The organism is Marilutibacter chinensis (assembly GCF_021725675.1).
Classification (GTDB): Bacteria; Pseudomonadota; Gammaproteobacteria; order Xanthomonadales; family Xanthomonadaceae; genus Marilutibacter; species Marilutibacter chinensis.
In genome coordinates this window covers 1-96,203 of the sequence record NZ_JAKJPO010000019.1, presented here as the reverse complement: position 1 = coordinate 96,203, position 96,203 = coordinate 1, and the positions used below count along the sequence as shown (strand labels likewise).

At 68.5% G+C, this 96,203-nt stretch carries 82 protein-coding genes; 40 read left to right on the top strand and 42 right to left on the bottom strand.

Annotation, left to right across the window (positions count from 1 at the left end):
- Positions 1 to 12 precede the first annotated feature (12 nt).
- Together L3V18_RS18185 and L3V18_RS18180 are read right to left on the bottom strand one after the other, a co-directional pair.
- A complete protein-coding gene (locus L3V18_RS18185; RefSeq protein WP_237056862.1) occupies positions 13 to 372 on the bottom strand; it encodes a hypothetical protein in 360 nt (119 codons plus the stop codon).
- Complete coding sequence (locus L3V18_RS18180; RefSeq protein WP_237056860.1) at positions 369 to 1,049, bottom strand: response regulator; 681 nt, start codon at positions 1,047 to 1,049, stop codon at positions 369 to 371. Before L3V18_RS18180 ends, L3V18_RS18185 begins: the two co-directional genes overlap by 4 nt.
- Before the next feature lie 365 nt (positions 1,050 to 1,414).
- Here L3V18_RS18180 and L3V18_RS18175 point away from each other — a divergent pair, with 365 nt between their 5' ends.
- Positions 1,415 to 5,086: an indolepyruvate ferredoxin oxidoreductase family protein gene (locus L3V18_RS18175; protein WP_425493558.1), complete on the top strand. Its 3,672-nt coding sequence runs from the start codon at positions 1,415 to 1,417 to the stop codon at positions 5,084 to 5,086.
- Positions 5,087 to 5,377: 291 nt separating this feature from the next.
- Here L3V18_RS18175 and L3V18_RS18170 read toward each other — a convergent pair whose 3' ends face one another.
- Complete coding sequence (locus L3V18_RS18170) at positions 5,378 to 6,022, bottom strand: DUF938 domain-containing protein (RefSeq protein WP_237056857.1); 645 nt, start codon at positions 6,020 to 6,022, stop codon at positions 5,378 to 5,380.
- Between the two features lie 159 nt (positions 6,023 to 6,181).
- Positions 6,182 to 6,856 (bottom strand): hypothetical protein, encoded by a 675-nt coding sequence (locus L3V18_RS18165; RefSeq protein ID WP_237056855.1) that lies wholly within the window; start codon positions 6,854 to 6,856, stop codon positions 6,182 to 6,184.
- A gap of 161 nt (positions 6,857 to 7,017) precedes the next feature.
- On the opposite strand from L3V18_RS18165, the gene L3V18_RS18160 reads away from it, so the two are divergent.
- The 4 genes from L3V18_RS18160 (at position 7,018) to L3V18_RS18145 (ending at position 11,368) form a co-directional block, all read left to right on the top strand.
- On the top strand, positions 7,018 to 9,513 hold the full coding sequence (locus L3V18_RS18160) for a DEAD/DEAH box helicase (RefSeq protein WP_237056853.1): 2,496 nt from the start codon (positions 7,018 to 7,020) through the stop codon (positions 9,511 to 9,513).
- 234 nt (positions 9,514 to 9,747) lie between these two features.
- Entirely contained in the window at positions 9,748 to 10,644 is an 897-nt protein-coding gene (locus L3V18_RS18155) for a ribonuclease H-like domain-containing protein (protein ID WP_237056851.1), read from the top strand.
- A 32-nt stretch (positions 10,645 to 10,676) separates the two neighbouring features.
- On the top strand, positions 10,677 to 10,976 hold the full coding sequence (locus L3V18_RS18150) for an I78 family peptidase inhibitor (RefSeq protein ID WP_237056849.1): 300 nt from the start codon (positions 10,677 to 10,679) through the stop codon (positions 10,974 to 10,976).
- 26 nt (positions 10,977 to 11,002) lie between these two features.
- Positions 11,003 to 11,368, top strand: a complete 366-nt coding sequence (locus L3V18_RS18145) for an I78 family peptidase inhibitor (protein ID WP_237056847.1) — start codon at positions 11,003 to 11,005, stop codon at positions 11,366 to 11,368.
- Positions 11,369 to 11,416: 48 nt separating this feature from the next.
- On the opposite strand, the gene L3V18_RS18140 is transcribed toward L3V18_RS18145, so the two are convergent.
- Positions 11,417 to 11,656 (bottom strand): hypothetical protein, encoded by a 240-nt coding sequence (locus L3V18_RS18140; protein WP_237056845.1) that lies wholly within the window; start codon positions 11,654 to 11,656, stop codon positions 11,417 to 11,419.
- A gap of 519 nt (positions 11,657 to 12,175) precedes the next feature.
- Here L3V18_RS18140 and L3V18_RS18135 point away from each other — a divergent pair.
- A complete protein-coding gene (locus L3V18_RS18135; RefSeq protein ID WP_237056843.1) occupies positions 12,176 to 14,116 on the top strand; it encodes an N-acetylmuramoyl-L-alanine amidase in 1,941 nt (646 codons plus the stop codon).
- 51 nt (positions 14,117 to 14,167) lie between these two features.
- Here the strand turns inward: L3V18_RS18135 and L3V18_RS18130 are convergent, their stop codons facing one another.
- Positions 14,168 to 15,490, bottom strand: coding sequence for a TCR/Tet family MFS transporter (locus L3V18_RS18130; RefSeq protein WP_425493557.1), 1,323 nt, complete (start codon positions 15,488 to 15,490; stop codon positions 14,168 to 14,170).
- A gap of 445 nt (positions 15,491 to 15,935) precedes the next feature.
- Here L3V18_RS18130 and gltB point away from each other — a divergent pair, with 445 nt between their 5' ends.
- Both gltB and L3V18_RS18120 read left to right on the top strand, forming a co-directional pair.
- Entirely contained in the window at positions 15,936 to 20,489 is a 4,554-nt protein-coding gene (gene gltB, locus L3V18_RS18125) for a glutamate synthase large subunit (RefSeq protein ID WP_237056841.1), read from the top strand.
- Positions 20,489 to 21,997 carry an FAD-dependent oxidoreductase gene (locus tag L3V18_RS18120; RefSeq protein WP_237056839.1) on the top strand — a complete coding sequence of 503 codons (1,509 nt, stop codon included), beginning with the start codon at positions 20,489 to 20,491 and terminating at the stop codon, positions 21,995 to 21,997. The genes gltB and L3V18_RS18120 overlap by 1 nt, the downstream gene beginning before the upstream one ends.
- A gap of 348 nt (positions 21,998 to 22,345) precedes the next feature.
- Here L3V18_RS18120 and L3V18_RS18115 read toward each other — a convergent pair whose 3' ends face one another.
- The 3 genes from L3V18_RS18115 to egtB form a co-directional block, all read right to left on the bottom strand.
- Complete coding sequence (locus tag L3V18_RS18115) at positions 22,346 to 23,068, bottom strand: flavodoxin family protein (protein ID WP_237056837.1); 723 nt, start codon at positions 23,066 to 23,068, stop codon at positions 22,346 to 22,348.
- A 72-nt stretch (positions 23,069 to 23,140) separates the two neighbouring features.
- Positions 23,141 to 24,112 (bottom strand): L-histidine N(alpha)-methyltransferase, encoded by a 972-nt coding sequence (gene egtD, locus L3V18_RS18110; protein ID WP_237056835.1) that lies wholly within the window; start codon positions 24,110 to 24,112, stop codon positions 23,141 to 23,143.
- Positions 24,109 to 25,362, bottom strand: a complete 1,254-nt coding sequence (egtB, locus tag L3V18_RS18105; protein ID WP_237056833.1) for an ergothioneine biosynthesis protein EgtB — start codon at positions 25,360 to 25,362, stop codon at positions 24,109 to 24,111. The genes egtD and egtB overlap by 4 nt, the downstream gene beginning before the upstream one ends.
- Before the next feature lie 207 nt (positions 25,363 to 25,569).
- Between egtB and L3V18_RS18100 the strand changes: the two genes are divergently transcribed.
- On the top strand, positions 25,570 to 26,760 hold the full coding sequence (locus L3V18_RS18100; RefSeq protein WP_237056832.1) for an aminotransferase class V-fold PLP-dependent enzyme: 1,191 nt from the start codon (positions 25,570 to 25,572) through the stop codon (positions 26,758 to 26,760).
- 227 nt (positions 26,761 to 26,987) lie between these two features.
- Here L3V18_RS18100 and folE read toward each other — a convergent pair whose 3' ends face one another.
- From folE to L3V18_RS18065, 7 genes are all read right to left on the bottom strand, one after another.
- Entirely contained in the window at positions 26,988 to 27,578 is a 591-nt protein-coding gene (gene folE, locus L3V18_RS18095; RefSeq protein ID WP_237056831.1) for a GTP cyclohydrolase I FolE, read from the bottom strand.
- 316 nt (positions 27,579 to 27,894) lie between these two features.
- Positions 27,895 to 29,607 carry a sensor domain-containing diguanylate cyclase gene (locus L3V18_RS18090; protein WP_237056830.1) on the bottom strand — a complete coding sequence of 571 codons (1,713 nt, stop codon included), beginning with the start codon at positions 29,605 to 29,607 and terminating at the stop codon, positions 27,895 to 27,897.
- 287 nt (positions 29,608 to 29,894) lie between these two features.
- Positions 29,895 to 31,385, bottom strand: a complete 1,491-nt coding sequence (locus L3V18_RS18085) for an efflux transporter outer membrane subunit (RefSeq protein WP_237056829.1) — start codon at positions 31,383 to 31,385, stop codon at positions 29,895 to 29,897.
- Positions 31,378 to 34,560: an efflux RND transporter permease subunit gene (locus tag L3V18_RS18080; protein WP_237056828.1), complete on the bottom strand. Its 3,183-nt coding sequence runs from the start codon at positions 34,558 to 34,560 to the stop codon at positions 31,378 to 31,380. The genes L3V18_RS18085 and L3V18_RS18080 overlap by 8 nt, the downstream gene beginning before the upstream one ends.
- Before the next feature lie 227 nt (positions 34,561 to 34,787).
- Positions 34,788 to 35,951: an efflux RND transporter periplasmic adaptor subunit gene (locus L3V18_RS18075; RefSeq protein WP_237056867.1), complete on the bottom strand. Its 1,164-nt coding sequence runs from the start codon at positions 35,949 to 35,951 to the stop codon at positions 34,788 to 34,790.
- An 86-nt stretch (positions 35,952 to 36,037) separates the two neighbouring features.
- Positions 36,038 to 37,033 carry an SDR family NAD(P)-dependent oxidoreductase gene (locus L3V18_RS18070; protein WP_237056827.1) on the bottom strand — a complete coding sequence of 332 codons (996 nt, stop codon included), beginning with the start codon at positions 37,031 to 37,033 and terminating at the stop codon, positions 36,038 to 36,040.
- Positions 37,030 to 37,287: a hypothetical protein gene (locus tag L3V18_RS18065; RefSeq protein WP_237056825.1), complete on the bottom strand. Its 258-nt coding sequence runs from the start codon at positions 37,285 to 37,287 to the stop codon at positions 37,030 to 37,032. Before L3V18_RS18065 ends, L3V18_RS18070 begins: the two co-directional genes overlap by 4 nt.
- Positions 37,288 to 37,487: 200 nt before the next feature.
- Between L3V18_RS18065 and L3V18_RS18060 the strand changes: the two genes are divergently transcribed.
- Positions 37,488 to 38,558: a LysR family transcriptional regulator gene (locus tag L3V18_RS18060; RefSeq protein ID WP_237056824.1), complete on the top strand. Its 1,071-nt coding sequence runs from the start codon at positions 37,488 to 37,490 to the stop codon at positions 38,556 to 38,558.
- 97 nt (positions 38,559 to 38,655) lie between these two features.
- On the opposite strand, the gene yidC is transcribed toward L3V18_RS18060, so the two are convergent.
- The 3 genes from yidC to rpmH form a co-directional block, all read right to left on the bottom strand.
- A complete protein-coding gene (gene yidC / locus L3V18_RS18055) occupies positions 38,656 to 40,335 on the bottom strand; it encodes a membrane protein insertase YidC (RefSeq protein WP_237056822.1) in 1,680 nt (559 codons plus the stop codon).
- Between the two features lie 192 nt (positions 40,336 to 40,527).
- Entirely contained in the window at positions 40,528 to 41,007 is a 480-nt protein-coding gene (gene rnpA / locus L3V18_RS18050; RefSeq protein WP_237056821.1) for a ribonuclease P protein component, read from the bottom strand.
- 72 nt (positions 41,008 to 41,079) lie between these two features.
- Positions 41,080 to 41,220 (bottom strand): 50S ribosomal protein L34, encoded by a 141-nt coding sequence (gene rpmH / locus L3V18_RS18045; protein WP_031374044.1) that lies wholly within the window; start codon positions 41,218 to 41,220, stop codon positions 41,080 to 41,082.
- A 340-nt stretch (positions 41,221 to 41,560) separates the two neighbouring features.
- Between rpmH and dnaA the strand changes: the two genes are divergently transcribed.
- The 12 genes from dnaA (at position 41,561) to L3V18_RS17985 (ending at position 55,361) form a co-directional block, all read left to right on the top strand.
- Entirely contained in the window at positions 41,561 to 42,889 is a 1,329-nt protein-coding gene (gene dnaA / locus L3V18_RS18040; protein ID WP_237056820.1) for a chromosomal replication initiator protein DnaA, read from the top strand.
- Between the two features lie 341 nt (positions 42,890 to 43,230).
- The gene (gene dnaN / locus L3V18_RS18035) at positions 43,231 to 44,331 is read left to right on the top strand and encodes a DNA polymerase III subunit beta (protein WP_237056819.1); all 1,101 of its coding nucleotides are present in this window, start codon (positions 43,231 to 43,233) and stop codon (positions 44,329 to 44,331) included.
- 288 nt (positions 44,332 to 44,619) lie between these two features.
- Entirely contained in the window at positions 44,620 to 45,732 is a 1,113-nt protein-coding gene (recF, locus tag L3V18_RS18030) for a DNA replication/repair protein RecF (RefSeq protein ID WP_237056818.1), read from the top strand.
- Positions 45,733 to 45,954: 222 nt separating this feature from the next.
- Entirely contained in the window at positions 45,955 to 48,459 is a 2,505-nt protein-coding gene (gene gyrB / locus L3V18_RS18025; protein WP_237056817.1) for a DNA topoisomerase (ATP-hydrolyzing) subunit B, read from the top strand.
- A gap of 241 nt (positions 48,460 to 48,700) precedes the next feature.
- Complete coding sequence (locus tag L3V18_RS18020) at positions 48,701 to 49,528, top strand: CPBP family intramembrane glutamic endopeptidase (RefSeq protein WP_237056816.1); 828 nt, start codon at positions 48,701 to 48,703, stop codon at positions 49,526 to 49,528.
- Positions 49,529 to 49,612: 84 nt separating this feature from the next.
- Positions 49,613 to 50,473, top strand: a complete 861-nt coding sequence (locus tag L3V18_RS18015) for a M48 family metallopeptidase (protein WP_237056815.1) — start codon at positions 49,613 to 49,615, stop codon at positions 50,471 to 50,473.
- 206 nt (positions 50,474 to 50,679) lie between these two features.
- A complete protein-coding gene (locus L3V18_RS18010) occupies positions 50,680 to 51,900 on the top strand; it encodes a tetratricopeptide repeat protein (protein ID WP_237056814.1) in 1,221 nt (406 codons plus the stop codon).
- A gap of 163 nt (positions 51,901 to 52,063) precedes the next feature.
- Positions 52,064 to 52,738, top strand: a complete 675-nt coding sequence (locus L3V18_RS18005) for an energy transducer TonB (RefSeq protein WP_237056812.1) — start codon at positions 52,064 to 52,066, stop codon at positions 52,736 to 52,738.
- A 124-nt stretch (positions 52,739 to 52,862) separates the two neighbouring features.
- Positions 52,863 to 53,615 (top strand): MotA/TolQ/ExbB proton channel family protein, encoded by a 753-nt coding sequence (locus L3V18_RS18000; RefSeq protein ID WP_237056809.1) that lies wholly within the window; start codon positions 52,863 to 52,865, stop codon positions 53,613 to 53,615.
- Between the two features lie 39 nt (positions 53,616 to 53,654).
- Positions 53,655 to 54,074: an ExbD/TolR family protein gene (locus tag L3V18_RS17995; RefSeq protein ID WP_237056807.1), complete on the top strand. Its 420-nt coding sequence runs from the start codon at positions 53,655 to 53,657 to the stop codon at positions 54,072 to 54,074.
- A gap of 12 nt (positions 54,075 to 54,086) precedes the next feature.
- The gene (locus tag L3V18_RS17990; protein WP_237056805.1) at positions 54,087 to 54,497 is read left to right on the top strand and encodes an ExbD/TolR family protein; all 411 of its coding nucleotides are present in this window, start codon (positions 54,087 to 54,089) and stop codon (positions 54,495 to 54,497) included.
- A 441-nt stretch (positions 54,498 to 54,938) separates the two neighbouring features.
- Entirely contained in the window at positions 54,939 to 55,361 is a 423-nt protein-coding gene (locus tag L3V18_RS17985) for an ExbD/TolR family protein (RefSeq protein WP_237056803.1), read from the top strand.
- Between the two features lie 103 nt (positions 55,362 to 55,464).
- Here the strand turns inward: L3V18_RS17985 and L3V18_RS17980 are convergent, their stop codons facing one another.
- From L3V18_RS17980 to cls, 3 genes are all read right to left on the bottom strand, one after another.
- Positions 55,465 to 56,244 carry a pyridoxine 5'-phosphate synthase gene (locus tag L3V18_RS17980; protein ID WP_237056801.1) on the bottom strand — a complete coding sequence of 260 codons (780 nt, stop codon included), beginning with the start codon at positions 56,242 to 56,244 and terminating at the stop codon, positions 55,465 to 55,467.
- Positions 56,245 to 56,438: 194 nt separating this feature from the next.
- Entirely contained in the window at positions 56,439 to 56,732 is a 294-nt protein-coding gene (locus tag L3V18_RS17975) for a hypothetical protein (protein ID WP_237056800.1), read from the bottom strand.
- Positions 56,733 to 57,053: 321 nt separating this feature from the next.
- Entirely contained in the window at positions 57,054 to 58,481 is a 1,428-nt protein-coding gene (gene cls / locus L3V18_RS17970; protein ID WP_237056799.1) for a cardiolipin synthase, read from the bottom strand.
- 89 nt (positions 58,482 to 58,570) lie between these two features.
- Between cls and L3V18_RS17965 the strand changes: the two genes are divergently transcribed.
- The gene (locus L3V18_RS17965; RefSeq protein WP_237056798.1) at positions 58,571 to 59,683 is read left to right on the top strand and encodes a PA0069 family radical SAM protein; all 1,113 of its coding nucleotides are present in this window, start codon (positions 58,571 to 58,573) and stop codon (positions 59,681 to 59,683) included.
- 231 nt (positions 59,684 to 59,914) lie between these two features.
- Here the strand turns inward: L3V18_RS17965 and L3V18_RS17960 are convergent, their stop codons facing one another.
- Positions 59,915 to 60,667: an AAA family ATPase gene (locus tag L3V18_RS17960; protein WP_237056797.1), complete on the bottom strand. Its 753-nt coding sequence runs from the start codon at positions 60,665 to 60,667 to the stop codon at positions 59,915 to 59,917.
- A gap of 31 nt (positions 60,668 to 60,698) precedes the next feature.
- Positions 60,699 to 62,552, bottom strand: a complete 1,854-nt coding sequence (locus L3V18_RS17955; protein WP_237056796.1) for an SLC13 family permease — start codon at positions 62,550 to 62,552, stop codon at positions 60,699 to 60,701.
- Between the two features lie 147 nt (positions 62,553 to 62,699).
- Here L3V18_RS17955 and L3V18_RS17950 point away from each other — a divergent pair, with 147 nt between their 5' ends.
- Together L3V18_RS17950 and L3V18_RS17945 are read left to right on the top strand one after the other, a co-directional pair.
- Positions 62,700 to 63,890, top strand: coding sequence for a sensor histidine kinase (locus L3V18_RS17950; protein WP_237056795.1), 1,191 nt, complete (start codon positions 62,700 to 62,702; stop codon positions 63,888 to 63,890).
- A complete protein-coding gene (locus L3V18_RS17945) occupies positions 63,890 to 64,327 on the top strand; it encodes a response regulator (RefSeq protein WP_237056792.1) in 438 nt (145 codons plus the stop codon). The genes L3V18_RS17950 and L3V18_RS17945 overlap by 1 nt, the downstream gene beginning before the upstream one ends.
- Positions 64,328 to 64,348: 21 nt before the next feature.
- Here L3V18_RS17945 and L3V18_RS17940 read toward each other — a convergent pair whose 3' ends face one another.
- The 5 genes from L3V18_RS17940 to L3V18_RS17920 form a co-directional block, all read right to left on the bottom strand.
- Positions 64,349 to 65,080, bottom strand: a complete 732-nt coding sequence (locus L3V18_RS17940; RefSeq protein ID WP_237056790.1) for a 2OG-Fe(II) oxygenase — start codon at positions 65,078 to 65,080, stop codon at positions 64,349 to 64,351.
- 371 nt (positions 65,081 to 65,451) lie between these two features.
- Positions 65,452 to 66,534: a class 1 fructose-bisphosphatase gene (locus L3V18_RS17935; RefSeq protein ID WP_237056788.1), complete on the bottom strand. Its 1,083-nt coding sequence runs from the start codon at positions 66,532 to 66,534 to the stop codon at positions 65,452 to 65,454.
- Positions 66,535 to 66,878: 344 nt separating this feature from the next.
- Positions 66,879 to 67,973: an MBL fold metallo-hydrolase gene (locus L3V18_RS17930; protein WP_237056787.1), complete on the bottom strand. Its 1,095-nt coding sequence runs from the start codon at positions 67,971 to 67,973 to the stop codon at positions 66,879 to 66,881.
- Between the two features lie 86 nt (positions 67,974 to 68,059).
- A complete protein-coding gene (locus L3V18_RS17925; RefSeq protein ID WP_237056785.1) occupies positions 68,060 to 68,572 on the bottom strand; it encodes a hypothetical protein in 513 nt (170 codons plus the stop codon).
- A complete protein-coding gene (locus tag L3V18_RS17920; RefSeq protein ID WP_237056783.1) occupies positions 68,569 to 68,994 on the bottom strand; it encodes a hypothetical protein in 426 nt (141 codons plus the stop codon). Before L3V18_RS17920 ends, L3V18_RS17925 begins: the two co-directional genes overlap by 4 nt.
- A gap of 109 nt (positions 68,995 to 69,103) precedes the next feature.
- Here L3V18_RS17920 and L3V18_RS17915 point away from each other — a divergent pair, with 109 nt between their 5' ends.
- Both L3V18_RS17915 and L3V18_RS17910 read left to right on the top strand, forming a co-directional pair.
- On the top strand, positions 69,104 to 69,796 hold the full coding sequence (locus L3V18_RS17915; protein WP_237056781.1) for a response regulator transcription factor: 693 nt from the start codon (positions 69,104 to 69,106) through the stop codon (positions 69,794 to 69,796).
- Positions 69,793 to 71,214, top strand: coding sequence for an ATP-binding protein (locus L3V18_RS17910; RefSeq protein ID WP_237056779.1), 1,422 nt, complete (start codon positions 69,793 to 69,795; stop codon positions 71,212 to 71,214). The genes L3V18_RS17915 and L3V18_RS17910 overlap by 4 nt, the downstream gene beginning before the upstream one ends.
- Positions 71,215 to 71,428: 214 nt before the next feature.
- On the opposite strand, the gene L3V18_RS17905 is transcribed toward L3V18_RS17910, so the two are convergent.
- Positions 71,429 to 71,752 (bottom strand): hypothetical protein, encoded by a 324-nt coding sequence (locus L3V18_RS17905; RefSeq protein WP_237056777.1) that lies wholly within the window; start codon positions 71,750 to 71,752, stop codon positions 71,429 to 71,431.
- Between the two features lie 264 nt (positions 71,753 to 72,016).
- Between L3V18_RS17905 and L3V18_RS17900 the strand changes: the two genes are divergently transcribed.
- The 7 genes from L3V18_RS17900 (at position 72,017) to L3V18_RS17870 (ending at position 77,653) form a co-directional block, all read left to right on the top strand.
- Positions 72,017 to 72,214: a hypothetical protein gene (locus L3V18_RS17900; protein ID WP_237056775.1), complete on the top strand. Its 198-nt coding sequence runs from the start codon at positions 72,017 to 72,019 to the stop codon at positions 72,212 to 72,214.
- A 97-nt stretch (positions 72,215 to 72,311) separates the two neighbouring features.
- Entirely contained in the window at positions 72,312 to 72,998 is a 687-nt protein-coding gene (locus L3V18_RS17895) for a helix-turn-helix transcriptional regulator (RefSeq protein ID WP_237056773.1), read from the top strand.
- A 167-nt stretch (positions 72,999 to 73,165) separates the two neighbouring features.
- Complete coding sequence (locus L3V18_RS17890) at positions 73,166 to 74,500, top strand: histidine kinase (protein WP_237056772.1); 1,335 nt, start codon at positions 73,166 to 73,168, stop codon at positions 74,498 to 74,500.
- A gap of 16 nt (positions 74,501 to 74,516) precedes the next feature.
- Positions 74,517 to 75,308: a LytR/AlgR family response regulator transcription factor gene (locus L3V18_RS17885; protein ID WP_237056866.1), complete on the top strand. Its 792-nt coding sequence runs from the start codon at positions 74,517 to 74,519 to the stop codon at positions 75,306 to 75,308.
- A 65-nt stretch (positions 75,309 to 75,373) separates the two neighbouring features.
- Positions 75,374 to 75,814, top strand: coding sequence for a hypothetical protein (locus L3V18_RS17880; protein ID WP_237056770.1), 441 nt, complete (start codon positions 75,374 to 75,376; stop codon positions 75,812 to 75,814).
- Positions 75,815 to 75,993: 179 nt separating this feature from the next.
- Entirely contained in the window at positions 75,994 to 77,091 is a 1,098-nt protein-coding gene (locus tag L3V18_RS17875; protein ID WP_237056769.1) for a serine hydrolase domain-containing protein, read from the top strand.
- Between the two features lie 163 nt (positions 77,092 to 77,254).
- Positions 77,255 to 77,653 carry a hypothetical protein gene (locus L3V18_RS17870; RefSeq protein ID WP_237056768.1) on the top strand — a complete coding sequence of 133 codons (399 nt, stop codon included), beginning with the start codon at positions 77,255 to 77,257 and terminating at the stop codon, positions 77,651 to 77,653.
- A 30-nt stretch (positions 77,654 to 77,683) separates the two neighbouring features.
- Here L3V18_RS17870 and L3V18_RS17865 read toward each other — a convergent pair whose 3' ends face one another.
- From L3V18_RS17865 to L3V18_RS17855, 3 genes are all read right to left on the bottom strand, one after another.
- Entirely contained in the window at positions 77,684 to 79,282 is a 1,599-nt protein-coding gene (locus L3V18_RS17865) for a DUF389 domain-containing protein (protein WP_237056767.1), read from the bottom strand.
- Positions 79,283 to 79,378: 96 nt separating this feature from the next.
- Complete coding sequence (locus L3V18_RS17860) at positions 79,379 to 80,026, bottom strand: response regulator transcription factor (RefSeq protein WP_237056766.1); 648 nt, start codon at positions 80,024 to 80,026, stop codon at positions 79,379 to 79,381.
- 13 nt (positions 80,027 to 80,039) lie between these two features.
- Positions 80,040 to 81,254, bottom strand: coding sequence for a sensor histidine kinase (locus tag L3V18_RS17855; protein WP_237056765.1), 1,215 nt, complete (start codon positions 81,252 to 81,254; stop codon positions 80,040 to 80,042).
- Positions 81,255 to 81,297: 43 nt separating this feature from the next.
- Here L3V18_RS17855 and L3V18_RS17850 point away from each other — a divergent pair, with 43 nt between their 5' ends.
- Together L3V18_RS17850 and L3V18_RS17845 are read left to right on the top strand one after the other, a co-directional pair.
- Complete coding sequence (locus L3V18_RS17850) at positions 81,298 to 82,068, top strand: hypothetical protein (RefSeq protein WP_237056764.1); 771 nt, start codon at positions 81,298 to 81,300, stop codon at positions 82,066 to 82,068.
- A 169-nt stretch (positions 82,069 to 82,237) separates the two neighbouring features.
- Positions 82,238 to 83,680 carry a WD40 repeat domain-containing protein gene (locus L3V18_RS17845; protein WP_237056763.1) on the top strand — a complete coding sequence of 481 codons (1,443 nt, stop codon included), beginning with the start codon at positions 82,238 to 82,240 and terminating at the stop codon, positions 83,678 to 83,680.
- A gap of 90 nt (positions 83,681 to 83,770) precedes the next feature.
- On the opposite strand, the gene L3V18_RS17840 is transcribed toward L3V18_RS17845, so the two are convergent.
- The 5 genes from L3V18_RS17840 to phhA all read right to left on the bottom strand — a co-directional run bounded on the left by L3V18_RS17840 (position 83,771) and on the right by phhA (position 88,620).
- Positions 83,771 to 84,097: a hypothetical protein gene (locus L3V18_RS17840; protein WP_237056762.1), complete on the bottom strand. Its 327-nt coding sequence runs from the start codon at positions 84,095 to 84,097 to the stop codon at positions 83,771 to 83,773.
- Between the two features lie 235 nt (positions 84,098 to 84,332).
- The gene (locus L3V18_RS17835) at positions 84,333 to 85,247 is read right to left on the bottom strand and encodes a hypothetical protein (RefSeq protein WP_237056761.1); all 915 of its coding nucleotides are present in this window, start codon (positions 85,245 to 85,247) and stop codon (positions 84,333 to 84,335) included.
- Between the two features lie 43 nt (positions 85,248 to 85,290).
- On the bottom strand, positions 85,291 to 86,199 hold the full coding sequence (locus L3V18_RS17830; RefSeq protein WP_237056760.1) for a hypothetical protein: 909 nt from the start codon (positions 86,197 to 86,199) through the stop codon (positions 85,291 to 85,293).
- Between the two features lie 496 nt (positions 86,200 to 86,695).
- Positions 86,696 to 87,610, bottom strand: a complete 915-nt coding sequence (locus L3V18_RS17825) for a beta propeller repeat protein (protein WP_237056759.1) — start codon at positions 87,608 to 87,610, stop codon at positions 86,696 to 86,698.
- 119 nt (positions 87,611 to 87,729) lie between these two features.
- On the bottom strand, positions 87,730 to 88,620 hold the full coding sequence (gene phhA / locus L3V18_RS17820) for a phenylalanine 4-monooxygenase (RefSeq protein ID WP_237056758.1): 891 nt from the start codon (positions 88,618 to 88,620) through the stop codon (positions 87,730 to 87,732).
- A gap of 132 nt (positions 88,621 to 88,752) precedes the next feature.
- Between phhA and L3V18_RS17815 the strand changes: the two genes are divergently transcribed.
- The 4 genes from L3V18_RS17815 to L3V18_RS17800 all read left to right on the top strand — a co-directional run bounded on the left by L3V18_RS17815 (position 88,753) and on the right by L3V18_RS17800 (position 91,828).
- The gene (locus L3V18_RS17815; protein ID WP_237056757.1) at positions 88,753 to 89,235 is read left to right on the top strand and encodes an Lrp/AsnC family transcriptional regulator; all 483 of its coding nucleotides are present in this window, start codon (positions 88,753 to 88,755) and stop codon (positions 89,233 to 89,235) included.
- A gap of 320 nt (positions 89,236 to 89,555) precedes the next feature.
- The gene (locus tag L3V18_RS17810) at positions 89,556 to 90,119 is read left to right on the top strand and encodes a hypothetical protein (protein ID WP_237056756.1); all 564 of its coding nucleotides are present in this window, start codon (positions 89,556 to 89,558) and stop codon (positions 90,117 to 90,119) included.
- Positions 90,120 to 90,159: 40 nt separating this feature from the next.
- Entirely contained in the window at positions 90,160 to 91,416 is a 1,257-nt protein-coding gene (locus tag L3V18_RS17805) for a S8 family peptidase (RefSeq protein ID WP_237056754.1), read from the top strand.
- Between the two features lie 106 nt (positions 91,417 to 91,522).
- Positions 91,523 to 91,828 carry a hypothetical protein gene (locus tag L3V18_RS17800; protein ID WP_237056752.1) on the top strand — a complete coding sequence of 102 codons (306 nt, stop codon included), beginning with the start codon at positions 91,523 to 91,525 and terminating at the stop codon, positions 91,826 to 91,828.
- Between the two features lie 36 nt (positions 91,829 to 91,864).
- Here the strand turns inward: L3V18_RS17800 and L3V18_RS17795 are convergent, their stop codons facing one another.
- The 4 genes from L3V18_RS17795 to L3V18_RS17780 all read right to left on the bottom strand — a co-directional run bounded on the left by L3V18_RS17795 (position 91,865) and on the right by L3V18_RS17780 (position 95,592).
- On the bottom strand, positions 91,865 to 92,920 hold the full coding sequence (locus tag L3V18_RS17795; RefSeq protein ID WP_237056751.1) for a patatin-like phospholipase family protein: 1,056 nt from the start codon (positions 92,918 to 92,920) through the stop codon (positions 91,865 to 91,867).
- A gap of 101 nt (positions 92,921 to 93,021) precedes the next feature.
- Positions 93,022 to 93,378 (bottom strand): DMT family protein, encoded by a 357-nt coding sequence (locus L3V18_RS17790; protein ID WP_237056864.1) that lies wholly within the window; start codon positions 93,376 to 93,378, stop codon positions 93,022 to 93,024.
- A 113-nt stretch (positions 93,379 to 93,491) separates the two neighbouring features.
- Positions 93,492 to 94,508 (bottom strand): TIGR00266 family protein, encoded by a 1,017-nt coding sequence (locus L3V18_RS17785; RefSeq protein WP_237056749.1) that lies wholly within the window; start codon positions 94,506 to 94,508, stop codon positions 93,492 to 93,494.
- Positions 94,509 to 95,373: 865 nt separating this feature from the next.
- A complete protein-coding gene (locus L3V18_RS17780; protein ID WP_237056748.1) occupies positions 95,374 to 95,592 on the bottom strand; it encodes a hypothetical protein in 219 nt (72 codons plus the stop codon).
- Between the last annotated feature and the right edge of the window lie 611 nt (positions 95,593 to 96,203).

The following is a 96,203-nucleotide window of genomic DNA, read 5'->3' as shown; positions in this document are numbered from 1 at the left end:
CCGGCCTCGGCTTCACGTAGAAAGCCGATGATTTGTTCTTCGGTAAAGCGCTTTTTCACGTCCAATCTCCTTCAGGGTAGGGATTGGACTCCAAATCGCCGCGCTACTCAAAACCGGGGGGACGTCGAGACGAGCTGAAAGCATCTGTGCAGTTTCGAGAATTGCGATCGCATGATTTCTAATATTCTTAGCGTTCTCAGCAGACAGCTGAAGGGGGCCGTCCTCTTCAATCCGCAGCTGTCGAGTCAACATTTCTGAATTCGCTTTAACAATTCTATTGAACTCTCTCACCTCATGCATGGTATCGCGTAGCGCTTGCTTTAGCTCATCGAGGTTTAGATTCTCTAGTATGTCAGATTCGGGCGTTTTCATAGGACACTTGAAACCCCATTGCTCAGAATATCCGTGAATATCGCAGTTGCAAAAGCCTTAATAAGCTCCGATGTCTGCGGTGAGACCTGGATGTCAACCATGGAATTGAGGATTTTGGATTCGTTTCTCTGTTGTATGGAGCTAATGAATCCTTGTTCAAGCATGAGCACGTCCCATAGCTCCATGTTGGCGTGCTCGAGTAGATATTGACGCAGGCGAAGCCACCTCCTCGTTGGATCGGCCATTACGCCTACAGCATTATCTAAAACATTCACCCAAGCTTCGGAGTCAGTATCCTTCTTTAGAGATATGTCTGCATATTTGAAGTACTCGTTATAAGTCGGGTCGTAACGATAGCCCGTGAAGGCAATGATGTACTTTTCCGGATATGCACGTCGAATCTCTCTAAATAGGTGTGCACCTTCATGCTTTCCACCGAGGTGCGCACCAACGCCCTTTATGTCACAGATAATGATCGGGTAGCTTGCAGTCAATGATGTGCTTTGGATGTCTTTAGTATAAGTGATTGAGAATCCATGACTGGCAAGAATTTCCTTCAAGACAAACGGTTGGTCGTCGACCACGAGAATTTTCTGACCCTCTCTGCCGCTTCCATGCAGATGCAATGATTGGGCCATGTCCTTCAGCGGAGTAGGCTTTCCTATTCTAAAAAACATGGAACTCTCCCTAGGCAGAGCTGACGTATGAATATGCTTTAAAAAATGATGCCCTAATCGCACCCAGCGACAGAGCGGTATTACCCGAATTTACTACGGTTTGCCTTCACGGTCGCCCATACCGCACACCATCCCATCCCCATCCCGTCAAGCCGCACCGCACCAAGGCTGACCAAAGCCGCATTGCTATAATCCCGCGCCTCTGCCCTGCCCCCGGCCGTGCCCGTCGATCCGTCGCGGGTCCGCGGCGCCGGGTGCCGGGCGTTCCATAGCCACAGGCGATCCCCCGCCCGGAGCCACGCATGACCAGCACGTCCGAACTTTCCGATCCGGCCTCGGCCAACACCTCGTTGACCAACAGCGTGATGGACCCGGATTACACGCTGGAGCACAAGTACACCCGCGAAACCGGGCGCATCTACCTGTCGGGCGTGCAGGCGCTGGTGCGGCTGCCGCTGATGCAGCGGCTGCGCGACCAGGCGGCGGGGCTGGACACCGCCGGCTTCGTGTCCGGCTACCGCGGCTCGCCGCTGGGCGGCTTCGACCTGGAGCTGTGGCGCGCGCGCAAGCACCTGGAGAAGGCGGGGGTGAAGTTCAGCCCGGGCCTGAACGAGGACCTCGGCGCGACGATGGTCTGGGGCACCCAGCAGACCAACCTGTTTCCGGGCGCGAAGCACGATGGCGTGTTCGGCATGTGGTACGGCAAGGGCCCGGGCGTGGACCGCTGCGGCGACGTGTTCAAGCATGCCAACGCGGCCGGCACCTCGCCGCATGGCGGCGTGCTGGCGCTGGCCGCCGACGACCACGCCTGCCGCAGCTCGACCCTGCCGCACGGCTCCGAGCACGAGTTCGTCAGCGCGATGATGCCGGTGCTGAACCCGGCCGGGGTGCAGGACATCCTCGACATGGGCCTGATCGGCTGGGCGATGAGCCGCTACACCGGGCGCTGGGTCGGCTTCAAGACGATCGCCGAGACGGTGGAGTCGTCGGCCTCGGTCGACGTGAACCCGCTGGCGCTGCGGATCGCGATGCCGGAGGATCTCGAGCTGCCGCCGGGCGGGCTCAACATCCGCTGGCCGGACCCGCCGATGGATCAGGAGATGCGCCTGCACCAGTACGCGGTGAAGGCAGCGCAGGCGTTCGCGCGCGCGAACGGCATCGACCGGGTGGTGATCGACTCGCCGAACCCGCGGCTGGGCATCGTCACCACAGGCAAGAGCTACCTGGACGTGCTGCAGGCGCTGGAATACCTGGGCCTGGACGAGCGCGCCTGCGCGGAACTGGGCATCCGCGTCTACAAGGTCGGCATGACCTGGCCGCTGGAGCCGGTCGGCATCCGCGCGTTCGCGCGCGGGCTGCAGGACATCCTGGTGGTGGAGGAGAAGCATTCCTTCATCGAGAGCCAGATGAAGGAGCTGTTCTACAACTTCGACTTCAACCTCGAGGGCGGCGGGCGGCCGTCGATCGTCGGCAAGTACGACGAGAGCGGCGAGTGGATCCTGCCGTCGACCTCGGAGCTGACCCCGGCGCGGATCGCCGGCGTGATCGCGCGCCGCATCCAGAAGTTCCATGACAGCGAACAGATGCGCGAGGTGCTGCGCTGGATGGAGCAGAAGGAGTCGGCGCTGGCACTGCCGCGCGCGCAGTTCCCGCGCGTGCCGCACTACTGCTCGGGCTGCCCGCACAACACCTCGACCGTGGTGCCGGAGGGTTCGCGCGCGCTCGGCGGCATCGGCTGCCACTACATGGTCACCTGGATGGACCGCAGCACCGACACCTTCACCCACATGGGCGGCGAAGGCGTGACCTGGGCCGGGCAGGCGGCGTTCACCGAGACGCCGCACGTGTTCCAGAACCTCGGCGACGGCACCTACTTCCACTCCGGCTCGCTGGCGATCCGCCAGTCGATCGCGGCCGGGGTCAACATCACCTACAAGATCCTCTACAACGACGCAGTCGCGATGACCGGCGGCCAGCCGGTCGACGGCACCCTGAGCGTGCCGCAGATCGCGCATCAGGTGCGCAGCGAGGGCGTGTACACGATCGTGGTGGTGTCCGACGACATCGGCAAGTGGCGCAAGCGCGAGCTGTTCCCGAACGATGTGGAGTTCTTCGACCGCAAGGAGCTGGACGCGGTGCAGAAGCGCCTGCGCGAGGTCAAGGGCGTGAGCGTGCTGATCTACGACCAGGTCTGCGCGACCGAGAAGCGCCGCCGCCGCAAGCGCGGCCGGATGGTCGACCCGGCCAAGCGGGTGATGATCAACTCGCTGGTCTGCGAGGGCTGCGGCGACTGCGGCAAGAAGTCGTTCTGCGTGTCGGTGCTGCCGAAGGAGACCGAGTTCGGCCGCAAGCGCGAGATCGACCAGAGCAACTGCAACAAGGATTTTTCCTGCGTCAACGGCTTCTGCCCGAGCTTCGTCACCGTCGAGAGCGGTGACCTGAAGAAGGGTGCGTCTGATAAAAGCGGAGCGGCGGCGAACGCAAAGGATCGGTTGAACGACCTGCCGATGCCGCAGCTGCCGTCGCTGGAGCAGCCCTGGAACATCCTGATCACCGGCGTCGGCGGCACCGGCGTGGTGACCATCGGCGCGCTGCTCGGCATGGCCGGGCACCTGGAGGGCAAGGGATCCACCGTGCTCGACCAGACCGGCCTGGCGCAGAAGGGCGGCGCGGTGACGACGCACATCCGCATCGCGAAGACGCCGGACGACCTGCACGCGGTGCGCATCGCCGCCGGCGAGGCCGACCTGGTGCTGGGCTGCGACATGGTGGTGGTCAACGACTACTGGGCGCTGTCGAAGATCCGCGAGGGCCGCAGCCAGGTCGTGCTCAACAGCTACGAGGCGATGCCGGGCACCTTCACCACCCGCCCGGACATGGAGTTCCCGGCCAACGACATCATCCAGGCGATCAGCACCGCGATGGGCGAAGGTGGCCGGCCGCACGTGGTCGATGCGACCCAGGTGGCGACCGCGCTGCTGGGCAACGCGATCGGCAGCAACCTGTTCCTGCTCGGCTACGCCTGGCAGCTGGGGCTGGTGCCGGTGTCGTTCGACGCGCTGATGCGCGCGATCGAGCTCAACGGTGCCGCGATCGAGATGAACAAGACCGCGTTCGCATGGGGCCGGCTGGCCGCGATCGACCTGCCGGCGGTGCTCGCCGCCGCCGGCATCGCGCCCAGCGCCCCGGCCGCCGAACACGCCAGCGTCCTGCCGATGCTGGAGCCCGGCGCGTGGGAGAGCACCGAATGGGGTGCGACCTCGGCGCCGCGCGCCACCCGCGACGAGGACGAGCTGCGCCACCTGCCGAACGCGCTGGGCAACGCGAAGTCCGATGCCGACAGCGTCGCCTTCCTGCCGCTGGACGACGAGCGCCTGTCGCGTTCGCTGGACGAGTTGATCGCGCGCCGGATCAGCTTCCTGACCGACTACCAGGACGCCGCCTACGCCGCGCGCTACAGCAGCTTCGTCACCCGCGTGCGCGACGCCGAACAGGGCAAGGCGCCGGGCAGCACCGACCTGACCGAGGCGGTCGCCCGCTACGCGTTCAAGCTGATGGCGTACAAGGACGAGTACGAGGTCGCACGGCTGTACACCAGTGGCGAGTTCCTGCGCCGTCTGGAGCAGCAGTTCGATGGCGATTACAAACTCAAGTTCCACCTCGCGCCGCCGCTGCTGGCGAAGAAGAACGACAAGGGCGAACTGGTGAAGTCCGAATACGGCCCGTGGGTGTTCACCGCGTTCAAGTGGCTGGCAAAGCTGCGCCGGCTGCGCGGCGGCACCTTCGACGTGTTCGGCTACACCGCGGAACGCAAGATGGAGCGGCAGTTGATCGCCGACTACTTCGCCACGGTCGAGTCGCTCCTGCCGAAGCTCGATGCCGGCAACGTCGGCCTGGCCGCCGAGATCGCGTCGATCCCGGAGCACATCCGCGGCTACGGCCATGTCAAGGAAGCGCACCTGCACAAGGCCAAGGCCCGCGAGGCCGAGCTGCTTGCACAGTGGAACAATCCGCTACGGGTGGTCCAGGTCGCGTAAGCGCCCGACCGTCGCCAGGACGGAAGCACCGGAAGGCCCCGTGCGAGCGGGGCCTTTTTTGCTTCTCGCAGGAGCGGCGCAAGCGGCGATCCGGGCCGCCCACGGCACAATTCCGTAGCCCGGGTAAGCGAAGCGCACCCGGGACGATCGTCGCGGCCCCGGGTGCAGCTTCGGGATCGCGGCTCACGCCGCTCCCATGGGGCGCGTAACGCGCCATCGGGCCTGACCGGACCAATTGCGGGCACGGCCTGTCGCGTGCGGCGAGCCGACGCTCTGCCCGAACCCGGAGCCTCAGCGCCGCCAGACCAGGCAGCGGTTGTTGGCCGGCATCGCCACGTCCTCGATCGGTTGCAGGCCGATGCCGCGGGCCAGCGCGTCCACGGCCTCGAAGTCGCGGATGCCCGACGCCGGGTCGCGCGCCTTCAGCCAGGCGTCGAACTCGCGGTTGCTGGCACTGGTGTAGTCGCCGCCGTAGTTGAACGGGCCGTAGACGACCACGGTTGCGGCGTCTGCCAGCATCGCCGACAACCCGGCGAACAGTGCCTGCACCTGCGGCCACCCCATGATGTGCAGGGTGTTCGCGGTGAACACCGCGTCGTACCCATTCCGGCCGCCGGCCACATTGCGAGGCAATGGCGGCGACGGGGCGAGCCCTGGTACCGGTTCGACGCTCGCCGCCAGTTCCAGCGGCGGCGGCGTGTTCGCCAGCCCGGCCTCGTCCAGCCATGCGCGGATGCCGGGCAGATGCGCGGCGACGTCGCTGCACTGCCATCGCAGCCACGGCATCGCCGCGGCGAAGTGCACTGCATGCTGGCCGGTGCCGCTGCCGATCTCCAGCACCTCGCGGACGCCGGCGAGATGGCGCTCCAGCACCGCAAGGATTGGTTCGCGGTTGCGCTCGCAGGCGGGGGCGAAGGGTTTGTGTCCTGCATTCATGCACACAGCATGCGCCCTGACGCGCACGCGGGCGAGTCCCGGTGGCTCGCGGTCGCTCCAGCAGCAGGCCCTCTGCCGTGACGCGCGAACAGGCCCGCACGACACCGATGTGCCCCGCCCCGCAGACCGGGGTTCACACCGGCCGGGCGGCACCGGCAACTATGGCCTGCACAGCGCCGGGTCGTCGAACAGCGCGTCGAGGCCGGCATCGGGACGCCTGCCGATCTCATCCGCGAGGCAGCTCGCGGACTTGATCACGCGCTCTTCTTCCCGCCAGTCGCACCAGCTCGGGTCGCTCCTGCCGAACGTGCGCTTGCGCCAGACGGTCCGCACGCCGCCGCACTGGGTCGCGGCCGGGAACGCATACCAGGTGCCGCCATCGTGCTTGATGTTGAAGCCGGTCGCCTGGCACGGACCGTTGTTGTACCGGCACACGCGGGTACACTGCGCCAGCTGGCCCGGCGCCATCGTCGGCGGACAGCCCCGGCCGTTGAGCTCGAGATTGCACTCGCAGTAGTTGTTGGGCGCATCGGCGATGCGCGTGACCCGGTAGCGGATCGCGTAGGACGTGGAGCTCCCCGACGCCGCCAGGATCGACCTGAACGCCACCGCGTCGGTCGCGTTCGCTTCCTGCAGCGACAGGATCGGACGCCCCGCGGCGTCCGTGTCGATTGGAAGCCGCGACTGCAGCCGGTAGACGTGGAGGGTCTCGCACGGATCGCCACCTGGGCAGGCCGCCTGGGCGGGACCGCCCCAGAGCGCGAGGGTCGATGCGAGCAGCCACAGCGCACCCATCGCGATGCGGTGCCTTGCCAGTACGTCGCTTCGGTTCATCTGCAGCCTCCGGAAGATCGTCCGTGACGGTCCGGCCCCGCGCCAGCCCTGTCACCGGCTTGAACGCCGCGGCGCAACGTTCGTGAATCCCGCGCGCTGCGTCTCACCTGCTGAGACGGCGCGCTGGCCCACTGACCGCCTCAAGGCAGGCGACGACGACGATGGCACGGGCACTGGCGCGGTACGACGATGGCGAGACACTGGCATTCGGGACCGCGGCGCCACCCGTGCGCAGCGCCGGCGACGGCGGCGCGCTGACCCGGCGGCTGGTACGGCGCTACCGCGACCGCATCACCGGCCAGTTCACCCTGCCCGGCCGCGAAGGCCGCTACGCCGAGCTGCCGGCCGACCTGCCGCCGGCGCTGGCAACGGCGTTGCGCACGCGCGGCATCGAACGGCTCTATTCGCACCAGGCCGAGGCCTGGGCCGCGAGCCGGCGCGGCGAGCACGTGGCCGTGGTCACGCCGACCGCATCGGGCAAGTCGCTGTGCTACACGCTGCCGGTGGTCGCCGCGGCGATCCAGGCGCGCGCGGGCGGAGCGGTGGCGAAGGCGGCGGCGTCCAAGGCCCTGTTCCTGTTCCCGACCAAGGCGCTGGCGCAGGACCAGGTCGCCGAGCTGCTGGAGCTCAGCCGTGCCGGCGACCTCGGCCTGAGGGCGTTCACCTTCGACGGCGACACCCCCGGCGACGCGCGCCAGGCGATCCGCCTGCACGGCGACATCGTGGTATCGAACCCGGACATGCTGCACCAGGCGATCCTGCCGCATCACACCAAGTGGGCGCAGTTCTTCGAGAACCTGCAGTACGTCGTCATCGACGAGATCCACGGCTACCGCGGCGTGTTCGGCAGCCACGTCACCAACGTGCTGCGCCGGCTCAAGCGGATCTGCGCGTTCTACGGTGCGTCGCCTCGCTTCATCCTGTGCTCGGCGACGATCGGCAATCCGCGCGAGCACGCCGAGGCGCTGATCGAGGCGCCGGTACGGATGATCGACGAGTCCGGCGCGCCCAGCGGCGACCGGCACGTGCTGTTGTGGAACCCGCCGGTGGTGAATCCCGACCTCGGCCTGCGCGCATCGGCGCGCTCGCAGAGCAACCGGATCGCGCGGATCGCGATCAAGGCCGGCCTGAAGACCCTGGTGTTCGCGCAGTCGCGGACGATGGTCGAGGTGCTGACCAAGTACCTCAAGGACGTGTTCGACCACGACCCGCGCAAGCGGCCGCGGATCCGTGCCTACCGTGGCGGCTACCTGCCCGGCGAGCGGCGCGCGGCCGAGCGCGAGATGCGCGCGGGTGGGGTCGACGGCATCGTCAGCACCTCGGCACTGGAACTGGGCGTGGACATCGGCGCGCTCGACGTGGTCGTGCTCAACGGCTATCCGGGCAGCGTCGCCGCGACCTGGCAGCGCTTCGGCCGCGCCGGTCGCCGCAACCAACCGGCGCTGGGGGTGATGGTCGCCAGCTCGCAGCCGCTGGACCAGTACGTGGTCCGGCATCCCGGGTTCTTCGCCGAAGCGCCGCCCGAGCACGCCCGCACCGCGCCGGACCAGCCGCTGATCCTGTTCGACCACATCCGCTGCGCGGCGTTCGAGCTGCCGTTCGAGGCCGGCGAGCGCTACGGGCCGATCGAGCCCACGCCCTACCTGGAGGTGCTGGCCGAGAGCGAGGTGCTGCACCGCGAGGGCGACCGCTGGGAGTGGATCGCCGACAGCTACCCGGCCAATGCGGTGTCGCTGCGCGCGGTCGCCGACGGCAACTTCGTCGTCGTCGACCGCAGCGACGGCCGCCAGGCCATCATCGCCGAGGTCGACTATTCCGCCGCCGCGCTGACCCTGTACGAGGGCGCGATCCACATGATCCAGAGCACGCCCTACCAGGTCGAGCGGCTGGACTGGGACGGCCGCAAGGCCTTCGTGACCCGCACCCACGTCGACTACTACACCGACGCGATCGACTACACGAAGCTGAAGGTGCTCGAGCGCTTCGATGCCGTCCGTGCCGGCGCGGGCGAGGCCGGCCACGGCGAGGTGCACGTGGTGCGACGGGTATCCGGCTACAAGAAGATCCGCTACTACACGCACGAGAACATCGGCTACGGCCCGGTCAACCTGCCCGACCAGGAACTGCACACCACCGCGGCGTGGTGGCAGCTGCCGCAGGCGGCGCTGCTGGCCTGGTTCGCATCGCGGCAGGAAGCGCTGGACGGCTTCCTCGGCGCCGCCCATGCGCTGCACGTGGTCGCCAGCGTCGCGGTGATGGCGGACGCGCGCGATCTGCAGAAGGCGGTCGGCAACGGCGACGGCGCCTGGTTCGCGACCGCCGACGCCGATGGACGTGGCCGCCTGCGTGGCGCCGACGGGGCCGAGCGCAGCGTCGACGATGAGGCCCGCTTCGTCCCGACGGTCTATCTGTACGACAACTTCCCCGGCGGCGTCGGCCTGAGCGAGCCTCTGTGGCAGCGGCAGGCGGAACTGCTGCAGCGCGCGCGCGAGCTGGTCGAACGTTGCGACTGCAGCGCCGGCTGCCCGGCCTGCGTCGGGCCCATCCTTGCCGGCGACGAAGCCGCCGATGAAGACGCCGGCGATGTCGCGGCAACGCCGAAAGCGCTGGCGCGCCGCGTGCTCGACCTGCTGCAGGAGGCCGGCGATGCCCGCTAGCCGCGCCGGGTGTCTGGCAACCACTCGCGGCGACGCGCCGGCATGGCCGCCTGTCGCGAACGGAACAACTGCGACTCGCTTCTACCCCGCCTTTCGCAGGAGCGGCGCAAGCCGCGATCGGGGCCGACACGAGAACCTCATCGCGGCTCACGCCGCTCCTACGTCATGGAGGCGTGTGGCCTACTACGCCGCTCCTGCGGAGGTGCGTGTGGAGTCGTGTCGCGGGCGTCTGCGATGAGCGCGGCGATCGAACGCCTGCGTGTGCTGCAGCGACAGGCCGGCAAACCCGCCGCTCCAGCCGGCGCGTCCACAGCGCGCGCCGGCGCCGAGGCGGCGGCGCTGCGACGTCTGCTCGATCAGCGCACGCGTCCCCTCGTGGCGGTCACGCATGGCACCGCCACGGACCGCGGCCTGCCCGGCGAGGAGATCGCACCCGGCCTGCGGCTGATCGTCGGACACCTGCCGTTCGAGCCACCGCGCCAGCCGCTGCCGCTGGCCTTCGCCCGCCGCGACGAGGCGGCGGTGCCGGCGCGGCTGTTGTTCTTCGACACCGAGACCACCGGCCTGGCCGGCGGTACCGGCACGCGTGCGTTCCAGATCGGTGCGGCCGACTGGCACTTCGATCCGCAGCGTGGTGCTGGCCTGCGCGTGCGCCAGCTGCTGATGACCACGATGGCGGCCGAGAAGGCGATGCTCGAAACCTTCGCCGGCTGGCTGCACCGGGACACCCTGCTGTGCAGCTACAACGGCCGCTGCTACGACGCACCGCTGCTGAAGGCGCGCTACCGTCTCGCGCGACTCGCCGACCCGATCGGGGCACTCGACCATCTCGACCTGCTGTTCCCGACCCGTCGCTTCCACAAGGGTCGCTGGAGCGACTGCCGGTTGGCGACGGTCGAACGCGAGCTGCTCGGCATCGTCCGCGAGGACGACCTGCCGGGTGCGCAGGCACCGGCGGCGTGGTTGTCCTACCTGCGTGGCGGCAGCGCGGCGCGGCTGCGCCGGGTCTGCGCGCACAACCGCCAGGACGTGATCACCCTGGCACGGCTGCTGCTGTCGCTGGCCGCCAGCGCCGACGACGTCGCCGTGGCGTTGCCGGGCCTTCATGCCGCGCGCACGGCCGGGGTGTAGGCTGCGGCCATCTTCCCCGCGAGGAACCCGCGATGCGCTCCGTCAAGCACCTGCTCCCCGTCGCCGTCGCCGCGGCCGTGCTGGCCGTTTCCGCCTGCGCGCCGATGCCGCCACCGCCGCCGCCGATGGCGCAGTGCAACGCCGAGGCCGCACGCTGGGCGATCGGCCAGGCGCCGGACCCGGACGTGGTCGACCGCGTCGTCCGCGACACCGGCAGCCGCGATGTCCGGGTGCTGCATCCGGGCACGCCGGCGACGATGGACTACCGCCAGGACCGGGTGAACATCGACGTCAACGAGCGCGGCGCGATCACCGGGATCCGCTGCGGATGAGCCGGCCGTGCGTGCGTGGAATCACCATGGCGGCACTCGCACTCGCACTCGGACTGTCGGCCTGTTCGGCGGGGCCGGGCAGCGTCGAACCCACCGACGCCGACGACCCGGCATCCGCGGAATCGCCATCGGCGCCGGCGCAGCGCCAGGCGCCCCCGATCTCCGATCCGCTGCCGGCCATGCCGATGACCTGTGATGCCGACAAGGCCAAGGCCGACGCGATCGGCCGGCCGGCCACCGAGGCCAACATCGAGCGCGCCCGCCTCGCCAGCGGCGCCGAGTCGGTGCGCGTGATCCCGCCCGGCACGATGGTGACGCTGGAGTTCGTCGAAAGCCGGCTCAACATCGACGTCGACGCCGAGAACATCATCATCGACCTGCGCTGCGGCTGAGGGCCGCCCGGCCGGCTTCGGCCAGCCCGGTCCCAGCCGGCGGAACGGTCAGCGCCCGTCTTCGTCGCCGTCGCTGAAGTCGACTTCCATCTTGTCGTCGGCGCCACCCGACCACGTCGCACCCTGCTCGCGCTCGCACCAGGCCGGGACCGGCTCACCTGTCTTTTCGTGGCCCATGCCGGTGCACTCCGGGCGGGCGTCGACCGCGGCATTGGTGTCGTAGTAGTCCACGCTGGCGCAACCGCCCGTCAACAAGGCCAGCAGGCCTGCGATCGCAACGGGTTTCATCGGCATCGATTTCCCTGGCATGTCCCTGCTCCGGTTCCGGTTTCGACTTCGCAGTATGCGTGCGGTCCCGCCGCTGTCCATACCGGCGAATGGTCATGGCAGCCGTGATGGCCATCGCACTCCGGTCCGCGGTGCCGGCCGCCGTTCGTCGGCGCAGCGTGCCGCAACGGCGAAAGAATATTTTATTTCTTGATCTGTTCGTCGGTTATCGAAACTTGCGGACGGTAGAAGTAGGTGGGCGATCCCGACAAGCACCCGATGAGGTTCCCGGACGATCCGGAGGTTTCCTGCGCCCGGACGGGTGCGGGGCCGCCCGTGCAGCACCGCTGCGACGGCGATGAATGCCCGGCGCGCGACGGGCCGGACCGATCCATCGGAAGGATCGGATGCACTCGCGGGCCGGACACGCACGTGTCCGGCCCGGCAAAGGCAAGCGCGGGCCAGGCTTGCGACGTCTGCCACCGGTCCCGGACGGGCCTGTGCAGGCCTTCCATATTGACCAGTCAAGGACCACGGACGATGAAGACGATGAACACCCATCCGGTACGGATTCTGTCAGCCACCCTCGCCAGCCTGCTGGCGACGACCGCGTTCGCGGCCGGACCGGCGCAACCGCCTGCCGCCGCTGACGCCGCCACCCTCGAGCAGCGCCTGCAGCAGGAGGAAACGCGCCTGCGGCCGCAGCGGACGGCATTCGCCGGCTACTTCCGCCAGGCCTATGCGCGCTACCCGTCGATCCCGGCCGGCACCCTGGAGGCGATCGCCTATGTGCAGAGCCGCTGGATGCACCTGAGCCCCGAGCCGGCCAGCGAGGGCGGAAGTCACCTGCACATGCCGCGCGCCTACGGCGTGATGGGCCTGTACCACGGCGAGGGTTTCGCCGACCAGGTCGGCGACGGCGCGCGCCTGCTCGGCGTGCCGGCGTCGAAGGTGATCGGCGATCCGCGCACCAACATCCTCGCCGCCGCGGCCCTGCTCGACCGTGAGATCCGCGCGACCAGCACGCTCGCGCGGCCGGCGCACGACGACATCGCCGACGCGCTCGCCGGCTACGCCGGCTTCTCGAGCCGCAGCAGCGCGAGCGGCAGGAGCCTGGCCGGCGACAGCCGCGTGCTGGACTTCGCCCGCACCAGCTTCGCCTACGACGTGCTGCTCGCCCAGGACCGCGGCGTCGACGACCGCGGCATCGTCGTTCCCGAGCGCGCGGTGCGCTGGGAGCGCGCGTTCACTCCCGACCAGCTGATCCAGCAGAAGGCGCCGTTCGTACGGCTGGACATCGAGGGCGACCGGGTTATCACCGAGCAGTATGCGATCGACCCGGTCAGCGAAACCCTGCAGCGCACCGCTCCGGCAGGCGACGACCGCCTGCGGGCCAATGCCGACGTCGGCATCATGAGCACCGACTACGGCCCGGCGATCTGGGACCCGGCGCACTCGTCGAACTACACCGCCTCGCGCAGCGCGTCGGTCAGCGCGGTCACCATCCACACCGCACAGGGCAGCTACGCGGGCACCATCTCCTGGTTCAAGAACTCCTCGGCCAACGTCAGCGCCCATTACGTGATCCGCAGCTCCGACGGCCAGGTGACCCAGATGGTGCGCAACCACCACACCGCGTGGCACGTGCGCAGCCACAACAGCTACACGCTGGGCATCGAGCACGAGGGCTACGTCAACAACAGTTCCTGGTACACCAGCGCGATGTACAACAGCTCGGCGGCGCTGGTGCGGTCCTTCTGTTCGAAATACTCGGCGATCAGCTGCGCCAGTGCCTACAGCGGCCCGGCCAGCAGCGGCATCAACGTGCTGCCGACCAGCGTCAAGATCAAGGGCCACCAGCACTTCAGCGGGCAGACCCACACCGACCCCGGCATCAACTGGAACTGGGGCCATTACTACAACCTGCTCAACCCGACCAGCGGCGGTACCACCAAGGTGCTCGACAGCTTCGAGAGCAGCGTCGGCCACTTCAACACCAGTCCTGCCTATTCCGGCAGCACCACCGGCATCTCGTCCGCCTCGACCGCCGAGCGCAACTGCAGCATCCGCCACAACGGCAGCTGCTCGCTGCGGGTGCTGTTGAAGGACAACACCTCCAGTTCGGCCAACTGGGCGGTGCGCCTGCTGTCGGGCAGCGGCAGTCCGTCGAGCAACACCTCGCTGAGCCGCAGCAACGGCCGGGTCGGCTTCTGGGTCTACGCGGCCGGCAGCGGCATGAGCGTGGCGGTCGGCATCGACGACAGCGACGGCACCGAGCGCTCGACCTCGCGTTCGCTGGCGGCCAACACCTGGACCTGGGTCGAGTGGGACCTGACCAACAGCGGCCACTGGAACGCCTGGGTCGGCGGCAACGGCGCGATCACCGCCGGCAGCGTGACCCTGGACGCGATCTGGCTGTACCGCGCGCAGACCAGCTACGACGTCAACGTCTACATCGACAACGTGACGGTCAAGAACTGAGGCGAGCGCGAACCGCGGCGGGCGGGGCCGGGCGACGCATGTCCGGCTCCGTCACGTCGTCTCGGCGACGGCGGCATCGGTACGGGTTCCCGCCGACGTCTCTTGCGCGCCCTCCTGCGGCGGCAGGACCGGTGCGGTCGCCGCGCGCGGCGCCTTCCACCACGCGATCGCCACCGCGCAGGCGAGCAGGACGCCGGCAATCAGCCAGGGCGCACCCGGCAGATGCACCGGCGACGCGTCGTCGATGAAATAGCCGAAGCTGCCGGCGAACAGGGTCGGCCCGAGGATGCCGGCCATCGACACCAGGCTCATCAGCGCGCCCTGGATGCGGCCCTGCACCTGCGGCCCGACCTCTCGGGTGATCAGTGCCTGGGTCGCCGGCGCCGCCAGCGCCCATAGCGCGCTGACCGGAATGCCGAGCAGCCACAGCCAGCCGTTGCCGGTCAGTCCGTAGATCGTGAAACCGACCACGCCGCAGCTCAATCCGAGCAACAGGGTTCGCCGCTCGCCCAGCCGCTGCACCGCCTGGCCGACCAGCACCGCGTTGACGATGATGCTGCACACGCCGACCACCAGCAGCACCAGGCCGACCTCCTGCGGACCCCAGCCGAAGCGGTAGCCGGCGAACAGCACGAACACGCTCGGATAGACGTAGTGGGCGAGGTTGGCCAGGAACACCACCGCGGCCAGGCCGAGCACCATCGGGTACTGCCGCAGCAGGCCGATCGAACCGACCGGGTTGGCGTGCGACCAGTCGAACCGCGGGCTGCGCCTTTCCTTCGGCAGCGATTCGGGCAGCACGAACAGGCCGTAGGCGAAGTTCAGCAGGGCCAGTCCGGCGGCGAACCAGAACGGCAGGCGCAGGTCGATCTCGCCCAGCCAGCCGCCGATCGCCGGCGCCACCGTGAAACCGATGCCGAAGGCGGCGCCGATCATGCCGTAGCTCTTCGCGCGCTGCTCCGGCGGCACCACGTCGGCGACGTAGGCGTTGGCAGTGGTGAAGCTGGCCGAGGTGATCCCGGCGATGATCCGCCCGACCAGCAGCCAGGCGAGGGTCGGCGCCAGCGCCATGAACACGAAGTCCAGGCCCAGCCCGAGGCAAGACAGCAGGATCACCGGACGGCGGCCGAAGCGGTCCGACAGCGCGCCCTGGATCGGCGAGGTGACGAACTGGATCGCGGCGAAGATCGTGCCGAACGCACCGACCCAGTACGCCGCGTGCGCGGTGTCGCCGCCGGCGAACTGCTCGATCAGTTTCGGCAGCACCGGGATGATCAGCCCGAACGCGAGCACGTCGATCAGCACGACGAAGAAGATGAAGACCAGCGCGGCGCGGCGTTTCGCGCCGGTGACGGCGGGGGCGGTATCGGTCATGGGGCCGGCAGGCGGCGAGCGGAGCGGAAAGTCTACCGGTTCGTCGCGAACGGCCGGAGGCCATTCATGCATTCCCGGCGTCGCCCACGCGTTGCCGGTGGCCGTGAGAACGGTCGCAGGAGCGGCATGGCCGGCGGACGGTGGTCCCGCGCCCGCGCAGCGCGGCTCACGCTGGCCCTGCCGCACGTTCATGGCAGATGGCTGCCAGCCCTCAGCCCTCAGCCCTCAGCCCTCAGCCCTCAGCCCTCAGCCCTCAGCCCTCAGCCCTCAAAAAAATAGTTTCACTTTCAACCATTTACCCGAAAAGAAGACCATTTGCCGCAGCGCACAATCTGTGCTTTAGTCGGGGAACCCTGGGCTCTAGGCAGGCCGGATCGCGCGAGCGAACCGCGCTGATCCGTCCCTGTCTTTCGGGTCCTCCGGCACTGTCACAACGGAGTCCTGCATGGCGTCTGCGCAACACCCCGCCGTCCCCGCCGCACCGCGCCCGGTACCGGGCGCGCGCGACGCGTTTTCCGCAGGTCCGTCCCACACAGGCCTGTACGACCCGCGCGACGAGCACGATGCCTGCGGCTTCGGCCTGATCGCCCAGCTCGACGACAGGCCGAGCAATGCGCTGGTGAAGCAGGCGCTGGAGGCGCTGTCGCGGATGACCCATCGCGGCGGCGTCGCCGCCGACGGCCTGTCGGGCGACGGCTGCGGGCTGTTGCTGCGCCAGCCCGATGCCTTCCTGCGTGCGCTCGCCGGCGAGGCCGGGATCGCGCTGGGCCAGCGCTATGCTGCCGGCCTGGTGTTCCTGCCGCACGACGCCGACGATGCGGCGACCGCGCGCGAGGCCTTCGCGACCGCGTTGCGCGAGGTGCGGCTGGCGGTCGCCGGCTGGCGCGCGGTACCGGTCGACACCTCGGTCTGCGGCGAGCTGGCGAAGCGTTCGCTGCCGCGGATCGAACAGCTGTTCGTGGTGCCGGCGGTCGACATCGACGGCGAGCGTCCGGATCCGTCCGCATTCCTGCATGCGCTGTACCTGGCGCGGCGGCGCGCCGAGCAGCGTCTGCGCACGCTCGGCCCCGCCTTCGACGACGTCTACCCGGTGACCCTGTCGTCGAGCACGATCGGCTACAAGGGCATGGTGATGCCCGAACACCTGGCGACGTTCTATCCCGACCTGCAGCGTCCCGAGCTCGCCAGCAGCGCGGTGGTGTTCCACCAGCGCTTCTCGACCAACACCACGCCGCGCTGGCCGCTGGCGCAGCCGTTCCGGATGCTCGCCCACAACGGCGAGATCAACACCATCGCCGGCAACCGCGCCTGGGCGCAGGCGCGCGCGCACGTGTGGCGCACCCCGACGCTCGACCCGCGCGAGTTCGAGCCGGTCATCAACATGCGCGGCTCGGACTCGCAGAGCCTGGACGAGATGCTCGAGCTGCTGGAGGCCGGCGGCATGGACCTGCTCAAGGCGATGCGCATCCTGGTGCCGCCGGCGACCCAGTCGCTGGAGTACAAGGACGCCGACCTCGCCGCGTTCTACGAGTACTACGCGCTGAACACCGAACCCTGGGACGGTCCCGCCGGCATCGTCACCTGCGATGCGCGCTACGCCGCCTGTACGCTCGACCGCAATGGCCTGCGTCCGGCACGCTGGGCGCTGAGCCGCGACCGCCACTTCATGATCGCGTCCGAGGCCGGCGTCTGGGATCTGCCGGCCGCCGAGATCGAGGCCAAGGGCAAGCTCGGTCCCGGCGAGATGATCGCCGCCGACCTGCAGGCTGGCGAGCTGCTCGACACCGATGCGATCGACCGCATCAACCGCGGCCGCGCACCGTACAAGCGCTGGCTCAAGCAGGGCATGACCTACCTGCAGAACGAGCTGATCGACCCGAGTACCACCGCCGAGCCGTTCGACGCCTCGACCCTTGCGACCTTCCAGAAACTGTTCCAGCTCAGCCGCGAGGAGCGCGAGCAGGTGTTGCGGCCGCTGGCCGAGACCGAGCAGGAGGCGACCGGCTCGATGGGCGACGACGTGCCGGTGGCGGCGATCAGCCAGCAGGTACGGCCGCTGTACGACTGCTTCCGCCAGGCTTTCGCGCAGGTGACCAATCCGCCGATCGACCCGCTGCGCGAGGACTGCGTGATGTCGCTGGCGACCCAGCTCGGTCGCGAGGGCAACATCTTCGTCGACGGGCCGGACAACGTCGCCCACGTGCTGCTGAACTCGCCAGTGATGTCGCAGCGCAAGATCCGCCAGCTGGTGTCGATGGCGCCGTACGACACCGCGCATCGCTACGTGAAGCTCGACTACGACCCGGACGAGGGCCTGGAGGCGGCGCTGCGGCGGATCTGCGCCGAGTCCGAAGCCGCGGCGCGCGCCGGCCGCACGATGCTGATCCTCAGCGACCGCCATCCCGAACGCGGCCGGCTGATCGCGCACGCGCTGCTCGCCACCGGTGCGGTCCACCAGCACCTGGTCCGCAGCGGCCTGCGTTGCGAGGTCAACCTGATCGTCGAGACCGGCACCGCCCGCGACCCGCATCACTTCGCCTGCCTGATCGGCTTCGGCGCGACCGCGGTCTATCCCTACCTCGCCTACCAGACCCTGCACGACCTGGCCGCGCGCGGGATCCTGAAAACACCCGACGACGAGATCGCCCAGGTCGGCCGCAGCTACCGCCGCGGCATCAAGAAGGGGCTGCTGAAGATCATCTCCAAGATGGGCATCAGCACGATCGGCAGCTATCGCGGCGCGCAGCTGTTCGAGATCGTCGGCCTCGACCGCGAGGTCGTGGCGCTGTGCTTCGACGGTGCGCCGGCCCGGATCGGCGGCGCAGGCTTCGCCAGCCTGCAGGCCGATGCCCAGGAGCTGGCCGCGCATGCCTGGGACGAGAATGCGCTGCCGCAGATCGGCGGCCTGCTCAAGTTCAGGCCGGGCGGCGAATATCACCAGTACAACCCCGACGTGGTGATGGACCTGCAGCGCGCGGTCAACAGCGGCGAGCGCGAGGACTGGCAGCGCTACGCCGACACCGTCAACCGGCGGCCGGCCGCGGCGCTGCGCGACCTGCTCGCACTGCGCACGGCCGATGCGACGGCGGTGCCGCTGGACGAGGTCGAGCCGGTCGCCTCGCTGGTGCGCCGCTTCGACACCGCCGCGATCAGCCTCGGCGCGCTGTCGCCGGAAGCGCACGAGGCGCTGGCGATCGCGATGAACCGGCTCGGCGGCCGCAGCAATTCCGGCGAAGGCGGCGAGGACCCGGTCCGCTACGGCACCGACAAGGCCTCGAAGATCAAGCAGATCGCATCCGGCCGCTTCGGCGTCACCCCGCAGTACCTGGTCAACGCCGAGGTGCTGCAGATCAAGGTCGCCCAGGGCGCCAAGCCCGGCGAGGGCGGCCAGCTGCCGGGTCACAAGGTCAACGCGCTGATCGCGCGGCTGCGCCATGCGACGCCGGGCATCGGCCTGATCTCGCCGCCGCCGCATCACGACATCTATTCGATCGAGGATCTCGCGCAGCTGATCTTCGACCTCAGGCAGGTCAATCCGCAGGCGCTGGTGTCGGTCAAGCTGGTCTCGCATGCCGGCGTCGGCACGATCGCGGCGGGCGTCGCCAAGGCCGGCGCCGACCTGATCACGATCTCCGGCCACGACGGCGGCACCGGCGCCAGCCCGCTGTCGTCGATCCGCTACGCCGGCACGCCGTGGGAGATCGGACTGTCGGAAGCGCGACAGGCGCTGCTGGCCAACAATCTGCGCGACCGCGTGATCCTGCAGACCGATGGCGGCCTGAAGACCGGCCTGGACGTGATCAAGGCGGCGCTGCTGGGTGCGGAGAGCTTCGGCTTCGGCACCGCGCCGATGATCGCGCTGGGTTGCAAGTACCTGCGCATCTGCCATCTCAACAACTGCGCGACCGGCGTCGCCACCCAGGACGAACGCCTGCGCAGCGCGCATTTCACCGGCCTGCCGGAGAAGGTCGAGAACTTCTTCCGCCTGCTGTCGGAAGAGGTCCGCGGCTACCTGGCGCAGTTGGGCGCACGCAGCCTCGGCGAGATCGTCGGCCGCGTCGACCTGCTCGAACAGGTCGATCGCGGGGCCGCACATGGCCGGCGCGTCGACCTCGCTCCGCTGCTGGCCGCTGACGGCCTCGCCGGCGGCGGGCGTTGCGGCGTCCCGCAACCGGCCGCCGCGCCGACCGGCCTGGCCGCGACGCTCGACGCCGAACTGGCCTCCGCGATCGCCGGCAAGCGCGGCGGCGTATACCGGTTCGACATCCGCAACACCGACCGCAGCATCGGCGCGCGCCTGTCCGGTATCGTCGCGCGCCTGCACGGCGACCAGGGCATGGCCGACTCGCCGGTCGCGCTGCGCTTCGACGGCAGCGCCGGCCAGAGCTTCGGCGCGTTCAACGCCGGCGGCCTGCACCATGAGCTGGTCGGCGAGGCCAACGACTACGTCGGCAAGGGCATGGCCGGCGGCCGCATCGTGGTGCGACCGCCGGAAGACGCGCGCTGGATCGCCCACGAGACCCCGATCATCGGCAACACCTGCCTGTACGGCGCCACCGGTGGCGAGCTGTACGCCTGCGGCCGCGCCGGCGAACGGTTCGGCGTGCGCAATTCCGGCGCGACCGCGGTGATCGAGGGCGCCGGCGACCACTGCTGCGAATACATGACCGGCGGCGTGATCGCGGTGCTCGGCCGCACCGGGCTGAACTTCGGCGCCGGCTTCACCGGCGGCATGGCCTACGTGCTCGACATCGACCGCGACTTCGTCGACCGCTACAACCATGAGCTGATCGACATCGTGCGCATCGCCGGCGACGGCTTCGAGCACCACCGCTCGCACCTGCGCGAGCTGCTGGAGGCGCACGCGCGCCACACCGGCAGCGCGCGCGCGCGGCGGATCCTCGACGAGATGCGCGACTACATCGGCAAGTTCTGGCTGGTGAAGCCGAAGGCGGCGAGCCTCGCTTCGCTCGCGGAGAACCTGAGGAGGGCGGCCTGATGACGAAGCCGATACCGAAGAAGAACGTGTTCGAGTTCCTCGAGCTGCCGCGGGAGATGCCGCGGCGCATTCCGCTGGCGCTGCGCCGCGAAGGCGACTGGGGCGAGCTGTATGGCCGCTTCAACGACGAGGCGGCCCGGCACCAGGCCGGTCGCTGCCTGGACTGCGGCAATCCGTACTGCTCGTGGAAGTGCCCGCTGCACAACTACATCCCGAACTGGCTGGAGCTGGCGCGCGAGGGTCGCGTGCACGAGGCGGCCACGTTGTGCCACGAGACCAATCCACTGCCGGAGATCTGCGGCCGCGTCTGCCCGCAGGACCGCCTGTGCGAGGGCAGCTGCACGCTCGACGATGGTTTCGGCGCGGTCACGATCGGCGCGGTCGAGAAATACATCGTCGACCGCGCGGTCGCCGAGGGCTGGCGCCCGGATCTGTCGAGGGTCGTCGCCAGCGGCCGACGGGTCGCCGTGGTCGGCGCCGGACCGGCCGGACTGTCCTGCGCCGACCGCCTCGCACGCGCCGGCATCGATGCAGTGGTCTACGACCGCTACGAGCAGATCGGCGGCCTGCTGCAGTTCGGCATTCCCAGCTTCAAGCTCGACAAGTCGGTGGTACGGACCCGTCGCGCGATCCTCGAAGGCATGGGCGTGGTCTTCCGCCTCGGCGTCGAGGTCGGCCGCGACGTCAGCCTGGACGCGCTGCTGGACGAGTACGACGCGGTGTTCCTCGGACTGGGCAGCTACCGCTACACCGACGGCGGCCTGCCCGGCCAGGATCTGGCCGGCGTGCTGCCGGCGCTGCCGTTCCTGGTCCAGAACGGTCGCGTGGTCGGCGGCGTGCAGTCGCAGGGACGGCCGATCGCCGGCTGGGAAGACCGGATCGAGCTGCCCGACCTGAAGGGCCGGCGCGTGGTCGTGCTCGGCGGCGGCGATACCGGCATGGACTGCGTGCGCAGCGCGATCCGGCTCGGCGCGGCCGAGGTCACCTGCGCCTACCGCCGCGACGAGGCCAACATGCCCGGCTCCGCGCGCGAGGTCGCCAACGCCCGCGAGGAAGGCGTGCAGTTCCTGTTCAACCGCCAGCCGCTGGAACTGCTCGGCCGCGATGGGCGCGTGACCGGCGTGCGCGTCGCCGAAACACGTTTGGGCGAGCCGGATGCGAACGGCCGCCGTCGCGCCGAGACCGTCGAAGGCAGTGAATCGACGCTCACCGCCGACGTGGTGATCATTGCCTTCGGCTTCCGTCCCGACGCACCCGAGTGGCTGGCCGCGCATGGCATCGAACTGGAGGCCGACGGTCGCATCCGCACCTCCGGCGAACACGGCACGCATCCGTACCAGACCGCGCATCCGCGCGTGTTCGCCGGCGGCGACGCGGTCCGTGGCGCCGATCTGGTCGTCACCGCCGCGTTCGAGGGCCGCGAGGCGGCGGCCGGGATCACCAGGCTGCTGCGCAACGGCGGCGGCCGCGAACTGCCGGCAACCGCGGACGACGCTGCCGCGGCTTGAGTATCCAGTCCGTGCATCTACGCGGACGAACGCGGATCGAACACCGTGGAGTGCCTTGTCCGCGTTCCGTCAGCGCCATCCACGGCAACCGTTCTAGGCCGTAGCCGTAGCCGTAGCCGTAGCCCGGGTAAGCGCAGCGCACCGGGACCGTTCCGTCAATCGAGTCCGCGCCCCGGGTGCGGCTTCGCCTTACCCGGGCTACGAAACCGAATGCCCTGGCCACGGATCTACGCGAACAAACGCGGATCGAACACCGTCGAGTGCCTGAGCGGCGCTCATCCAGGCAATCCGCGGCACCCGTCTCTTGCCGTAGCCGTCCGGGCACCTGGCGGTGCGTCGCGTCGTAATTCAGCGATACTCCGGATTCGGATGATCGAAACGGCAGCCGGCGTCCCAGCGGTCGCGCTGGTTGCCGTGCGCGGGAATGCCGCCGGCATCGCGCAGCATCCGCGCCATGTGCATCAGGTTCCAGGCCATGAAGGTGGTGTTGCGCTGGGTGAAGTCGTTGTCGTAGCCGATGCCGTCGTCGCCGTAGGACGGTCCGGGTCCGGCCTCGCCGATCCAGCCGGCATCGGCCTGCGGCGGAATCGTGTAGCCCAGGTGCTGCAGCGCGTAGAGCACGGTCATCGCACAGTGCTTGATCCCGTCCTCGTTGCCGGTCACCAGGCAGCCGCCGACGCGGCCGTAATAGATGTACTGGCCGTTGTCGTTGAGCTCGCCGGACTCCGCGTACAGGCGTTCGATCACCCGTCGGCATACCGAGCTTTCCTCGCCCAGCCAGATCGGCGTGCACAGCACCAGGATATCGGCGACCATCACCTTTTTCCTGAGACCCGGCCAGTCGTCGCGGGCGAAACCATGTTCGGTCATGTCCCGCTGCACGCCCGGGGCGAGATCGAGGTCGACCGGACGGACCACTTCTACCGAAACCCCATTGGCCCGCATCACCCCCGAAGCGACCGAGATCAGCCGCTCGGTATGCGATTCGACGCCGCAGGGCTTGAGCGTGCAGTTCAGGAACAGTGCGCGCAGGTCGTCGTAGCGCGCGGGCGGTTTCGGTGCATCGGCCATCGCGGGTCTCCTCCGGGTGGGGTGTCCGGGGTGCTTCGGTGATTCTCCTTTCCGAACGGTTGCCGCGGCGCCTCAGGCAGGTTGCAGCAGGCGCAGCCCGAATGCATCGCCGGGCGCGTTCCAGCGCTCGACTACGCGCAATCCGGCGCGGGATGCCAGCATCTGGAAGCTCGCCTCGGTGTACTTGTGGCTGTACTCGACCTGCATCGCCTCTCCGGCTCCAAAGCGGAAGACGCGGCCGTCGACATGCACGTTCTGTTCTCGCCGGCTGACCAGGAAGGTCTCGATGCGCTCGCGCTCGGACACGTAGCGGGCGAGATGGGTGAAGCCGCCGATGTCGAAATCCGTACCGACATCGCGGTTGAGCCGGGCCAGCAGGTTCAGCGTGAACGCGGCGGTGACGCCGGCGGCATCGTTGTACGCGGCCTCCATCGCTGCCACGTCCTTGACCAGGTCGATGCCGATCAGCGCCTGGCCCTGCGGACCCATCGTCGTGCGCATCGACCGCAGCAGTCGTTCGGCCGCATCGGCGGTGAAGTTGCCCAGCGTCGAGCCGGGGAAGAACACCAGGGTATGGCCGGCGTCGCGCTCGGGCCGCGGCAGCGGCACCGGCTGGGTGAAGTCCGCGCAGACCGGCAGCATCTCGATGTCCGGGAACTCTTCGCCCAGTCGCTCGACGCTGGCCAGCAGCGCGGTGCGCGAGATCTCGATCGGCGTGTAGGCGACCGGGTCGACCAGGCCGGCAAGCAGCAGGCGGGTCTTGCGGCCGCTTCCGCTGCCGTACTCGACCACGTGCGGACAGCCGTTGACCGCCGCGGCGATCGCCGGCATCGACGCCTCCAGCAGAGCCAGTTCGACGCGGGTCAGGTAGTACTCGGGCAGGCGGGTGATCTGCTCGAACAGCTGCGAGCCACGCGCATCGTAGAAGTATTTCGATGACAACCGCTTGGGCGTCGACGACAGGCCTTCGACCGTGTCGCCGAGGATGTCGTCGGGCGTGGGATGAAGATCGGTCAGCGGTGGCATCGTCGCGGTGTCCATCATCGCTCGTCCCTGGCCAGGCGCAGACCGGAGAACTGCCAACGGTCCGGCGGATAGAAGAAATTGCGGTAGCTGGCGCGCACGTGGTCGCGCGGAGTCGCACAGCTGCCGCCGCGCAGCACCCATTGTCCGCACATGAACTTGCCGTTGTATTCGCCCAGCGATCCTGGAAGGGTACGGAAACCCGGGTAACCGCCGTAGGCGCTGGAGGTCCATTCCCAGACGTCGCCGAACATCTGCGCGAGACCCTCCGCGGCCGACGCGCATGGATGCAGGCGGTCGTCATCGGCGAAATGACCTTCCACCGCGGCCATGCGCGCGGCCTGCTCCCATTCGGCCTCGCTCGGCAGTCGTGCGCCGGCCCAGCGCGCGTAGGCATCGGCCTCGAAGTAGCTCAGATGGCAGACCGGCGCCTGCGGGTCGATCTCACGCATGCCACCAAGAGTGAACTCGCGCTCGAGGGCATCGTCCCAGTACAGCGGCGCACGCAAGCCTTCGGCCTGCACGCGCGCCCAGCCCTCGCTCATCCACAACATCGGCTCCCGATAGCCGCCGTCGTCGACGAAGGCGCGGTATTCGGCATTGCTGACAGGGCGCGAGGCCAGCGCGTGCGCCGGCACCAGCACACGGTGCGGCGGCGATTCGTTGTCGTAGGCGAACTCCGCTGCCTGCGGCCAGGCCGGAGCACCGATCCCGACGATCGCCTCGTCGAAGGCGATCCACTCCAGCGGCTGCGCCGTTGTCGCGCCCGCGGGCGCCAGGTCGTCGCGATACGCCGGCCGCAGCGGGTTGCACCACAAGGCATGCTTGATGTCGGTCAGCAGCAGTTCCTGGTGCTGCTGCTCGTGATGGGTACCGAGCAGGATCGCACGACGCGCGGCCTCGTCCAGCGCACCGCGCGCGAATGCCGCATCGACCGCCGCATCGACCCGTGCGCGATACGCAAGCACCTGCTCCAGCGACGGCCGTGACAGCAGCCCGCGCGACGGTCGCGCATGCATCGGCCCGACGCTCTGGTAGTAGCTGTTGAACAGGTAGTGCCAGTCCGGTTCGTACGGGCGATAGTCGGGATCGCATTCGAGCACGAAGCGTTCGAAGAACCAGGTGGTGTGCGCGAGGTGCCACTTCGTCGGACTCGCGTCGGGCATGCTCTGCACCATCGCGTCCTCGGCCGACAGGGGCGCCACCAGCGCGAGGCTGCGCTCGCGTACGCGACGATAGCGCGCGGCCAGCGCATCGCCGTCTTCCGCCACACCGGCCCATGCCTGCCGGGAACCTGCCGGTCCTGTCGCAGCGGGAATCTCGAGGCCTTGCTGAACAGACTGCGCTGTCGGGGCGATCGATGCTGTCATCCGCATGAGCTTACTCCACCTGCGGTGACGGTCCGTGCATCGATCGTCACGCTACTGACGCAACGGTGGCAGGATGTTGCGACAGGATCTCCGACTATGCAGCCACAGATGACTTCGACGACGACGCTGAACGACGACGCACGACTGGCGGCGATGTTCGCCACACCGCACGGCACGCTGCATCTCGACAGCGCCGCGCACGGGCCGCGTCTGCGCGGCGTGCAAGCCGCCGCCGAGGCGACGCTGGCGGAATCGATCGCACCGTGGCGGATCGGAATGCAGGCCTGGAACGATGCGATCGAACGGGTGCGGTCGCTCGCCGCGTGCTTTTTCGAGGGCGATGCCTTCGACGGCGATGGCGACGGCGTCGCGCTTGTGCCGTCGGCCGGCTATGCGCTGTCGCTGGCCGCGCGCAATCTCCAGCTAGGCGCCGGCGACAAGGTGCTGGTACTCGCCGGCCAGTTCCCGTCTAACCTGCTGCCGTGGCAGCAGCGCTGCGCTGAAACCGGCGCCTCCCTGGTCGAGGTGCGCCGCGCACCCGGGCAGGACTGGACCGGAGCAGTGCTGGCCGCGCTCGAGGCCGATCCGGCGATCCGCGTGCTGGCGTTGCCGCAGGCGCATTGGCACGACGGCGCGCTGCTCGATCTGGACCGGATCTCGGCACAGGCGCGGGCATGCGATGCCGCGCTGGTGCTCGACCTGAGCCAGAGCCTTGGAGCGTTGCCGGCGGACGTCAGCCGCTGGCAGCCGCAGTTCGCGGTCGCGGTCGGGCACAAGTGGCTGCTCGGCAGCTACGGGCTGGCCTATCTGTGGGTGGCGCCGCACTGGCGCGAGCACGGCCGGCCGCTGGAACAGAACTGGTTCGCGCGTGAGCACGATGCGGCGATGGCCTCGCCATTGCAGCCGCCTGCGTATCGCCCGGGCGCGCGCCGCTTCGATGCCGGCGGCATCGCCCATGCGCAGAAGCTGGCGATGGCGGCCGTCGCACTGGCGCAGCTTCAGGCCTGGGGCGTCGCCGGTCTTTCGCAGGCGCTGGGCACACGCACCGCCGCGTTCGATGCGGTACTGCGCGAGTACGGCCTGGAAGACTGGATCACGCCGGGCCATGCCCCGCATCTGCTCGGCCTGCGGCCGCCGCCCGAACGGATCGACACGGCGGCGCAGGCGCTCGCCGCTGCCGGTGCGGTGTTCACCCGCCGCCACGGCCTGCTGCGGATCGCCCCACATCTGCAGGTGACGGTGGCGCAGATGCGGGTGCTGGCCGAGCGCGTGGTGGCCGCGGCCCAGAAGCACCCGTAGGAGCCCTGTAGGAGCGGCGTGAGCCGCGATCCCCGGGCTGCGCTCGAGAATCCCCAAAGCTTGCTGCGCAAACCATGGACCCCGCCGTTGCGCTTCCACACCCCCATTCGCGCCTGCGGCGCGAATCGCCCCCTGACTCAGGGGGCTGGGTCTTGAACAAACGTTCGATCGCGGCTTACGCCGCTCCTACGGTCGCTTTTGCGGCCGTTCGTTTACAGCGGCGGCGATCAGCGTCCCGGACTGGCCTCGATGAAGCGCAGGAACTCGGCGCGGGTGCGTGCGTCCTCGCGGAAGCTGCCGAGCATCGTCGAGGTGATCATGCTGACCCCGCGCTTGTGCACGCCGCGGGTGGTCATGCACTCGTGCGCGCCGATCACGACCACGCCGACACCGCGCGGCTGCAGTACGTCCTGGATCACCTGAGCGATCTGCGCGGTCATCTTCTCCTGCACCTGCAGGCGGCGCGCATAGGTCTCGACGACGCGGGCGAGCTTGCTGATGCCGACGACCTTGCCGTCGGGCAGGTAGCCGACATGGGCCTTGCCGATGATCGGCGCCATGTGATGCTCGCAATGGCTCTCGAACTCGATGTCGCGCAACACGATCATCTCGTCGTAGCCCTCGACTTCCTCGAAGGTGCGCTTGAGGTAGTCGGTCGGGTCCTCGCCGTAGCCGCTGAACCAGTCGCCGTACGCCTTGACCACGCGGGTCGGCGTGTCGAGCAGGCCTTCGCGGTCGGGGTCGTCTCCGGCCCAGCGCAGCAAGGTACGGACGGCGGCTTCGGCCTCCTCGCGGGTCGGCTTGGTGGAATCGGCCATGGCTCGATCGGATGCGAAAGGGGGACGGGCATCCTACTCCACGACGGCGCGGGGTACACGCCCGCGGCGATGGCCTCTTCGCCGGGACGGGCGACACCGGAGAAGCGACACGGCCCGCGCAACCGTCGTGCACAAGAACGGAGCCGCCAGGCGACTCCGTCAATGCATCACTGTGTGTTGTGTGATCGCACGCATTCGGTGACGTGCTGCAGCGAACGCTACGCCGCCGCGGCATCGCCCCGCAATGACGCGGCGCACGTTCGCATTCCCACGTTCAGGCGCGGTTGCGCTGCGTCCATGCGGAAATCTGGCGACGTCAGTCCGGCTCGCGCGCGGCGGCGGCTCTGCCGCGCTGGCGACGGCCCTCGCCCGTGCGTGGTTCGGACGACACGCCGATGCTGCTGTGCCCGGCGATCCGCACACCGGCCAGCGCTTCCGCCGCGCGTCGCTGCAAGGCATCGGCGTCCTCGCCACGGCGCGACATCGCCAGGCCGACGCTGACCGTCACCACGATCTCGTGGCCATCGACGTTGAACGGCCGTTGCTGGAAACCCTCGACCAGCCGGTGCGCGAGCAGTTCGGCATCGTCGCGCCGGCATTCGCTGACCACGGCGAACAGGTCCGACTCCATCCGCGCGACGGTGTCGTCCGGCCGCACCAGCCCGCGGATGCGGGTGTAGACATGCTGCATCACGGTGTCGCCGACCACGTAGCCGTGGCGTGCGTTGACCTCGGCGAAGTCGTCCAGGTCCACCAGCAGCAGCGCGTACTGGCCCACCCCCAGGTGGCCCATCTGTCCCCACGCCGCCAGCATCTGCTCGATCGCGGTCCGGTTGAGCGCACCGGTCAGCGCATCGCGCTCGGCCGACTGGCGGGCCAACAGGGCGATCCGGTGGCGGTTGGCGGCATGCTGGCTCAACGCCAGCGCCAGCACGCCCGACTGCAGCACCGCACCCAGCGGCAGCACGCGCTCGATCCAGGGCACGTCGACCAGGCCCAGCTGATGCGCCGCCATCAGCGCCGCCATCGCCAGCAGCGGCGTCCAGCCGGCGATGAAGTGGCCGGCATAGGCGGCGCCCTTGCGCCACGCCTGTATCGCGACCGCGATGCTTATCGGCATGAACAGCAGCAACAGGACATGGATCGCCGCCGGATACCAGCGGGCCACGTGCTGCTGCCCGATCAGCAGCACCGCGAGCAGGCCGAACAGCAGCCAGACCATCGCGCTCACCACCCGGGCCGCTCGCGGCATCAGCCGCGCCAGCTCGAGGAAGCGCGCGGTGAAGATCAGCTGCAGGATCACCGCGAGGGTGCCCAGGCCCATCCGCGCGAGCAGTCCGTCCGGCGTCATCCAGGCCAGGGTCAGCATCTCGCCGGCGTCGCCGCTCAGCAGCATCGAGTAGACCGCCACGCAGGCCAGATAGGCGGCGTAGCTGAGGTACAGCAGATCGCGCAACGCGACCCACAGGCCGAACATGAAGATCGCGACCAGCACCAGCGCGGTGAAGGTCGCGCTGGCCAGGCGCGCGCCGGCACGTTCGTGCAGGATCAGGCGGTCGACGTCGATCAGGCCCAGCCGCAGCGCCTGCCCGGTATCGCCGGACACGTGGAGGTAGGCGACCGCGGCAGGCGGCCAGCCGTTCGGCAGCGGCAGCTGCCATCCGCGCCGCAGCAAGGTGTTGGGCCCGTCGATGCCCTGCGCGACCATGGCCGGCGCGGAGGCAGGCGGATGGAAGATCACCGGACCCAGGTTCTGCGCACCGCGCAGCACCAGCACCTGGCGGCTGTCGGCGACGATCGGTTCATGGGTGGTCAGCCGCAGCCAGTAGCCGTGCCCGCGCCGCGGCAACGGCAGCCGCGCGTACTGACCGGGCTCGGCGACGACGCGTTGCTGCACCGGTGCCACCGTCGGCGGGCTGGCCAGGTCCTGCTCGGTGTAGAGCAGCTCGACTTCCAGCGCCTGCGCCACCGCCGGGCGAGGCCCGACCACCCCGATGAGCACCAGCAGCAGGGCCAGCACGATCCGCATCCGCAGCCTCCTCGTGAATGCCACGAGTCTAGAGCCTGTTCACGGGCTCCGCGCACTCCGGATGACTCCAAGGGGTTCCCACGCAGCCGCCGCGACGAGGTGGCAGCGTGCCGGCACGTCACCGAACCGGGGGCCATGGACCTGGGACCCGCGAAGCCGGCCCGGCCCTTCATCCGACGTGGATGCGGCGAGGGCTCCGCGGAAGGTCCCGCCCGCCGGCGGCAACGCGAGAGGGAGCGCGTTGCGGGCCGCCGACGGGCAGGTGCGAGGCGGAGATGGCGGGGCGATCAGCGCCCGGCCAGACTCTCGCGCGAGGGTTGCCGCGACGGCCAGCCGCCGGCGAGCGAGCGGTACACGCCGACCGCACCGTTGACACTGCGGGTGCGCACGTCGGCCAGCGCATCCTGCGCCTGCAGGCGGTTGCGCTCGGCGTCGAGCACCTCGAACAGGTCCGCGGCGCCGGCCTCGAAGCGGATCCGCGCCAGCTCGGCGGCGCGCGCGCTGTCGGCGGCCGCGCGGGCCAGGTGCGCATCCTCGTCGCGCGCACGGGCATAGCGCACCAGCGCGTTCTCCGTGTCTTCCAGCGCGCGCAGCACGGTCTGCTGGTAGCGGGCCAGTTCGCCCTCGGCATCGGCATCGGCGGCGGCGATGCGCGCGCGCACCCGACCGATGTCGAGGAACGACCAGTCGACGCCGAGTGCGATCAGCCGGGTCTCGCTGTCGCGCTCGAACAGGGCGTCGCTGTCGATCGCCTGGCTGCCGATCAGGCCGCCGAGGGTGAAGCGCGGGAACAGGTCGGCGGTGGCGACGCCGATCCGCGCGGTCGCCGCGTGCAGGCGCTCCTCGGCCGCACGGATGTCAGGCCGCCGCCGCAGCAGCTCGCCGGGTGCGCCCGGGTCGAAGCGGGCGGGCAACGCCGGCAGCGGGCGTGGCGTCGAAAGCTCGGCGACCAGCGCGTCGGGCGTGCGTCCGGTCAGCACCGCGAGCCGGTGCATCGTGACCGCCTCGGCCGCCTCCAGCGCCGGCACCCGCGCCAGCGTGCTCTCCAGCTGTGCGCGTGCGCGGGCGGTGTCGAACTCGGTGCCGCGGCCGGCTTCCAGCCGCGCATCGACCAGGCGCAGGGTTTCGCGCTGGTTGTCGGCATTCTCGCGCGCGACCTGCAGTCGTGCCTGCAGCCCGCGCAGTTCGACATAGCCGCTGACGACCTCGCCGACGATCGCGACTTGCAGCGCCTCCAGATCGGCCGCGGTGGCGGCGGTCTCGGCCCGCTGCGATTCGACGCTCCGGCGCACGCGGCCGAACAGGTCGAGCTCCCAGCTGGCATCGATGCCGGCCCGGTAGGACTCGACGTCGCGGTCGCCGCGCGCGACCCCGGGCAGCTGGTCGGCGCTGCTGCGCGATTCGCCACCCTCGGCGCTCGCGGTCACGGTCGGGAAGCGGTCGAACTTCGCGCCGCGCAGCAGCGCGTTCGCGCGGTCGTAGCGCGACAGCGCGATGCGCAGGTCGTGATTGGCGACCAGCGCCTCGTCGACCAGGCGGCTGAGGGTCGGATCGTCGAAGGCATCCCAGAACGGTGCATTCGCGTCCGGGGTCGCGCGCGCGGTCGCGCCCTGCTCTGGGGTCGCCCCGGCCTGCTGGCTGTAGTGGTCCGGCAGCGGCAGGTTCGGCCGGACGTGGTCCGGACCGACCGCGCACGCGGCCAGCGCGAGGGTGAGCAGGCTGGCGGCGAGCGGCCTTGCGACGGCGCGCACGGGCTTGCGGATATCGGACTCAGACATGGGTCGTCTCCAGGGCGGCATCGCCGCGGTCGCCGGCCGTCGTCGCCTTGCGCTCGCGGCGCGAGACCAGCGTGCGCAGGGCGACGTAGAACACCGGGGTCAGGAACAGGCCGAACAGGGTGACGCCAAGCATGCCGGCGAACACCGCCACGCCGAGCGCCTGGCGCACCTCGAAGCCGGCGCCGCTGCCCAGCACCAGCGGCACCACCGCCGCGGTGAAGGTGATCGAGGTCATGATGATCGGACGCAGGCGCAGGCGGCAGGCTTCCAGTGCCGCCTCGACGATGCCGCGGCCCTGCATCTCGAGCTCGCGGGCGAACTCGACGATCAGGATCGCGTTCTTGCACGCCAGTCCGATCAGCACCACCAGGCCGACCTGCACGAAGATGTTGTTGTCGCCGCCGGCGAACCACACACCCATCAGCGCCGACAGCATGCACATCGGCACGATCAGGATCACCGCCAGCGGCAGGGTCCAGCTCTCGTACAGCGCGGCCAGCACCAGGAACACCAGCAGCACCGCCAGCGGAAACACCACCAGCGCCGCATTGCCCTGGGTCGCCTGCTGATAGCTCAGGTCGGTCCACTCGATCGCCATGCCGTTGGGCAGCACCTGCCCCGCCAGCGCGGTCAGCGAGTCCATCGCCTGCGCCGAGGACAGCACGCGCGGATCCGATTCGCCAGCCAGGTCGGCGGCCGGATAGCCGTTGTAGCGCAGCACCGGATCGGGACCGAAGGTCTCGCGGATGTCGACCATCGAACCGATCGGCACCATCTCGCCGCGGTCGTTGCGGGTCCGCAGGTTGGCGATGTCGTCGACGCCGTCGCGGAACGGCGCGTCGGCCTGGGCGATCACCTGCCAGGTACGGCCGAACTGGTTGAAGTCGTTGACATAGGCCGAACCCAGGTAGGTCTGCAGTGTCTCGAACAGGCCGGTCAGCGGCACCCCCTGGGCCTTGGCCTTGACCCGGTCGACGACGGCGTCGAGCTGCGGCACGTTGGCCTGGTAGCTGGTGATCGGGAAACCCATGCCCGGGGTCTGGGAGATCGCGCCCTGGAACCCGTTGACCGCGTTCTGCAGCGCGCCGTAGCCGAGGCCGGCACGGTCCTCGATGAACAGCTGGTAGCCGGAACCGTTGCCGAGGCCGAGGATCGGCGGCGGCATGAACGAGAACGCGAAGCCCTCCTGCAGTGCGCCGATCTTCTGGTTGATCTCGGCGTTGATCTCCTCCGCGGTGCGGGAACGCTCGTCGAACGGCTTCAGCGGCAGGAACACCACGCCGGTGTTGGGCGTGTTGGTGAACTGCAGTGCGTTCAGTCCGGGGAAGGCGATCGTGTGGGCGACGCCCTCGGTCTCCATCGCGATCTCGCCGACCTTCTTCAGCATCGCGTCGGTCCGGTCGAGCGAGGAGCCTTCCGGCAGCTTCACGCCGGCCATCAGGTACAGCTTGTCCTGCACCGGAATGAAGCCCGGCGGCACCACCTTCAACATCATGCCGGTCGCCAGCAGCAGACCGAGGTAGACCACGAATACCGCGCCACGCTTGCCCAGCGAGCGCGAGACCGCGCTCTGGTACTTCTCCGAGCTGGCGCCGAAGAAGCGGTTGAACGGACGGAACACCCAGCCGAACAGACGGTCGATCAGGCGCGTGAGACGGTCCTTGGGCGCGTCGTGCGGCTTGAGCAGCATCGCCGCCAGCGCCGGCGACAGGGTCAGCGAGTTGATCGTCGAGATCACCGTGGAGATCGCGATGGTCACCGCGAACTGGCGGTAGAACTGGCCGGTGACGCCGGACAGGAACGCCATCGGGATGAACACCGCGCACAGCACCAGGCCGATCGCGACGATCGGGCCGGACACCTCGCGCATCGCCTGGTGCGCGGCGGCGAGCGGGGTCAGGCCTTCCTCAATGTTGCGCTCGACGTTCTCCACCACCACGATCGCGTCGTCGACGACGATGCCGATCGCCAGCACCAGGCCGAACAGGGTCAGGGTGTTGATCGAGAAACCCAGCAGGTACAGCGCTGCGAAGGTGCCGACCACCGACACCGGCACCGCGATCAGCGGGATGATCGACGCACGCCAGGTCTGCAGGAACAGGGTCACCACCAGCACCACCAGCAGCACCGCCTCGAGCAGGGTCTTGATCACCGACTTGATCGAGTCGCGCACGAAGATCGTGGTGTCGTACACCGCCTCGTAGCCGACGCCCTCGGGGAAGCGCTGCGACAGTTCGTCCATCGTCGCGATCACGGTTTCCTGGATCTGCAGCGCGTTCGCGCCCGGCGCCTGGAAGATGCCGATGCCGACCGCCTCCTTGCCGTCGAGCTGCGAGCGCAGGGTGTAGTCGCCGGCGCCGAGTTCGAGCCGGGCGACGTCGCGCAGGCGCACCACTTCGCCGTCGTCGCCGCTCTTGAGCACGATGTCGCCGAACTCCTGTTCGGTGGTCAGCCGGCCCTGGGCGTTGATCAGGGTCAGGAAGTCGCTGCTGGGCATCGGCTCGGCGCCGATCTGGCCGGCGGACACCTGCACGTTCTGCTCGCGCATCGCCGCCAGCACGTCGCCGGCGGTCAGGCCGCGGGCGGCGATCCGGTCAGGATCCAGCCACGCGCGCATCGCATAGTCGCCGCCGCCGAACACCTGCGCGTCGCCGACGCCGGAGATCCGCGCCAGCGCGTCCTTCACGTGCAGGCGCGCGTAGTTGCGCAGGTACAGGGTGTCGTAGCGCCCGTCGGCCGATGTCAGGTGCACCACCATCAGGAAGGTCGGCGACTGCTTCTGCGTGGTCACGCCCTGCCGGCGCACGTCCTCGGGCAGCCGCGCCAGCGCCTGGCTGACCCGGTTCTGCACGCGCACGGTCGCGTCGTCGGCATCGGTACCGGGGCTGAAGGTGACGGTGATCTGCAGCACGCCGTCGGAACCGGCGACGGACTTGATGTACATCATGTCCTCGACGCCGTTGATCGCTTCCTCCAGCGGCGTGGCCACGGTTTCCGCGATCACCTTCGGGTTCGCGCCCGGATAGACGGTGCGCACGACCACCGACGGCGGCACCACCTCCGGGTACTCGCTGATGGGCAGGTTCGGGATCGAGATCAGGCCGACCGCGAAGATCACGATCGACAGCACCGCGGCGAAGATCGGCCGATCGATGAAGAATTTTGAAAAGTCCATGGGGTTCCTCGCGGAGGGTTCCTCGCGGTGCTCGGCCGCAACGGTTCGGGTCCGCGTCGCGAGACGCGGAAAGTCATGCATTCGTATGCCCCCTCCCTCGCCTGCAAGGGAGGGAGAAGACGCGATCGCTCGCGGGCCTGCCGGCCCTTCCGCACGTCGGGGGAGGGATGTGCGAAAGGGCCGGCGCCGCGATACCGCAGGGGTCAGACGCCGGACGAGTTACGGCATCACTGGCTGCCCCCCGCGGGCCCAGCCGGTTCGGCCCCGGATTCCGCGCTGGCGACCTGCGGCGGTGCGGGCGGCGCGCCCATCTCCACCGTCGTCGGCGCGACCGGCATGCCGGGGAAGAAGATCTTCTGCACGCCATGCACGACCACCTTGTCGCCCGGTTCCAGTCCGTCGGCGACCTCGCGCAGGTCGCCGATCTCGCGACCGAGGCGGACGTCCTTGCGCATCGCGGTGTTGCCTTCGCCGAGGACGTAGACGTACTTGCGATCCTGATCGGTCAGCACCGCCTTGTCGTCGACCAGCAGCGCACGGTGGCTGTCGCGTCCCTGCAACTGCACGCGGGCGAACAGCCCCGGCGTCAGCAGGCGGTCGGGATTGGCGACGACCGCGCGGGCGCGGATCGTGCCGGTGCCGGCGTCGACCTGGTTGTCGACGAAGTCGACCTTGCCGGCATGCGGATAGCCGCTCTCGCCGGCCAGACCGACCCGTACCGCGTTGTCCTCGACCGCGCGCTTCTCGCCGGCCTGGGCGTTGTAGCGCTGCCAGGTCTGCTCGTCGGCCTCGAAGTAGACGTGGACCGGATCCAGCGAGACCAGCGTGGTCAGCACGGTGGCGTCGGCCTGGGCGAGATTGCCAGCGGTGACCAGCGCACGGCCGGCACGGCCTGAGATCGGTGCGCGCACCTCGGTGAACTGCAGGTCCAGGCGCGCGTTGGCGACCGCCGCCTCGGCGGCGCGTACTGCGGCTTCGGCCTGCGAACGGCTGGCGCGACGGGACTCGAACTCCTCGCGCGAGATCGCCTTGGCCTCGACCAGAGACTGCGCGCGCGCATCCTGGGTTCGGGCCAGCTGCGCCTCGCTGCGCGCCCGCGCGAGATCGGCCTCGGCGCGGGCCAGCTCGGCGCGGTAGCGGCGCTGGTCGATCACGAACAACAGGTCGCCCTTGGCGACCTCCTGGCCTTCGTCGAAGGCGACGCGTTCGACGTAGCCGCTGACGCGCGGTCGCAGCTCGACGCTCTCCACCGCGCTGACGCGGCCGGTGAACTCGTCCCAGGGCTGCACGTCGCGGCTGACGACCTCGGCGACGCTGACCTCCGCCGGCGGCATCGCGTCGGCGGTGGAGGCCTGGCTGCCGCAACCGGCGACGAACAGGCTGACGGCCATGCTCAGGGTGAGCGCCAGCAGCGGCAGGCCGGTCCCGGAACGCGCCAGGCGCCGGGACGGCGTACTGATGGGGGTGACGTGGGGATTCATGCGGGGCGTTCCTTGTCTTGAGGCGATGGGGAGGAGGAAGCGAGTGGATCGGGTTCGGCGACGGTCCGCGAGGACGGCGGCGTCAGCAGGTTCATCAACAGAGTGCGGGCCGACTGCTGACAACCTTCTGGCAGCAGGTCCGGTTGCGATCGGTGCTGCGGTTGCCGTCGCGGGTGCGGCGACGACGTCCCGCGGCCGATGCTGTCCGGCGTTCGCGATTCCGACGATCCAGCTGTCGCCGTTTCGACAGCCGGCGGTGCGTCGATGCGGTCGGCGCCGTCGTAACGCACGATCGGCGCGGGAATCGCCGACGGGTTCTCGCGATCGACCAGGGCCAGCGCCTGCTGGCCGACCGCCAGCGCGCTGGGCCATTGCGGACAGCACTGCTGGCGCCGCGCCGACGTCCGCACCGGACTGTCGACCGTCAGCAGCTGCACCCGTACGCCCTGGGCGCGGGCCTCATCGTGCAGCACCCGGGTCAGCATCCGCAGCGCGGCAGCGGCGACCGAGCGGTGACCGTAGCCGGCCCATGGGTGTTCGCCGCCGGGACCACCGATCAGCACATAGGTGCTGTTGCGGCCGCGCTCGGCGAGCAATGGCAGCAGGTGGCGTGCCGCGGCCAGGTGCGGCAGCAGGTCCTCGTCCAGACGCTGCCGCAGTTGCTCGGCCGGCTGGTTGAGCAGGCGGCCGGCCTGCGAACGGCCGCAGACGCAGGCGACCACTCCGGCCAGTGGACGGTCGAGCCGGCGCAGGCGCTCGGCCAGCTGCGAACCGCCGACGTCGTCGGCGACCGAACCTGGCAGCAGTGTCAGCATCGACTTCGGCGCCAGCGGACGCAGGGTGTCGAGCGCGTCCGGGTCCCGGGCGACCGCGATCACGGGGCGGCCGCGATCCAGCGCTGCCCGGACCACGCCACGGCCGATCCCGCCGCTGGCGCCGAGCACCACCACGGGCAGCGAGGACGGCATCGGTACGGGCACCATCCCGGTCATGGGATTTTCACTCCCGCCAGTGGGATATTGTCCCGCTGGCGGGCCAAGTCGGCGAGCGCGGCCATCGATGGCAGCAGCAGCAGGGTCACCGGCAGGACGAACACGAAGGCCAGCATCCACAGCACCATCCAGGCCTCGCCCGAGCCCGCCGACAGCCCTTCCCGGAGCACGATGAATGCCGGCCAGGCCAGGACGGACATGGCGATCAGCATCAGCGGCAGGAATACGCGACGGAGCAGGCGGGGGGCCAACATGGCGGCGGGCCTCGGTGGGAATGGTGGCCAGACTACGCCGATGACCGGCACTTGATTAGCCGGCAAATGAGGGAATAATTGTTCCACCTTCGGTCCAATATCCCACCGAAGCCCTCCCCACCGTCCTGCAGGGACGTCGCTGCGGACCGGATCTGCCCGGCCCAGGCGGCGATCCTCGCCGGCATCACAGGAATCCATCGATGGCCCGCGACCTCAACGACACCCTGATCTTCGTCAAGGTGGTGGAAGCCGGCAGTTTCATCGCCGCCGCCCGCGCCCTGCGCCTGCCCAAGACCACCGTCAGCCGCAAGGTGCAGGAACTGGAAACCCGGCTCGGCGCGCAGCTGCTGCACCGGACCACCCGCAAGCTCGGCCTGACCGAGGCCGGCAACGTCTACTTCGAGCACTGCCAGCGGATCGCCCGCGAACTGGATGAGGCGGAAAGCGCGGTCGGCCAGCTACAGGCCGGTCCGCGTGGCTGGCTGCGGGTGACCGTGCCCTATTCGATGGGCATCGACCGCATCGCGCCGCTGCTGGGCGAATTCCATGCCCGGCACCCGGAAGTGCGGATCGAGATGCTGCTCAGCAACGATACCCTCGACCTGGTCGGCAAGGAGATCGACGTCGCCCTGCGCATCGGCGCACTGCCCGACTCCAACCTGGTCGCGCGCCGGCTCGCGGTGCTGCGCACCCAGGTCTACGCCAGCCCGCACTACATCGAACGTCATGGCGAGCCGTTGCACCCGAACGACCTGCAGCATCACCGCACGCTGGCGTTCCCGAAGTCGCGTCGCAACGGCGGCCAGTACGCCTGGGCGCTCGACGACGGCAACGGCATGCAGGATTTCGTCGTCGATCCGATCATGGTCGCCAACGACCCGGCCGCGTTGCGCGGTGCGCTGCTGTGTGGCGAAGCGATGATGATGGCGGCCGACGTGATGGTCCGCACCCATGTCGAGCAGGGCTATCTCAAGCGCGTGCTGGCCGGCTGGACCGGTCCGGAGTACGACTTCAACGCGGTGTTCCCGCGCGGACACGTGCAGTCGCCGAAGGTGCGCGCATTCGTCGACTTCCTGGTCGAGCGGGTCAATCTGGACGTCGACTACATGCAGCACATGTGCCCGGACCTGCGCCGCAGCTGCCAGCTCGGCAAGGAGGCGCAGAGCGCGGCGGTCAAGGCCGAACTGGCCAAGGTCGCGGCGGGCAAGCCGGCGGCCGAGGCAGAAGCCACGACCGACGCCGAGCCGGAGACCGAGACCACGACCGCCTGAGTGCGGCCGGCCGCGCGCCGCGGCTTTCTCGCGCAAACGAAAACGGCGGACCTGGAAAGGTCCGCCGTCTCCTTGTCGCCCATTGCCGGAGTCCGCTTCAGCCCTTGACCGGCGCCTCCGCGTACTTCTTCGTCATCCACCACTGCTGCAGCAGACCGAGCGCGCCGTTGGTCACCCAGTACAGCACCAGGCCGGCCGGGAAGAACGCGAACATCACGCCGAACACCAGCGGCATGAACTGCATCATCTTCTGCTGCATCGGATCCATGCCGGTCATCGGCGTCAGCTTCTGCGTCGCCCACATCACCGCCATGTTGATGGCCGGCAGCACGAAGTACGGATCGCGCGCGGTCAGATCCTGGATCCACAGCATCCACGGCGCGTGACGCAGCTCGACCGACTCCAGCAGCACCCAGTACAGCGCGAGGAACACCGGCATCTGCACCAGCATCGGCAGGCAACCGCCGACCGGGTTGATCTTCTCCTTCTTGTACAGCTCCATCATCGCCTGCTGGAACTTCTGGCGGTCCTCGCCATAGCGCTCCTTCAATGCGGCGATGCGCGGCTGGAACTTGCGCATCCGCGCCATCGACTTGTACTGCGCCTTCGACAGCGGATACATGATCGCCTTGATGATCACCACCAGGCCGATGATCGCCCAGCCCCAGTTGCCGACCAGCACATGGATCTTCTCCAGCAGCCAGAACAGCGCGTTGGCGAGCGCGGCGAAGATGTCGAACCGGCTGTAGTCGACCGCGCGATCCAGCCCCTTCACCTCCTGCGCCTTGATGCCTTCGACCAGCTTGGGACCGACCCACAGGCGCGCGGTGGTCGCCGCCGAACCCCCCGGCGCGACATTGAACGACGGCCCGCGCGATTCAATGCCGTAGCGGCCGTTGCCCTGCTCGAGCACGAACAGCGAGGCTTGATCCTGCTGCGGGATCCAGGCGGCGAAGAAGTGATGCTGCAGCATCGCGATCCAGCCGCCGTTGACGGTGCGATTGAGTGGGCCGTCGTCGACGAAGTCGTCGTAGTTGCGGCGATCGTAGCCGTCGCTTTCGTCATACCAGACTGCGCCCTGGAAGCTGTAGCTCTCCGCGCTCATCGGTCCGCTCTTCTGAACCACCGCAGGAATCCGGTCGAGCTCGCGGTAGATGTAGCCCTGCCACGGCTGGTCGCCATTGTTGACGACCTCGTCGCGCACGCCGATCGCGTAATCGCCGCGCCTGAAGGTGTAGCTGCGGCGGATGGTCACGCCATCGGCGCCGGTCCACAGGAATGGCACCACCAGCTGGTCCTGGCCCTCGGCCAGGGCGAAGCTACGGACGTCGCCCTCGAGGCGGAAGCCGCGGGCGTGGTCCGGCGCTCCCTGCGGGCTGCTCCAGCCGCTGCGCGCGACGAAGTAGTGCAGCGGATCCCGGGTGAACAGGCGCACCGGCGGACTGTCTTCCGCTGCGGTCTGCCCGTAGCCGATCAGGTCGACCTGGCTCAGCTCGCCCCCGCCGAGTTCGACCCGGAATACGTCGGTGCTGACGGTGACCGACGGATCGCCGGTCGGCGCGGTCGCGACGGCGTTGGCCGGCGCCTGGCTGCTCGCGCTGGGGATGCCATCGACCGATGCCGTGGGCGCATCGCCGGCGCCGGGTACGGACGCGGCGCCGGGCACCGCGGTCGCGGCCGGCTGTGGCGCCGGCGCCTGCTCCTCGTTCCACTCCACCCACAGCAGGGTCGCCACCATCAGCCAGGCGAAGATCAGGAAAAGGCGGGTTTGATTCATGCGGTCGGACTCACAGGAGGCGGGCTTTTCACGGACTTTCCAGCAGGGCGCATGCTCGGCCGCCCCGCGATTCGACGGCCGGGCCGGCGGAGACGCACGGCAACCGGGGTCGCAGGCTGCCGGACGGATGCTTGCGGTCAATCCCCCAGGTATTGGGCCCGGACCGGCGCAGGCAAGGTATCCCGGGCGGGCTCATCGGCCGGGATGACCGGAAGGGCGTTCGGAAACGGGTGACGCGGGCGATTCGCCGGACGGGTTGGCGCGCATTGTGCCGCCCGTCTGCGGACGGGGCAACGCACCGGCACGTTGCAGCAGCTGTTCGAATGCCTGTCGCAGCGCCGCTCCCGGCAGCCGGGAGGCGCCGGGACGGGCGACCACGACGTAGTCGCCGGCAGGCAGCCGTTCGCGATGCCGTCTGAAAGTTTCGCGCAGTGCGCGCTTGATGCGGTTGCGTCCGACCGACCGCGGATCGACCTTGCGCGAGACGGCCAGACCGAGCCGGGCAACGCCCGGACATGCCGGCGCCCCGGACGGAGCGACGTCTTCGGTATTGTCGAGACGGTAATGCAGGGCAAGCACGGGCAGCGCCACGCGCCGGCCGTGCTTGAAGGTGCGATCGAAGTCGTTACGCGCGCGAACCCGCGCGGTGCGCGGGAAGCGGTGGGACGTCATTGCAGGCCGCGGCCATCCGGTCGGGTGCCGGCATCAGCATGCCGCGGCACATCGCGGGAGCCGCTTTCCGGCTCAGGCGCAAAGACGCTTGCGGCCCTTGGCACGGCGGCGCGCAAGGATCTTGCGGCCATCGGCGGTCGCCATGCGCGCACGGAAGCCGTGGTCGCGCTTGCGCTTGAGGTTGCTGGGCTGGTAGGTGCGCTTGGTGGCCATGGTCCGGCTCTGCGTTGAATGCGGGAAATAGAGAACCGCGAAGTCTAGCCGTGGTGCCGTCCACGGTCAAGCCGGAGGGGTGTGCCGGCCAACGGCCGGTTCGTCGCGAGGACCTTTGCTGAGCGGGTCCCGACGCGGCCAGCGCGGATGGCCGCATTCACGTGGCGGCGGCCGTCCCGACCCGCGATTGACGTGGCATCGACGCTGCTGACGGCACCCGTCGCGCTGTTCCCGTACCCGCCACGGTGATAGTCTGGCTGACCCCCACCGCCCCGTGCGTGCGACGCCGCAGGCATCGCGCGTCGGTTGCTTTCGCACTATCGGAACGCGCATCGATTCTATGGACGCCTGGCCCCGCTGCCTCGAACGTCTCGAAGCCGAACTCCCGGCCGAGGATGTCCACACCTGGCTCAAGCCCCTGCAGGCGACCCGTCGCGACCAGGTGACCGTGCTGTATGCACCCAACGCCTTCGTCGTCGAGCAGGTGCGCGAGCGCTACCTCGCCCGCATCCGCGAACTGCTCGGCCACTTCGCCGGCAGCGCCGAGGTCAGCCTGGAAGTCGGCTCGCTGCCGCGCGTGCCGGCGCCGGAAGCCCGCACGACAGCGATGGCAGCGACGCCGGTATCCGCTCCAGCCGCGCCGTTCAACGGCCATCTCGACAGTCACTACACCTTCGACAACTTCGTCGAGGGCCGCAGCAACCAGCTCGGCCGCGCCGCTGCCTGGCAGGCTGCGCTCAAGCCGGGCGATCGTGCCCACAACCCGCTGCTGCTGTATGGCGGCACCGGTCTGGGCAAGACCCACCTGATGTTCGCCGCCGGCAACGCGATGCGCGCGAACAACCCCGGCACGCGGGTGATGTACCTGCGCAGCGAGCAGTTCTTCAGCGCGATGATGAAGTCACTGCAGGACAAGACGATGGACGCGTTCAAGCGCCAGTTCCAGCAGGTGGACGCGCTGCTGATCGACGACATCCAGTTCTTCGCCGGCAAGGACCGCACCCAGGAGGAGTTCTTCCACACCTTCAATGCGCTGTTCGACGGCAGGCAGCAGATCATCCTGACCTGCGACCGCTATCCGCGCGAGGTCGACGGGCTGGAGCCGCGGTTGAAGTCGCGCCTGGCCTGGGGCCTGAGCGTGGCGATCGAGCCGCCGGACTTCGAGACCCGCGCGCAGATCGTTCTGAGCAAGGCGCGCGAGCGCGGCGCGCAGATTCCGGAGGACGTCGCCTTCCTGCTGGCCAAGAAGATGCGCAGCAACGTGCGCGACCTCGAGGGCGCGCTCAATACGCTCACCGCCCGCGCCAACTTCACCGGCCGCGCGGTCACCGTGGAGTTCGCCCAGGAGACCCTGCGCGATCTGCTGCGTGCGCAACAGCAGGCAATCGGCATCCCCAACATCCAGAAGACCGTGGCAGACTACTACGGCCTGCAAATCAAGGATTTGTTGTCGAAACGACGGACCCGCTCGCTGGCCCGTCCGCGCCAGATGGCGATGGCGCTGACCAAGGAGCTCACCGAGCACAGCCTGCCGGAAATCGGCGATGCCTTCGCCGGCCGCGACCACACCACGGTGCTGCATGCCTGCCGGCAGATCCGCACCCTGATGGAGACGGACGGCAAGCTGCGCGAGGACTGGGACAAGCTGATCCGGAAGCTGAGCGAGTGAAGGAACGCGTCGTGGCGCCTGCCGGGTCCGCCCCGAGCTCGCCACGACAACGGTGACGACAAGCGGCCCAGTGGCCGGAATCCGGGCAATGTGAACAGGAAAGGGAATATTCTGGACGGCATGCGAACAAGCTGTGGACAACTGGAAGGCCGACCCGGAGCGCGAAACTTGTCCACAGCTTGTACCCGTTTGTCAGCTCGGTTCCACAAAGGTTCATCTGCACTAAATTTTGTTTCAGAACAAAGAGTTATGATGGTTTTCCCGGGTTTTCGCCGACACCATCACCACCACGCTTTTGATTTATCCAATCTTTTGTCTTGGGCATAGGGGAGCGGTTGAGCATGCGTTTCAGCCTGCAACGTGAAGTGTTTCTCAAGCCGTTGGCGCAGGTCGTCAACGTGGTCGAACGGCGCCAGACCCTGCCGGTGCTGGCCAACCTGCTGGTCCAGGTCAAGGACGGACAGCTCGCGCTGACCGGCACCGATCTCGAAGTCGAGATGGTGTCGCGGATCCTGGTCGACGATGCGGTTGACGGCGAGACCACGATTCCGGCGCGCAAGCTGTTCGACATCGTGCGGGCCCTGCCCGACGGCAGCACCGTGACCGTCAGCCAGAACGCCGAGAAGATCACGGTCCAGGCCGGACGCTCCCGCTTCACCCTTGCCAGCCTGCCGGCCAACGATTTCCCGGCGATCGACGAGGTCGAGGCGACCGAACGCGTGCGGGTCCCGGAGGCCTCGTTGAAAGAGCTGATCGAGCGAACGGCGTTCGCCATGGCCCAGCAGGACGTGCGTTACTACCTCAACGGCCTGCTGTTCGACCTGCGCGAAGGCAGCCTGCGCTGCGTCGCCACCGACGGTCATCGCCTGGCGCTGTGCGAAGCCGCGCTGGAAGGCGGCAACGGCACCAAGCGACAGATCATCGTTCCGCGCAAGGGCGTCACCGAGCTGCAGCGTCTGCTCGAAGGCGGCGACCGCGAGGTCGAAATCGAGATGGGCCGCGGCCACATCCGGATCAAGCGCGACGATGTGACCTTCACCAGCAAGCTGATCGACGGCCGTTTCCCGGATTACGAAGCGGTCATCCCGATCGGTGCCGATCGTGAGGTCCGGATCGACCGCGAAGTGCTGCGTGCGTCGCTGCAACGTGCGGCGATTCTGTCGAACGAAAAGTATCGCGGCGTCCGGATCGAGGTATCGCCGGGCCAGCTGAAGATCAGCGCGCACAATCCGGAGCAGGAGGAAGCCCAGGAGGAAGTCGAGGCCGAGACCAAGGTCGACGACCTCGCGGTCGGCTTCAACGTGAACTACCTGCTGGATGCACTGACCGCATTGCGCGACGAGCAGGTGATCCTGGCCCTGCGCGATGCCAACTCCTCGGCGCTGGTTCGCGAGGCCGGCAACGAGCGCAGCCGTCACGTGGTCATGCCGTTGCGGCTTTGACCACGACGCCGGAACCGGCAGGTTCCACGTGGAACATCGACGCCCGGCCATGTGCCGGGCGTTTTCGTGAGGGAATGTCAGCGCCATCTCCCCGGTACCGCGAGAGTGCATCGGTTCTGTAGATGCGGCGTGAGCCGCGATGAGACTGATACGACGATCCGTTGCGGCTTACGCCACCTCGCGGATTGTGGTGGAGATGATGTCGCAGCCCGGATGGCTGCCAGCGCCTTCCCTGTAAGCCCCGATCCTGTCCTCCCCTGCTACCTCCTATCCCTTTAAGCTTTGCCCATGCAGATCACCCGCCTCGATCTCCGCCGCTTTCGCCGCTTCGACGAGATCAGCCTGGCGCCCGCTCCCGGGATCAACCTGATTACAGGCGCCAACGGTGCAGGCAAGACCTCGCTGCTGGAAGCGATGCATCTGATGGCCTATGGGCGGAGCTTCCGTGGTCGGGTCCGCGACGGCCTGCTACAGGCAGGTGCGGAAGCGCTGGAGGTGTTCGTCGAGTGGCGCGAGCCGGCAGCAGGCGGCGGCGAAACCCGCCTGCGCCGGGCCGGGCTCCGTCACAGCGGCCAGGACTGGGTTGGCCGCCTCGACGGCAGCAACGTGTCCCAGCTCGGCGACCTGTGCGCGGCGCTGGCTGTGGTCAGCTTCGAGCCGGGTAGCCACGCGCTGATCACCGGTGGTGCGGAGACGCGCCGACGCTACCTCGACTGGGGGCTGTTCCACGTGGAACATGAGTTCATGCCCCTGTGGCGCCGATACGCCCGGGCGTTGAAGCAACGTAACGCGCTGTTGAAGAGCCGGCGCATCGGGGATGGGCTGGATGCCTGGGAGCGGGAGCTCGCGGAGGCGGGCGAACCCATCAGCCGCCGGCGCCAGCTCTATCTCGAGGATTTGCGGGGGCTACTGGCTCCGCTGCTGGCCGGCCTTGCACCGGCCCTGGGTGAAGTGGAACTGGAGTACCTCCCGGGTTGGCGTCGAGAGGCGGTGTCGCTCGAGGACGCGCTGCTGCTGGCTCGCGACCGCGATCTGCAGAGCGGGCATACCTCGGTCGGACCCCACAGGGCCGATTGGCGTATCCATTTCCCCACCCTCCCCGGTCGCGAGGCACTTTCCCGCGGGCAGGCAAAGCTGACCGCATTGTCGGCAGTGCTGGCGCAGGCGGCGCACCATGCGGCGAGCCGTGGCAGCTGGCCGGTGATCGTGCTCGACGACCTCGGATCCGAGCTCGATCGGGAACATCAGGCCCGCGTCCTCTCGCGTCTGGTCGGAAGCGACGCACAGGCCTTCATTACCGGGACGGAGTCCCCGCCGGGGCTGCAGAAGGTCCAGGTGCCGGTGACGAGGTTCCACGTGGAACATGGAGCGCTGGTTCCGATCGAGACGCGACAGACCTGACCGGACGTGGCGGTGCCCGGACTGCCCTCCTTCGCAGCGGACGATCCGCAAGTGCTGCCGCCTTTCGATCCTGCGCCTGAACATCGCTCCCGGCGCCCGCATCGCAGCGTGTCCGGGCGACCGGCGGCTTCGGCCCGGCTGGTATACTCGACGGTCGCTTATAGCTAATGTGTGTGGACGCGTCGCGCTTTCGCGGCCGCGTTGCCGGAGCCTGTTGCCGCAATGACCTCATCCGAGCACGACCCCAACTCCCCTGACTCGCAGAACGGATCCGTCCAGGACACCGCTACCGAGACGGTCCCGAACCAGATCTACGACTCCAGCAAGATCACCGTCCTGCGCGGCCTCGAGGCGGTGCGCAAGCGTCCCGGCATGTACATCGGCGACGTGCACGACGGCACCGGCCTCCATCACATGGTGTTCGAGGTCGTCGACAACTCGGTCGACGAGGCACTCGCCGGCCACGCCGACGACATCGTCGTCACCATTCACGAGGATGGCTCGGTGTCGGTGCTCGACAATGGCCGCGGCATGCCCGTCGACATCCACAAGGAGGAAGGCGTCTCCGCGGCGGAAGTGATCCTCACCGTGCTGCATGCGGGCGGCAAGTTCGACGACAACAGCTACAAGGTGTCCGGCGGCCTGCACGGCGTCGGCGTGTCGGTGGTGAACGCGTTGTCCGAGCACCTCTGGCTCGACGTCTGGCGCGACGGCCACCACCACCACCAGGAGTACGCGCTGGGCGAGCCGCTGTCGCCGCTGCAGGTTCTGGAGCCGACCACGAAGCGCGGCACACTGCTGCGCTTCAAGCCGGCGGCGAGCATCTTCACCGACACCGAGTTCCACTACGACATCCTGGCCAAGCGCCTGCGCGAGCTGTCGTTCCTGAACTCGGGGGTCAAGATCACCCTGATCGACGAGCGGGCGGACGAGCGCGGCGAAGGCAAGCGCGACGTGTTCCAGTACGAGGGCGGCATCCGTTCGTTCGTCGAACACCTCGCCCAGCTCAAGACCCCGCTGCACCCGAACGTCATCGCCGTGTCCGGCGAGCAGAACGGCATCAGCGTCGACGTCGCGATCCAGTGGACCGATGCCTACCAGGAAACGATGTTCTGCTTCACCAACAACATCCCGCAGAAGGATGGCGGCACCCACCTGGCCGGCTTCCGCGCCGCGCTGACCCGTACCCTGTCGAACTACATCGAGGCCAATGGCATTGCCCGGCAGGCGAAGATCAGCCTGTCCGGCGACGACATGCGTGAAGGCATGATCGCGGTGCTGTCGGTGAAGGTGCCCGATCCCAGTTTCTCCAGCCAGACCAAGGAAAAGCTGGTCAGTTCCGACGTGAAGCCGGTAGTTGAGAGCACGTTCGGTGCACGTTTGCAGGAGTTCCTCGAGGAAAACCCGAACGAGGCCCGCGCGATCTGCGAAAAGGTGGTCGACGCCGCGCGTGCCCGCGAGGCCGCGCGCAAGGCCCGCGACCTGACCCGGCGCAAGGGGGCGCTCGACATCGCCGGCCTGCCCGGCAAGCTCGCCGACTGCCAGGAGAAGGATCCGGCGCTGTCCGAGCTGTTCATCGTCGAGGGCGACTCCGCCGGCGGCTCGGCCAAGCAGGGGCGCAACCGCAAGACCCAGGCGATCCTGCCGCTCAAGGGCAAGATCCTCAACGTCGAGCGCGCGCGTTTCGATCGCATGCTGTCCAGCGCCGAGGTCGGTACCCTGATCACCGCCCTGGGCACCGGCATCGGCAAGGACGAGTACAACCCGGACAAACTGCGCTACCACCGCATCATCCTGATGACCGACGCGGACGTCGACGGCAGCCACATCCGCACGCTGTTGCTGACGTTCTTCTACCGGCAGATGCCGGAGCTGATCGAGCGCGGCCACATCTATATCGGCCTGCCGCCGTTGTACAAGATCAAGCAGGGCAAGACCGAGCTGTACCTGAAGGACGATGCGGCGCTGGATGCCTACCTGGCCAGCCACGCGGTCGAGAACGCCAGCCTGATTCCGGCCGATGGCGAACCCCCGATCGCCGGTGCGGCACTGGAGAAGCTGCTGCTGGCCTACGCGTCCGCACGCGAGGTGATCGCCCGCAACCAGCACCGCTTCGACCCGCGCGTACTCGAGGCGCTGATCGACTTCAGTCCGCTCGACGCCACGCGCCTGCAGGACAACACCGACGAGCAGCACGAGCTCGATGTCCTCGCCGCCCGCCTCAACCGCAGTGGCCTGGGCCAGCCGCGTTATGCGCTGGCGTTCCAGCCGGCTAACGACCTGCAACCGGCCGCACTGCGGATCGAGCGCACCCACATGGGCCAGACGGTCGCCCAGCTGCTGCCGTTGTCCGCATTCGAGAGTGGCGAGCTGCGCGCGTTGCGCGAGGCCGCCGACCAGCTGCACGGCCTGGTCCGCGACGGCGCCCAGATCCTCCGCGGCAACCGCGCCCAGCCGGTCGAGAGCTTCGCCCAGGCGCAGGCCTGGCTGATGGACGAGGCCAAGAAGGGCCGTCAGATCCAGCGCTTCAAGGGCCTGGGCGAGATGAACCCCGAGCAGTTGTGGGAAACCACGGTCAATCCGGAAACCCGGCGTCTGCTGCGCGTTCGCATCGAGGACGCGGTCGCCGCCGACCAGATCTTCAGCACGTTGATGGGCGATGTGGTGGAGCCGCGCCGCGAGTTCATCGAGGACAACGCGTTGAAGGTCGCCAACCTCGACGTCTGAATCCCGCTATGCGGTGGCGCGGCTCCAGTGGCACCAGGCTTGGCCATCCTGGCCTCGTCGAGTGCTCCCGCCCGGGGTGGCCTGCCCCGGGCGTTCGCGCTTCGCGGCTTGCCTGTTGGCAGCCCGCGTGCCTGCGGCACCAGCGCTCACCTACCCCGCGAGTTCATCCAGGACAACGTGCCGAAGGTCGCCAGCCTCGAAGTCTGAGCGCGCGGTCGGCGGCCGCGGGCGGAATTCTCCGGTGAGCGCGACCGAACTGCACGGCCGGTCCGAGCCGCCACCGCTGCCGATGGCGGCGCCGGGCGGCCTCGGCCGCGCCCTGCTCGGCTTCACCGCCGACCTGCTGGCCACGGTGGCGGTGATGCTGGTGTTGAGCACCGTGCTGATGATCGGCTGGATGCTGTGGACGGCGTTCATCGCGGCGCCCGGCGACCTGGCCGGCCTCGCGGGCCGGCTGCGGCCCGATGCGCAGCCCCAGGGTGCGACCCTGGTCTGGATGACCCTGCTGTCGATGGCGCCGGCAGTGCTGCTGATCTACTTCCTGCGCCGCCGTGCCGGCGCCGGCGAACGCGCCGCCTCGCGGGCGGCCCTGGCCCGCGCGTCGACCTGGGGCTGGATGCTCGCTACCGGGCTGGCCGTGCTGGCATTCAGCCTCGCCATCGGCTGGTTGGGCGAACGCCTGGGCACGACGCCGGTACCGACGAATCTGGCAATGGTCGAGGCGGCGTTCACCGACAGCCCGGTGTTCATGCTGGTGTTCGCGATCGTGCTCGCCCCCGCCTATGAGGAGCTGCTGTTCCGCCGGGTGCTGTTCGGCCGCCTGTGGCAGGCGGGCCGCCCAGGCCTGGGGATGCTGCTCAGCGGCGCGGTGTTCGCGCTGGTGCACGAGGTGCCCGGGCTCAGCGACAACCCGTGGCAGGCCGTGCTGCAGTTGTGGCTGGTGTACGCGGCAATGGGGGCGGCGTTTGCCTGGGTCTATCGGCGCACCGGAACCCTGTGGGCGGCGATCGGCGCCCACACCATCAACAACGCCCTCGCCTGCGCCCTGCTGCTCACCGGCCATGGCTGAACCGCCGGTCCAGCGGATCCGCGCGATTACGAGATGTTAATCCGTGTTCGGCTAAAACGAGCCTGTTCACGCAAGGGGGTGCACATGTCGACCAGAACCACGCCGTCGCCTCGCCGGACGATCGCGCCAGCCGGCACCGGATCGCCGCCACTCGTGCTCGTCCTGGCGCTGGGTGGCCTGCTGTCCGCCTGCGCGACCACCACCTCGCCGACCGGCCGCACCCAGGTCGTCGGCGGCATGTCCGAGGCCCAGCTCCAGCAGCTCGGCATCCAGGCCTTCGACCAGGCCAAAAAGAACAAACAGATCAGTACCAATGCGACCCAGACCCGTTACGTGCGTTGTGTGGTGAACTCGATCACCCGCGAGCTGCCGGCCGGACAGCAGGCAGGCTGGGAAGTCGCCCTGTTCGTCGACGACGAGCCCAACGCCTTCGCCCTGCCCGGCGGCAAGGTCGGCGTGAACACCGGGATCTTCAAGGTCGCCAGGAACCAGGACCAGCTCGCGGCGGTGGTCGCCCACGAGGTCGGCCATGTGATCTCCAACCACCACGACGAGCGCATCACCCGGCAGATGGGAGCGCAGACCGGGCTGGGCCTGCTGGGCGCGCTGGTCGGCGCCCGTTACGGCCAGTCCGCGGCCAGCACCACCGGCCAGCTCGGCGGCGCCGCGGTCCAGGCCGGCCTGTTGCTGCCGAACAACCGCACCCAGGAAACCGAGGCCGACGTGGTCGGCCAGCAGCTGATGGCCCGCGCCGGCTACGACCCGCACCAGGCCGTCGACCTGTGGAAGAACATGATGTCCGCCAGCGGCGGACAGCCACCGGAATGGCTGTCGACCCACCCCAACCCGGCCTCGCGGATCCAGGAGCTCGACAGCCGTGCCGACAGTCTGGCGCCGACCTGGCAGCAGGCCCAGGCCGCCGGCCGCCGGCCGCGCTGCGGCTGAAGCCGTCGCGGCAAGGGCCTCGAACGCAGGTCTGGCGCGTCTCCCGCCCGGTGGAACCCTGCAGGCGCAACAAAATCGTAACAAGGTCAACCCAGTATGCCGCGGTCATGCGTTTCTGGTAGCGTGACCGCCCCGCAGATCCAAGCTCTGCCGGTTCCGATCCAGTTTCCGACCCAGGACGGTCGCAGCATCCAGAAGGTGACTCGATGAACGCAACCACGCCCCGCCACCTCAACCTGCTTGCCGCCGCCATCGGTGCGGTGCTCGTGTTCGGTGGCGTCTCGCAGGTCCATGCGCAGACCGCCCAGGATCGTGCCCAGGAGCGCCGCGAGCGCCAGGCCCAGCGCAACAGCGACAGCCAGGCGGCCAGCAACGTCGACTATCCGCAAGCCAGCCGCCAGGAGCCCAGGACCAAGGCCTCGTCGCGGATGTCGTCGAAACTGCAGAAGATGATGGATCGCTACGACGACGACGAGAGCGCCGAGGCGATCGCGATCGCCGAGGAGATCATGGCCAACGAAAAGGCCAACGAGTACGACAAGTCGTTCGCCGCCCAGATCGCCGCGCAGAGCGCATACGACAGCGACGACACCGCCGCGGCGATGCGCTATCTCGAGAAGGCCATCGAGTACAACGGTCTGGACAACAACGGCCACTACGGCGCGATGCTGATGCTGGGCCAGCTCGAGCTGCAGGAAGAGCAGTACGACAAGGCGCTGGCGACGATCGACCGCTTCTTCGCCGAGACCAGCAGCAGCAAGCCCGAGCATCTGGTGATCAAGGGCAACGCGCTGTACCGGATGGAACGCTACCCCGAGGCCGCGACGGTGCTCAAGCAGGCGATCGACAGCAGCGACGAGCCGCGCAATGACTGGCAGCAACTGCTGATGGCGACCTATTTCGAAACCGGGCAGTCGGCCGAGGCGGCCGCACTGGCCGAGTCGGTCGCGGCCAAGAACCCGGGCGACAAGCGCGCCCAGCTCAATCTGGCGGCGACCTACCAGCAGGGCGAGAACTTCGCCAAGGCCGCCGAAGTGCTGGAGAAGCTGCGCGCGTCCGGTCAGCTCACCGACGACCGCGAGTACCGCCAGCTCTATTCGACCTACCTCAACATGGACGGCAAGGAGCGCGAGGCGGCCAACGTGATCAAGGAGGGCCTGGACAAGGGTATCCTCCAGAATGATTTCCAGAACAACCTGGCCCTCGCCCAGTCCTACTACTTTTCCGAGCAGATCGAACCGGCGATCGAGGCCTACCGCAAGGCCGCGCCGATGGACGAGGACGGCGAGACCTACCTGAATCTGGCGAAGGTGCTGTGGCAGGAAGACCGAATCTCCGAAGCCAAGGAGGCCGCGCGCCAGGCGCTGGCCAAGGGTGTCAAGCGCCCGGAGGAAGCCAAGCAGATCACCGCTCTGCCTGGCGGTTGATCGGCTGTCGATCAATACGACAAAATGATGGGCTTCCCACTTGGAACCATGGGGTCCATTTGGTATAAGCTAGGAGGTTCGGGCGTCGCGAAAGCGCGTCCGGGCCATGACCAACGCCCGCGGCGTCAGACGTTGCGGAAACACCTCCCCGAGCTGACGGCGCATGACGCAAGACCTCGAAAACCACGTTCATAACGACGATCGCGACGAAGGCCTGAACTGGGCCCGCATTGCCGGTATCACCATGGCGATCACGGTGCACGCCGCGGCCCTGCTGCTGCTGCTGGCGCCGATGGCGCCGCCGCCGCCGAAAGAGCAGAAGGAAGAGGTCACCCTCGTCAATCTGATCAAGCCGCCGCCGCCGCCCCCACCGCCGCCGCCGCCGCCGCCGGAGCCCCCGAAGGAGCTCAAGCCGCCACCGAAGATCGCGCCGCCGCAGCCGACCCCGCTGCCGCCGCCGCCGGAAGAGCCGCCGGTGGTGTTCGACGATCCGAGCCCGGTCGACGTGCAGGCGCCGCCGCCGGCCCCGCCGTCGCCGCCGCCGCCGGCCACCAACATCGGTTCCAGCGTCGACCCCTCCTCGCGCCGGCTCAACCCGCCGCGCTATCCGCCGACCGAGGCCCGCCAGGGCATTGGCGGCACGGTGGTGCTGATCATCAGCATCGACGCACAAGGCAACGTGCTTGACGTCTCGGTCGAGAAGTCCAGCCGCAACCGCAATCTGGACCGCTCGGCAATGGAAGCTGCACGCAAGTGGCGGTTCAATCCGGAAATGCGCAACGGCGTGGCCGTGGCCAGCAAGGTGCGCGTCCCGGTCGATTTCGTCCCGCCGCGCTGATCGGGCCGGCAGGACGGGTAACAGGGCAACACAACACCGGGCAACACGTTTCAACGATCCTTGAAGAAACGCTCCGTTCTTTCGTAACAGCTTTTTCCTTCCACGACATTCAAAGGTAAGCGTCATGCTGCAGGAAACCACCACCGCTGCCACTGCCGGGGGCTCCAACGCTCAAGCCCTCCAGCAGATGAGCTTTGGCCACATGATCCAGAACTTCGATCTGGTCGCCTGGATCGTGTTCATCACCCTGGTGACCATGTCGGCCATGTCGATCTACTGGATGATCTACAACTTCGTGAAGAACATGCGTCTTCGCGCGACCTCCGACCGCGTCATCAGCACGTTCTGGGAAACCCCGAACGCGCAGGATGCGATCCGTTACATGGAAGAGCAGCCGCGCAGCGAGCCGTTCTCGAAGATCGCCCTCGACGCCGCCCAGGCCGCCTCGCACCACCAGCGCCATGAAGGCTCGCGCCTGGTCGAGTCGCTGAACCGCTCCGAGTTCGTCGACCGTGCCCTGCGTCAGGCCGTCACCCGCGAGAGCTCGGGTCTGGAAGCGGGTCTGACCCTGCTGGCCTCGGTCGGTGCGACCGCGCCGTTCGTCGGTCTGCTCGGTACCGTGTGGGGCATCTACCACGCCCTGATCCGCATCGGCATGAGCGGCAACGCGTCGATCGACGCCGTCGCCGGTCCGGTCGGCGAGGCGCTGATCATGACCGCGATCGGTCTGTTCGTCGCGATCCCGGCGGTGCTGGCGTATAACTTCTTCACCCGTCTGAACCGCGTGACGAACAACAAGTTCGACACCTTCGCGCACGACCTGCACGACTTCTTCGCCACCGGTTCGCGCGTCGGCGACATCGGCGCCAAGCGCTGATAGGCGTCATCGTCACACACGCGATTTTGGAGTTCGAACATGGCTTTCAGTTCTGGCGGTAGCGGCGGCGCAATGGCCGACATCAACGTCACGCCCCTCGTGGACGTGATGCTGGTGCTGCTGATCATCTTCATGATCACCGCGCCCCTTATGACGCATAAGGTGAAGGTGGAGTTGCCGGAGGCCAATCTGGAAGAGAAGCAGGATCCGCTGCCGACGCCGCCGATCACGGTGGCGGTGCTGGAGGACGGCTCGTTGTTCTGGAACGACGAGCCGGTCACCAAGGACATGCTCGAAAGCCGCTTCTCGGTCGAGGCGCAGAAGACGCCCCAGCCGCAGGTCAACGTGCGTGGCGACAAGACCACCAAGTACCGCATCGTCAATGAAGTCGTGAAGACCGCGCAGGCCCAGGGCATGCGCAAGGTCGGCTTCGTCACCATTGCCGATCGCGGCAACTAAGGGAGCGCAATCATGGCTTTCACTACTGGCGGCAGCGGCGCGATGGCCGACATCAACGTCACGCCCCTCGTGGACGTGATGCTGGTGCTTCTGATCATCTTCATGGTCACGGCGCCGATTGCCAGCTATCCGGTCGATATCTCGCTGCCACAGCGCAGCACCAACCCGCCCGAGGTCAAGAGCGATCCGCCGCCGCCGATCAGGCTGCGGATCGATGCCAGCGGCACGGTCTTCTGGAACGACTCGCCGGCACCGCTGGCTGAGCTGCAGACGCGGATGACGTCCGAGGTCCAGCGCGACCCGACCAATCAGCCGACGCTGGAGATCGACGCCAACGGCGATGCTGCCTACGGCACCCTGGCCAAGGTCCTGACCGCGGCCAAGAACGCAAAGATGGAAAAGATCGGCTTCGTCGAGAACTGATCCTGAAAACGAAGCCGATCGACGTTTACCGTCGTGATGCTTGAATTGAACGCCGCCCGCCCGGGCGGCGTTTTTTTGTCCGGCCGCTTGAGGCACATGTTCCGGCCCGCATACGGGCCCCGGAGGACCGGCGTAAGCCGCGACGAGGCTTTTCCGCGCATGGTCGTGGCTCATGCCGCTCCTGCGATGGTCCGTCGGCCGCAAACCTGCCGGTGCCAGGCTCTCGGTCAGCCCCCAACCCCCGGAACGGGATCTCCGGGATGTGGCACGTCGCCCGGACAATCGCAGCCCGCCCGCGATGAACCGCAACGCCACCGGGGCGTGCCCTGCGGGCCTGGGCGGACGGCGAACGCAGGAGCACAGCCGGTCGGCCCGCTTGCCGGCACCCTCGGGTCCGCGTAACGTCGGAAGCGGGCATCGGGCCCATGACAGGAGGGTGCCATGGCAGTTTCCGTGCAGTCCCGCAGTCCTTTCGACACCGCTCGTGGCCATGCCGCATTGGCCGAGATCAACATCACCCCGCTGATCGACGTGATGCTGGTGTTGCTGATCATCTTCATGGTGATCGCGCCCGTGGCGACGCGCTCACTCGATGCCCGCCTCCCGCAGTCCCCGCCGCCGGATGTGGCAGTAGAGGACATGCAGCGGCTGGAACTGGTCGCGCATGGCAACGACCGCTTCAGCCTCGACGGCGCCTGGCTGGATGCCGGCGGCCTGGCCACCGCCCTGGCTGCCCGCGCGGCGGCCGATGAGCCGGTAGTGTTGACCGTCGGCGCCAGCGACGATGCCGACTACCAGGCGTTCGCCGACGCGCTCGCCGTCGCCCGCGCCAGCGGCATTCGCGAGATCGCGCACGCGCAATAGGGGCTTGGGCCGGAGTCAGGATCCGCTGTCGGAGGACGGCGGGTCCGTTCCGGAACCGCATCGGCGGCCGGGGACAGGGAAGGAGAGAAGCCCTGCCGGACGGTCAGCCCGCGCGGCCGCCGGCTGCAGCGATGATCTCCAGATACCGGTGCACGGTCGGAGCAAGGCCGGCATACAGCGCCTCGCCGATCAGCGCATGGCCGATCGATACCTCGAGCACGCCAGGAACGCCGGTCAGGAACCGTCCCAGGTTCGCCTGGCTGAGATCATGGCCCGCGTTGACGCCGAGCCCGGCCGCCCGCGCCCGCGCCGCGGCGGTGGCGAAACGTTCGAGCACTGCCGCCTCGTCGGGTTCACCGAACGCCTCGGCATAGGGCCCTGTATAGAGCTCGACGCGGTCGGCGCCGCAATCGGCCGCGCGCTCGATCCGGTAGCGGTCCGGATCGACATGGGCGTCGGCGAACACGCTGACGCGGCAACCCAGCGCCTTCAGCTCGGCGATCAAGGGCCGCAGCGCATCGCCGTCGCGGATGAAATCGAAGCCGTGGTCGGAGGTCAGTTGCGCGTCGCCGTCGGGCACCAGGGTCGCCTGCGCCGGCCGCGCCTGTTCGCACAGGGCGAGGAATCCCGGATAACCGGGTCGCGGCGGCGCGAAGGGGTTGCCTTCGAGGTTGAACTCGACACCGTACTCGCGGGTCAGCAGGGCCAGCGCGACTACGTCGTCGGCGCGGACATGGCGGGCATCCGGTCGCGGATGCACGGTGATGCCGTGGGCGCCGGCATCCAGGCAGGCGCGTGCAGCCTGCACGACATCCGGCTCGGCGCCGCCGCGCGAGTTGCGCAGCACCGCGATCTTGTTGACGTTGACGCTGAGGACGGTCATCGCGCCAGCTTAGCAGCGCCGTTCGTCCAGCGGACGCGGACTTCCGCGGATGAGCACGGACAACGGATGCCGCGGGTCCGGGGGCGGGGCATTGCGGAGAGACTTCCCGGGACGCATCCCTGTCAATCCGCCCAATGCGGCCGTTGACCCCCCCGCGTTCACCCGCGTCCAAGAACGCCCTCGATCCTTCCGCGTCAGATGGCCCTCGACCTGTCCGTGGCCTGGTTCGCGGTGTCGGGCGGGCTGTTCTGTTCGGCGAGCCGGCGCGCCTCGGCCTGCTCGCGCATGCGCTGCAGTTCGGCGGGATCGAGGATGTAGGACGCATCGCGGCTGCGACTGCCGACACGCTGGGCCAGCAGGCCCAGCACCCAGCCGATCATCAACAGCACGGACAACAAAAGCCACAGGGCGAGAACGCCGGGCGACGACGCCTTGAACGCGGCGGCCAATGCGGCCAGGGCGAGCAGAAGGGAGAGCCAGGGCATCATTGGAAGAGTCTTCCTGCAAGACGGCCCCCGAAGTGTACCCACGCCGTGCCGCTCGTGCGTCTCCGGTCGTGCCCGATCCTTGGCCGCTGGTCGGAGCCGGGGGACGATATCGGGCTGCGACCGGATATCTCCCAAAGTTTGCTTCGCAAACCGTGGGCCCGGCGTTCCGCCTCCACACCCCATTCGCGCCATGCGCGAATCGCCCCCTGACGCAGCGGGCTGGGCCACTCGTCCCCATCCCGAAGGGAACGGCGTAAGCCGCGATTGCCGGACCGTGGCTGAACCCGCCGGCGTTCCGCTGCCGCGATCCGGGCGAAGCGATCACAGCAACGGCGATACCAGCCGTGCCAGCGCCTCGGGCAGGCGTTCTCTCCACAGAGAGCGATCGCGGTCGTCGCGCACCGGGGTGCAGTCGCTGCACTCGTGCTCGATCAGCGTCGCCAGCGACGCGGCCAGGTGGGGATCCCGGAACAGCACGCCGGCCTCGAAGTTGAGGCGGAAGCTGCGGTTGTCGAAGTTCGCGCTGCCGATCAGCACGAGGTCGTCGTCGCAGAGCAGGGCCTTGCTGTGCAGCATGCGCGGCCCGTACTCGTAGATCCGCACGCCGGCGCTCAGCAGCTCATCGAAATAAGAGCGCGTGGCCCAGGTCACCAGCCGGCTGTCGCTGAGCTTCGGCACCAGCAGGCGCACGTCGAGCCCGCCGAGTGCGGCCGAGGTCAATGCCATCCGGGCGGCCTCGCCGGGGACGAAGTACGGCGTCACCAGCCAGACCCGGCGCTGCGCACTGTGGATCGCGCTGACATGCATCCGGTGGATCGCCTCCCAGCTCGAGTCCGGCCCCGACACGATCACCTGCGCAGCGACACCGCCGCGTACCCGTGCAGGCACCGGCAGCTTCAGCGGTGGTGCGCCGGTGGCGTAGGCCCAGTCCTCGACGAAGACCAGCTGCAGCTCGAGCACGACGTTGCCTTCCAGGCGCAGGTGCAGATCACGGTAGGCGTCCGTGCGCAGCCGTTCGTCCTGGTCGTCGGTGATGTTGATGCCGCCGGTGAATGCGACCCGGCTGTCGATCACCACGATCTTGCGGTGCGTGCGCAGGTTCAGCCATGGCCGTTTCCAGAAATAGCGGAGCCGCAGTGGGTGAAACCAGGCCACCTCGCCGCCGGCCTCGACCAGTGGCCGCAGAAACGCGTCAGGGGTCCGGCCGGACCCGACCGCGTCGAGCAGCAGCCGTACCTTCACCCCGGTCCGGGCCCGCTCAACCAGAGCATCGCGCACCGCAGTGCCGGTGCGGTCGGGCTGGAAGATGTAGTACTCGAGATGGATGTGATCGCGTGCGGTGGCGATCGCGTCCAGCAGCGCGACGTACTTGGCGGCGCCGTCGACCAGCAGGTCGATCCGGGTCGCCGTGGTCGGCGGCAGGTCGGTCAGCGCCTGGCCAAGCCGGGCCAGCTCGACGGCGTCCGGGTCCGGCAACAGGCCGGTGGGGGGCTTGGGGAGCGAGGAGCGGCTGCGGTGTCGGCGCAGCCGCTGGCGATGGATCCGCTGCGGGCCGAGGAAGTAATAGACGACGAAGCCGACGTAGGGCAGCGCGGCGAGCGAGATCAGCCAGCTCAGGGTCGCCACCGGCTCGCGCTTCTGCAGGATGATCCAGCCGCCCAGCCAGACCAGATAGACCGCCCAGCCCAGGCCGAGGTAGAGGCCGATGTTGAGGATCGGGGTCAGCGAATCCCAGAAGTCGGTCTGCATGACGGGCAGGGTATCTCCGAGGGCGATCAATGCCGGGCGCCGACCGGCGTCGCGACGGCTGCGACGGTCAGGGCGTAGGCTTGCTGGGAATGGATGATGCCCGGAAAATCGTTGCGCCGTCTCCACAACGCGTGAAGGGCCGCGGCGCGGCCTCGTACGTGGATGGCCGTTACGCGGTCACCCGCACCGAGGCGGCGGACGACGGCTGGGATTCGCTGGCCGACGCACTCACCGACCGGTCCGATGCGACGAGCCACCCCGACACCCGGGTGAGCGAGGAGCGTGCGCGCAGCGTCATCAGCCGCAACGACTCGCCGGATATCGGCTTCAGCCAGTCGGTCAACCCGTACCGCGGCTGCGAGCACGGCTGCGTCTACTGCTTCGCACGGCCCTCGCACGCCTACCTGGACCTGTCGCCGGGGCTGGACTTCGAAACCCGTCTGTTTGCCAAGACCAACACCGCCGAGCGGCTGCGCCACGAACTGTCGAAACCCGGCTACCGCTGCACGCCGATCGCGCTGGGCATCAACACCGACGCCTACCAGCCGATCGAGCGCCGCTACCGGATCACCCGCCAGTGCCTGGAACTGCTGGCCGAATGCCGGCATCCGGTCAGCTTCGTGACCAAGGGTGCGACGATCCTGCGTGACCTCGACCTGCTCGCCGCAATGGCGCGACAGCGACTGGTCACCGTCTACCTGTCGGTCACCACGCTCGACAACCGGCTTGCCGCGCGGATGGAGCCGCGGGCGTCGGCTCCGCACACCCGGCTCAAGGCGATCCGCGAACTGTCGGCGGCGGGCGTGCCGGTCGGCGTGCTGGTCGCACCGGTGATTCCGATGATCAACGACGGCGAGATCGAGGCGATCCTGGAAGCCGCCCACGCCGCCGGCGCACGCGCCGCCGGCCACGTGCTGCTGCGATTGCCGCACGAACTCAAGCAGGTCTGGCGCGAATGGCTGGAACTGCACCATCCGGAGCGTGCCGCACACGTGATGAGCCTGATCCGGCAGATGCGCGGCGGCAAGGACTACGACAGCGCGTTCGGCACCCGCATGCGCGGCACTGGTCCGTTCGCGGAACTGATCGCGCAGCGCTTCCGCAAGGCACACCGGCGCTTCGGCTACGGCCGCCTGCCGGCGCTGGACTGCAGCCGGTTCGTGCCGCCGCGGCGGCCGTCGCCGCAGGGGGAGCTGTTTTAGCCCCGGCGATGCGGCCGGCTCGGACTTCGAAGCCGGATGCCGGATGGAGCATCCGGCAGTGCGGACAGGCGGAACATTGAAACAGGCATCGGAACGATACCTCCTGCAAAGCATCATGCCTGTAATCACGATCATACGAGCGTCCATGATGATGGAGGTTTGCACCGCAAGATTCGTCCAAACGTGCAATGCCCGATCTGGGACGAAGCCATCGGTGGCGGCAGAGGTCCCTCACCCCAACAGCATATCGAGCTGCCGCCGCGGATTGGCGAGAAAGGCCCGGGTGACGAGGTAGTGCTCCGTCTGCTCGTAGTCGACCTGCTGCAGGCCGTCGTCGCCGATCTGGTAGATGCAGGCATCCGGGTAGGCCATCAGGATCGGCGAGTGGGTGGCGATCACGAACTGGGAGTTCGTCCGCACCAGCTGGTGCAGGCGCGCTAGCATTGCCAGTTGCCGCTGCGGCGACAGTGCCGCTTCCGGTTCGTCCAGCACGTACAGGCCGTTGCCGCCGAAGCGGTTCGTCATCAGCGCGAAGAACGACTCGCCGTGCGATTGCTGGTGCAGCGGGATGCCGCCGTAGGAGTCGATGATCGGTCCTCCGCCGGGGCCTTCGTCCAGCCGTTCGATCTCGGTGGCGACGTTGAAGAAGCTCTCCGCGCGCAGGAAGAAGCCGTCGCGGGGGCGGCGCACGCCCTTGACCAGGGTCAGGTACTCGTTGAGCACCGAGTGCGAGGCGCGGGTGCTGAAATTGAAGTTGCGGGTGCCGCCTTCGGGGTTGAAGCCCCAGGCGATGGCGACCGCTTCGAGCAGGGTCGATTTGCCGCTGCCGTTCTCGCCGATGATGAAGGTGACCTTCGGGTGCAGCTCCAGCGCATGCAGGTGGCGCACCACCGGCAGCGAGAACGGGTAGCGCTCGAACGATGCGATCTTGTCGCGCTTGAGCTTCAGTTCCAGCAGGTAGTGCTCGGCATCGATGGCGCGCATCGCGGCTTTTCCGGGGTGATCGCCGCCGCGCTCAGATCCCACCGAACCCCGCCGGCAACAACGGCCCGTCCAGCCACAGCCAGCGCGCCAGCCATGCGCTGGTGAAGGCGAGCATCATCGTCAGCGGCAGACCGATGCGGATGAAGTCGCTGAAGCGGTACTGGCCGGGGCCGAGGATCAGCAGGTTGCCGTGGTGGCCGATCGGGACCAGGAACGAGGCCACCGCACCCAGCGCGGTGCAGACCACGAACGGCGTCGGCGGCAGGCCCAGCGACTGCGCCAGCGAGATCGCGATCGGCCCCAGCAGCACGGTGGTGGCCGCGTCGGACAGGATCTGGGTGAGCAGCCCGGCGGCGGCGAACACCACCAGCAGCACCGCCAGCGGCGACCAGTCCGAGACCACGTGCAGCAGCCCGCGTGCCATCAGCGCGGCGGTGCCGGTCTGTTCCATCGCGATGCCGAGCGGGATCACGCCGGCGATCATCACGAAGATGCGCACGTCGATCTCGCGGTAGGCCTGTTCGATGTCGACGCAGCGGGTCGCGACCATCGCCACCGCACCGAGCAGGAAGGCCAGCGGCACCGGCAGCCATTCGGTCGCCGCTGCCAGCACGGTCGCGGCCATCACCATCAGCGCCAGCGGCGCGCGGACCCGGCGCTTGGCCTCGCCGGCGAACGGCACCAGCATCAGGAAGCCGTGGTGGGCCGCAAGTTCGGCGAAGCGTGCCGACTTGCCCCACAGCACCAGCAGGTCGCCCTCGCGCAGGCGGGCGTCGGCGATGCGCGGGGAAATGCTGCCGTCGCGCCGCCACAGGCCCGCGATGACCGCGTGGAAGCGCCGCGAGAAATCGAGCTCGCGCACCGAGTGGCCGATGAACTCGGAGCCCGGCGCGACCACCGCCTGTACCAGCTGGGCTTCGCCGTCGCCGGTGACGGTATCGCCGAAGCGTGCGACAGCGTTCAGGTCCAGGCCCGGATCGTCGTGCAGCGACGCCAGCGCATCGGCCGAGGCCTCGACCAGCAGCACGTCGCCGCTGATCAGCGGACTGGCCGGCCCCAGGTCCTTGCGCAGCTTGCCGTCGCGCATCCAGCCGATCAGGCGGAAACGATCGCCGAGGGCCTTCTGCAGGTCTGCCAGCGGACGCGTGCTCCAGCGCGAGCCCTCGATCACCAGCAGCTCGGTGCGGTAGCGGTCCAGGCGCATGTACTCGTCGTCGCCGGCATCGCTGCCGCGTTTGGGCAGCAGCCAGTGGGTCAGCAGCATGTAGACCATGCCGATGAACACCAGGGCGATGCCGATCGGGGTGATCGAGAAGATGCCCAGGCCTTCGGCACCGGTACGCTTGATCAGGTTGTTGGCCAGCAGGAAGGCCGGCGCGCTGACCAGGGTCAGGGTGGTGCCGAGCGAGGCGGCGAACGACATCGGCATCAGCAGGCGCGACGCCGACAGTCCGCGCGAACGCGCGAAACGGGTCAGGATCGGCAGCATCATCGCCGTCACCATCACATGGTGGGTGAACGACGACAGTGCCGCCACCACCGGCATCACCACCGAGATCGCCCGGCTCTCGGTGCGCCCGCTGACCCGGCCGATCCATTGGCCGATCCGTTCGGTGATGCCGGTCGCGGCCAGCCCGCCGGAGATCACGAACACCGCGGCGACGATGATCGCCGGCTCGCTGGCGAAGCCGGACAGGGCCTGTCGCGAGTCCAGCACGCCGGTCAGCACCAGCACCAGCAGGGTCAGCATCGCGGTCACGTCGACGCGCAGGCGCTCGCTGACGAACAGGTACAGCGCGCCGGCCAGGATCAGCAGGAACACGATCTGCTGCCAGGAAACCTGCGAGGCGACGAGCTGGATGAAGCCGGGCGAGAGGACGTCCATGGGTGACATTGTGCGGCAAAAGGCGGGGCCCGCATTCACGGACGCCGGCAGCGAACCGTGGCAGGTCACCCGCCTGCACCGGCCCATCACGGCCGGCCGTTACACTGCGGCCCCGACGCAATGTAATCCGCCCCAACGATGTCCGCCTTGCTCTCACGCCTGCCGGGTGACGATGCTCTCCGCCTGGTGATGGCGGCGTCGGGCATCGGCATGGCCCTGGCCGACCTGGACGGACGCATGCAGGAGGTCAATCCGGCGCTGTGCCGGATGCTCGGCTACGACGAGAGCTGGCTGGTCGGGCGGCCGTACCTGGAGATCGTCCACCCCGACGAGGTCGAGGTCTGCATCGAGTTCGTCCGCGAGCTGATGCGGCGGCCCGACGACATGCTCGACCAGCGCCGGCGCTATGTCTGCGGCGACGGCTCGGTCCTGCACGCGCACATCAATGTCGCGCTGCTGCGCGACCACGACGGCCAGCCGCTGGGCCTGCTGGCCCAGATCCGCGACATCGGCGACGAACTGGCCCGCGAGGCCAGCCTGCGGGCGCGGGTCGAGCATCACGGCGCCGAGCTGGAGGTTTCGCACCGCCAGCTGCAGTTATTCGCCGACGCCGTGACCCATGACCTGCGCGCACCGTTGCGGGCCATCGAGAGCTTTTCCGAGCGCCTGGCGCGCAATCTCGAGGATCGGCTCGACGACGCCTCGCGCGACCACCTGGAGCGGATCCGCTCGGCGGCGACCCGGATGTCGGACCTTCTTTCGGCGCTCGGACGGCTGTCGCAGGCGACCCGTGCCGAGCTGCGGATCCGGCCGGTCGACCTGAGCCTGCTCGCCGACTGGGCCTGCGCCGAGCGCCAGGACGCCGACCCGGCGCGGACCGTGCAGGTGCGGATCCAGCCCGGCCTCGGGATCGAAGGTGACGAGCGCCTGCTGAAGATGATGCTCGACGAGGTCATCAACAACGCCTGGAAGTTCACCCGCGACCGGAGCCGACCGCTGATCGAGATCGAGGGCGGAATCGTCGACACCGACGAAGGTCCGCGGTTGCAGCTGCGGGTGCGCGACAACGGCTGCGGCTTCGACATGCGCTATGCGCACAAGCTCTACGAACCGTTCCAGCGCCTGCACGGTCCCGACCAGGGAGGCGGCCATGGCCTTGGCCTCGCGATCGCCCATCGCATCGCCCGGCGCCATGGCGGTCGCGTGCGTGCCGAGTCCACCCCGGAGGTGGGCAGCACGATCACGATCGAGCTGCCGGTGCGGGCGGCAGGCGTATCGATGGCATCATCAGGGGGCGCGCCCGGAACCACCGAGCCCGCTCATGGAGAAACGTATTGATGGAGAAGGTGATCCTGCTCGTCGAAGACAACCCAGACGATGCCGAGCTTGCGCGCATCGCGTTCGACGAGGCGAACGTCGCCAACCGGCTTCTGGTGGCGAAGGACGGCGTGGAGGCGCTGGACTATCTGTTCGCGCGCGGCGCCCATGCCGGCCGCGACCCCCACAACCTGCCGTCGATCGTGCTGCTCGACCTCAACCTGCCCAAGGTCGACGGCCGCGAGGTGCTGCAGGCGATCCGCGAGAACGAGATCACCCGGGCGCTGCCGGTGGTGGTGCTGACCACCAGCGCGGAACCGCTCGACGTCGACACCAGCTACGCGCTGGGCGTGAACAGCTACATCCAGAAGCCGGTCGACTTCGAGCAGTTCGTCTGGGCGGTCAAGCAGGTTGGCCTGTACTGGCTGGTGCTGAACCAGCCGCAGCACGGCGGCTGAGGCGCCGCCACCGCGGCCGGTTCAGCCGCTGGCGCCGCGGCCGCCGCCGAACAGCGCTTCGGCACGCTGGAACAGCACCCAGCTGGTCGCGATGAACTTGTCCGAACCCTGCGGCCGGTTGCCGCGGTGGGTGTGGGTGAACGCGGCCGGGGCGATCAGCAGGCTGCCGGCCTTGGGCACGATCTTGCGCTGCTGGTGGAGGAACTCGGTCTCGCCCTCGTCGAAGCCGTCGTTGAGATAGATCGTCCACAGCAGGTGCCGGTGCAGGGTTTCGCCCCCGGCATCGCGCGGGAACAGCTCGCAGTGCCAGTACGGGTAGCCGCCGCGACCTCCGGCATAGCGCTGCAGGTTGATTGCGCCCGGGCGCAGCACGGTCTGCACGATCCCGGCCAGGGCGGCATCGTCCATCGCCTGCAGCCGCTCGGCGGTCAGCCGGTGGCGGCCGCCATTCTCGCCTGCGACCTCCAGCATCAGCGGTGCGATCAGGGTGTACGGGTAGCGCCGCAGATAGGCCATCAGGCCCTTGAACACGGCCGTGTTGAGCATGGCCTCGGCATCGCGCCACTCGGGCTTGCCGGCCAGGGTGATGTCGCGGCTGTCCTTCAGTTCCGGCCGATGGCCGCCGCCGACCAGGCCGGGGGCATCGGCGCCGCTGCCGAGAAAGCGCTGGACCAGGGCGTCGCACTGTTCGCGGCCAAGCGCGTCGGGGAAGACCTCGATGAAGTCGGCGTTGGCGGGAGATGCATCGGCCATGGGCAAGCGGCGTCCGCGGAACAGGCGCGGATCAGCGGGCGATCAGGTGATCGGGACCGGCATCCTCGCATGGCCGGCCGACCCCGCGTCAAATGCCGTGATCCCCGGGCTGCGCCCGGGAATCCCCAACGCTTGCTGCACAAACCTCGGGCCCCGCCGTTGCGCCTCCACCCCGTATTCGCGCTGCGCGCGAATCGCCCCCCGACTCAGGGGGAGGGGTCACACGCCTCCATGCCGTAGGAGCCGTGTGAGCCGCGATCCCCGGGCCATCCCATGACGCCCCATCGCGGCTTACGCTTATGGGACAGGCTCCCGCAGCCCGGGTAAGCGCAGCGCACCCGGGGCTTGCAATGATCCCCGTGCCAAAGGGTTCAGCCGGCGTCCTGCCCCTGAAGGTCGTGCTCGCGGTGGTAGCGCACTGCCGCCTCGACCTCGGCCTTCGAGCCGAGGAACACCGGCACGCGCTGGTGCAGGCCGGTCGGCTGCATCTCGAGCATGCGCTGGCGCCCGGTGCTGGCGGCGCCGCCGGCCTGCTCGACCAGGAAGGCCATCGGATTGGCCTCGTACATCAACCGCAGCTTGCCGCCTTTCGCCGCGCACTTGCTGTCGAGCGGATAGCTGAAGATGCCGCCGCGGGTCAGGATGCGGTGCACGTCGGCGACCATGCTGGCGACCCAGCGCATGTTGAAGTCCTTGCCGCGAGGGCCCTCCCGGCCCTTCAGCAGGTCGCCGACATAGGCCTGCATCGGCGCCTCCCAGAAGCGCTGGTTCGACATGTTGACCGCGAATTCCTTCGTTTCCTCCGGGATCGTCATCCCGCGCTGGGTCAGCACGAAACTGCCGATCTCGCGGTCGAGGGTGAATGCGTGGGTGCCGTGTCCGATCGTCAGCACCAGCATCGTGCTCGGCCCGTAGGTGCAGTAGCCGGCGGCGACCTGGTCGGTGCCCGGCTGCAGGAAGTGCGCATCGCCCGGCGTGGTCACGCCCTCGGGGCAGCGCAGCACCGAGAAGATGGTGCCGACCGAGATGTTGACGTCGATGTTGGAGCTGCCATCCAGCGGATCGAACAGCAGCAGGTAGTTGCCGCGCGGGTAGGCATCGGAGTGCATGTCCGCGATCGGCACTGAATGATCCATCTCCTCCGAGGCAAGGCCGGCGAGATGGCCGCCCCAGGCATTGGCCTCCAGCAGGATCTCGTTGCTGAGCACGTCGAGCTTCTTCTGCGCCTCGCCCTGCACGTTGATGCTGGCCGCACCGTCGCTGCCGGCGTCGCCGAGCACGCCCCCCAGTGCGCCCTTGCCGACCGCGATCGAGATGCTCTTGCAGGCGCGGGCGACGACTTCGATGAGCAGGCGCAGGTCGGCGTTGATGCGGCCGGCGCGCTGTTCTTCCAGCAGATGGCGGGTCAGCGAGATGGGGGACGGGGAGGCCTGCTGGGGCGAAGGGGTGGACATGAACGGCACCGCGGCGAAAAGGGGTGCCATTGTCGCCGATGACGCGGCCTGACTCTAAGGGCGGCCTGGGCGGCCCCGGTCCCCTGGCCGGCGGGCGGGAAGGGCTGGGGGCGAATACCGCAGGCGCGAGTGCACCGAGTGCTGTTCTTCCAGGCGTTATGAAGGGCAGCGGCAAAGAGCCCGCTCAACCCGATCCACTTCCTCACGATGCCGGGGACAGGGGCCAGGTCGGGGAGCCCCGGCCAGACGCTTCAACCGGGTGCCGGACCGCGCGCGCTACACGGGCATTCCGGCTGCGGGGCCGAAGGCGCCCGGACATCTTCCTGGCCTTGCCGGAGCGGTGTTCACCGGCCGGCGGCGGGCACGCGTCCACGGTCGCCCGGCAGTGCCGTGGCCGCCTGCGCCGCCGACTGCAGCCACCACGCCGGGCCGGGCTGCGGCTGCCGGATCGCGACCGCCTGGCCGAACATCGGCGTGGCAAGCCGCACCCGGTGTTCGCCGGCGAGCGCGGCGATCCGTTCCAGCGGATCGCTCCAGCCGTGCAGGGCAAGGTCGAAGGTGCCGTTGTGCACCGGCAGCAGCCAGCGGCCGCGCAGGTCGAGATGCGCCTGCAGGGTCTGCTCGGGATGCATGTGGACGCCGCTCCAGGAGGCGTCGTAGGCGCCGCATTCGAGCAGGGTCATGTCGAACGGTCCGTAGTGTTCGCCGATTGCACGGAAGCCATCGAAGTAGCCGCTGTCGCCGCTGAAGAACAGGCGCAGGTCGTCGCGCTCGGAGACGATCACCCACGACGCCCACAGGGTCGGGTTCTCGGTAAACGGGCGGCGGCCGGAAAAATGCTGGGCCGGCGTCGCCACGAGGCGCAGGTTGCCGATCCGGACTTCTTCCCACCAGTCCAGCTGGACGATCTTGTCGGGGTCGATGCCCCACTCGACCAGCAGGTCGCCGACCCCGAGCGGGGCGAGGAACTGCGTGGTCTTCTCCGCCAGCGCCTGCACCGCGGCACGGTCGAGGTGGTCGTAATGGTCGTGCGACAGGATCACGCCCTGCAGCGGCGGCAGTTCGGCGATGTCGATCGGCGGCGCATGGAAGCGCTTCGGGCCGGCCCACTGCACCGGCGACGCGCGCTCGGAGAACACCGGGTCGGTCAGCCAGAAAACGTCGTCGAGTTTGATCAGCACGGTTGAATGGCCGAGCCGGAACAGCGAGGCGTCGGGCGCGGCCAGCAGCCGGGCGCGGGTCAGCGGCAGCACCGGCGGCGGTGCCGGTGGGGTCGCGTCGACGGGCTTTTCGAAGATGAAGCGGCGGATCGTGGCCAGGGTGTCGCGCCAGCCTTTCGGCTGCGCCGGCGTCACCGGATTGCGGAAGGCGCCGTCGCGGAACTGCGGCGAATGGGGATAGGGCGTGCTGCTGCATGCGCCCAGGCTCAGGTAGGCCATCGTGGTCGTCACCGTAATGAGGAGAAGCCAGCGCAGCCGCAGGCGGCCACGCCGGCGCGGCGCGCTGGGAAGGGCGGAGACAGGCACTAGCCCGACGCCAGCGCCAGCACGTAGTGCTCGCCGTCGACGCGGATCGCGTGGCGCGGCGCACCCGGGCGCGCCGCGTCGCACCACCACGGCGCGGCACGCCACTGCAGGTTCACGCAGTCCAGCTGCCGGGCCATCGCCCGGGCCTGTGCGAACAGCGCGTCGGCGACCTCGCGCGGTTGCCAGGGCGCGCGTACGTACAGGCTGTCGAGCTGGAACACATAGCCGCGTTCGAGCATCGAGAACCCGACCGTCGCGGCGGCATAGCCGAGCGCTTCGCCGTCGTGCGCATCGCTGCCATGCGTGGCCAGCCAGGCCCATGCGCGCAGCGGCGGTTCGAACAGCGCCTCCTGCAGCTCCAGGGTCGATTCGCGGGCCTGGCCGTATGGCAGGCGTTGTGCGGCGACGCGCCGGTGATGTTCCTCGCACAGTTGCAGCAGGACCGCGGTGTCCTCGCGGGTGACCGCATGCACCCGGATGTCGGTGGCGGTTACGGCGGTGATGGCATTCACTGGTCGCTCCCGGTGCCGGTAAGGGCGCTGGCCGACGGGAGGGCCGCTCCGTCGGCGGCAGTGCCGGTGGTCGGATCCGCGGGATCGCTGACGGCGGCGGAGTCCACGGTCGGCAGGCAGCCGGCATCGCGCCGGTGCGTTGCAATCAGCGCCAGCCGGTCGTCGGCGTCCGCGACCGCGGCATTGGCGGCGGCATAGCGGATGCCGATCGCGACCGGCAGCACCGCTTTCCAGGATCCGCTGCGCGCCCGCAGCGCGGCTTCGCGCGACTGCAGGGCCTGCGCGTGCTCGCCGGCGAGTGCGGTGCAGTCCAGCCGCGCGAGCGCCGCGGCCGGCGTATCGCTGCGGGGAATGCTGGCGCATCCGGCCAGCAGCGGGGTTAGGATCAATACGCTCGGAACGGGACGAAGCGACAGGGACATCGTAGGGCTCCACGGCGTTGGGGGCGGAGCCAGCGTGCACAGCGGGTTTTAAGAACTCTTTAATCGCGCGGCGGCACAGTGCATTCGGCATGACGGGATGGCGACGACGATGGAGACGAACCTGCTGTTGGTGGAAGACGACCCGATGCTGGCCGAGGCGCTGCGCGCCGGGCTGGTGCAGCAGGGCTTCGAGGTGGACTGGGTCGTCGATGCGGCGCAGGCCCGCACCGTGCTGGTCGACCATGCCTATGGCGCGGTGCTGCTGGACCTGGGTCTGCCCGGCGGTTCCGGCCTGGGCGTACTGCAGGCGCTGCGCGCGCGCTACGACACCACGCCGGTACTGCTCGTCACCGCGCGCGACCAGCTCAGCGACCGCATCAGCGGACTGGATGCCGGTGCCGACGACTACATCGTCAAGCCGTTCCAGCCCGACGAGCTGTACGCGCGGCTGCGCGCGGTGATACGCCGCAGCCTCGGCCGGGTGTCGCCGGTGCTGAGCTGTGCCGATGTCGTGCTCGATCCGTCGCGGCGCGAGGTCACCCGCGACGGCACCCCGGTCGCGCTGAGCCAGCACGAGTTCCGTACCCTGATGCTGCTGATGGAGCGCGCCGGCCGCGTGGTCAGTCGCGAACAGCTGGAAGAGGCGGTGTACGGCAGCTCGGGCACGATCGAGAGCAACACCATCGCGGTGTACGTGCACCAGCTGCGGCGCAAGCTCGGCGAGTCGCTGATCGCGACCGTGCACGGCTACGGCTACCGCATCAACGGCGGCAGCGGGAACGGAAACGGGAACGACGCATGAGAACGCGTTCGCTGCGCTGGCGATTGACCTTCGTCGCGGTGAAGTGCGTGCTGGTCGCGTGGTTGATCTGGCTCGGCTGCCTGACCTGGCAGCTGACGCGCTCGCACTCGGGCTTCTGGGACGATTCGCTGCGCGAGATCGCCGCCCAGATCCTCGGCTCGATGCCCGAAGGCCTGGAGCGGCTGCCGACCCGGCCCCCGGCCGAGGCCGCGCCTGCCGCCGGTCGCCGCGACCTGGCCGGGTTCGACCACAAGATGAGCTACCAGGTCTGGCTGCACGGCCGCAACGTGGTCTACTCGGTGGCGGCGCCGTACGAGCCGCTGAAGCCGGATTTCCGCGACGGTTTCGCACGGCGCCGGATCGGCGACGAGCAATGGCATGTCTACAGCCTGTCCGATCCCGGCCGCGGCCTGGTCGTACAGGTCGGGCGCTCCAAGCAGATGATCGCCAGCGAGCTGTGGGGTCTGATGGTGAAGACGCTGTACGCCGCGGCGCTGATCTTCGCGCTGTTCGTGCTGATGGTCTGGCTGGTGATCGGCCGTTCGCTGCGACCGATCACCGCGCTGCGCGAAACGCTGCAGTCGCGGCCGCCGCTGGACCTCACCCCGCTGCAGGCGCCGGACCTGCCGCGCGAGTTCATGCCGCTGGTGGCGGCCTTCAACGAGCAGCTGACCCGGGTCGACCAGGCGGTGCAGAACGAACGCCGCTTCATCGCCGACGCCGCCCACGAGCTGCGCACGCCGCTGGCGGTGTTGAGCGCGCACGCCGACGTCGCCCGCCGCGCCGGCAGCGACGAGGAGCGCGACCTGGCCCTGCGCCGGCTCAGTGCCGGCGTGCAGCGCAGCACGCGGCTGTCGGAGCAGCTGCTCGACCTCGCCCGGCTCGATGCCGGCACCACCGCGTCGACGCTGGCGTCGGTCGAACTGGCCTCGCTGGTGGTGATCGTGGTGCGCGATTTCGAAGCCCTCGCGCGCGAACGTGGCCAACGGATCAGCCTGTGCACCGAGCCGGGCACGATCCGCGGCGACGTCGACCAGCTCGGCATCCTGTTGCGCAACCTGATCGACAACGCGGTCCGCTATGCCGGCGAAGGTGGCCAGATCACGGTCGCCTGCCGGCGCGAATGGCGCGACGGCGTGTGCGGGCTGGTATTGAGCGTGGCCGATGACGGTCCCGGTGTGCCGGATGCGGAGGACCGCGCACGCATCTTCGACCGCTTCTATCGCGCTCCGAATGGCACCGGCAGCGGCGGCAGCGGCATCGGCCTGTCGCTGGTCGCCCGGATCGCGCGCACCCACGGCGCGACGATCACGATCGCCGACGGCCTGGGGCCACGCGGCCCGGCGGATGGCGGGCATTCGAACGGCAGGCTGTCGAAAGGCGGGCTTTCGATCGGTGTGTTCTTTCCGGCGGACTGAGCGCCACGACAGGGACGCCCTCGATCACGCGGTTTCAGCCGGCGACGGATCGGGCGGCAGTGAATCGCGCGCGGGCCCGGGGCGGGGAGGCGAGCGTCGCCAACGCGGTGCCCGACAGGGAGTCGGAGGACAGCAGCAGGCTCGTCGCTCCGAGCCTCGCCCGGCCACGGAGCCGTCGAGACGAGCGACCGGCCCGTGGCTTCGATGACGGTCGCTAGGCGGCCTTGCGGCCGGGACCTGCGAGCTGGCGGCGCACCCCCGCGGCCAACGCCTCGCGGGCCATTTCGAGCATCAGCAGCGGCGCGGCCGGATCGGCCGCGGTCAATGCCCGCTTGGCCGCATCGATCGCGGTACTGGCCAGGTCGGCTTCGCGACCAAGCAGGCCGCGAAGCGTGCGCTGGTGATGATCGAGCTGGCGCTCCAGGTGCGGATCCAGGCCGCCGCCGGCGTGGCGACGGATCAGCGACAGGGTGACTTCGGTACGCAGGTGGGCTTCGCGCAGGCGTGCGCGGCTTTCGGGTTCGTGGATGTCGTTCATGACGCGATGCTGTCCGTCGGCGTTTGCAGGGAGTGAGACGGGTGGGCGCGCCGCCGTCGCAGGGCAGGCGCGGGCAGTCTGGGATCGACAGATGACAGGCGGTGCGCCGCATCGCCGGAAGCAGGATCTCGTTCGTTGCGGGTTCATCCTCATCAACGTGGCGTCGACGGGCGAGGCCGACCGGCCGGGATTGCTGCCATCAGGCTGGCAGCAGCGCTGGCGCAGGCTGTCGGTGTGCGATGGGCACGTTGCAGGAGCAGGACCATGAGCCGGTCCGTGAGATGGTGGCGGAACTTCCAGCAAGGATTGAATGCCGCGGCGATCAGCATGGCGCGCGGCGCCCATGCGCTGGTGCCGGCCGGCGTGATATCGCCGGTGGCTCCGGTGCGTCGGTCGCGGCATGGCGGGCGCGTGTGGCTGGCGCAGTCTGCCGGTGCCGGCCTGGAAGGAGGGGCATCGTGAGCGCATCCGTCCGCGCGCCGGTCGCCGTCGCGATCCACCTCGTCCCGTCCCTGTGTGCCGCGATTGAGCCGGCCCGATCTGCCTGCGAAGATGCCGCATGCGACGCGCCGACCGACTGTTCCTGTTGATCCATGCCCTGCGTGGCCGTCGCAATGCCATCACCGCACAACGCCTGGCCGAGACCCTCGAGGTCTCGCTGCGCACGGTCTATCGCGACGTCGCCGACCTGCAACGCTCCGGCGTGCCGATCGAGGGCGAGGCCGGGGTCGGCTACCTGCTGCGCAAGGGCTCGGACATCCCGCCGCTGATGTTCACGCCCGACGAGCTCGAAGCCCTGGTGGTCGGTTCGCGCTTCGTCCGCGCGTTCGGCGGCGAGCGGCTGGGGCGCGGTGCGACCACCGCGTTGCTGAAGATCGAGGCGGTGCTGCCGCCGGAGCTGCGCGCGAGCACCGATCGCTCGCGGATCTTCGCCCCCGAGGTCGAACGGCTGGAGACCAGCGGCATCATCGACGCGCTGCACGACGCGGTCACCGCGCGGCAGGTGCTGCGGATCGACTACCGCGACGAAGGCGGCCGTGCCAGCGCGCGCGAGATCGAACCGTTGTGCCTGGCGTTCTGGGGCGGTAGCTGGACACTCGGGGCGTGGTGCCGGCTGCGCGGCGACTTCCGCAACTTCCGTCCCGACCGCATCGTCGAGTACCGCGGCACCGGCGAGGTCTTCGCCGACGAGCGCACGCGCGGGCTGCAGGCCTACTTCGAGGCGATGGGCGTCGACCCCGCCTGAACCCGCCCGCGGTGCGCACCGCCGCCGCGGGCGGCGCTTGCAACCTCCGGCTCGTTCCGCGCATCCCCTGTTTGGTCGCCCCGGGCCCCGGTTCGTCGCCCCGCCTCTTCCGGGTGCCGGGGCGCTCGCTATGCTCGGTCCACCACCCGCCCGTACCCGCCTCCGCCATGTCCCTGCAGCTCGTCTTCATCGCCCGCCGCCTGCTCGCCTGGGGTCTGCTGTTCCTGCTGGCGGGAATGGTCTGGGATTCGCTGCCGCTGCCGGACGTGCTGCCGTTCTTCTTCCTGTACGTGCTTGCGGCCGTGTTCGTGGTCACCCTCGGCTTCTCGCACCTGCGCCGGGTGCGGATGATCGCCGGCCATCTCGACGCGGCCACCGTCTCCAACCGCCAGCGCCGCCAGGTCGAGATCCCGCTCGACGCCGACGAGGCGTTCGCGGTGCTGGACGCGGCGATCCGCGAACTGCCGTACGTGCAGGATGTGGAAAGCGCCCGCGACAGCCTGCAGGTACGGGCCCGCACCTGCGGGCCGCAGTCGCCGGACGTCGACAGCGACTGGACTGTCCGGGTCGGCCGTTTCTTCAATGGCCTGTTCCGCACCCGCCGCAACCGCATCCTCGCGACCATCACCCCGGGCGACGCGGTCAGCAGCGCGACCCTGATCTGCGAACCGGAGAGCGACGCCTGGAACGACTGGTTCCGGGTCGACGACGGCACCAACCTGGAGAACGCCGAGGCGATCACCCGGGCGATCACCCGTCGCGTGTCCGAGCGCCGCCGCAGCGAACAGGCCGCCGCCCGCCAGACCGCGACCGAAAAGGAGCTGACCGTGGCCAAGCTGAGCCTGTTGCACGCGCAGGTCGAACCGCACTTTCTCTACAACACCCTGGCCAGTGCGCAGGTGCTGACACGGCACGACCCGCAGCGCGCCGACCTGATGCTCGGGCACCTGATCGACTATCTGCGGCGTTCGCTGCCGCGCACCGACGAGTCGATCTCGACCCTCGGCGACGAGCTCGAGCGCTCGCAGGCCTACCTGGAGATCCTGAAGCTGCGGATGGGCCCGCGCCTGCAGGTGCAACTGGACGTGCCCGACGACCTGCGCGCGATCCCGTTGCCGCCGATGATGCTGCAGACCCTGGTCGAGAACGCGATCAAGCACGGCCTGGAGCCCAAGCCCGGCGGCGGCACGGTCTGGTTGCTGGCGCGCGCCAGCGAACGCAAGCTGGCGGTCACCGTCGCCGACGACGGGATCGGCTTCAGCACCGACGAAGGCCGCCGCCAGACCGCGGGCACCGGGATCGGCCTGAAGAACGTCCGCGAACGCCTTCGCCTGGTCTACGGCGACACGGCCGCCCAGTTGTCGGTGGTGGCCAACTTCCCGCACGGGGTGGCGGCGACGATCACCGTCCCGCTGGTCCTGCCGCCGGGTGCGGTCGCGTCTCCGGCGACCCGCACGGCGCCGGTCCGCAGCGCCCGCGACGAGGTGACCGACCATGAGTGATCCGCGTCCGAATCCGATGCCGCAAGCGCCCTCGCGCGCCGGCGCCCCGGCCACCGCCATCGTCGCCGAGGACGAAGCGCTGCTGCGGCAGTCGCTGGTCGACCAGCTGCTGCGGGCGTGGCCGGAGCTGGAGATCGTCGCCGAATGCGAGGACGGCGCCAGCGCGCTGGACGCGATCGCGGAGCTGCAGCCGGCGGTCGCCTTCCTCGACATCCGCATGCCGGGCCTGACCGGGCTCGACGTCGCCGCCGCCGCCGCCGAGGCCAGCCCGGCGACCCGCATCGTCTTCATCACCGCGTACGACCAGTACGCGGTCGAGGCCTTCGAACACGGCGCGGTCGACTACCTGCTCAAGCCGGTCGACCTCGAGCGGCTGGACGCGACCGTGCGCCGGCTGCAGAGCCAGCCGGGGGTCGCGCTCGATGCCGCCCTGCTCGACGCGCTGGCCGCGCGGATGAAGGGCGCCGCGTTCGGCCCGGCCGAGCCGCTGACCTGGATCACCGCCAGCGCCGGCCGCGAAACCCGGCTGATCCTGGTCGACGACGTCGTCTACTTCCGTGCCGACCACAAGTACACGGTGGTGGTCACCGCCGACGGCGAAGCGCTGATCCGCAAGCCGATCCGCGATCTGCTGCAGGTGCTCGACCCGACCGTGTTCAAGCAGGTCCACCGCTCGACCATCGTCAACCTGCGCGCGGTCGCCGCGATCGTCCGCGACGACAGCGGCCGCGGCACCCTGCGCCTGCGCAACCGCGAGGAAACCCTCGCGGTCAGCGCGCCGTTCATGGCCCTGTTCAAACACATGTAGTCCGCCGGATGAGTCTCGGCCATGCCGGATCATCCAGACCCGTTGCTGCGAAGGAAGGATTCTCCATGCGTTCCGCGTCCTGTCGTCCCGCCCACCCCGCTCCGGTCGCCCTGGCGCTGATCGCACTGGTGCTGACCGGTTGCGTCGACGGCCCAGGCAGCCGGCACGAGGTGCGGAACATCGACGCCGGGGGCGGCGAGGCTTTCCACAGCCGCATCCGCCTGCTGCCGACGATGGCGTACGTCGAGTGCCTGGCCAGCGACAGCGGCCGTTGCCACTACGCCATCTTCGGCGGCTCCTGCGGCAGCCTGGCCGCAGCGCTGGACACCGACCTGATCGATTGCGCGCCCGACTCCGGGCCACGGGTGCGATTCAGCCTCGCGGTCGGCGAGCGCCGCCAGGTCGATGGCTTGCCGCTGGATTACCGGCACTGCGCCAGTGCGCGGTCGGTGCCGGCGGGCGCATCGTGTTTGCGGACTTCCGGACCGGCATCGTCTTCCATGTGACCGTAGCCGACGGGAGGCCGGCCGGCATTCGCGCCCCGCATCGGCTGTTTCGTCGCCTCCTGCCCCGGTCCGTCGCCGGCCCCCTTCCAGACTGCAGGGCAATGCCTACGCTGGTGCCATTGACCCGCGTCGGCGTTGCCACGGGGCTTCGATCATCGGGATTGCAGGGAGGGGGATCCATGCGCAGAAGAAGCGTCTACAAGATGGCCGCACTCGTTTCATCGGCGATCGTGGTGGGTGCGCTGGCGTGGGGCTGCCGGCCTTTCATCGACCGGCAGGCGAAGGCGCAGAACCCCGTTCCGATGAAGGCTGCACCGCTTGCCGCCGGAGATGCCGGGAAGCTGGCCGCCTGGATCGGGAGCGAAACGAACGGGATCGAGGCATTCATCGCGCTCCGGGACGGACAGGTGTTGATGAGCCAGGGCGCGGTCGACGTACCGATGAACCTCGCCTCGGTCCGCAAGAGCGTCATGAGCCTGCTGTTCGGCATCGCCTGGGATCGTGGCCTGATCGATCTGGACGCGACCCTGGATGAGCTGGGCATCGACGAGAGCCGCACCCCGCTGACGGCCGCCGAGAAGCGGGCCACGGTCGAACAGCTGTTGCAGGCACGCTCGGGCATCTATCTCCAGTCCGGCGCGGAAACGATGGAAATCAAGGATGGACGGCCCCGGCGCGGCCAGTTCCTGCCCGGCGAGCACTACTTCTACAACAACTGGGACTTCAACGTCCTCGGCGTCGTCTTCGAGCGCCAGACCGGACTGTCGATCGGCCAGGCGCTGGAATCATGGCTGGCGGTGCCGTTGGGAATGCAGGATTTCAGTCCGGAGCACGTCCTGTACGACAGCGACGACTCGGGCTCGGACTTCGGCACCTACCGCATCCACATGAGCGCGCGCGATCTCGCCCGCCTCGGCACGCTCGTGCAGCGGGACGGCATCTGGGGACGCGAGCGGATCGTTTCGAAGGAGTGGCTGGACCGCAGCACCGCCCCCCATTCGCGGCCCGACAGCGCGTTTTACGACGGCTTCGGCTACTCGTGGTGGCTGAACTCGGAACTCGACACCGTCCAGGCGGACGGATGGGGCGGCCAGTTCCTGCTGGTGGACCGCGACCACGACCTCGTCCTGGTCACGCGGCGCGACAACGGCAACTCCATCCTCGAGTTCCTCGTCTTCAGCCAGTTCAAGCCAGAAGGACATCCCGCGGACATCCAGAAACTGGACCTGATGCTGCGGGAGATGACTTCGACTCCGGGCCACAGCGGTGCGCACTGATCGGCGGCCCTGCGGTCCGCCCGGATGTCGTGCGGGTGCGGGGCTTCGTGTTCGCTCCGGCCCGCCCGGCGGCCTCCGACGTGGGCGTCGCGCCATTGACGGCCGCGTTCAAACACATCCGATCGCGGCCGGCTGTCCGCGGAGGAAGGATTCGACCATGCTGATGCGTGCCCTCATCCTGATCGTCCTCACCGGTCTGGCGACCGCCTGCGGCGACTTGCCAGGCACCACGGTCGTGCAGCGCGAAGGCGGCGACGGCGGGATGGACTTCCACAGCCGTACCCGGGCCATGCCCGGCCGCGCCCGCTTCGAATGCCTGGCCAGTGGCAGCGGCCAGTGCCATTACGCTGTATTCGGCGGTGCCTGTGGCGGTCTCGTGGCGGCGCTGGGCGATACGGTGGTGCGCTGCGCCGACGATGCCGCGCCGCGCCTGCAGTTCGAACTGCAGGTCGGCGAGCATCGCGACGTCGGCGGCCTGCCGCTGGGGTTCCGCCACTGCGCCAGCGACCGCGGCGGGCCGGTCACCGCGACCTGCCTGCATCTCCGGTCGCCGTCGGCCTGAGCGCATCCGCGCGCGGCGCCGGAAGAACGCTCAATTGGTGACGGCCTGCACCCGTGCCGCACGGATCGCGGCGCTGCCCTCGCGCGCGATCAGCGAGCGCGCTTCATCGCGATCGGCCGCGGCGACCGCGGCGACGTCGATGCCGGCCTCGCGGAGCGCAGTGGCAACCGCCTCGGCACGGGCGGTCGCCAGCGCCTGGTCGCCGCCGGCATAGCCGGTCACCTCGACCGTCTCCAGCTGCCAGCGCTCCAGCGCCCAGGCGATGTCCTGCACCGAGCCGGTCGCATCGTCGTCGAGCGTGGCGCTGTCGTCGCCGAAGCCGATCAGCGGCAGCGGCTGCAGCGCGGGTACGATCCGGACCCGGGGACGTGCACCGCCATCGTGCAGCGCGATTTCCAGCTGGCGGGACGCATGCAGGTCGAGTCCCGCTTCCGGTCGCAGCTGCCAGGTCGCTTCGCCGCCGCCCTGCAGCACCTCGAAGCGGCCGAAATGGCCGATCGCACGCTCGCGCAGCTCGGCCAGTGCGCGTTCGCCGGCGGTGCGCGTTTCCGCGTCCGCATGCGCGGCCGACTGCAGGCGCTGCACGCTGTCGCGCAGCTGCGCCAGCGACGCCGAGGCCTGCTCGCGCGCCTGGGCGTCGACGTCGGCGGTCAGCACCTCGCTGAGCTTGACCACCACCGGCTGCCCGATCGCCGACTCCAGCGTGCGCTCGAGTTCGCCGGCGAGTTGCGGCCGGTAGGTCGGCGTCATCAACACCGCGTCGACCAGCAGGGTGCGGTCGTCGCGGTCGACCCGCAGCGTGGTGACGCGACCGCCGATCTCGCGTGCCGCGGTGTCGAGGGTGGTGCGCACGGTGCGCTCGACCGCCCCGCGCGCGGCGATCTCGCGCAGGGCCAGGCCCAGCGGGATCGACAGCAGCACGAAGGTGCCGACGATCAGGGCGGCCTGCCACGCGGTCTGCTTCGGCGAGTCTGTGGCGCCAAACCCGTACCAGCGCGCCATGATCGTCACCGACAGCGCGATCGCCAGCAGGTTGGTCATGAACAGGAAGGCGGCGCCGCCGGCGATCGTGCCGTTGCCGATCGCGGTGCCGAAACCGACCACGGCCAGGGGCGGCATCAGCGCGGTCGCGATCGCAACCCCGACGATGGTCTCGCCCTTGCGGGTGATCGTCGCGTAGGCGCCGGCGAGACCGGAGAACACCGCGACCAGCAGGTCGAACAGGGTGGGTTCGGTACGGGCGAGGATCTCTTCGGTCGGTTCGCGCAGCGGCGACACGAGCACGATCGCCATGGCGGTCAGCAGCGATACCGCGACGCCGACCCCGATCGCCTTCAGCGCCGAACGCAGGGCACGGAAGTCGAACGTCGCCAGCGACATGCCCATCGACACGATCGGCCCCATCAGCGGCGAGATCAGCATCGCGCCGATGATCACCGCCGCCGAACCCAGCAGCAGGCCGAGCGTGGCAATGCCACAGGACATCACCGTCATGAACACGTAACGCGGCGCGAGTGCGCCGGCCTCACAGACGTGCTCGACCACTGCGTGGCGGTCGACGTCGAGATGGCGGGCGCGCCAGCGACGCAGCCAGCGCCAGCGGGCTCCTATCCTTGGCAGGCTGGGCAAACGGGTGTTCCGGCAGTGAAGTTGCGCAGAGCTTACCCGTTCGTCGTGAAGGCGGGTGCAGGGGGCCGGCTCCCGCGCCGGCGCCGCCGGCACGCCTCAGATCACCCGCAGCGTGATCGCCTTCAGCACGGCGCGGGTGCGGTCGCGGGTATCCAGCTTGTCGAGGATCGACGAGACGTAGTTCTTGACCGTGCCTTCGGCGAGAAACATCGCCCGTGCGATCTCGCGGTTCGAATAGCCGCCGGCGATCAGCCGCAGGATCGCGATCTCGCGTTGGCTGAAGCGCTCGCTGGGCGGGTTGTCATCGTGGTACTGGTAGCGCGTGCGCACCGGCAGGGTGCTGACCGGCTGCAGCAGGGTCTCGCCGGCGGCCACGCGCACGATCGCGTCGTAGAGGTCCGGCGGCGTGGCGTCCTTGAGCAGGAAGCCCTGCGCACCCGCCTCGGCCGCCTGCAGCGGCAGCTCGCTGTCGTCGAAGGTCGTGAGCAGCAGCACCGGCGTGGCATCGCCGCGCTCGCGCAGTGCGCGCACCGCGGCGATGCCGTCCATCACCGGCATGCGGATATCGCTGAGCACCACGTCGACCGGCGCCGCGGCCAGCCGTTCCACCAGTTCCCGGCCATCGTCGGCCTCGAACACGACATCGATGCCCTGGCGTTCGAGCAGCGCGCGCAGTCCGGCGCGGACGATCGCCTGGTCGTCGGCGAGTGCGATCCTGTGAGGGCGTGGCGGCGGTCCGGTCATCGTCTGCGGGCCCTCAGGGCCCCCGCGCCGCCGTCGGCAGCGTCGCGTCGATCCGCAGGGCGCCGCCGACCGAGGCGCCGAACGCGATCCGGCCGCCGCATGCGTGAATCCGCTCGCGCATGCCGCCCAGGCCGCTGCCTTCGCACAGCGGGCCCTTCAGGCGGCCGTCGTCCTCGATGCCGACATGGATCCCGCCGTCGGTCATCGACAGCGATACCCGGACCCGAGCCGCGCTGGTGTGGCGCGCGCTGTTGGTCATCGCCTCCTGCACCAGCCGCAGCAGCGCCTCGGCGGTGTCCGGATCGGCGACGTGGACGTCGTCCTCGATGTGAAGGTCGAGTTGCGGGCGCGGCAACGGCGCTGCCAGCGCGCGCAATGCGGTCGCCAGGTCGAAGCCGCGGTCGTCGCGGACCGCATGGACGATGCGGCGGATGTCGCCGAGCAGCTCGCCTGCCAGCCGCCCGGCCTGCTGCAGCTCCTGCCGCGGCGGCAGGTCGGCGGCAAGCACGCGCAGGTTGAGGGTCAGCGCGGTCAGCTTGTGGCCGATCACGTCATGCAGTTCGCGTGCGACCCGCAGGCGCTCGCGGTCGCGAATGCTGTCGGCCAACAGACTCCGGGTCGCCAGCAGGTCGGCATTGACCGCGGCCAGGCGGTCGCGCGCCTCCTCGGCGGTGCGCGCATACCAGGTGGTCAGCGCGGCGAACATCTGGAAGCCGGCGTAGAGTACGACCTGCAGCCACGGCGCGCCGTGTCCGCCCCGTACCAGCAGCAGATAGACCAAGCCGTTGAGTACCGCGGCGAGCGGCAGCACCACACGCAACGGGTACACCATCACCAGCTCGGCGATCAGGATGATCAGCAGCACCGGAGCGACGCCGGAGCGCGGCGCCAGTACGACCAGGGCGAACGCGCAGCCCGCCTGCAGCAGCAACAGCGCCCCGTGAAGGCGGGAACCCGATCGCAGATGGTCGAGCGCGAGCAGCGCCAGCACGAACACGCCCAGCAGCGCCCACGCATGCGTGGCCTTGTCGCCGAGTTCGTGCTGCAGCACCAGGCCGACCGTGGCCACGGTCACGATCGCGGCGAGGTTCAGCGGTTGCAGCAACGGGCGCAGGGCGGGACGCATGCCGCCATGCTGCGACCGCCTCGGCAGGCATGCAATGGCCCGCGAAGCGAAAGTGACTTCCGGCACCCGCAGGCGATGACCACGGGCACTGCGATGGTGCATCGCCGATACGCAGGCTGGTGGCGGTCTTCAACGAGCTTCCACCATGAACGCCTATACCCTGGTCTTCGTCAGCCACGTCGCCGCCGGTACCGTCGCGCTTGCCAGTTTCTGGAGCGCGGCGATGCTGCGCAAGGGCAGCCTGCCGCACCGCCGCGCCGGGCAGGTCTACCTGCTGGCGATGGCGGTGGTGATCGCCAGCGCGGTGCCGCTGTGCGTGGCCCAGTACCTGCGCGGAAATCCGGTCACTGCCGCCTTCCTCGCGTATCTGGTGGTGATCACCAGCACCGGCGTCTGGTCGGCCTGGCGCGCGGTCCGCGACAAGCACGACGTCGTGCGCTATACCGGCCCGGTCTTCGTCGCGCTGGGCGTGCTTTCGCTGCTGAGCGGGCTGGCGGTGCTGGCGCTTGGGTACCGGATCGGCTCGCCGCTGCTGATGGGCTTCTCGTCGATCGGGTTGGCGGCCGGCATCGACATGCTGGTCAAGCGCGCACGGCGCGACCGGCTGCGCGCGCGGCCGCGTTGGTGGATGGTCGAGCACTACACCGCGATGCTCGGCAACGGCATCGCCACCCACATCGCGTTCCTCGGCATCGGACTGCCGCGGCTGTTGCCATCGCTCGGCGGCGGCACGCTGCAGTACCTCGCCTGGTTCGGGCCGCTGCTGGTCGCGGTGCTGGCCAAGTTGTGGCTGGACCGGCGCTGGCGATTGCAGACCCTCCCGGCTCGGCCGCGTCCGGCGGCGTCCGGCAGACGCGACCGAACCGGTCGACACCGGACCACGCCACACGGGTCCTTCCTCGAACCACGCGCATGACCTCGGTGTCCACTCCTTCGCGTATGCCGCGCCGCAAGGGAGCGTCCGCCATGGCCCGGCGCGCGTTCCCGACAGGCAGGACGGATGAGGTGCCGCTAGAATCGCCGTCCGCCATGCCGCACGCACCAGTGCCGAGGCAGGGAAGCCCTCCAACGAGAATGGATTGCAGATGACCGAGAACAACACCCCCGAAGCTCCCAATACGGCCATGTTCGCGTCGGTGGAGGCAGCGTCCAGACGCTGGATCGACGAAGGACGTGCCTGCAAGAAGGCGCTCAACGACTGGCTCGACGTCATCTACATCGACCGCCAGAATCCGAGCACGCCCGAGCCGGCCGAGACGCGGGGTGACATGGCCGGCTACGTGCTGGAGCAGATCAAGGCCTTCAACCGTCGCGGCGAACAGGCGCGGCTGCGCGAACTGTTTCCGCCCGACAACGAGCCGATGGACTGGCGGGATGCCACCCGCGCCGTGTCGCAGGCCGGCTTCCTCCCCGACGGGCGCATCGCCTGCACTGTCGGCATGCCGCACGAATCGCGACAGGTGCACGTACTGGAAGGCGATGCCGTATCCACGATGGAAGGCGCGATCCTGTTCGGCAGGTCGCATGACAGAGGCTATTACGCACTCGCCTTTGACGACCGCATCGAGATCCGGCGTGGCTGGGACGGCGAGATCAACGCCACGCTGCCGTATCCGGACAGCTACGGCGATGCGTTCGCACAAGCCCATCCCGACGTGCGCGACGGATTGCGCGAGCTCGATGGCGCGGGCTGGTGCATCCATCAGTTGGTCGTGTTTCCCGATGGCCGGCGCGTGGCCATGGCCAGCGCGGCCGGCATCTTCGTCGTCGGCGAGCACGGCGCGCAGTTGCTGGTGCCCGAGGTGGACGCTTGCGCCCGCAAGCTCGACCACGATGATCCGGAGGGCAAGAACGGCTTCGTCATGTCGCTTTCCTATCCGCATGTCGACGTGTCAGCGGACGGCCGCTACATCGCCGGTGGCGAGCAGGACTCCTCGCACCTGGTCTTCCATGAGGTCGATGGCGTGTGGACGCGGATGGCGGAGGTGGAACCGCGCGCATCGTATCCGTGCCTGGCCCGGTTCAACCATCTCCTCGCCGATGCCGATGGCGTTCCGCAACCGGAAGTCGCGCTGGCGTCGTGCCATTTTTCCCGCAGCGCAACGCTTTCGCTGCCGTTGGCCAACCTGAGCCCGGGCTTCGAAGCGTCCGGCTACGAGGCCGACGACACCCTGAACTATGTCGACGACCGCCACTGGGCGTCGTCGCTGCTGCCGTCGAAGGTCGGCTACTTCATCGGCGCGAACAACGGCTACATCTGGATGAAGAGTCACCGGGGCTATCAGTTCGGTTACCTGCACGTTGGCGGCAGCGTGCTCGACCTTGACCTGTCGGAAGACCGCAAGACCCTGCTGGTCGCCAGCTACAACGGCCAGGTGGTGCAGTTCCGTGCACCGGACGAAGAGGTGCCGATGTTCATCAGCGAGAAGAACGTCGAGCGCCCCGATCCCTACCTGATCACCAATTCGAGACTGAAGGACGTCAAGCGGCACCTGTTCCTGATCGACGAAGCGCCGATGGTCTGGTAGCCGAAAGGAGAAAGGCGGCATCGGACATCGCCCGCCAGGATCATGGGACGATCCTGGCGGACCGGGCTGCCAGGACGTTTCCGGATGGCGCTAGCACATCAGCGGGCCGGCCTCGATCGCATCCTCGTCCTCGAGCGGGAAGGCAAGATCCTGCTTCGGGCATATCTCCATGCCGTCACGATAGATGTGGATATCGACCATATGGAACTCGACGGCGGAATCGGAATCGCGCGGGTAGTAGCGGAAATACTTGGGCGGATCGTGCGGGACGACACGGATGCCGTGCGCGTCCTCCAGGTGCGCAAGAAGCTCGCCTAGCGTCGCCGCCGGGATCTCGAGGCCGCCGGGTTCCGCAGGTTCCGGAGTCGTCAGGTCGTGCGGGGGGCGGGGGAAATCGTGCGAGTAGAACCTTGGCATATGAGCTCTCGAAGATGATGGACGTAGCCAGTCTGCCGTCTGCCTGGAGCGTTCTCAGCGCAGGCTCCGCCCCGAGCCCGAACGGTTGGATGCGACCGTCTTCGAACGCATGGCGCAGGCTTGGGCACGATGCCATCGAGCGACGAGCTCCAGTGGCGACCAGGGTGCCCTGATAGCGAGCATTGATGCAGCCAGGCGGTGCTGCATATGGCGACGGGCAGGAGGCAGGCATGAATCAGTTCACGATCGTTTGCCATTGATCATTGCGAATCAGTCCGATCGTTCTGCCGGCAAATGACCACACCCCATTCGGGCCGCTTCGCAGCACAGCGAATTCAAGGTCGCCAGCGCCCTCTATATGCAATGCGACCAAGGCTTGGCCAACGACCTTGTCGACTCCGGCCAGATGCGACACATGGATTTCTTCGCCATGGGCGGCAATCCCCCAATAGCTTCGTTCCGTATCCAGGGGCCGTATGACGGACCAATGATCGATGTCGCCAACCAGTACAGTCCCCCTCCCGCCTGCAATGGCATAGCGGCCATCGTCAACTCGGCAGATGCTGGCAAGACCTTCGTCTGTCGGTAAATCAATGGCGGACCAGCGGGTGCCGTCGAAATGTGCGGCGTAGCCATCGGAGGTTACGGCGATAAAGTCGTTTCGACTGCTGCCCGCGATGTCCTCGATCGTGACGTCACGGCCGGCGATGCTCAACTTTGGCAGCGTCTCGAACCGGTCGCCAAGCAAGCAGTAGGCCTGTCCGACAGACCCTGCGCAGATCACATCGCCACCGAGGATGCGGATTCTCCGGAGAGGTCCGAGATGGGCGACGGCAGCGTTTGGATACACCTTCCGGGTGGCCCGGAGTTCATCCTGAGTTGTCGGCGATTTCCAATCGAAGCGCACGACGGAGCCGTTCTCGCCCAGGACATGGGCGGAACCGTCATCGGCAGCGTCAACCGACAGAATGGCTTCGGAAGACAGCCCAAATTCGAGCCACATGTCCTGCCTTCTGACACCTACCCTGTTCCTGGGATCGTCGTAGTCGTCGCCGACAGTGCAGGCGGTGATGATGACGCCCTCGGCTGGGCTGACGCCTTCCTGGATGAAGGCGCCTTCGATGAACTCGGTATCCGGTATTCCACTCATCTTCAATCGGTTCTGTGCTTGACGATTGCCGTGATAGGGACGCTCAAGTGTTGTGCGGGCATATCACCCGTTGCCACTGGCTGCCGTCGAACTTGACGATGTCGTCAACGCCAAAGGAATAAAGGAAGCCATCGCGGGCATCCAGCTTATGGGCATGGGGTGGCGGGGCGATTCCCATGTCGATATCCAGGAAGTCGTACCCGTCGAAGCGAACCAGTCCATCTGCGTGGGAAATGTACAGGCATCCATCGTACAGAACCATGTCCCAGAAGTTCATGGTTCTCCCGGTATCGACGACACGCCACTCATTGCGGTTCCCAACCAGTAGCAGGCCGTCATTTCCGCACGCGTAAACCTCGTCTTCACCCTTGCACCGAACACACGACAGGGGGCGATGTGTTGGCGAATCAAGAGTGCTCCAGCGGGCTCCGTCGTAGTGCAGGATGTGGCCGCTATCGCCAACAGCATAGACGTTGTTGTGTGACAAGCCGTCCAGGCTTTCAAGGGTCGGGGACGCAATCCTCGCTCCAGATGGACTGATGTTCTCCCAGGCGCCATTCGAGTGGCGATAGACCTGGGACGATTGACCGCAGATGTACAGTTCGTTATCGATCTCCCGTATGCAAAGCAACTCGCCGAGCCGACCTGTTTCAATGCGATGGTTCTCGAACTTTCCCCGGATGTTGGCCAGGGTGAAGTCCGCTGGGCCGGACTTCACATGGCGAATGTTGCCGTTTCGTCCGAGCATCCAGAGGCTGTTGTCGCTGCGCCGGAAACAGATGGCCCCGACGATATCGTTATCCACGTCGTTGTAGACCCAGTTGCCGTCGAAACAGAAGGCGACTCTGGACATGTGTTCGCCTGGCAGCGAGTTGTACAGCGCAGGCACAACGATCGTGCCTGGCCCTACGATCAGGCCACAGGTGAAGGACAGGGAATCTTCATTGTTCAAAATGGCTTTCTCGATATCAACGGGGCTGGACGCGGGACGATGACGACACCCAGAGGGTTTCACCGCGGGGAGTATCCGTCCAGGAAGGTAACACCTGATTTGCGCATCAGTTCCTGTTCCATTGCTGCTGTTGCTTCTGGCGCAAGCCCTTCAGGTGCGCGACTTCCAGATGGGCCGGTCCGCAGCATGAGATGGCTTGCGCGGACAGTCCAGATTCGAGCCGAACGCCCTGCTTTCTGGTACCTGTCCTGCTTCCGGGCTGTCGCAGTTGTGGCCGATGGCGCGGGCGGCGAGGATGCCGCCCCCGGCAGGGCTGGCATCCTCCCGGGCAGATGCGCTCTCGATGAGCCCGATTCCGCTATTGCACACATCTCCAATCAGTCGCGTGCCGGATGCTCGAGGATGGCATGGCGGCACGGCCTGATCACGAAGGTGGCTTGACCGGCAGGCCGTAGAGCCATTCGCGAAACGGTCGCCATTGGTGGCATCCAGCCTGTCAACCGTTGTCCGGGTGGACGAGCGGGGTCCAGGTTCTGCCGTCGCAGGCGAGGATGTCCTCTTCGCCGATCGACCACAGGGTTCCTTCCCTGGCATGCAGCCGGTGTGTCGTCACTTTTCGGCCGAGCCCGGTATCCACTGGTATTATCCGGCCGTTCTCGACCTTGGCCAGAAGGTTGTTGCCCGCCAGGTAGGGAGTGCCGCTGAACAGCTCGATCGAATACCAGTTGTCGTCGAAGCCGTTGCTGTCGACCCGATGCCAGTCGCCGAAGGTGCCGAAGAGAACCACCCCCCGGTTGCCGCATATCCAGACTTTCCCATCAGGCAGGCACTTGACGCCGGCCAGATGGGCGTTGGTGGGGCTCGCGTCCTGCTGCCAGGCGCGTCCGTCATGGAAGAATATCTCGCCATTCCAGCCCACCGTGTACAGGCTGTTGCCGTCCAGCCCGTCGATATCGAAGAAGCCCCTGGCGGTGTCATGGGTGAGGATGCCGTCGGACAGCGAAGCCCAGCCGTTCTCCGTGCGCCGGTACAGCTGCCGGCCATGGCCGCACACGTAGAGCGCCCCGTCGATCTCCTTGATGGCGCCGACATGGCCGTAGGGCGCACCGGCGTTGAGGCCGGCGCCGGCGATCTGTTCCCTGCGCACGCCGGAGTTGCTGATTTCCTGCACTTCGCCGTTGCGGCCGAGGATCCACCAGCCGCGATAGTCGCGCGCAGGATCGCTCAGGTAGGTGAGCGACTTGCACTGGAAATCCAGATCGGCCCTGCCCCACTGTCCGTTGATGAAAGTGAAGAAGCGGCAGAACTCGGTGTTGCCCGGAAGCATCCTCGGGTAGGCGAGGACGCCCAATGCATCCTTCCGCCCGTAGAATCCGGCAAGAAAGGAAACCGGCACCTTTTGATCCGACATCCGCATTCCATTGTCGTGTCGTTGCGTCCCTGCCGAGTTCGTACGGCCGCGGAGACGCATGTTGAGCCGCGTCCGTCCCCGATTGCCCGGCCGGGAAGGTCGGCGTCAGACGAGCCCCTTCACACGTCCCCGTCCGCCAGCCAGCCCTCGCCGGTGCCGCGGTTGAACACGGTGTCGGTATCGAGCACGTTGCCGGCCGGGATCGAGTCCTGCTTTGCGAGCTTCGCGTAGATCGGGGTGAAGTCCGGCGTGGTCGCTTCCATCAGCTGCTCGTAGGAGTCGATCACGAAGTAGGTCTTCTGGTAGCTGTCGATGCGGTAGCGGGTGCGCATCACCCGCTCCAGGTCGAAGCCGATCCGGTTCGGCGCATCGCTTTCCAGGCAGTGGATCGACTCGCCCTTGCTCGACACGATGCCGCTGCCATAGATCCGCAGGCCGTCCGCCTGCTTGATCAGGCCGAACTCGACCGTGTACCAGTACAGCCGGGTCAGGTTGACCAGCGCGTCCTGGCCGATGCCGTGCGCCTTCACCCCGCCGCGGCCGTAGGCGGCCATGTAGTCGGCGAACACCGGGTTCATCAACAGGGGCACGTGGCCGAACAGGTCGTGGAACAGGTCTGGTTCGGCCAGGTAGTCGAGTTGTTCGGGCTTGCGGATCCACCAGGTGACCGGGAAGCGGCGATTGGCGAGATGATCGAAGAAATCCAGCTCCGGCAGCAGGCCCTCGACGCCGATCAGCTCCCAGCCGGTGGCCTTGCGCAGCACCTGGTTGAGCTCGTCGAATTTCGGGATCCGGTCCGGGGTCATCTGCATCGCCCGCTGGCAGGCGAGGAATTCGTCGCTGGCGCGCCCGACCAGCACCCGTTGCTGGCGCTCGAACAGGGTCGCCCAGACCTCGTGGTCGGTCGCCGAGTAGTCCGCCCACGGCTGCTCGACCACGGCGGTGGTGTACACCGGCACGTACCCCTTGTCGGTCAGCTGGTGCTCGACGCGCTTGGGGGTGGCGTTCATGGCGGTGTCCTTGGGGGCTTGTGGGGCGATTTCCCAACGTAGCGCAGGATGCGCGCAATGGGCTTGCAAAGTTGCACGCACATCCTGATAACAAGCAATAATATTGCGTGAAACTTGAATGGAGCGCATGCCATGAGCGCGGCTGAACTCGATCGCACCGATCTGTTGATTCTGGCCGAGCTGCAGCGCAGTGGTCGCCAGAGCAATGCCGAACTGGCCGAGCGGGTCCATCTGTCGCCGTCGGCCTGCCTGCGCCGGGTCCAGCGGCTCGAGCGCGAGGGGGTGATCGCCGGCTATCGCGCCGAGGTCGACCCGGAGCGCCTCGGCCTGGGGCTGCAGGCCTTCGTCCGCGTGCAGCTGGCCGACCATGGCGCCGACGCGATCAGCGCGTTCAGCCGCTTCGTCAACGACTGGGACGAAGTCGTCGCCTGCCATGCCCTGACCGGCGACATGGACTACCTGCTGCATATCGCGGTGCAGGACCTCGACCACTTCTCCCGCTTCCTGCTCGACCGCCTGCTGAACCAGTCCGGCGTCGCCGACGTGAACTCCAGCTTCGTGCTGCGCACGGTCAAGGCGTTCCGCGGACTGCCGCTGCCGCGCAGCGCCGGCTGACGAGTCGGGGAGACTCCCTGCCCGGCTCCGGCCATGCGCGCACCGCGATTTCCGCAGTGCGGCAAGCAGTGGCCGTGGCGGGTTTCGGCAGATGCCTGAAAGTGCCATTCCGCGCCCGCGCTGCGTCACCGGGCACGGATCGGAAGAGAACCCTGCCCTGCCACGTTGACATCGGTGATCAAGTGCGTTTGCCTGCATGCAGGCGCTGGATGTGCTGGATCGGCGTCATGGAGGGGTGGGCGCCGCCAGGGCAGGCATGGCCAGGTCGGGCTGCGTTCAACAGGGGGCCCCGATTCTCAACGATTCGGGAGAGTGAACTGATGAGACAGCAATACCGACTGCTGGGCCTGTGCGCGGCATTGGTCCTGGGAACGTCCGCCTGCACCGTGGAGGGCAACGCCAAATACACCGGGGGCGGCACGCTCAACTCGGCCGGCGGCACCGGCAAGGCGGTGGTCACCATCAACGCCGATACCTGCGGCGGCAACGAGAACGCCAAAGGGCGGGTGAAGTACGCCGACCGCACCGCGATCGATTTCGAGGCGGTAGGTGGCGTTTCGGCGACCGCGACGATCGCCAAGGCCGGCATCTGCGCATCGGGCGACTCCGGTTCGCTCGACCCGGACGACTCCGAATGCATCTGCGAGGGCTGGCCGGCCGCGGTCGGCACCTATGTGTCGACCAATCCGGCGGCGCCGGGCGAGGGCGTGTTCCGCGCCTGTTTCCTGTCGACGCGGGAAAACGATGTGGGGGGCGTGGACCCGAACGTGGTCCTGGTGAACGACGTCTCGTTCGTGGGTGGGCCGTACGACGGCTACTTCAACCACGGAACGATGAGCGGAAACATCAAGACGCACGCCTGCGAGGCGCCGGCCGAAGGCTGAGCGCGCATCGCCACGGACCACGAACACACGAGGATCCCTCATGAACATGAAGAACACCCTGCTCGCCACCGCATTGGGCGCGAGCCTGGCGATGATCGCCGCACCGGCGTCGGCCGCGAACACGCAGCGCTACCTGGTCGAACTCGCTTCCGGCTCGGACGCGGCCAGCGTGACCGCGATCCTGCAGTCGCACGGTGTCGAGGTCGTGCGCGCCTTCGACGACGCCAACGGCACGACGCTGGCGGTCGAAGTCGATCTGGACAACCTGCCCGACCTGGCTGCATTGCGCGCGCAGCTGCCGCAGGTGACCGGCTACGGCATCGACGTCGCCCGTCGCACGATGGCGATCCCGACCCCGATCGAGGACGTCGTCGTCGACGGCGAGACCGTGCCCTGGGGCATCCAGGCGGTCGACTCGCTCGGCGTGCCGTACGGCGGCGGGCGCAAGGTCTGCATCATCGACACCGGCTACGACCTCGGCCACCCTGACCTGCAGACCAGCCGGGTCGACGGCGAGGACGAGGGCGCCGGTGCCTGGGACAACAGCGATGGCGGCGGCCTGCACCCGCACGGCACCCATGTCGCCGGCACGATCGCCGCGCTGGGGGGCAACGGCCAGGGCGTGATCGGCGTGGTGCCCGGCGGCGACCTCGACCTGCACATCGTGCGCCTGTTCGATTCCGGCGGCGGCTTCGTCTACGCGTCCGACCTCGCCGGCGCGATGGAGGACTGCGCCGCGGCCGGCGCCAACGTGATCAGCATGAGCCTGGGCGGCGACTATTCGAGCCGGCTCGAGGAGCGCGTCGCCGAACGGCTGAACAAGAAGGGCGTGCTGCTGGTCGCCGCCGCCGGCAATGGCGGTTCGATCGGCGGGTTCGAGCCCAAGGGCGACTACGCCACCTTCTCCTACCCGGCGTCCTACGACGCGGTGATGTCGGTCGCCGCCTACGACAACAACCTGGAGCGGGCGTACTTCTCGCAGTACACCAGCCAGGTCGAGCTCGCCGCTCCCGGCGTCGACGTGCTGTCGACCGTGCTCGCCGGCGGTTACGGCCTGAACTCGGGCACCTCGATGGCGACCCCGCACGTTTCCGGCGTGGCCGCGCTGGTCTGGAGCAACCACAAGAGCTGCAGCAACCACCAGATCCGCGATGCGCTGAGGCAGTCCGCCTACGACCTGGAGACGCCCGGCTACGACTACTACAGCGGCTGGGGCCTGGTGCAGGCGCAGGCCGCGATGGACTATCTTGCCGCCAACCCGTGCAAGGGCAGGAAGACCGGCGCCGGCAACCACTGACCGGAACCGGAAAGGTCCGGGCCGCCTTGACGGGGCCCGGTAACGGTCGCGGCGCTGGCATCGCGATGGTGCCGGCGTCGCGACGACAGATGGACAAGGAAAGCGCATGAACATCCGGATCCGCGAGTACCCGAACCGCGTCTGCGTCATCGCGGCGCTGTCACTGACGATCATCGCCGGATGCGCGGCGCCGCCTCCCGCCGGACCCGTGCCCGGCAGCGACCGCGACGCCCACGGCTGCATCGGTTCGGCCGGCTACAGCTGGTGCGAGCGCAGCGGCCAGTGCGAGCGGCCGTGGGAACTGGCGGCGAAAGAAGGCTTCGACAACAGTGTCGAAGCATTCGACAACTACTGCTCGGCACCGGCGACGGGCAACGAGGCCAACGCCGGCGCGGAGAGCGGCGGCGGCTGAGGCCGCGCCCGCTGCAGGCGCCTGCAGCGCGCTGAGTCAGTTGCTCGCCGAGGCCCCGGCCGCGTCGCAGTCCGGCTCGCGGTTGAGCAGCCGGGCGATGCGCCCGGGTTCCTGCTGCAGGCAGGCCAGCCGCGCGGCCTCGCGTTGCTCGCGTTCGTGCCGTGCCTGGTGATCGCGGGTGCGGGCGACCGACAGTTCGGCCAGCTTCGCGCGGATCGACGGCAGCGCCGCCAGCGCGGCGCGCTCGCCGGCCAGGATCGCCGCGCTGCGCTGCTCGAAATCGGCCGGGCCGATGGTGGCCACCTCGGGCCGGATCACCACGTCGGCGCGCGACAGTTCCTCGGCGCCCGCGCGCTGGCCCATGATCGCGATCGACTGGTTGACGATGCCGAGCATGTCGCTGGGCGCGGTACCGCGCGCCTTGGTCGAGATGTCGACCGCGATCACGAAGTCGGCACCGAGCTGGCGCGCGGCATCGACCGGGACCGGGCTGACCACGCCACCGTCGACGTAGTGCCTGCCGGCGATCGCCACCGGCTCGAACACACCCGGGATGCTGCTCGACGCGCGCACCGCCTGGCCGGTGTTGCCGCGCACGAACACCGTACGCTTGCCGGTTTCCAGCTGGGTCGACACCGCCGCGAACGGACGCGGCAGGCGGTCGATCGGCCGGCCCTCGACCTGGGCGTTGACGTAGTCCTGCAGCGCCCGGCCCTGGACCAGGCCGCCGGAGAACAGGCGCACGTCGCGGATGCTGGACTCGTCGAGCGCGACTGCTTTCTGCTGCATCGCGAACGGGTCCATGCCGCTGGCGTACAGCGCGCCGACCACGCTGCCGGCGCTGGTGCCGGCGACCGTGTCGACGCGGATGCCGTTCGCTTCCAGCATCTTGATCACGCCGATATGGGCGAAGCCCTTGGCCGCGCCGCCGCCGAGCGCCAGGCCGACCTTCAGTTCCGGCGGCGGCGCCTGCACCGGGGCCGGCGCCTCGGGACGGGTCGGGTTGCCGCCGCAGGCCGCCAGCAGCACGGCCGCGGTGGCCAGCAGTGCGGTCCGCAAGCGTTTGCGGGGGATGATGGGGCGGGTGCGCATGACGGGTTGGGCAGTGGGGCCGGAGTTCGTGATGAGCACGCAGCATAGCGGCGGGCCCGCCCGCGAACCCGACTCCCGGCCAAACGGGCGCCGTCGCGGCGTCAGCCTCCGGCCAGATGCTCCCGGAACATGAAGAACACCGCGCCCAGCAGGCACAGCCCCGCCCACAGGTAGTCCAGCTTCAGCGGTTCCTTCATGTAGAACACCGCGAACGGCACGAACACGGTCAGCGTGATCACTTCCTGCAGGATCTTCAGCTGGCCGACCGACATCACCTCGTGGCCGATCCGGTTCGCCGGCACCTGCAGCATGTACTCGAAGAAGGCGATGCCCCAGCTGACAAGCGCCGCGATGATCCACGGCTTCTGGCTCAGATCCCTCAGGTGGGCGTACCAGGCGAACGTCATGAAGACATTGCTCATCGACAACAACAGCACGGTAAAGCCGAACTCGCGCATGCGGGTGACCCGGGGTGGAACGCCGACGCGGTCGCGCCGGCGCTGCGCCGGAAAGGTCGGCACGGGACCGTGCCGGCGCGGCGCGGTTCCGTGCGTGGATCAGGGGCGTGCGATCAGAAGCTGTTGTCGCCGTCCAGCAACCGGCCGAAGCCGCCGAGCACCGAACCCTCGCCGCGGTTCTGGCCGCCGCCCTGCGGCGCCGCCGCCAGCATCCGTCCGGCCATCCGCGAGAACGGCAGCGACTGCAGCCAGACCTTGCCGGGCCCGGTGAGCCGCGCGAGGAACACGCCTTCGCCGCCGAACAGCATGCTCTTGATGCCGCCAACCCGGGTGATGTCCATCTGCACGGTGTCGTGGAAGGCGACCACGCAGCCGGTATCGACGTCGAGCCGCTCGCCGGCCCTCAGCTCGCGCTCGACGATGGTGCCGCCGGCATGCACGAACACCCAGCCGTCGCCCTCCAGTTTCTGCATGATGAAGCCCTCGCCGCCGAACAGGCCGGTCAGGATCTTGCGCTGCAGGTGGATGCCGATCGACACCCCGCGCGCGCCGGCCAGGAAGCTGTCCTTCTGGCAGATCAGCCGGCCGCCATGCTCGTCGAGCTTCATCGCCAGCACCGTACCCGGATACGGCGCGGCGAACGCCACGTGCGCCTTGCCCGCGCCGCCGTGGGTGAAGGTGGTGGTGAACAGGCTCTCGCCGGTGACCACGCGCTTGCCCGCCGACAGCAGCTTGTCGAACACGCCGCCGCCCTGGCCGCTGTGCGAGCCGTCGCCGAAGATGGTGTCCATCTGCACCGCCGCGTCCTTGTACATCAGCGCGCCGGCCTCGGCGATCGCGGTCTCGCCGGGATCGAGCTCGATCTCGACGAACTGCATGTCGGTGCCGACGATCCGGTAGTCGATGTCGTCGCTGCGGCCCTTGACCGGCGGCGGTGCCGGCGGCGCATGCGAAGGCAGCGCACCGGTCGCCTCGGCGAATTCCGGCAGCGAACGCGCCGACTGCCAGCCGGACAGCCCCTCGCGCCAGCACTGCGCGGCGGGATTCCGGCGGACATAGGCCTGTGCGGCCTCGGCGTCGAGCGGACCCACGCGCTCGCCGCCGGGGGGAACGAAATACCACTGGCTCATCGGGCAATCCTTTGGTTGGGAATGTCACATCGCAGCGCAAGAGTGTAGCGGTGGCGCGGGACGGGGCATCGGACGGAGGTCATTGCGGGCAGTGCGTATTCCGGGGCTTCACGACCCCGGCCGCGAGTACTCCAGTCGCGGCAAGGAGCTGCATGGGATCGAATGTCCCAAGGGCGATGGGAAGGCGGAAGAGCTCATCCGGGCCTCATGAAGCGGGAGGAACACACTCGGCCATGGTGCAGGGTTCTGATCCTCGATCAAGAGATGCCCGAAATGTCCGTAGCGTCAGCGCCTGGACCGGGCCGCGCAGCAAAGCGGCTTCGGTTTGAGTGGACTTTTAGGTACGCGATGCGACGGACGATGCCCAGAAGAGGGTGGACTGATCCTCGTCAAGCTCGGAGACCTCCACCCTTGCCCGGGACTCCCATCCGCGGTCGCCAGTGTCAGACACGCGAATGTGGGACGTCTCCGGAACCTGCAGTGCGCCGAACTGCGGAATGCTCGGGTCCGTGAAAAGCAGCTCACGTTCGATGCCGCTCTCGTGCCGGAGCGTTATTGACAGGGACGAGATCGCAGACGTTTCAGGAGAAACATCAATGCAATATCGAACCACTGCCCAGGCCGCCGGGTCCCGGGTTGGGTCTGACGAGTCGTGCGGGTCCATGGCGGTCCAGTGTCCGGGTTCACGCGCGCTGAAGGTGTCGATGATAGTCGATTCAGGCCGACGGGCTCACGACCGAACTACAGCCAGTTGTTGTCCATCGCACATGAGCCGGATCCACTCGATCCACAAAGCGGTGTCGGAGTGGATGAACTGTCAGACCACACAACAACCCACCGGCCACTGAAACGCGCCGCTACCGGGCTACGTCCGCCTTGCTGCCACGATCCTGCCAGCGACGTAGAAGACAACTCCCGCCACGCTCAAGACACCGACGAGCACGCTCCTGATTGAGTCACTCGGGGCCGGATCCTTCATCAGTCCGGTGACAAACAGCAGGCACGCAACCCCCAGCATCACAAGCCCGGCTTTCGAGTAAAAGTTGTTCATATCCACCTTGAGCAGCCCATCGGCCGCGATCATCTGAAAACGGCGCTCAGCGCCTGAACTCTGCCGGGCCGCGAGGCGGCTTCGGCTGATGAACTGTCAGGTTGAAGCCTCCCTGAGTGCTGCAACCCACTCCACAGCAGATTGCCTTGTGAGTGGCCGAGTGAGCAACGGGTTGGCCAGCTCATCAAGTGCGTCAGCGACCGGTGTTCCTTTGGGAAAACCAATGTCATCGCGGCACTCAATGGCATTGGCCGAGTCCTCTACATCCGTGCTTGAAATCTCTCCGGAGAGGAAGCGGCTGAGGACGGCCGAGACATGCTCCACCCGTAAACTGACCAATTCCTCGTCCGAGTCCCAGCCAAAGGCAGCCAAAGGCAGCCAAATCAGCCAACATGTCGGCTACCGGGCGGCTGAGATGGAGAAGCTCTTTGAGCCGGGATGTGCGGGTTACGGTCACTGCAGACTAACGCCTTATGTCTTGGCTTTCCCCTACTGTAAGCGCCGAGAGCCCGGCGTGCGCGCCCGATAACGCCTCGGTGTCAGCACCACCGTAATTCAGCAGGGGCCGCACGCCGGATCTCGCGCCCTGCGCCCGAACAGTTGATCGAGGTTGTCCTCGAACTGATAAGCGTGGGCCTCGGGCG

Bases quoted from the DNA above. Each gene is read 5' to 3' on its own strand.
- L3V18_RS18185 (WP_237056862.1), bottom strand. From the start codon at position 372: ATGAAAACGCCCGAATCTGACATACTAGAGAATCTAAACCTCGATGAG.
- L3V18_RS18180 (WP_237056860.1), bottom strand. From the start codon at position 1,049: ATGTTTTTTAGAATAGGAAAGCCTACTCCGCTGAAGGACATGGCCCAA.
- L3V18_RS18175 (WP_425493558.1), top strand. From the start codon at position 1,415: ATGGACCCGGATTACACGCTGGAGCACAAGTACACCCGCGAAACCGGG.
- L3V18_RS18170 (WP_237056857.1), bottom strand. From the start codon at position 6,022: ATGAATGCAGGACACAAACCCTTCGCCCCCGCCTGCGAGCGCAACCGC.
- L3V18_RS18165 (WP_237056855.1), bottom strand. From the start codon at position 6,856: ATGAACCGAAGCGACGTACTGGCAAGGCACCGCATCGCGATGGGTGCG.
- L3V18_RS18160 (WP_237056853.1), top strand. From the start codon at position 7,018: ATGGCACGGGCACTGGCGCGGTACGACGATGGCGAGACACTGGCATTC.
- L3V18_RS18155 (WP_237056851.1), top strand. From the start codon at position 9,748: ATGAGCGCGGCGATCGAACGCCTGCGTGTGCTGCAGCGACAGGCCGGC.
- L3V18_RS18150 (WP_237056849.1), top strand. From the start codon at position 10,677: ATGCGCTCCGTCAAGCACCTGCTCCCCGTCGCCGTCGCCGCGGCCGTG.
- L3V18_RS18145 (WP_237056847.1), top strand. From the start codon at position 11,003: ATGGCGGCACTCGCACTCGCACTCGGACTGTCGGCCTGTTCGGCGGGG.
- L3V18_RS18140 (WP_237056845.1), bottom strand. From the start codon at position 11,656: ATGAAACCCGTTGCGATCGCAGGCCTGCTGGCCTTGTTGACGGGCGGT.
- L3V18_RS18135 (WP_237056843.1), top strand. From the start codon at position 12,176: ATGAAGACGATGAACACCCATCCGGTACGGATTCTGTCAGCCACCCTC.
- L3V18_RS18130 (WP_425493557.1), bottom strand. From the start codon at position 15,490: ATGACCGATACCGCCCCCGCCGTCACCGGCGCGAAACGCCGCGCCGCG.
- gltB (WP_237056841.1), top strand. From the start codon at position 15,936: ATGGCGTCTGCGCAACACCCCGCCGTCCCCGCCGCACCGCGCCCGGTA.
- L3V18_RS18120 (WP_237056839.1), top strand. From the start codon at position 20,489: ATGACGAAGCCGATACCGAAGAAGAACGTGTTCGAGTTCCTCGAGCTG.
- L3V18_RS18115 (WP_237056837.1), bottom strand. From the start codon at position 23,068: ATGGCCGATGCACCGAAACCGCCCGCGCGCTACGACGACCTGCGCGCA.
- egtD (WP_237056835.1), bottom strand. From the start codon at position 24,112: ATGATGGACACCGCGACGATGCCACCGCTGACCGATCTTCATCCCACG.
- L3V18_RS18100 (WP_237056832.1), top strand. From the start codon at position 25,570: ATGACTTCGACGACGACGCTGAACGACGACGCACGACTGGCGGCGATG.
- folE (WP_237056831.1), bottom strand. From the start codon at position 27,578: ATGGCCGATTCCACCAAGCCGACCCGCGAGGAGGCCGAAGCCGCCGTC.
- L3V18_RS18090 (WP_237056830.1), bottom strand. From the start codon at position 29,607: ATGCGGATCGTGCTGGCCCTGCTGCTGGTGCTCATCGGGGTGGTCGGG.
- L3V18_RS18085 (WP_237056829.1), bottom strand. From the start codon at position 31,385: ATGTCTGAGTCCGATATCCGCAAGCCCGTGCGCGCCGTCGCAAGGCCG.
- L3V18_RS18080 (WP_237056828.1), bottom strand. From the start codon at position 34,560: ATGGACTTTTCAAAATTCTTCATCGATCGGCCGATCTTCGCCGCGGTG.
- L3V18_RS18075 (WP_237056867.1), bottom strand. From the start codon at position 35,951: ATGGCCGTCAGCCTGTTCGTCGCCGGTTGCGGCAGCCAGGCCTCCACC.
- L3V18_RS18070 (WP_237056827.1), bottom strand. From the start codon at position 37,033: ATGACCGGGATGGTGCCCGTACCGATGCCGTCCTCGCTGCCCGTGGTG.
- L3V18_RS18065 (WP_237056825.1), bottom strand. From the start codon at position 37,287: ATGTTGGCCCCCCGCCTGCTCCGTCGCGTATTCCTGCCGCTGATGCTG.
- L3V18_RS18060 (WP_237056824.1), top strand. From the start codon at position 37,488: ATGGCCCGCGACCTCAACGACACCCTGATCTTCGTCAAGGTGGTGGAA.
- yidC (WP_237056822.1), bottom strand. From the start codon at position 40,335: ATGAATCAAACCCGCCTTTTCCTGATCTTCGCCTGGCTGATGGTGGCG.
- rnpA (WP_237056821.1), bottom strand. From the start codon at position 41,007: ATGACGTCCCACCGCTTCCCGCGCACCGCGCGGGTTCGCGCGCGTAAC.
- rpmH (WP_031374044.1), bottom strand. From the start codon at position 41,220: ATGGCCACCAAGCGCACCTACCAGCCCAGCAACCTCAAGCGCAAGCGC.
- dnaA (WP_237056820.1), top strand. From the start codon at position 41,561: ATGGACGCCTGGCCCCGCTGCCTCGAACGTCTCGAAGCCGAACTCCCG.
- dnaN (WP_237056819.1), top strand. From the start codon at position 43,231: ATGCGTTTCAGCCTGCAACGTGAAGTGTTTCTCAAGCCGTTGGCGCAG.
- recF (WP_237056818.1), top strand. From the start codon at position 44,620: ATGCAGATCACCCGCCTCGATCTCCGCCGCTTTCGCCGCTTCGACGAG.
- gyrB (WP_237056817.1), top strand. From the start codon at position 45,955: ATGACCTCATCCGAGCACGACCCCAACTCCCCTGACTCGCAGAACGGA.
- L3V18_RS18015 (WP_237056815.1), top strand. From the start codon at position 49,613: ATGTCGACCAGAACCACGCCGTCGCCTCGCCGGACGATCGCGCCAGCC.
- L3V18_RS18010 (WP_237056814.1), top strand. From the start codon at position 50,680: ATGAACGCAACCACGCCCCGCCACCTCAACCTGCTTGCCGCCGCCATC.
- L3V18_RS18005 (WP_237056812.1), top strand. From the start codon at position 52,064: ATGACGCAAGACCTCGAAAACCACGTTCATAACGACGATCGCGACGAA.
- L3V18_RS18000 (WP_237056809.1), top strand. From the start codon at position 52,863: ATGCTGCAGGAAACCACCACCGCTGCCACTGCCGGGGGCTCCAACGCT.
- L3V18_RS17995 (WP_237056807.1), top strand. From the start codon at position 53,655: ATGGCTTTCAGTTCTGGCGGTAGCGGCGGCGCAATGGCCGACATCAAC.
- L3V18_RS17990 (WP_237056805.1), top strand. From the start codon at position 54,087: ATGGCTTTCACTACTGGCGGCAGCGGCGCGATGGCCGACATCAACGTC.
- L3V18_RS17985 (WP_237056803.1), top strand. From the start codon at position 54,939: ATGGCAGTTTCCGTGCAGTCCCGCAGTCCTTTCGACACCGCTCGTGGC.
- L3V18_RS17980 (WP_237056801.1), bottom strand. From the start codon at position 56,244: ATGACCGTCCTCAGCGTCAACGTCAACAAGATCGCGGTGCTGCGCAAC.
- L3V18_RS17975 (WP_237056800.1), bottom strand. From the start codon at position 56,732: ATGATGCCCTGGCTCTCCCTTCTGCTCGCCCTGGCCGCATTGGCCGCC.
- cls (WP_237056799.1), bottom strand. From the start codon at position 58,481: ATGCAGACCGACTTCTGGGATTCGCTGACCCCGATCCTCAACATCGGC.
- L3V18_RS17965 (WP_237056798.1), top strand. From the start codon at position 58,571: ATGGATGATGCCCGGAAAATCGTTGCGCCGTCTCCACAACGCGTGAAG.
- L3V18_RS17960 (WP_237056797.1), bottom strand. From the start codon at position 60,667: ATGCGCGCCATCGATGCCGAGCACTACCTGCTGGAACTGAAGCTCAAG.
- L3V18_RS17955 (WP_237056796.1), bottom strand. From the start codon at position 62,552: ATGGACGTCCTCTCGCCCGGCTTCATCCAGCTCGTCGCCTCGCAGGTT.
- L3V18_RS17945 (WP_237056792.1), top strand. From the start codon at position 63,890: ATGGAGAAGGTGATCCTGCTCGTCGAAGACAACCCAGACGATGCCGAG.
- L3V18_RS17940 (WP_237056790.1), bottom strand. From the start codon at position 65,080: ATGGCCGATGCATCTCCCGCCAACGCCGACTTCATCGAGGTCTTCCCC.
- L3V18_RS17935 (WP_237056788.1), bottom strand. From the start codon at position 66,534: ATGTCCACCCCTTCGCCCCAGCAGGCCTCCCCGTCCCCCATCTCGCTG.
- L3V18_RS17930 (WP_237056787.1), bottom strand. From the start codon at position 67,973: ATGGCCTACCTGAGCCTGGGCGCATGCAGCAGCACGCCCTATCCCCAT.
- L3V18_RS17920 (WP_237056783.1), bottom strand. From the start codon at position 68,994: ATGTCCCTGTCGCTTCGTCCCGTTCCGAGCGTATTGATCCTAACCCCG.
- L3V18_RS17915 (WP_237056781.1), top strand. From the start codon at position 69,104: ATGGAGACGAACCTGCTGTTGGTGGAAGACGACCCGATGCTGGCCGAG.
- L3V18_RS17910 (WP_237056779.1), top strand. From the start codon at position 69,793: ATGAGAACGCGTTCGCTGCGCTGGCGATTGACCTTCGTCGCGGTGAAG.
- L3V18_RS17905 (WP_237056777.1), bottom strand. From the start codon at position 71,752: ATGAACGACATCCACGAACCCGAAAGCCGCGCACGCCTGCGCGAAGCC.
- L3V18_RS17900 (WP_237056775.1), top strand. From the start codon at position 72,017: ATGAGCCGGTCCGTGAGATGGTGGCGGAACTTCCAGCAAGGATTGAAT.
- L3V18_RS17895 (WP_237056773.1), top strand. From the start codon at position 72,312: ATGCGACGCGCCGACCGACTGTTCCTGTTGATCCATGCCCTGCGTGGC.
- L3V18_RS17890 (WP_237056772.1), top strand. From the start codon at position 73,166: ATGTCCCTGCAGCTCGTCTTCATCGCCCGCCGCCTGCTCGCCTGGGGT.
- L3V18_RS17885 (WP_237056866.1), top strand. From the start codon at position 74,517: ATGCCGCAAGCGCCCTCGCGCGCCGGCGCCCCGGCCACCGCCATCGTC.
- L3V18_RS17880 (WP_237056770.1), top strand. From the start codon at position 75,374: ATGCGTTCCGCGTCCTGTCGTCCCGCCCACCCCGCTCCGGTCGCCCTG.
- L3V18_RS17875 (WP_237056769.1), top strand. From the start codon at position 75,994: ATGCGCAGAAGAAGCGTCTACAAGATGGCCGCACTCGTTTCATCGGCG.
- L3V18_RS17870 (WP_237056768.1), top strand. From the start codon at position 77,255: ATGCGTGCCCTCATCCTGATCGTCCTCACCGGTCTGGCGACCGCCTGC.
- L3V18_RS17860 (WP_237056766.1), bottom strand. From the start codon at position 80,026: ATGACCGGACCGCCGCCACGCCCTCACAGGATCGCACTCGCCGACGAC.
- L3V18_RS17855 (WP_237056765.1), bottom strand. From the start codon at position 81,254: ATGCACCATCGCAGTGCCCGTGGTCATCGCCTGCGGGTGCCGGAAGTC.
- L3V18_RS17850 (WP_237056764.1), top strand. From the start codon at position 81,298: ATGAACGCCTATACCCTGGTCTTCGTCAGCCACGTCGCCGCCGGTACC.
- L3V18_RS17845 (WP_237056763.1), top strand. From the start codon at position 82,238: ATGACCGAGAACAACACCCCCGAAGCTCCCAATACGGCCATGTTCGCG.
- L3V18_RS17840 (WP_237056762.1), bottom strand. From the start codon at position 84,097: ATGCCAAGGTTCTACTCGCACGATTTCCCCCGCCCCCCGCACGACCTG.
- L3V18_RS17835 (WP_237056761.1), bottom strand. From the start codon at position 85,247: ATGAGTGGAATACCGGATACCGAGTTCATCGAAGGCGCCTTCATCCAG.
- L3V18_RS17825 (WP_237056759.1), bottom strand. From the start codon at position 87,610: ATGTCGGATCAAAAGGTGCCGGTTTCCTTTCTTGCCGGATTCTACGGG.
- phhA (WP_237056758.1), bottom strand. From the start codon at position 88,620: ATGAACGCCACCCCCAAGCGCGTCGAGCACCAGCTGACCGACAAGGGG.
- L3V18_RS17815 (WP_237056757.1), top strand. From the start codon at position 88,753: ATGAGCGCGGCTGAACTCGATCGCACCGATCTGTTGATTCTGGCCGAG.
- L3V18_RS17810 (WP_237056756.1), top strand. From the start codon at position 89,556: ATGAGACAGCAATACCGACTGCTGGGCCTGTGCGCGGCATTGGTCCTG.
- L3V18_RS17805 (WP_237056754.1), top strand. From the start codon at position 90,160: ATGAACATGAAGAACACCCTGCTCGCCACCGCATTGGGCGCGAGCCTG.
- L3V18_RS17800 (WP_237056752.1), top strand. From the start codon at position 91,523: ATGAACATCCGGATCCGCGAGTACCCGAACCGCGTCTGCGTCATCGCG.
- L3V18_RS17795 (WP_237056751.1), bottom strand. From the start codon at position 92,920: ATGCGCACCCGCCCCATCATCCCCCGCAAACGCTTGCGGACCGCACTG.
- L3V18_RS17790 (WP_237056864.1), bottom strand. From the start codon at position 93,378: ATGCGCGAGTTCGGCTTTACCGTGCTGTTGTTGTCGATGAGCAATGTC.
- L3V18_RS17785 (WP_237056749.1), bottom strand. From the start codon at position 94,508: ATGAGCCAGTGGTATTTCGTTCCCCCCGGCGGCGAGCGCGTGGGTCCG.
- L3V18_RS17780 (WP_237056748.1), bottom strand. From the start codon at position 95,592: ATGATCGCGGCCGATGGGCTGCTCAAGGTGGATATGAACAACTTTTAC.